The sequence below is a fragment of the Lysobacter sp. S4-A87 genome (assembly GCF_022637455.1).
Lineage (GTDB): Bacteria > Pseudomonadota > Gammaproteobacteria > Xanthomonadales > Xanthomonadaceae > Lysobacter_J.
Genome location: NZ_CP093341.1, coordinates 685,248 through 800,590 on the forward strand (window position 1 = coordinate 685,248; position 115,343 = coordinate 800,590).

The following is a 115,343-nucleotide window of genomic DNA, read 5'->3' on the forward strand; positions in this document are numbered from 1 at the left end:
GCCGATGCTGGCCGCCATCGCGGTCATGATGGCGGCGCCGAGGACGCTTGCACCGATGGTGCGGACTTGGTTGCTCATGTAATGCCCCAGTGACGTGAAGTGTGCGGAGGGCGCCGTGACCATAGGGTCGGCATGCGACGCCCCGCCGCTTGCGATCGGATCGTTGAATCGTTGGAAGTACTTGCTTACAGATCGATGCCGAGGCCGACACCCGCCGACTGGTCGTCGTCGCTGAAAGCACCGCCGACCGAGAACGAGGCGCGCTCGCCGACGGACTTCGAGTAGCCGACCGACAGCGCGCTCTCGCCGTTCTGCCAGCCGGCGCCGACTGCGACGCGACCGCGCGGGCTGCGGCTGTTGGCTGCGTTGATTGCCATGCTCATCATGGCGCTGCTCATCGCGCCCTGACGGTCGATGCGCTCGTCCTGCTTGCCAAGGCGCAGGCCGATTTCATCGCGCAGTCCGCTGAACTGATCGTCGAGCGCCTGCAGGCGGCCCTCGGTGTAGGCGTTGGCGCGCGTCAGCGTCTGCGTCGCGGTGGTGTCGGTGTAGGTATTGGCCGAAGCCAGCGCGGCTTCGTCACCGGCCTGCATCTGCTGCACGTTGGCAGCATCGGTCGCGGCGGTACCCGCGGCGACGTTGACCACGCGACGCTCGTTGCCGGCGCTGCCTACCGAAACCGTGCTGGCCTGATCGGCCACCGAGCCCTGGCCCAGTGCCACCGCACCTTGCGCCGTTGCCGACGCGCCCTGGCCCAGCGCCGTACCCGACGCGGCCGTGACGTTGCTGTCGGCACCGACCGCAACCGAGTTGGTGGCTGCCGCGTCGATGGTGCTGTTGTTGCCAACCGCGGTGCTGCCGTCGGCGTCGACCACGGCGCCGTTGCCGTAGGCGGTGTCGCCCAGGTCGGCCGCATGGCTGCCTTCACCGATCGCAAGGCCGTCACCGGTGCCGACCGGCCGACCCGGAGTCTGCTCGAGACCGGACACGCGGCTGGTCAGGCGGGTCAGCGCACCGTCGACGGCGGCGAACGCGTCACCGACGCTGCCGAAGCTGCTGCCATCGATGACATACGACGGCGTCCAGAACTGGCCGTTGCCGCCGCCCAGCAGGGCAGCGAGGGACGACAGCTGCCCGTAGTTGACCGCGTCCATCGCGGCAGTGCCGGCCTTGACGTTGCCGATGACCGTGCCTTCGCCGCCACCCAGGGTGATCGCGTCCTTGGTGCCGGCGTCGTCGTACTTCACCGCTTCGGCGACCAGCTGGCCGACATCACCGCCGACGCCGGCGATCGCGGCATCGAGCTGGCCGACGTTGACTGCATCGGTGGATTCGCTGCCGGCGGCGACGCCGGTGATCTGGCGGGTCAATCCGGAGACCGAGTTGCCGATCGCGACACTACCCAGACGGTTGGTCTGCGAGCCCGTGCCCAGTGCCACCGAGCCTTCGTGGATGCTGCGCGCCCCGGCGCCCAGCGCCACCGAACCCTTGTACTGGCCAAAGGCCTTGGTACCCATCGCGATGGCGTTCTCGCTCCACACGGTCGATGCACCGATGGCGACGGCGTTCTTGGCGTTCGGGTCGGTGTACGCGCCCGCGCCGAAGGCGGCCGAGTTCTGGCCCCAGGCCTGGGTCAAGCGCGGGGCGCCGAACAGGCTGGGATGCGCCGCGCCGCCGACGGCGACCGAGCTGACGCCCGCAGCGTTGCTCGACTCGCCGATGGCCACCGCAAAGTTGCCGGTCGCCAGGCTGCTCGAACCGATGGCGATGGCGCGGTTGGCGGAGGACGTCGCCCGGTATCCCAGCGCCATGCTGCCATACCCGCCCGAGGCAACGCTGTTGACACCCATCGCGATGTCGTAGTCACCGGTCGAGGTGGACAGCGCGCCAACCGCGGTGCCCAGGTAGCCGTTCGAGATCGAATCGGCACCGAGCGCGGTGCTGCCGAAGTTGTTGGCTTGAGAGCCGCCGCCGATCGCCGTGGCGGCCGAATCCAGTGCCTGGCTCTGGAAGCCGAGCGCGGTACTGAAGTCGCCCAGTGCACTGGTGCTTGTGCCCACTGAAGTCGAGCCCGTTCCGAGCGCGAAGCTGCTGCCGCCGAATGCGCTGGCGTGATCGCCCATCGCGACGCTCTGGAAGCCGAACGCACTGGTCTCGATGCCCGTTGCCGCGCTCAATGCGCCTGCGGCGACCGCGTTCTCGCCGGTGGCAATGGTCATGTCGCTGCCGTCGCCCATGCCCGCGGCGGCGAAGTAGTCGCTGGCATCGGCAAGGCTGCTGGCGACCGCTTCCGGCTGTGCTGCGCTGACGGCTTCCGTCGCACCGTTACCGGCGGCGGATGCCCTGCCGGCGGCCGCGGCGTCGGCGCCGCAGGCGACTGCATCGGCAGCAGTGGACACGCGGACCGGGATGCCTGTGGCATCGACACAGAGCGACTGGGCACCGGCGAACGCCGGGGCCAGCCCCAGCGCAAGCGCAACGGCACTGGCCAGACGCGCCGCACGCGGGCGTCCAACAAAGGGATACAGGCTCATCTTCTTCATCTCCATTGGCGCAATGGCGCCGTAGCCGCGCAGGATGTACGCGTGCAAAAAGTGGTTGAGTGGTCATGCGGCCTGGATCCCCCCCAGGGACGCACGACTGCAGCCTATTGCGCGCAGTCCGGCATGGATTTGACTGCCGGTTCCATCGTTTGCCTGTTCGTCCCCGGCAAGCCCGCCGCAGCTGGCAGGGCACCCCTGCATGCCCATACGGCTTGTCGGGTATTGTATGGAGGCACCTGAAAAGCCCCGGGCAAACAGGAGGGAAGATGCGGGTGAAATCCATTGCTTCGCCGTCTGCTGACACCGAAACCACTGCCAAGGCTCCTGGAAGTTCATGCTGAAGATCGACACCCACGCCCACTACCTGCCGCGCGACTGGCCCAACCTGGCGCGCAAGTACGGCGACGACCGCTTCCCGGTGATCCACCACACCGAGGACGGGCGTCATCGCATCTACAAGGACGGCAAGTTCTTCCGCGAGATCTGGTCCAAGACCTGGGATCCGCAGGAGCGCATCGACGACTACGCCCGCTTCGGCGTGCAGGTGCAGGTGATCAGCACCGTGCCGGTGATGTTCAGCTACTGGGCCAAGCCGCACCACGCGCTGGAGCTGCACCAGGCGCTCAACGAGCACATGGCCCAGGCCTGCCGCGACTACCCGCGCCACTACGCCGGCATCGGCACGGTGCCGCTGCAGTCGCCGCGCCTTGCCATCCAGGAACTTGAACGCTGCATGGACCAGCTCGGTCTGCAGGGCGTGCAGATCGGCAGCCATATCAACGACTGGAACCTCGACGCGCCGGAGCTGTTCGACTTCTTCCAGGCCGCCGGTGAGCTCGGCGCGGCGATCCTGGTGCACCCATGGGACATGATGGGAGCGTCGACGATGCCCAAGTACTGGCTGCCCTGGCTGGTCGGCATGCCCGCCGAGCAATCGCGCGCGGCCTGCTGCCTGGTATTCGGCGGCGTGCTCGAGCGCATCCCCAACCTCAAGGTCTGCATGGCCCACGGCGGCGGCAGCTTTCCGTACACGATTGGGCGCATCGAGCATGGCTTCAACATGCGACCCGACCTGGTCGCGACCGACAACCCGCGCAACCCGCGCGAATACCTGAATCAGCTCTTCTTCGATTCCTGGGTCGCCGATCCGCGTGCGCTGCGCTACCTGCTCGACACCTGCGGCGTCGACCGGGTGATGCTCGGCACCGACTACCCGTTCCCGCTCGGCGAGCAGGAGCCCGGTGCGGGCATTGCCGCACTGGAGCTGTCGGAGGCCGAACAGGCGCGGCTCTACCACGGCACGGCGCTGGAATGGCTGGGGCTGTCGAAGGCGCGCTTCGTGTGAAACCAACGCAATGCGACGTAGCCCGGGTAAGCGCAGCGCACCCGGGTGACCGACGCCGAATCCCCGGGGACGGCCTGCGGCCTTACCCGGGCTACGTACTCTCGAAGGTTGTACAACATTGAACACTCCGCAAGACCTCTACACCGACGCATACGCCAACGCCCTCGACGCTGCCGACCCGCTGCGCGCGATGCGCGAGCAGTTCCTGATCCCGCAGCACGACGGCGCCGACCAGGCCTACTTCGTCGGCAACTCGCTGGGCCTGCAGCCGCGCGGTGCGCGCCGCCATGTCGAGGAAGTGCTCGACAAGTGGGCAGCCGAGGCCGTCGAAGGCCATTTCACCGGCGATGCGCAGTGGATGGCCTACCACCAGCTGGTGCGCGAATCGCTGGCCCGCCTGGTGGGCGCAAAGCCCATCGAAGTGGTCGCGATGAACACGCTGACCGTCAATCTGCACCTGATGATGGTCAGCTTCTACCGGCCCACGCGCGAGCGTCCGGCGATCCTGATCGAGGCAGGCGCGTTTCCCTCCGACCGTCATGCGGTCGCCTCGCAGATCGGTTTCCACGGCTTCGATCCGGCCACCGACCTGATCGAGCTGGAAGCAGACGAAGCCGACGGCACCATTTCGATGGCTGCGATCGAACGCGCCATCGCCGAACACGGTTCGCGCCTGGCGCTGGTGCTGTGGCCGGGCGTGCAGTACCGCACCGGCCAGGCATTCGACCTGCCGGCGATCGCACGCATGGCGCATGCGCAGGGTGCGGTCTGCGGCTTCGACCTGGCGCATGGCGTGGGCAACCTCGAGCTGGCGCTGCACGACAGCGGCGTCGATTTCGCCGTCTGGTGCCACTACAAGTACCTCAACAGCGGTCCCGGCGCAGTTGCCGGTTGTTTCGTCCACGAGCGCCACGCCAGCAGCGATCGCCCGCGTTTCGCCGGCTGGTGGGGACACGAGGCCGACACCCGCTTCCGCATGGGTCCGCAGTTCGTGCCCACGCCCGGCGCCGAAGGCTGGCAGCTGAGCAACCCGCCGATCCTCGGCCTGGCACCGCTGCGGGCATCGCTGGAGCTGTACGACCAGGCCGGCATGCCGGCACTGCGCGCCAAGTCACTGCAGATCACCGGCTACCTGGAGTCGCTGATCCGGTTGCGCCTGGCCGACACGCTGCAGGTGGTCACGCCGTCGCAGCCGGAGCGCCGTGGCTGCCAGCTGTCGCTGCGCGTGGTCGGAGGCCGTGAGCGCGGCCGCGCCCTGTTCGAGTACCTGGCCCGCAAGGGCGTGCTCGGCGACTGGCGCGAGCCCGACGTGATCCGCATCTCGCCCGCCCCGCTCTACAACCGCTATGCCGATGTGCTGCGGTTCGTGCGGACCGCCGAAGCATGGCGCGACCAGGCCTGAGCCACGACCTTCATCGAGCCCTCTTCCGCATACGGAAGAAGGAACTGCAGCACCCGCACAGGTGACCCGTTTGAGCAACGACACTTCCAAGCACATCACCCTGATCGGAGCCGGACTCGCCGGTGCCGTGCTCGCCACGCTGCTGGTGCAGCGCGGCTGGAGCGTGGACGTGTTCGAAAAGCGCGGCGACCCGCGCCTGAAGGGCTACCAGGGCGGCCGCTCGATCAACCTCGCCCTGGCCGAACGCGGACGCCACGCCCTGCGCCTGGCCGGCGCCGACGACGCGGTGATGCAGCACGCGGTGATGATGCGCGGACGCATGGTCCACTTCCTCGACGGCCGCACCGACCTGCAACGCTACGGTCGCGACGACAGCGAGGTGATCTGGTCGGTGCACCGCGGCGAGCTCAACGTGATCCTGCTCGACATCGCCGAACGCGCCGGCGCCCGCCTGCATTTCGACCGCGGCCTGTCGTCGGTCGACTTCGATGCACGCATTGCCCGCTTCGCCGATCCGCGCGACGGCAGCACGCACGACGTCCCGTTCGTCTCGCTGGTGGGCGCCGACGGCGCCGGCTCGGCGCTGCGCGCGGCCATGGGGACGAAAGACGAGCTGGGCGAGCGCACCGAGTTCCTCGGCCACTCCTACAAGGAGCTGGAGATTCCGCCCACCGCCGACGGCGGCTTCAGCATCGAGCCGAACGCATTGCACATCTGGCCCCGCGGTCGCTACATGTGCATCGCCCTGCCCAACGACGAGCAGACCTTCACGGTCACGCTGTTCCTGCCCAACGAGGGCGATCCCAGCTTCGCCACCGTTCGCGACGGCGCCGGTGCACGCGCGCTGTTCGAGCGCGATTTCGCCGACGCCCTGGCGTTGATCCCCAATCTGGAACAGGACTTCGAGCGCAATCCAGCCGGCCTGCTGGCGACGCTTTACCTCGACCGCTGGCACATGGACGACCGTGCAGTGCTGGTCGGCGACGCCGCCCATGCCATGGTGCCGTTCCATGGCCAGGGCATGAACTGCGCGTTCGAGGATTGCGTTGCCCTCGCCGAGCACCTGGACGCGACATCCGACCGTGCTGCCGCGTTCGCCGCCTTCCAGGCCGAGCGGCTGCCCAACGCCCGCGCGATCCAGGCGATGGCGCTGGAGAATTACCTGGAGATGCGCGACCGCGTCGACGATGACGACTACCTGCTGCAGCGCGCCCTCGAGCGCGCGCTGGCGGAACGCCATCCCGACCGGTTCATGCCGCGCTATTCCATGGTCACTTTCCAGCGCATGCCCTACGCCACCGCCTTCGAGCGCGGGCGCGTGCAGCGCGAACTGCTGGTGGAGCTGACCCGCGGCCACCGCTCACTGGACACGCTCGACTGGGATGCCGTCGACGCCACGGTTCGCGAGCGGCTCGACGTGCTCCCGGTTTCCTGAGTCCGCGCCCGGCCATGCCTGCCAGCTTCCTCTTCTACGACCTGGAAACCTTCGGTTCCGATCCGCGCACCTCGCGCATCGCGCAGTTTGCGGCGATCCGCACCGACGCCGAGCTCAACCAGATCGAAGAGCCCATCAGCATCTTCGTCAAGCCGGCGGACGACCTGCTGCCCTCGCCGGGGGCGACGATGGTCACCGGCATCACGCCGCAGCACGCCATGCAGCACGGCGTGAACGAAGCCGCCGCTTTCGCCCAGATTTTCGAGGAGATGGCGCGCCCGGAGACCTGCAGCCTCGGCTACAACTCGCTGCGCTTCGACGACGAATTCGTCCGCTACGGGTTCTTCCGCAACTTCTTCGACGCCTATGAGCGCGAGTGGCGTGGCGGCAACTCGCGCTGGGACCTGCTCGACGTGTTGCGCCTTGCCCACGCCCTGCGTCCCGAAGGCCTGGTGTGGCCCAAGCGCGAGGACGGCGCCACCTCGTTCCGCCTGGAGCACCTGGCCGAAGCCAACGGTGTCCGCGAGGGCGATGCGCACGAGGCACTGTCGGACGTGCGCGCCCTGATCGGCCTGGCGCGCAAGTTCAAGTCCGCGCAGCCGCGCCTGTGGGACTACGCGCTGCGGCTGCGCGACAAGCGCTATGCGGCAAGCCTGATGGACGTGGTCGCGATGACCCCGCTGCTGAATGTCTCGCAACGATTCCCGGCCAGTCGCCTGTGTTCAGCGGCCGTGCTGCCGATTGCGCGCCACCCGCACATCGACAGCCGGGTGATCGTGTTCGACCTTGCACAGGATCCCGAGGCGCTGCTGCAACTCGATGCCGAGGCGATCGCCGCGCGTCTGTACACGCGCTCGGCCGACCTGGCCGAAGGCGAGGAGCGGATCGCGCTGAAGGAAGTGCACAGCAATCGCAGTCCCGCCCTGGTGGCCTGGGATCACCTGCGTGCGCCGGACTTCGAGCGCCTTCTCATCGACCCGGCCGAAGTGGAGCGTCGCGCGGCGCGCATCCGCGAGGCGGGCCCGGCGCTGGTGGAGAAGGTCCGCCAGGTGTTTGCACGCGAGCGCGAGAAGGTCGCATCGGACCTGGATGCCTCGCTCTACGACGGATTCATCGGCGACGGTGACAAGCGCCTGTTCGCGCAGGTGCGCACGACTCCGCCAGAGGCGCTGGGCGAACGCGAGTTCGGCTTCCGCGATGCGCGCCTGCCCGGCATCCTGTTCCGCTACCGCGCGCGCAACTGGCCGCAGACCCTCTCGGCCGACGAGCGCCTGCGTTGGGACGAGTACCGGCGCCAGCGCCTCTACAGCGAAGCCGGGCTGGCCGAGTACGGCTTCGACCGCTTCGGCACCGAGATCGCGCAGTTGCGTGCCGCCCACGCCGACGCCCCCGACAAGCTGGCCCTGCTCGATCGCCTCGAAGACTGGGCCGGCGAGATCGCGGCCAGCCTGAACTGAGTTTGGACTCCCCCATGTTTGAACATCCGCCATGAGCCAGTACTTCAGCGACGCCAGCTTCAAGTTCCTGCGCGGCCTTGCGCGCAACAACGACCGCGAATGGTTCCATGCGCACAAGGGCGACTACGACAGCCACGTGCGCGAGCCGTTCCAGCACCTGCTGACCGACCTGCAGCCGGTCCTGGCCGGCGTCAGCGCGCACTACCGGTCCGAGCCCAAGGGCGTAGGCGGCTCGCTGTTCCGCATCCACCGCGACACCCGTTTCGCCAACGACAAGACGCCCTACAAGAACTGGCAGGGTGCGCGCCTGTTCCACGAGCGCGGCCGCCAGGTCGAGGCACCGTCGTTCTACCTGCACCTGCAACCTGGCAACTGCTTCATCGCCGCGGGCATCTGGCACCCGCAGCCGGACAGCCTGCGCCGTGTCCGCCATTTCATCCTCGACAATCCAGGCAGCTGGAAGGTCGCCGCACACGCGGCGAAGTTCCGTCGCCGCTTCGACTTTGACGACAGTGAAGTCCTCACCCGCATGCCGCGCGGTTTTCCCGACGACTTCGAATTCGCCGAAGACCTCAAGCGCAAGAACTTCGTCGCACTGCGCGCCATCGACGACGCCACGATGACCGGGCCGCGCCTGCTCAAGACGCTGGAGACCGACCTGCAGGGACTGGCACCGTTCACCGACTACCTGTGCGCGGCGCTGGACCTGGAGTTCTGATCTGGAGTCCTGATCTGGAGTCCTGATCGCCTGCCCGAAGCGGCCCGGATGACGGCATCGTCGCCGCGACGGCGCGGCAACGCATAATCCGCCCTCGCCCCCCAACCTCGCCCGGTCTGCCGCCCTTGTCCCCCGCCGATTTCCGCCGCCATGCGCTGTTCTACCTGGGGTACTACGGCGCGCTGGGGGCCTATACGCCCTACATCGGCCGCTGGGTGGCGGCCAACGGCCATGGCGGCTACGTCGTCGGGGCCATGCTGGCGCTGTGGTACGGCGGACGCATCGTCGCCCCGCCCACCTGGGCGCGCATGAGCGCACGCAGTCCCAACCCGGGGCATTGGCTGGTAGCCGGCTGCGTTCTGTCCCTGCTCGGATTCTCCGCCTTCGCCGGTTTCGATTCCGGGGTGATGCTGTTCGTGACCATGGCCTGGTTCGGCATCTTCTTCAACGCGGTGATGCCGCAGTTCGAAGCAATGACGCTGTCGGCGCTGGGACAACGCAATCACGATTACGGTCGCATCCGCATGTGGGGTTCGATCGGCTTCCTCGTGGTCGCCGGCAGCTATGGCTGGCTGCTCGATCGCCTCGGCAACGATGCCTTCGTCTGGCTGACCTTGCCGTGGTTGCTGCTGACGGTGGCCGCCTCGTGGCTGCATCGCGATGACCACCCGATTCCCGCGGCCGCGGCCAGCGCCGAACCCAGGCAGGCGCTGTGGCGCCGCCCAGGCGCGCGGCGACTGTTGCTGGTGGCGATGCTCATGCAACTTGGATTCGGTCCGTTCTACGTGTTCTTCACCCTGCACCTGCAGGCAAACGGACACAACGGTTTCGCCGTCGGCCTGCTGTGGGCGATCGGCGTGCTGTGCGAGATCGTGATGTTCTGGCAGGCACCGCGCCTGGTGCAGCGCTTTGGTGCGCAGCGACTGATGGCTGCGTGCCTCATCGCCACCGCTGTGCGCTGGACGATGATCGCACTGCTGGGAAGCTCGTTCGCATGGATGGCACTGGCGCAGACGGGCCATGCCCTCAGCTTTGCCGCCTTCCACGCCGGCTGCATGCGACGCATGGCCGAACTGTTTCCCGAGCGACGCGACATGGCCGCTGCGCAAGGCATGCTGTATGGCTTCAGTGGCGGCATCGGCGGTGTCGCCGGCGCTGCCGTTGCTGCAGTTGCCTGGCAGAACGGCGGTGGTCAGCTCGCTTTCCTGCTCGGTGCCGCCATCGCAGTGGTTGCCCTGCTGGTGCATGTCGTTCCTGCACGCGCATTTGGTACGCAAACAACAACCTGATCTGCACGCGCAATGCGTTGCCGTGACATTGCATGTGATTGATGCGCTGCGGTTTGACGCTTGCACACGCGTGCGTGCGCTTTCACCCCCGATGCGTCCAGGGAAGGACGGCGCAGGCACGCTTTGACACGCGGCCCTGGGCACGCGCGGCGAAGTTCTGACCTGACCTGCTGACCTTGCAGTTGCCCGGTTGCGGCCATCGCAGCCGGGTTTTCGGCACCCGCGTCAGCCACCGAGCGCGATGGCCAGGGCGACCAGCGCCGCACCGCCCACCAGGAAACACAGCCCGACCAGCCAAGGCTTGCCCATCGTGTAGCGCGACCAGGCATGGCCGGTCGCGAACAGCAGCACCAGCAGCACCGCGTTGGATGCCCGCAACGCCAGTCGCGCATCGTCGATCAGCAGGAACGGCACGGCGGCTGGCACGCTGCTAAGAACCACCAGCCAGAAACTGGTGAAGGCGCCGAGCAGGTCGGCCTTGTCCAGCGCCACCACGCCGTCCTGTCTCGATCGCAGGTGAGAGGCGATGCGCGCGTACAGCGACTGCCGGTCGACAGCCGGCATCACGTCGCCGAGCAGTTCATCGAGTTCACCGGCCACCACCGCACACGCGGCGGAGTCGTCGGTCGCGGCACGGATGGCCTGCGCGAGGCGGCGCTTGCGTCCGCGGTCGAACAGCACACCCACCAGGTACATCGCCGCATCGATGATGCCCCAGGCGAGGTTGCAGCCTATGAGCGCGATCAGCAGTTCGCGCGCTCCTTCGCGCCCCTCGTCCTCGATGATGATCCCGGCGCCCAGGGTGAAGGTCAGCGTCATGATCAGGCCAAACAGCACTTCGGCCAGGCTCGTGGCCGGGTCGAGGTATCGGTCCATCAGGGAGGAACGGCGCTTGGTACCCATTGCACGCATCCATGGTGGAAGGTGGCGGTCGACCTCACAGCGGCAGGACGCGGTGCGGCAGCGCGATCGCCTGCTGTGCACCGCAGGCCCTTATACCAGCATCGCGATCAGCCCGATGTAGCTGCGGCGGCGCTCACTGGCCGGTGGCAGCGGCGGGCCCGCCCGGCTGCAAAGGGACGCCGAAATCGCCGCCGAGCGCGAGGTGCAGGTTGGCGCGCTGGGCACGCCGTTCCGTGGCGACCCGCATCAGGGCGATCCTTGCCGCATCCAGCGCCAGTTCGCGATCGAGCACCTCGTAACGGTCTACCTTGCCGATGCGCAGCTGGACATTGGCTGCATCGAGCACCTGCTGCAGCGCCTCGACCTGGCTGGTCAGCGAACGCTCCCGCTGCTGCAGCAGCGCATCTGCAGCCATTGCACTCTCGACTTCGCCGAAAGCCGTGAGGATGGTGCGCGCATAGTCGGCGGCCGCTTCGCGCTGCTGTTCGTCGCGAATCCCGACCTGGGTCTTCAACCGCCCGGCGTCGAACAGCGGCCACAGGAGCTTGCCCCCCAGCGGATAGACGCTCGAACCCAGGCCGTCCTTGAACTGCAGGTACTCCGACGTCAGGTGGCCGGCGCCCAGGTTGAGCGCGATTCGCGGCAATCGCGCGGCCCTGGCTTCCTCGTGGTTGAAGAACGCCTGTTCGTAGCGCTTGCGCGCCGCCAGCAGGTCGGGGCGACGCGCGATCACGTCCGAGGGCACGCCGACCGGAATGGGATCGAGCTTGCCTGGAAGCGTGGACGGAACGGCAATCGATGCCGACGGGTAGCGCCCTACCAGCAGCTCGAGCGTGCGCAGTGCCTGCTGTCTGCCCTGCTCTGTCTGGAACGCCGCCTCCGTGAAGGTCTGCGCCTGTGCGCGTGCCGCGGCCACGTCCTGGCCGGAGACCTTGCCAATGCGCTCACGGCGCGCCATCAGCTCGACCTGCGCGTTCGCGCCGTCACGGATCCGCGTCGCCAGCTCGGACTGCCGTGTCGCCTCGACGGCCAGCAACCAGGCCCGTGCCGTCATTGCCGCAAGCGACTGCCGGGCGTAGGCGAAATCGGCCTCCGCCGAGCGGTAGGCGGCTTCGCCGGCCTTCTTTTCGGCGCGTGCCCGGCCCCACAGGTCCAGCTCCCAGTTGAGCACCACGCCATAACCGTTGATGTCGAGCCCGTTGGCTGGCTGCAGCGAGTTGGCGTACTTGCCACCGAGAGTGACGGTGGGTTGCAGGTCAGCGCCCGCCAGGCGCATCTGCAGGCGCGCCTGTTCGAGGCGGCTGGCCGCCACGCGAAGGTCCGGGTTGTGGGCCACGGCCTCGTCGATCAGCGCCTGCAGCTGCTCGTCGGCATCGCCGAGCCATTGCGGACGGAAGGCGTTTGTGGCGGCCACGGCGCTCCATTCGGCCGGCACAGCCATCGCGCCCAGCGCCTGCTCATGGATGCTGGCGTCGTCGGGCGCGGTCAGGTTTGCGCAGCCAGCCGCGCCGACAAACAGCGCCATCACCAGCAGTTCGCGGCCGCGATGGATGAGGTCGTTGGCGCGGTCGTGGACGCGGTCGTGGCTGGCCATCGTCGTGCCCACGTCAATGCAGCTTCAAGATCAGGTAGTTCGTCACCGAGTTGACCCTGAGGATTACCTTCCTGATCAAGTGGATGGGCTTTGCGTGCGGCGTGTAAATCGCGCCATTGCCGCGTGCGCCCATGGCCAGGACGTTGTTTTCGGGATCGGTGATGCGCACCTTGACCGCGTATTTCTGTGGCGGAACGGCACGATCGGTCTCGGCCGGCAGGTTTGGCAACACGCCCGATGCCTGGAACTGGCCCTGCCCGGTAGCCCACACGATGGAATCGACCTCACCCTTGATGATCTTGCCAGGCAGCGTCGCCAACGCGATCTCCACCTCATCGCCGCGCTCTACCCGGGTCAACTCGTTCTGGTTATAGAACGCGACCACCTGCTGCTCGACTTCCACGAAGGTCATCACCGGCCGGAACGGCAGCGCCGCGGCATAGGAGCCGGCGCGCACCTGCAGGTTGATCGCGTAGCCGTCGGCAGGCGCATAGACAATCGTCTGTGACAGCTCCCACCTGGCCTGTTCAAGCCTGGCGCGAGTCACGGCCACCGACGACTGCTCATCGCCGACGATCGAATCCAGTTCGGTCTGGACCTTTGCCTCGGCCGCCATTGCGGCGTGGTAAGCCGCCTCCAGGCGCCTGGCATCGGCGTCGTAGGATTCGACGTCGTAGTGTGCGCCGGCGCCCTCGGACGACAGCTGCCGGGACTGATTGAGGCGAGTGCGCGCCAGATCGAGCTGAGCCAGCGCCGAGCGGGTGTTGTTGCGGGCCGCGCGCAGGTCCTGGTCCAGCTGCGCGGCCGAAGATTCGGCGCCGACCAGGCTCGCCTCCAGCTCTTTCACTTTCAGTTCGAACGGTTCCGGGTCGATCTTCAGGATCGGTGTGCCCTTGCGATAGAGGTGATTGCCTTCGATCGGCACCTCGACGACACGGCCGGTGACGCGTGGCACCACTTCGACCGCGTAGTTCAGTACGCGCACGTCGCTTGAAGACGGTGCGACCACGTTGAGCAGGAGAATGGTGACGGCCATGCCGGCCAGTGCAACCACCACCACCGCGACCTGGGAATAGATATTCCACGGCAGCAGCTTGAACTTGATGAAGACCAGCCAGACAACCAGGCTGTACGTCGCGAGTATCAGGATTTCCAAGGCGTTCCCAGTTCTGTTCGGTGAAGGCGCGTCAGGTATCGGCTGCGAACTGCGCAGCGCCGCGTTCGGCCATGGCGTCCAGGCGTTCCTGCAGGGCAGCGACCTGCTCGCGCAGCACGACCAGTTCTTCATCGGCAGGCGCTTCATCGACAGCGCCGTCGAAATGCGGGTCCGGCACGGCTTCGCGCGCTGTCACGGCCGGAGCCGTGGCGGGACCGGTGCCGGCGTCGGGGGGTTCCAGCCGGAAGCGCAATGGCTTCATGTAGGCCCACAGCATCGCCAGCGGCCACAGCAGGCCGCCAAACACCAGCGACAACAGGCTCAGGACCTGGATTGCCTCCTTCTGCGGATGGTCGCGCGCCTGGGCCACGCGTTCGGGCCAGACATGCACGGTCCAGAACACGGCCAGTCCCAGTAGCGGAGCGACCACGATCACCACCCAGACCATCACGTCGGCGATCTTGTCCTCCATGCCGCCGGACGCCATCGCCTGTCCGGCCTGGAGCGTGAGGACCAGGGACAGCAGGCGGGGGATCGCGCGCGAACGCCTTCGCGCTTCATTTCTGCAGGGCACTTCGGGGCGTGTTGCCTTCACGCAGAATCCTCCATGGATGGCGGTTGCTTGCAGCGGACGGCGGTTAGCCGCAGGGGGGCCGGCAGCCGCTGCTGCTCGAGCCGGCGCCACGCGTCACCGGAATCACACCGGCCCGCCGCCTTGGGGCAGAAAATTGACAGCTGGCGCAAGCCAGCACAATGAGAAACGTCTCATTCGTCCTGCAAAAAACACGCACCGATGCATTGCAACGGCCTTCATCGCCTCGGGTGAATGCGCGGTTATCCTGTGCGCTTCGCACCGGGAGTGGTCGCATGAAGAAGTGGTTGGCGCTGGCGCTGCTTGCCCTCCTTGCCCTGCTGGGCTGGATCGCTGCGGGCCCGTTCATGACGATCAATGCGATCCGCGAGGCAATCCAGGCGCAGGACAGCGCAGGATTGTCGCGGCATGTCGATTTTCCGCTGCTGCGTCAAAACCTGCGCGCGCAGGTGGAGGACGCATTGGCTCGGCGCATGGGTCCGGACATGCTCGACAGTCCGCTCGGCGGCGTGGCAATGGGGCTGGCCAACCAGGCCGCCGGCGGCATGGTCGACGCGGTCGCAACACCGGCCGGCATCGGCGCCATCCTCGAAGGTCGCGGATTGCTGCATCGCATTGGCGGCGGCGGCATCGACCCGAACGATGCCTACGCACACCGGCCGCCGCCCGATCCGCTGCACGATGCCCGCTACCGTTTCGAGTCGCCGTCGCGTTTCACCGCCACGGTGCGGACCGCCGACGGCGCGCCGGTCGTGATCGTCCTGCTACGTCAGGGATTGCACTGGAAACTCGCCGATATACGGATGTCATCGGCGCCCCCATCGGGACGAACCGACTGACTAACGGTCGGCATTCCACTTCCGGGATTCACCCTGTCCTAACCTGCTGCGGCTCACCGTCCCGCCCGGACGCAGGACGCACAGGGTGTAGCCGCGGAGCCCGCGCCGTCCGGCAGGTCGCCGTCAGCGATTGGCAATGCCGTGGGGCACGTGCCCCGCGGCAACGTGACCGCGCGCGGAGACGATGTTGTGCTCGGAGTCGTCGAAGAAGATATCGGCGCCGAACGCTTCCAGGAACGGGCCCTTGGCGCGGCCTCCCAGGAACAGCGCTTCATCGAGGCGGATGCCCCATTCGCGCAGCGTGCGGATCACGCGTTCATGCGCGGGCACCGAGCGCGCAGTGACCAGGGCGGTACGGATCGGTGCGTTCTGACCGGTCGGGAACGCCTCCTGCAACCGGTGCAGGGCATCGAGGAAGCCACGGAACGGTCCACCCGAGAGCGGCTCTCCGGCGTGGTTGCGCTCATGTTCGGCGAACGCGGCCAGGCCGCCCTCGCGCGAGACCCGCTCGCCTTCGTCATCGAAGATCACCGCATCGCCGTCGAAGGCGATGCGCAGCTGGTCACGGCGCTGCTGCGGCGCGCGTGACGGCAGCAGCGTCGCCGCAGCGACGCCGGCGACCAGCGCATTGCGCACGTCCTCGGCATTGGCCGACAGGAACAGATCGGCGCCAAACGGCCGGATGTACGGAAACGGCGGCGCGCCGTTGCTGAAGGCCGCGCGCTTGATGGCGAGGCCATGGTGGGCGATCGAGTTGAAGATGCGCAGGCCGCTGTCGGCCGAATTGCGCGAGATCAGGATCACCTCGACCCGCGGTGCCTCCGCCGGCGCACCTTCGTTGAGCGCGAGCAGCTTGCGCACCAGCGGGAAGGCGACGCCCGGTGTCAGCAGGTCGTCCTCATGGGCACGCTGGAAGTCGGCATAGGCATCGATGCCCTCGCGCTCGAACAGCGCATGGCTGTCTTCCATGTCGAACAGCGTGCGCGAGGAAATCGCGACTATCAGGGGATCGGCGTCACGGTCGGGCATGGCGGGCATTATGCCGCACGCCAGTCTCGCCCACTGCGACGCCCGCCAGGTAGCCCGGGTAAGCGAAGCGCACCCGGGATCGCGCGCGCCCCTGGTGCGCTTCGCTTACCCGGGCTACGTTGGCTAGCCGCTGGTGAACTGCTCGGCCAGCATCCGTTCTTCCAGGTTGTGCTCCGGGTCGAACAGCAGGGTGACGGTGCGGTCGTGCGACTCGCGGATGGTCACCTCGACGACGTCGCGGACCTCGTGCGAGTCGGCGGTGGCGCTGACCGGGCGCTTGTAGGGGTCCAGGACGCGGAAGCAGACCTCGGTGTCGGCCTTGAGCACCGCGCCACGCCAACGGCGCGGCCGGAACGCGGCGATCGGGGTCAGCGCGACGACATTCGCACCCAACGGCAGGATCGGCCCGTGCGCGGAGAAGTTGTACGCCGTGCTGCCGGCCGAGGTCGCCACCAGCACGCCGTCGCAGATCAACTCGTCCAGACGGGTCTCGCCGTTGAGGTCGATGCGCAGGTGTGCGGCCTGGCGTGTCTGGCGCAGCAGTGACACCTCGTTGTACGCCAGGGAGCCGACGGTCGCACCGGACTCTGTCTGCGCGACCATTTCCAGGGGGCGCAGCACCGCCGGCTCGGCCGCGTGCAGCCGGCCCATCAGGCCGTCGCCGCCGTGGTGGTTCATCAGGAAGCCGACCGTGCCCAGCTTCATGCCATAGACGGGCCGCCCAAGGCTGCCATGGCGGTGCAGCGTCGAGAGCATGAAGCCATCGCCGCCGAGCGCGACGATCACGTCGGCGTCGCCAGGTTCGTGCTGGCCGTGTCGTGCAACCAGTTCGGCCAGTGCGCGTTGTGCTTCGTCGGCGGTACTGGCCAGGAAGGCGATGCGTGGCGTCGCGGTCATCGGCGGCTCCGGGTGGATGGGATCAGCATAACCCGGCGCCCCGGGAATCGTTGAGCCGTAGCCCGGGTAAGCGAAGCGCACCCGGCGGTGACGCACGCGATCCCCGGGTGCGCTTCGCTTACCCGGGCTACCTGGCGAAAAAAAAGCCCCGGACATGCCGGGGCTTCTTACTGCCTGCGCGGCGCTGTTACGCGCCGGAGGCCGCTACCTGTGCCAGGCGACGCACGGCCACCGACAGCGTCGGATAGTCGAGCGACTTCTGGTTGAGCAGGTCGGAGAACATCGCCTGGGTGAAGCGCAGCGACGCGTCGTCGCGCTTGAGCCAGGCTTCGACCTTGGCTTCGGCCGGCTTCTTGCCGCCGTCGGCGAGGATCTGCGAGACCAGCGTGCGCGCCTGCGTCGCCAGTTCGTCGCGCAGGGCGCCGCGGGCCAGTGCCTGCCAACGGCCGTCGACCGGCAGTTGCTCGACCTGCTCGTACAGCCACGGCAGATGCAGCGCCGCACCGAGCGAGAAGTAGGCACGGGCCACTTCGACCGGCGACATCTTGCGCGCCAGCGAGATCTCCACGATGTCGCAACCGAACTCCAGCAGCGGCAGTGCGGCCAGCTGTTCTGCCAGCACCGCCGGCAGGCCCTTGCCCTTCCATTCGGCCAGGCGTGCGGCGAAGTTCTCGCGACGGACGTCCGAGAGCACGCCCGGAACCGCCCCGCGTACGGCATTGATTCCGTCGCCGTACCGCGCCATCGCCGTCGCGATCTCCGGCATCTTGCCCGGACGCGACAGCAGCCAGCGCGACATCGAGCGCAGCAGGTGCCAGATCACCTGCAGGGCGTCGACCTGCACGCCCTCGGGCACCTTGCCGTCGAGCGCGTCGATCTGCGCCCACAGGCCACGCGCATCCACCGCTTCGCGGGCGATGGTGTAGGCCTCGGCGACCTCGGCCGGCGTGCGGCCGGTGTCCTCGGTCATGCGCAGGGTGAACGTCGCGCCCATGCGGTTGACCATCGAGTTGGTCACCGCGGTGGCGATGATCTCGCGCTTCAGGCGATGGTTCTCCATCGACTTGGCGTATTTGGCCTGCAGCGGCTGCGGGAAGTAGCGCACCAGCTCCTTGGACAGGTACGGGTCTTCCGGCACATCCGATTCGAGCAGCTGCTGGAACAGCACGATCTTCGAGTACGACAGCAGCACCGCCAGCTCCGGACGGGTCAGGCCCTGGCCACGTGCCTTGCGCTCGGCGATCTCGGCATCGGACGGCAGGAACTCGATCTGGCGGTCGAGCAGGCCCTGCGATTCCAGCGTCTGGATGAAGTGCTGCTTGGAGCCCAGACGGTGCACGCTCATCCGCTCCATCAGGCTCAGCGCCTGGTTCTGGCGGTAGTTGTCGTTGAGCACCAGCAGGCCGACCTCGTCGGTCATCTGCGCCAGCAGCTTGTTGCGGTCCGGCACCGTCAGCTTCTTTTTCTGCACTTCGCCGTTGAGCAGGATCTTGATGTTCACCTCATGGTCGGAGGTGTCCACGCCGGCGGAGTTGTCGATGAAGTCGGTGTTGAGCAGCACGTTGTGCTGCGCCGCTTCGATGCGGCCAAGCTGGGTCATGCCCAGGTTGCCGCCCTCGCCCACGACCTTGCAGCGCAGGTCGCGGCCATTGACGCGAAGCGCGTTGTTGGCGCGGTCACCGACGTCTGCATTGGTCTCGCTGCTGGCCTTGACGTAGGTGCCGATGCCGCCGTTCCACAGCAAGTCGACGGGCGCCTTGAGGATGGCGCTGAGCAGCTCCACCGGGCTCATTGCCGTCACGCCGTTGTCGATGCCCAGCGCGGCCTTGATCTCCGGCGACAGCGGGATCGACTTGGCCGAGCGCGGGAACACGCCGCCGCCCTTGCTGATCAGCGACTTGTCGTAGTCGTCCCAGCTCGAACGCGGCAGCTTGAACATGCGCTGGCGTTCCTTGAACGTCACCGCCGCATCCGGGTTCGGGTCCAGGAAGATGTGGCGATGGTCGAACGCGGCCAGCAGGCGGATGTGCTTGCTCAGCAGCATGCCGTTGCCGAACACGTCGCCGGACATGTCGCCGACGCCGACCACGGTGAAGTCCTGCTTCTGGCTGTCGCGGCCCATCGCACGGAAGTGGCGCTTGACCGATTCCCAGGCGCCGCGTGCGGTGATGCCCATGCCCTTGTGGTCATAGCCGACCGAGCCGCCCGAAGCGAACGCGTCATCGAGCCAGTAGCCATGCGCGCGGGCAATGGCGTTGGCGATGTCGGAGAAGGTCGCCGTGCCCTTGTCGGCGGCCACGACCAGGTACGGGTCGTCGCCGTCATGACGCACCACGTTCGACGGCGGCACAACCTTGCCATCGGCCAGGTTGTCGGTGATGTCGAGCAGGCCGTTGATGAAGCGCTGGTAGCAGGCCACGCCCTCGTTGAACCAGGCGTCGCGGTCGACCGCGGGGTCCGGCAGCTGTTTGGCGAAGAAGCCGCCCTTGGAGCCAACCGGCACGATCACGGTGTTCTTGACCATCTGCGCCTTGACCAGGCCGAGCACTTCGGTGCGGAAGTCCTCGCGACGATCCGACCAGCGCAGGCCGCCGCGGGCCACCGGACCGAAGCGCAGGTGCACGCCTTCCACGCGGGGGCCATACACGAAGATCTCGCGGTACGGGCGCGGCTTGGGCAGGTCCGGCACCTTGCTGGAGTCGAACTTGAAGCTGATGTAGTCGGTCGGGCCGCCGTCGGCGCGCAGGCCGTTCTTGTACTGGATGTAGTAGCTGGTGCGCAGGGTCGCATCGATCACGCCGATGAAGCTGCGCAGGATGCGGTCTTCGTCGAGGCTGGCGACGCGATCCAGCAGGCCCTTGATCGCGGTACGGGTGGCTTCGACCTGCGCATCTCGCTTGCCGGCGCGCGCATCGATAGCCGGCTTGAGCACGGCCAGCGCGGCTTCGTCGCCGTTGGCCAGGGTCTTGAGCTGGGCGGCGAACTGCTCCATGCCGGCCTTGATCTCGGCCTTGCTCTCGTTGCCGGTGATCGGGTCGAACTTGGCTTCGAACAGCTCCACCAGCAGGCGCGCCAGCAGCGGGTAGCGATTGAGCGTGGCTTCGACGTACGGCTGCGAGAACGGCACGCCGACCTGCATCAGGTACTTGGTGTAGCCGCGCAGCATCGCCACCTGGCGCCACGACAGGTTGGCGGTCAGGATCAGGCGGTTGAAGCCGTCGTTCTCGGCATTGCCGCGCCAGATCTGGGCGAACGCTTCCTCGAAGTTGGCATCGAGGCTGGAGATGTCGAGGTTGGCATCGGCGATCTCGACCTCGAAGTCCTGGATGAACATGGTCTTGGAGCCGGTGTTCTTCGAGCCGGTGGCCTTGTCGCCAGCGAGCAGGCGGTACGGGTGCTCGGAGATCACCCGCAGCCCCATGTTCTCCATCATCGGCAGCGCATCCGACAGCGGGATGTCGTCGTGCTCGCGATAGAACTTGAAACGCAGCCCGCCGACGCCGCGGTGGGCGCGGTAGAGGCTCAGGCGCAGGTCGTCCGGGCCGCTCAGCGCGGCCAGGTGATCGACGTCGTCGGCGGCGACGCCGGCGCTGACTTCCTCGATGTAGCCGGTCGGAAGCGCACGACCGAAGCTGTTGGTCAGCGCCAGGCCGCGCTCTTCGCCGTGGCGCTCGATCAGCTTCTCGCGCAGGTCGTCCTGCCAGTTGCGCACGATCTTCGACAGTTCTGCGTCGATGTGCGCCGCCTCAGCCGCGGAAATGTCCTCGCGCGCGGCTTCGCCACTCTTCGGACGCACGATCAGGTGCACCTGCGCCAGCGGCGACTCACCGCCGAGCGTGACCGAGGAGTCGACGTGCTCGCCGTGCAGTTCGCGCTTGAGCATCGCCTCGATGCGCAGGCGCATGTCGGTGTTGAAGCGGTCACGCGGGATGTAGACGAGCACCGAGAAGTAACGGCCGTAACGGTCGCGGCGCAGGAACAGCTTGCTGCGCACGCGCTCCTGCAGGCCGAGGATGCCGGTCGCCGTGCGCAGCAGCTCTTCCTCGTTGGACTGGAACAGCTCATCGCGCGGCAGGCTCTCCAGGATGTGACGCAGCGCCTTGCCGCTATGGCTGTCGGGCGCCAGGCCGGACTTTTCCATCACGTACTGGTGCCGCTGGCGCACCAGCGGGATATCCCACGGGCGGCGGTTGTAGGCGCTGGAGGTGTACAGGCCCAGGAAACGCTCCTCGCGAACCGGCTGCCCCTTGGCGTCGAAGCTGAGGATGCCGATGTAGTCCATGTAGCCGGGGCGATGGACGGTGGCGCGGGCGTTGGTCTTGGTCAGGATCAGCGCATCGACCGAACCGGACTGCGGCATGTAGTGCGCCGCCAGCGAGGTCAGCAGGCGCGGCTTGCCGACGTCCTGTCCACGCAGCAGGCCCATGCCGCTGGCCTTGTCGGCGGCGAGCACCTGCTGCCCGGCCTTGTCGACGACGTCGTATTCGCGGAAGCCCAGGAAAGTGAAGTGGTTGTCGGCGGCCCAGCGCAGGAACTCCTGCGCCTCGTGCTTGCCGGCATCGCTGACCGGCAGCTTGCGCGAGCCCAGGTCCTCGGCGATGGCCTGCATCTTGGCCTTCATCTGCGGCCAGTCGCGCACCGAGGCGCGGACATCGGCCAGCACCGCTTCCAGCGCCTGCTTGATCTTCGGCATCGCCTCCTGCGGCTGGCGGTCGATCTCCAGGTGCATCAGCGATTCGGAAACGCCTTCGCCGACGGCGACCAGCTTGCCGGTCTTGTCACGGCGGAAAGTCACCACCGGGTGCCCCAGCACGTGCACGCCGATGCCCTGCTCGGCCAGCGCCATGGTCACCGAATCGACCAGGAACGGCATGTCGTCATTGGCGATCTGGACGACGGTGTGGGTCGATTCCCAGCCTTCGTTCTTGATCGTCGGGTTGAACAGCTGCACCAGCGCCGAGCCCGGCTTGCGCGCACGCGCGAAGTCGAGGAAGTCGGTGGCCAGCTCGGCCCAGCCGTCGGCATTGTGCTGCGGCAGCTCGTCGCTGCTCATGCGCTTGTAGAAGGCGTTGATGAACGCCTCGGCCTCGGCATGGCGCGCCTTCGGCAGGCGCTTGCGCATGGCGGCGATGATCGGTTCGAGTGAGACGGTGTCGTTCTTCACCGTCGATGAGGCCTTGGACGGCACCTTCGACTTGGTCGACGGGGCCTTGGCGGCGGGTTTGGCAGCAACGTTGCGTTTGATGCTCATGGGAACTGAAGGTCCAATGGAAAGAGGCCCACGCTATTCGCGCGGGCCAGGGGGATACGGTTCAGTACGGGCAGTTCGCGGGCGCGACTTGGCGCGGCGCGAGCAGTGGGCGCATTGCGTCCGGGACGGCGTCGCGTGCGCCGCCTCCGGGTTTGCGGAGGCGGGCCGTTGTCAGGAGGCCGCCACCGCGGTCGACAGGGCAGGCGGTAGGGCGTGACGATCCGAAACGTTTCATGACGTGGCTCGCTACTGCTTTTAGATCGCTACAACTCGCGCTACACAAAAAATGTGTCGCTCGTGGCCGATTGCTACGGCCGGCCTCAGCGCAGGCCGGTCTCGTTGCGGGCGATGACCAGGCGCTGGATCTCGCTGGTGCCCTCGTAGATCTCGGTGATCTTGGCATCGCGGAAATACCGCTCCAGCGGCATCTCCTTGGAATAGCCCATGCCGCCATGGATCTGCACGGCCTGGTGGGTGATCCACATCGCCGCTTCCGAGGCGGTGAGCTTGGCGATCGCCGCTTCGTTGCTGAAGCGGGCGCCGCCCTGCTCGTGCTGGCCCTTCTGCCATGCCGCGCGCAGCGTCAGCAGTGTAGCCGCGTCGAGCTTGCACTTCATGTCGGCGATCTTCGCCTGGGTCATCTGGAAGGTGCCGATCGGGGCGCCGAATGCCTTGCGCTCGCGCACGTACTCCAGGGTCTTCTCGTAGGCAGCGCGGGCGATACCGATGGCCTGGCTGGCAATGCCGATCCGGCCGGCGTCGAGCACGCTCATGGCGATCTTGAAACCGTGGCCTTCGTCACCGAGCACGTCTTCCGGCTGGGCGACATAGTTGTCGAACTCGATCTCGCACGTGGCCGAGGCGCGGATGCCGAGCTTGGGCTCGGTCTTGCCGCGGTGGAAACCGGGCTTGGCGGTATCGATCATGAACGCGGTGATGCCACGCGCACCCTTGTCCGGCTCGGTCATCGCGAACAGGACGATGTACTTGGCGACGGGGCCGGAGGTGATCCAGCTCTTCTTGCCGTTGATCAGGTAGGTGCCGTCGGCCTGCTTGATGGCCTTGCAGCGCATCGCGGTGGCATCGGAGCCCGACTGCGGCTCGGTCAGCGCGAAGGCGCCGATCTCGCGGCCTTCGGCAATCGCGCGCACGTACAGCTGCTTCTGGTCTTCGCTGCCGAACTTGAGGATGCCGTTGCAGAACAGCGAATTGTTGACCGAAACAATCGTCGAGTGGGCGGCGTCGCCGGCGGCGATCTCGATCATCGCCAGCACGTAGCTGATCGGGTCCATTCCGGCGCCGCCGTACTCGGCCGGCACCTCGATGCCCATCAGGCCGTTCTCGCCGAGGGTGCGGATGTTCGCCAGCGGAAACTCGCCGGTCTGGTCGTGGTGCTCAGCGCTGGGAGCAATCTTTTCCTGGGCGATGCGGCGGGCCACATCCTGGATCATCAACTGCTCTTCAGTGAAGCGAAAATCCACGTCGGCTACCTCGGGGTTGCAAGTATTGGGGTGTTTGATTGCTGCAGGCGGAGAATTGTAGCCGTCTCGTGCACGATTGGCAGGCCCCGAGGTTGTTGTGCAGCACCCCGTCGGCCCTTTCGGCCTGCGCTGCAAAGCGCCTGCTGGCCGTCATTCCGGCAAAAGCCGGGATCCAGAGTGCGCGACGATGGCCGCGCTTGACCCCCAAGGCCTTGCGGGGCGAAACTTATCGCTATATCGCGATAGGTTGATACATCATGGATCTTGAAGGCTGGTCGCTGCGTCTGAAAGTGTTCGCCGACGCCACCCGCGTGCGACTGCTGGCGCTGCTCGAGCGTGAAGAATTGACGGTCGCCGAACTTTCGGCGATCACCCGCCTCGCCCAACCCCGCGTTTCGACGCATCTGGCAAAGCTGAAGGAAGCCGGCCTGGTCCGCGATCGCCGCTCCGGCGTCTCGGCGTACTACCGGTTCGATGATGCCGCGCTGGATTCGGCGCAGCGGGCACTGTGGCAAACGCTGCGTGAAGGCAGCGACGACCCGCTGCTGCGCCAGGACGCCGACCGCGTAGGCAATGTCCTCGCGGCGCGCGCGTCCGAGCAGAACTGGGCCGACTCGGTCGCAGGCGACATGGAGCGCCACTACTCCCCGGGGCGCACCTGGGAAGCGCTGGCACGCTCGGCCCTGCCGCTGCTCGAGCCGGGCGACGTGCTCGACATCGCCTCGGGCGATGGCGTCCTGGCGGAACTGCTGGCGCCGCACTCGCACCGCTACGTCTGCCTGGATTCCAGCACCAAGGTGGTCCTGGCCGCCTCCGAACGCCTGCGCAAGCTCAGGAACGTCGAAGTGCGCGAAGGCGACATGCATGCACTGCCCTTCGCCGACGATCATTTCGACCTGGTCGTGCTGATGCATGCGCTGACCTATGCCGATCATCCGGCGCAGGCTGTGGCAGAAGCCGCGCGCGTGCTGCGCCCCGGCGGTCGCCTGCTGCTGACCAGCCTGGCCCGGCACGAGCACCGCGGCGCGGTCGAGGCCTACGGCCACGTCAATCTCGGCTTCAGCGAGAAGGACCTGTCGAAGTTCGTCGGCAAGGCCGGGTTCGAGATCAGCAGTTGCGAAACAGTCACCCGCGAGCGACGCCCCCCGCATTTCGAAGTCATCGCCCTGATCGCGCGCAAGCCGGGCGCGGCCGCCACGACCGAATCGCAATCTGCTGAATCGAAGGTTGCCGAATCGAAATCTGCCGAATCGAAGCCGGCACCACGCAAAGCAAGCAGGAAAGCCTGACATGAGCATCCTCCCCTGGCTCAACCCCGAACGCGCCCAGTCGCTGCAGCAGCTGCTGCGCGAGCGCATTGCGATCATCGACGGCGCCATGGGCACGATGATCCAGCGCCATGAACTCGACGAAGCCGCCTACCGCGGCGAACGCTTCGCCCATGGCTATGACCGTGCCTATGCCAGCGCCGAGCACGTGCACGGCGATGGTTGCGGCTGCGCACGCGACCAGCGTGGCAACAACGATCTGCTCACCCTGACCCAGCCGGACATCATCGGCAGCATCCACTCGCAGTACCTGGATGCAGGCGCCGACCTGATCGAAACCAATACGTTCAACTCCACCACGGTGTCGCTGGCCGACTACGGTCTGGAGCATCTGGCACGCGAGCTCAACGAGTCCGGGGCGCGCCTGGCCCGCGCCGCCTGCGACGCCGCCGAGGCAAGGACGCCAGGCCGTCCGCGCTTCGTCATCGGCGTGCTCGGACCGACCAGCCGCACCGCCTCGCTCAGCCCCGACGTGAACCGCCCGGGCTTTCGCGCGATCACCTTCGACGAACTGCGCGTGGCCTACCGCGAAGCCGCCGACGGCCTGATCGACGGTGGCGCCGACGTGCTGATGGTCGAGACCGTGTTCGACACGCTCAATGCCAAGGCCGCGCTGTTCGCGATCGAGGAAGCATTCGACGCGCGCGGCGCACGCCTTCCGGTGATGATCTCCGGCACGATCACCGATGCCTCCGGGCGCACCCTGTCGGGCCAGACCGCCGAAGCATTCTGGTACTCGCTGCGGCATTCGCAGCCGCTGGCGATCGGGCTCAACTGCGCGCTCGGCGCCAAGGACCTGCGCGCGCACGTCGATGTCCTGGCACAGGTTGCCGATTCCAATATCAGTACCCACCCCAATGCCGGCCTGCCCAATGCGTTCGGCGGCTACGACGAAACACCGGAAGACATGGCCGCCGTACTGGGCGAGTTCGCCCAGGCCGGCCTGCTGAACCTGGTCGGAGGTTGCTGCGGCACGACGCCGGCGCACATTGCAGCGATCGCGGAGGCCGTGGCGGCCTATCCGCCCCGCATCCTGCCCTCGCTCGAAAACGCCGAAGCGGAGCAGGCGGCATGAGCTCATTGCCCCGTCAGACCCGCCTCAGTGGCCTGGAACCGCTGCAGATCACCCCGGAAAGCAACTTCATCAATGTCGGTGAGCGCACCAACGTCACCGGCTCGGCGCAGTTCAAGAAACTGATCCTCGAAGGCCGCCTCGACGAGGCAGTCGTCGTCGCGCGCCAGCAGGTCGAGAACGGCGCCCAGGTCATCGACGTCAACATGGACGAAGGCATGCTCGACTCCGAGCGGGCCATGGTCGACTTCCTCAACCTGATGGCCGCCGAGCCCGACATCGCGCGCGTACCGGTGATGGTCGACAGTTCCAGGTTCAGCGTCATCGAGGCCGGCCTAAAGTGCCTGCAGGGAAAGGGCATCGTCAACTCGATCTCGATGAAGGAAGGCGAGGCGGAGTTCCTGCGCCAGGCGCGCCTGGTGCGCCGCTACGGCGCGGCCGTGGTGGTGATGGCCTTCGACGAGACCGGCCAGGCCGACACCGTCGAGCGCAAGGTGGATATCTGCTCGCGCGCCTACCGGCTGCTGACGCAGGAAATCGGATTCCCGCCGGAAGACATCATCTTCGATCCCAACGTGTTCGCGATCGCCACCGGCATCGACGAGCACAACGACTATGCGGTCGCCTTCATCGAGGCCACCCGCGAGCTCAAGCGTCGCTTTCCGTTCAGCCACATTTCCGGGGGCGTTTCCAACGTCAGCTTCTCGTTCCGTGGCAACGAGCCGGTGCGCCAGGCAATCCACGTGGTGTTCCTGTACCACGCGATCCGCGCCGGCATGGACATGGGCATCGTCAACGCCGGCGCCCTGCCGCTGTATGACGACCTCGAAGCCGATCTGCGCGAGCGGGTCGAGGACGTGGTGCTCAACCGCCGCAGCGACGGCACCGAGCGCCTGCTGGAGATCGCCGACCGCTACAAGGGCAAGAAGGGCGAGAAGCGGGTCGAGGACCTGGCCTGGCGCGAGAAGCCGGTCCGCGAGCGACTGAGCCACTCGCTGGTGCACGGCATCGACCAGTACATCGAGACCGACACCGAGGAAGCGCGGGCATTGTCCACGCGCCCGCTCGATGTGATCGAAGGTGCACTGATGGACGGCATGAATGTCGTCGGCGACCTGTTCGGCGCCGGCAAGATGTTCCTGCCGCAGGTGGTGAAGTCCGCCCGCGTGATGAAGAAGGCGGTGGCCTACCTGTTGCCCTACATCGAAGCCGAGAAGCTGCGCACCGGTGACGTCGGCAAGTCCAACGGCAAGATCGTCATGGCCACGGTCAAGGGCGACGTCCACGACATCGGCAAGAACATCGTCGGCGTGGTCCTGGCCTGCAACAATTTCGAGGTGGTCGACCTGGGCGTGATGGTGCCGGCGCAGACCATCCTCGACCGCGCGCGCGCCGAGAACGCCGACCTGATTGGCCTGTCCGGCCTGATCACGCCGTCGCTGGAGGAGATGAGCCACGTCGCCCGCGAGATGCAGCGCCAGGGCTTCCACATGCCGCTGCTGATCGGTGGCGCGACCACTTCGCGCGCGCACACTGCGCTCAAGATCGATCCCCATTACAAGTCGCCGACTGTGTGGGTGAAGGACGCATCGCGCGCCGTCGGCGTCGCGCAATCGCTGATCAGCCCGGACCTGCGCATCGGCTTCGTCGCCGCCAACGATGCCGACTACGCAGAGATCCGCGAGCGCCACAAGCATCGTGGCGACGGCAAGCGTCTGGTGCCGCTGGCGAAGGCGCGCGGGCAGCGCTTCGATGGCCGCTGGCAGGACTACGTGCCGCCGGCGCCGAAGCAGCCCGGACTGCACGTATTCGACGACTATCCGCTGGCGGAGCTGGTCGACTACATCGACTGGACGCCGTTCTTCAACACGTGGGAACTGGCCGGGAAGTATCCGGCCATCCTCGACGACGAGATCGTCGGCGCACAGGCACGCGAGTTGTTTGGCGACGCCAAGGCCATGCTCAAGCGCATCGTCGACGAGAAGTGGTTGAAGGCGAAGGCCGTGTTCGCCCTGTGGCCGGCCAATAGCCTCGGCGACGACGTCGTCGTCGACACCGGGGCAACGCCGACCACCCTGCACTTCCTGCGCCAGCAGGTCGACAAGCCGGTCGAGCGCCCGGATTTCTGCCTGGCCGATTTCATCGCACCGAAGGACTCGGGCCGGCAGGACTGGATCGGCGGATTCGCCGTCACCGCCGGACTGGGCATCGAGGAACACGTGGCCCGCTTCGAGGCCGACCACGACGACTACAACGCGATCCTGCTCAAGGCCCTCGCCGACCGCTTCGCCGAGTCACTGGCCGAGCGCCTGCACGAACGTGTTCGCAAGGAGTTCTGGGGCTTTGCCGCCGACGAAGCGCTCGACAACGACGCGCTGATCCACGAAGGCTATCGCGGCATCCGCCCTGCCCCTGGCTACCCGGCCTGTCCGGAGCACAGCGAGAAAGCCACGCTTTTCGCGATGCTCGATGCGCCACGCAATGCCGGGCTGCAGTTGACCGAGAGCTTCGCCATGTACCCGGCAGCTGCGGTGTCGGGCTACTACTTCAGCCACCCCGACAGCCAGTACTTCGTGGTCGGTCGCGTATCGAAGGAACAGGTCGAGGATTACGCCCGGCGCAAGGGCGTCAGTCTTGCGCAGGCCGAACGCTGGCTGGCATCGAACCTGGATTACGACCCGGAGTAGACGACAGGCTCGTCATCCCGGCGTACGCCGGAATCAGGCCCAAAAGCGTCCCGGCGTACGCCGGGACGACGGTTACCAGACCAGGTCGTCGGGCACCTGGTACTGCGGGTCTGCGTACGGATCCTCGCCCGCCGGTGCATCCGGATCGACCTTCAACGCGATCGCCGCGGCGAAGATCTGCTCGGCCTGCGCCAGCATTTCGGCGCTGACCAGCACGTAGCGACCGTCCATCTGCAGCACGCCCAGTTCGCCCGCGTTGAGCGCCTTCAGCTGGGTCTCGTTGACGTAGATGCGCTTGATCTTGCCGCCGTACGGGAAGTGGCGTGCGATCTCGGCGGCCGGGTCGTTGAGCGCCTTGTCCTTGACCAGCTCGGCAAGCTTCGCGCGCGCCTCGCGACGCTGCCGCGCTTCTTCCTGCTTGGCCGCTTCGGCGGCGATGCGCTCGTCCTTCTCGCGCTGGGCACGGATCGCATAGGCCTTGGCCAGGTCGATGTCCTCGCGCGACTGCGGCTTGCCGCCCGGGCGTGGGCCGCCCGGTTTGCGGGGGTCACCCTGGCGAGGATCACCCCTGCGAGGATCACCCCTGCGAGGATCGCCCTTGCGAGGATCGCCCTTGTGCGCACCTGCCGCATGACCACCTGGCTTGCCACCATGCGGCCCGGCACCGGGCGCAGGGCCGCGCGCGCCATGCTTGCCAGCGGGCCTGGCACCGGGCCTGCCATCCTGCCTGGGCTGCGCCGGGCGCTCAGGCTTGGGCTTGGGCTCGGGCTTGGGCGCAGGCTTGAACCCGAGCCCCATCAATTCATCGCGAAGACTATTGCTCATTGCGTCGTATCAGTAGTGCGGCGGGGGCGGTTCTTGCGATGCGTCGCCGGTGATCGGGTTGGTCGACATTGCCATGCGCATCTGCTTGAGTTCCTCAAGCACGCGATGCAGCAACAACGCATTGCGACCTTCTTCCTCGCGCGCGCCTGCCAGCGCGTCGCTCAGTTCGGTCAGGGCCTGCTCCTGGAATGCAACGCGCATCTCCAGGTCGATCAGGCGCTGTTCGAGTTCGCTCTGGCTGCTCACGACGGCACGTCAGTCAATGAGGATCGAGCGACCACGCCCGATGCCGTAGTACGCCAGCCCCGCCGCTTCGACTTCGTCGGGGTGATAGAGATTGCGGCCGTCGAAGATCACGCGGTCGGCCAGCGACTGGCCCAGGCGCTGGAAATCCGGGCTGCGGAACTGCTTCCACTCGGTCACCACCACCAGTGCGTCGGCGTCGGCCAGCGTCGCCCGCGCCGAATCGCACAGCACCAGGTCATCGCGCTCGCCGAAGATCCGCTGCGCTTCTTCACTGGCCTCCGGATCGTACGCGCGCACCTTCGCACCGGCGTCCCAGAGCAGCTGCAACAGGCGCCGGCTCGAGGCCTCGCGCATGTCGTCGGTGTTGGGCTTGAACGCCAGGCCCCACACCGCGAACGTCTTGCCGGCGATCGCGCCGTCGTAATGGCGGCCGATCAGCTCGAACAGGTGCTCCTTCTGGCGGTCGTTGACCGACTCGACCGCGCCCAGCAACTGCGCGTCATAGCCGTGCTGCTGGGCCGTCTTCGCCAGCGCCTGCACGTCCTTGGGGAAGCACGAGCCACCGTAGCCGGCGCCCGGATAGATGAAATGCCAGCCAATGCGCGGATCCGAGCCGATGCCCTGGCGCACCATCTCCACGTCGGCACCGACCTTCTCGGCGATGTTGGCGATCTCGTTCATGAAGCTGATCTTGGTCGCCAGCATCGCATTGGCGGCGTACTTGGTCAGCTCCGCCGAACGCACGTCCATCACCACGATGCGCTCGTGGTTGCGATTGAACGGTGCGTACAGGCGCTTGAGCTTGTCCACCGCCGCCGCGCTGCTGGCGCCGATCACGATCCGGTCCGGGCGCATGCAGTCGTTGACTGCATCGCCTTCCTTGAGGAATTCCGGATTGGACGCGACTTCGAATCCGAACTCCGCGCCACGCGCGGCCAGCTCGCCCGCGATCGTCGCCCGCACCTTGTCGGCGGTGCCGACCGGCACGGTCGATTTGTTGACCACCACGACCTGCCGCTCAAGATGGCGACCGATCGTGCGCGCCACTGCCAGCACGTACTTGAGGTCGGCGCTGCCGTCCTCGTCCGGCGGCGTGCCCACGGCAATGAACACCACGTCACCATGGCCGACCGCCGCTTCGGCATCGGTGGTGAAACGCAGGCGTCCGGCGGCGTGGTTGGCCTTGACCATCGGCTCCAGTCCCGGCTCGTAGATCGGGATCACGCCGTTGTTGAGGCCGTCGACCTTGGCCTGGTCGATGTCGACGCAGATCACGTCGTGGCCGACGTCGGCCAGGCAGGTGCCGGTGACGAGGCCGACGTATCCGGTGCCGAAGATGGTGACGCGCATAGGTACTCCAACGAGGAACGAGTCTGCAGGTGCGGGAAGCGGTTCGCGCTTCCCGCGCCTGTGTGATTACCCGTTACTCACTTCTTCGCATTGTCGCCGGGCTTGACGATGTCGAGCAGTTCGACCTCGAACACCAGGGTCTGGTTCGGGCCGATCGGGCCTGCGCCCTGCTCGCCATAGGCCAGCTTGCTCGGGATCCAGAAGCGGTACTTGCTGCCGACCGGCATCAGCGAAATGCCTTCCTGCCAGCCCGGCACCAGCTGGCCGAGCACGAACGTCGCCGGCTCGCCGCGATCGTACGAGCTGTCGAAGGTCTTGCCGTCGAGCAGCGCGCCCTTGTAGTGCGCGCTGACGGCGTCGGTGGCGCTGGGCTTGGCGCCCTTGCCTTCGGTCAGCACCTGGTACTGCAGGCCCGAGGCGGTGGTGACGACGCCCGGCTTCTTGCCGTTCTCGGCGAGGAACTTCTCACCGTCCTCAAGATTCTTCTTGGCATCGGCCATCATCTTGGCGATGCGCTGCGCCTGAACCTTCTGCGCGAACGCCTCGCGGATCTCGGCAGACTGCTTGTCGTCGAGCAGCAGCTTCTCGCCGGCGAGCGAGCTCTTGAGCGCCTTGTGCAGGGTGTCCAGGTCGATCTCATCCTTGACCGGCTCCAGCGAGCGCGCCATGTCCATGCCGATCATGTAGCTGACCTGCTCCTTCTCGGTCGCCAGGCCCGGGATCGTCTTTGCGCCGTCCTTGCCGGCTTCGGCAGCGGTATCGGCCTTGCCGGCGTCGGCGGCCTTGTCTGCAGGCTTGTTGCAGGCGGTGGTCACCACCGCAAGCGAGGCGACGGCCAGGGCGAGTGCGGTGTGGCGCGGGGAAAACTTCATCGGATGGAGGCTCCAGGAATAAGGGGTCGGCATCGGGGGCGGCAGCGTGGCACGTGCCTCACGCTGCTGCTTTGGCCTGACAAACTGCCAGCTTCGAACTGAACGGTAGACGTACCGTCCGGCCTCAGAGGATGGACATCAATTCAACGTCGAACACCAGCGTCGCGTTCGGGCCGATCGGGCCGCCCGGCGTGCCCTTCGGGCCATATGCCAGGTCGCCCGGGATCCAGAAGCGGAACTTGCTGCCGACCGGCATCATGCCCACGCCTTCGGTCCAGCCGGCGATGACCTGGTTCAGGGCGAACTCGGCCGGCTGGCCGCGATCGTAGGAGCTGTCGAACACGGTGCCGTCGAGCAGCGTGCCGTGGTAGTTGACGCGGACCTGGTCGGTCGACTTCGGACGCGCACCCGAACCCTGGCGCAGGATCATGTACTGCAGGCCCGAGCCGGTCGTGAACACGCCCTTGACCGCCTTGTTCTTGGCCAGGAACGCGGCACCGTCGGCCTTGTTCTTGTCGCCCAGTGCCGAAGCCTGTGCCTGCATCTTGGCCTGCACCTTCTGCTGGAAGCTCTGGCGCACCGCGCCCTGCTCGGCCTCGCTCAAGAGCGGCGTGCCCTTGTTGAAGCTGGTGCGGATCGCCTGCACCACCACCGGCAACTCGAGTTCATCCTTGATCGGCGCCAGCGAACGGCCGACGTCGGCGCCGACCAGATAGGCGACCTTGTCCTTGGCCACGTCAGGCACCTTGGCGCCGGCCGGAGCCTGGCCAGAGCGCGAAGCGATGCGCTGCATCAGCGCCGGACCGACGACCTGCGCCTCGTCCTCGGTGATCAGCGGCTTGCCGCCGTCGAAGGCGTTCTTGATGGCACGCTCGAAGGCAGCCAGGTCGATGTCCGGCGCCACCGGGGCGATGGACTGGGCGATATCGCTGCCAACCATGTAGCTGGCCTTGTCGCGGTCGGTAGTAAGCACGGTCTTGTCCTGGGCAGAGGCTGCCGCGCCGAACAGCGTGGCCGCAGTGGTGATCAACACGGCGGCGCCGCGCACAAAAGCCTTCATCGGGTACCTGCTCCGTATGGGAAAAATCATCGGCCGGGCTGGCCGGGTTGCGTATCGGCGACACCGGCTACCGGCACCGCCACGCAAGCGGTGCATTGTCGCGGCACAGCATCGCATGGGCAATGACCGCGCGCGCAGTATCGTCGGACCGTCCTGCGGCGCGTTTGTTCCGGCAATTGTTTCGCGCCGGGGCCACGGACCCTGAGTGCCTGCTCAATGGCCGCGACCACCGCCGGGTCGTCCGGCGGGGTCTCGCTGCCATAGCTGGCGATCAGTCAGCGTGCAGAAACTCCTGGATCTGCTTTTCGTCCTCGAATTCCTGTGCCTTGAAGTCGCCGGAGGAAAGCCGAGCACGGCGAATCCCCTGACCGGGCTCCTCGCCTCATGGTGCCGGTCAAAGGTGCCGTTCATCGGCCTATGCCATCAGTTGGGTGGGCTGGGCTTGACCGGAAGTATTTAGGTGTTATAGTTGCCTACAACACCGGTTGACCAAAGAGCAGGACGCCCACCATGAACCGCAGGCTCCACAACTCCTTCCTCGCCCTGCTCGCCTCGGCTTCGACCCTGGCGCTGTGCCTGTCGATGGCGCTCCCCGCGCCGCAGCAACCGCAGTCTCGCCCGATCGCCCTGAACGTGGGTCCGGTCGAATTCACCTTCACGCCTTCCGATCCGACCGCCAGCCATGGCGAGCAGGTCGAAGCCCTCGCCCGCAGCATCGAGCGCCGCGCCGACCAGGTCGACAGCCTGGCCGACGCCGCCGCCCTGACCGCTGAGATCGCAACCGCCGCGGCCCTGGCCGAAGCGGTGAAAAGTTCCAGGTCTTTCGAGAGCGCCACCATCGATACCGAAAAGAAGCAGGCAAGGACTGCCGCCCGGCACCGCCGGCAAACCCTAGTCATGCCTTATTTCTCATTCGCACCGCGGGGCTGAACCCATGACCGCAATTCAATGGAGCGACGGCGCTCCGATCTATCGCCAGCTGAAGGAGCGCGTCATTGCGATGATGCTCGACGGGGTGCTCAAGCCCGGGGACGCTCTTCCCTCCGTGCGCCAGGTCGCTGCCGAATATCAGCTCAATCCAATCACTGTCTCGCGCGCCTATCAGGAACTGGCGGACGAGGCTCTCGTCGAAAAACGCAGGGGTCTGGGCATGTACGTGACCGAAGAGGCCGCAAAGAAACTGCTGTTCAATGAACGCGAACGCTTCCTGCGCGAGGAATGGCCGCTGGTGCTCGAGCGCATCATGCGCCTGGGCCTGACGGCACAGGAACTGCTGGCCAGCGACGTCAAGGCAGGCACGCAATGAACGCCCCCGTCACCACTTCCGCCTCCGTGGTCAGTGCCCACGGCCTGCGCAAGGCCTACAAGAACAAGCTGGCGCTGGACGACACCGCGTTCGAGATCCCGGCCGGCCGCATCGTCGGTCTGATCGGCCCCAACGGCGCCGGCAAGACCACCGCGCTCAAGGCCATCCTGGGCCTGATCCCGTTCGACGGCACCCTCAGCGTGCTCGGCCGCGACCCGCGCACCGAGCGTGACGAGCTCATGCGCGACGTGTGCTTCATCGCCGACGTGGCGGTGCTGCCGCGCTGGATCCGGGTCAAGGAGGCGATCGAGTTCGTCGCCGGCGTGCACCCGCGCTTCGATCGCGCCCGTTGCGAACGCTTCCTCGCCCACACCAAGCTGACCCCGAACATGCGGGTGCGCGAACTGTCCAAGGGCATGATCGTGCAGCTGCACCTGGCGCTGGTGATGGCGATCGACGCCAAGCTGCTGGTGCTGGACGAGCCGACCCTGGGCCTGGACATCCTCTATCGCAAGCAGTTCTACCAGCGCCTGCTGGAGGACTACTTCGACGAGGAGAAGACCATCCTGGTCACCACCCACCAGGTCGAGGAGATCGAACACATCCTTACCGACGTGATGTTCATCCGCGACGGCAAGATCGTGCTCGACAACGACATGGAATCGCTCGGCGAGCGCTTCATCGAAGTGCTGGTCAACGGCGAGAAAACCGACCAGGCGCGTGCGCTCAAGCCGATCGACGAACGCGCCCTGCCCTTCGGCAAGACCGTGATGCTGTTCGATTCCGTGCCGCACGAACACCTGGCCGGCCTGGGTGAAACCCGCACGCCGGGCCTGGCCGACCTGTTCGTCGCCACCATGAAGGGGACCTACGCATGAATGCAATCCAGGAATCCCAGGGTGGAGGCCGCGCCGCCGTGATGGCCGCGCCGCACCCGACCCACACCTACAAGATGCTGCTCAAGCGCGAGTTCTGGGAGCACAAGGGCGGTTTCTTCTGGGCCCCGCTGGTGGCCGGCGGCATCCTGCTGCTGCTCACCCTGATGGGCGTCGGTGCCGGCGAAGTACTGCTGCGCAAGGTGCCCGACCACGCCACGATCAACGTCGAAGGCGGCAGCTTCCAGGTCAACGGCCTCGACCTGGCCCGCCTGACCGAGAAGATCAGCCCGGACGAGCTGCGCGAGTTCGGCGGCGCGATCGATGCCAGCCTGTACATGGCTGCAACCTGGCCCTTCGTCGTGCTCGCCTTCGTGGTGTTCTTCTACTGCCTTGGCAGCCTGTACGACGACCGCAAGGACCGCAGCGTGCTGTTCTGGAAGTCGTTGCCGATCTCCGACCGCGACACGGTGCTGTCGAAGGTGCTCAGCGCCACGGTGATGGCGCCGGTGATCGCCGCGACCGCGGCCATCCTCACCGTCTTCGGCTCGATGCTGATCTACAGCCTGGTCGTGCTCCTGCACGGCGGCAATCCGTACACCCTGCTGTGGGTGCCGGCGAGCCCGCTGAAGGTCTGCGCACACCTGCTCGCCTCGATCCCGGTCTATGCACTGTGGGCGCTGCCGACCGTCGGCTGGCTGATGCTGTGCTCGTCCTGGGCCAAGAGCAAGCCGTTCCTGTGGGCGCTGATCATCCCGATCTTCGCCGGCATCTTCGTCGGCTGGTTCGACCTGATGCACGCCTTCGACCTGGATACGGCCTGGTTCTGGAAGAACATCGTCGCCCGCAGCCTGACCAGCGTCGTGCCGGGCGCCTGGTTCGACGCGGCCAACATCGGCGAGGTCAGTGTCGATGGACCGCAGGCGATCCACTCGGTGATCAACCTGCGCACGATGTACTCGGTCCTGCTCACGCCGCAGCTGTGGATTGGCGCGGTGGCCGGTGCGGCCATGCTGTACGGCGCGATCCGCATGCGCCGCTGGCGCGACGACGGCTGATCGCCGCTCGTCGGGGCTTGCCGGGACGGTGGCACGCAACCTTCGGCCACTGTCCCGCATCCCAGCTGCACTGACCCACGGAGCCTACCGAACATGATCCACAAGTCCGCAGTTGCCCTTGCCGTAGCTCTCAGCGCTGGCCTGGTGCCGGTCGCCCACGCCGCCGCGCCCTATTGCGAGCACACCGAAGCGCGCAACCTGCAGCTCGACCTGGCCGGGGTGAAGGCCGTGGTGTTCGATATCGGTCCGCACGACCTCATCGTCACCGCCTCGCCCGGCGCCCGGTCCGCCATCGAAGGCAAAGCCTGCGCTTCCGACGCCGGCCGCCTGAAGGACCTCCGGCTGACCCAGCAGCGGGTCGGCGACAAGCTGGTGGTGACAGCCGAACGCAGTGATGGCATCACCTTCAACTTTGGCGGCAACCACTACGCCTACCTCGATATCAAGGCCTCGATCCCGGACAACGTGCCGGTGCAGCTCAAGGTCGGCTCCGGCGATGCCCGCGTCACCGGTGCCTCGACACTGAGCATCGACCTGGGCTCGGGCGATGTCGACGCGCGCGATATCCGCGGACTGGTCACCGCCGACCTCAACTCCGGCGATATCGAGCTCGACACCATCGGTTCGCTGCAGCTGCTCAGTGTCGGCTCCGGCGACTTCAGCGCCCGTCGCATCGGTCGCGGCGCCACGGTCGGCAGCATCGGCTCGGGCGACGTCGAACTGGTTGATGTCGGTGGGGACGTCAATGTCGACCGGATCGGTTCGGGCGACCTCGACGTCCGCGACGTGCGCGGCAACCTGAGCGTGCACCATGTCGGCAGCGGTTCGGTCGACCACAGCGGCGTGTCTGGTCGCGCCGACGTTCCGCAAGACAACTGATTCCAAGACAAGCCGGGGGCGCATCCGCGCCCACGCGCACCCGCCAGGAGCTAGACATGATTGCCTCAAGCCGCACCGTACTGTTCGCCGCCGTGCTCGGCGGCATCTCGCTCCTGGCTGCCTGTGGCGCGAATCCCGCTCCCGGCAGCGCTCCCGGCAGCGCGTCGGGCAGCGCGCCGACGGCCAAGAAGCAGGAAACCACGGTCATCTCGTCCGCCATCCAGGAAGCCATCGGCGAGGCGCAGAAGGAAATCTCGGAAGGCAACATCACCGTCTCGAAAGACGAGCACAACGGTGGCAAGAAGGCCGAGATCACCCCCAAGGGCGACCTGCTGATCGACGGCCGCGCCGTGGCGGTGACGCCGGCGCAGCGTACGTTGTTGCTGGAGTACCGCAGCCACGTCGTCGCCGTCGCCACGGCCGGCATGCATATCGGCATGGAGAGCGCCGACCTGGCCACCCGGGCCGTGGCCGAATCGCTCAAGAGTGTGTTCACCGGCAACACCGAGGACGTCGAAAAGCGCGTCGAGGCGGAAGCCGACAAGGTCCGCACTGCCGCCAAGCAGCTGTGCACGCACCTGCCGGCCATGCTGGACTCGCAGCAGAAGCTGGCCGCCGCGCTGCCGGAGTTCAAGCCGTACGCGACGATGGACGCATCCGACGTCGATGACTGCTGGAAGGAAACCCGCGATCACGACACCGCCAGCACGGCGGCGGCAGAAGCCACGAAACGCTGAGTTGCCCGTGGGCGGGAGTGTTCCCTACCCGCCCCCGCCAGCGCCCTCATGGATCCCGCCGCGCGTCAGCGCCGCGGGATCCAGCAACTTGCGCAGATCCGCCTCCGGCAAACCGCTGACCTCGACCGCGACTTCAAGCACCGGGCGTCCTTCCTTGTAGGCCTGCTTGGCAATCGCCGCGGCCTTCTCGTAGCCGATGATCGGATTGAGCGCCGTCACCAGGATCGGGTTGCGGTCGAGTGCCTCGCGCACCCGCTCGGGCCGCGCCTTGAGCCGGGCGATGGCATCGTCGGCCAGCAGCCGCATGACGTTCGAGAGCAGCTTGATCGAGTCCAGCAGGTCATAGGCGATCAGCGGCAGCATCACGTTGAGCTGGAAATTGCCGCTTTGACCGGCGACCGTGATCGCGGCGTGATGGCCGATCACCTGCGCGCAGACCATGCAGGTCGCCTCGGGGATCACTGGGTTGACCTTGCCCGGCATGATCGAGCTGCCCGGCTGCAGTGCCGGCAATTCGATCTCGCCAAGTCCCGCAAGCGGACCTGAATTCATCCAGCGCAGGTCGTTGGCGATCTTCATCAGCGCCACGGCGAGCGTGCTCAGCTGCCCCGACAGTTCGACCGCGTCGTCCTGCGAGGCGATGCCTTCGAACTTGTCCTGCGCCGATTCGAAACGGGTGCCGGCCAGCGTCGACAGCGCCTTCGCCATCGCTCGTCCGAATCTCGGATCGGCATTGATGCCCGTGCCGATCGCGGTACCGCCGATCGGCAGGCGTCGCACGCGCTTGAGGGCGTCATCGATGCGAGCCTGCGCCGAGGCCAGCTGCGATGCCCATGCGCCGAACTCCTGGGCGAACGTCAGCGGCATCGCATCCATCAGGTGGGTGCGGCCGGTCTTGGTCACCTTGCCCAGCGCTTTTCCGCGCCGCTCGATGGTCCGGCGCAGATGCCTGAGCGCCGGCAGCAGGTGTTCGACCGTGGCCAGTTGCGCCGACACGCGGATCGCGGTGGGGATCACGTCGTTGGAGCTCTGGCCGAGGTTGACGTGGTCGTTGGGATGCACCTTGTGGCGGCTGCCGGCGGTGGCCAGCGTGGCAATGACCTCGTTGGCGTTCATGTTGCTGGAGGTGCCCGAACCGGTCTGGAATACGTCGATCGGGAACTGCGCGTCGTGCTCGCCCTGGGCGACGCGGAGTGCGGCCGCCTGGACTGCCTGGGCGGCGCCCTTGCCCAGCAGGCCGAAGCCGCCGTTGACCTGGGCCGCGGACGCCTTGATCAGCCCCAGGGCGCGAATGAACTCGCGCGGCATCGGCTGGCCGGAAATGGGGAAGTTCTGCACCGCGCGCTGGGTCTGTGCGCCCCACAGCGCCGCGGCAGGCACCTGCAGCTCGCCCATGCTGTCGCGTTCGGTGCGGAAACCGCTGCGTGGCTTGGCCATGGCCATTTCCTCTGGTCAGGGAATGTACCGAGCTTACGCCGGATGCGGGAGGGGCTTCAGCCCCTCCCAGGACTCTTCAGGCCACCAAGCCACAAGGCCAACTGGCTGGGAGTAGTAGAATCGCGGTTTTCTCGCCCCCAGCCCGCCATGTCCGTCGAATCCCAGCTCCTTGCCCTGTCCCCGCTCGATGGCCGCTATGCCGGCAAGGTCGACGCGCTGCGCCCGATCTTCTCCGAGTACGGCCTGATCAAGGCGCGCGTCAAGGTCGAGGTGGAATGGCTGCTGGCTCTGGGCGCCGAACCGGGCATCGCCGAGCTGCCGCCCTTCTCCGATGCTGCCGCCGCGCGCCTGCGTGCCCTCGCCGATAACCTGTCGCCGGCCGATGCGGCCCGGGTCAAGGAGATCGAGCGCACCACCAACCACGACGTCAAGGCCGTGGAGTACCTCATCAAGGAGCGCCTCAAGGACGATGCCGAGCTGGGGCCGGCGCTGGAGTTCGTGCATTTCGCCTGCACCTCCGAGGACATCAACAACCTCAGCTACGCGCTGATGCTCAGCCAGGCGCGCCAGTTCGTGCTGCTGCCCAAGCTCGATGAGCTGATCCAGACCCTGCGCACGATGGCGCACGAGCACGCCGCACTGCCGATGCTCTCGCGCACGCACGGCCAGACCGCCTCGCCGACCACGGTCGGCAAGGAACTGGCCAATGTGGTCGCGCGCCTGCAGCGCCAGGGCGAGACGCTGGCTGCAGCGCGCATGCCCGGCAAGATCAACGGCGCGGTCGGCAACTACAACGCCCACGTCGCCTCCTATCCGGATGTCGACTGGCCCAAGTTCTCCGAGCACTTCGTCCATTCGCTCGGCCTGAACTGGCAGCCCTACACCACCCAGATCGAGCCGCACGACGGCATCGCCGAGGTCTGCGACGCGCAGCGCCGCATCGACACGATCGCCATTGATCTGTGCCGCGACGTGTGGGGCTACATCTCGCTGGGGTACTTCAAGCAGGCCGTGAAGGCCGGCGAAGTCGGCAGCTCGACGATGCCGCACAAGGTCAACCCGATCGACTTCGAGAACGCCGAGGGCAACTTCGGCATCGCCAATGCGCTGTTCGAACACTTCGCCGCCAAGCTGCCGATCAGCCGCTGGCAGCGCGACCTGACCGACTCGACCGTGCTGCGCGCGCTGGGTACCGCCTTCGGCCACGCCCTGATCGGTTTCGATGCACTGCAACGTGGCCTGGGCAAGCTCAGCGTCAATCCCGAGCGCCTGGCCGCCGACCTGGACGCGTCGTGGGAAGTGCTCGCCGAAGCCGTGCAGACAGTGATGCGCCGCCATGGCCTGCCCAATCCGTACGAACAGCTCAAGGCGCTGACCCGCGGCCAGGGCATCAACGAGGCGTCGATGCGCGAATTCATCTCGTCGCTGGAACTGCCGGCGGCGGACAAGCAGCGTTTGCTTGAGATGACCCCGGGCAGCTACACCGGCCTGGCCGAGAAGCTGGCGCGCGAGATCTGATCCTATCGAACACGGCGATGAAGCTGCTGCTCAACATCGACGTCGCTGACCTGCCCTCGGCCGAGACGTTCTACATCGCCGCATTCGACCTGCGGCCAGCGCGCCGCTTCGGTGATGCCGTAGTCGAGATGCTCGGCGCCGAGGTTCCGATCTACCTGTTGCACAAGGCCGACGGCAGCACCGGTGCCGGCGGCAGCCCTCGCACTTACGACCGACACTGGACGCCCCTGCACTGCGATGTGGTGGTTGACGACCTGGACGCCGCACTGGCCCAGGCCGTCGCCGCCGGCGCGCGGCAGGAAGGCGCCATCCGCGAGGCCGACTGGGGCCGCATCGTCACCGTCGCAGACCCGTTCGGGCATGGCTGGTGCCTGTTGCAGTTCCGCGGCCGCGGCTATGACGAGATCACGACATGAGCAAGAAGACCCTGGCGGACAAGAAGTCCGCTGCGAAGGACGTTCCGATCGAAATCGATGCCAGCGCGCTGCCGCCGCTGGGCATGGCGCCGGAGCGTTTCCTGCGCGACTACTGGCAGAAGAAGCCGCTGCTGATCCGCAACGCCTTCCCCGGCTTCGAATCGCCGCTGCAGCCCGAGGACCTGGCCGGCCTGGCCTGCGAGGAAGCCGCGCTGTCGCGGATCGTGATGCACGACCGCGGCAACGACCGCTGGACGCTGCGCCACGGCCCGTTCGACGAAGCCGAATTCCCCGACATGCCGCACCAGGACTGGACCCTGCTGGTGCAGGACATGGACAAGTGGGACAGCGACATCGCCGCGCTGTTGCCGGCGTTCTCGTTCCTGCCGCGCTGGCGCATCGACGACATCATGGTGTCGTTCGCCGCACCCGGCGGCTCGGTCGGCGCGCACGTCGACCAGTACGACGTGTTCCTGCTGCAGGCGCAGGGCCACCGGCGCTGGCAGATCGACGCCACCGACAATCCACCGCTGGACTTCCGCAACGACGTCGAGCTCAAGCTGCTGCGCGCGTTCACGGCGAGCCACGAATGGGTGCTGGGCCCGGGCGACATGCTCTACCTGCCGCCAGGCGTGCCGCACAACGGCGTGGCGGAAGATGCCTGCCTGACCTTCTCGGTCGGCATGCGCGCACCGTCGGCCGCGGAACTGCTGGGCGACTTCGTCGACACCCTCGCCGCGGACGCCGACGAGTCGCTGCGCTACGCCGATCCGGACCTGGCTCCGCCGGCAGACCCGGCCGAGATCGACGTGCTGGCGATGAATCGCGCCGTCGAAGCGCTGAACCTGCTGCGCATGAACGACCCCGACCGCCTCGGCGACTGGTTCGGCCGCTTCATGACCGTCTACCGTGCCGCCGGCGAGGTCCAGCCCGGCGCCGATACGCGCTCGCGCATCGAGATCGAGTGGGACCTGCAGCACGAGGCCGCCCTGCACCGCCATCCGTGGTCGCGCATGGCCTGGCGCCGGGCCCACGTCAAGGGCGAACCTTCGCGGCTGTTCGTCAGTGGCCAGTCCTACGACCTGCCTGCCGACGACGCTTCGACCATCGCCAACGCCGCAGTGCTCGACGGGGAATGCTACGCCGGCCTGTCCGAGGCGGGGCGCGACTGCGTGTACGGCCTGTTCCAGGCCGGCCACTACCAGCTGGTGCTGGCGGACGAAGAAGAATGAACGACTTGAGCCAGGCGGGCCGCACGTTCCGGGTCGATGCCATCGCCTTCCACGACGGCGTCGCCGAGCTGCGCGTCGTGCGCGACGCGGTGTTCGTGCACGAGCAGGGCGTACCGGTCGAGATCGAACGCGACGCGCTCGACCCGCTGTGCGTCCACGTCATCGCCCGCGATGACCAGGGCCAGCCGATCGGCACCGGTCGCCTCACCCCCGACCACCGCATTGGCCGCATGGCGGTGCTGCCCTCCTGGCGCGGCCAGGGTGTCGGCGAGGCTCTCCTCCAGGCCCTGCTCGCACAGGCCCGGCAGCTGGGCTGGCCGCAGGTGAGCCTGCACGCGCAGGTACCGGCCATCGTGTTCTATGCCCGCCAGGGTTTCCTGCCCTGTGGCGAGCGCTTCGTCGAGGCCGGCCTCGATCACCAGTCGATGCACCTGGCCCTGGGCGCGGTCAACGCCGTGGAGCGCCGGGATGCCGCCATCGCCGCCGCGCTGGGCGTGATCGCCAATGCCCGCCGCCGTCTCCACGTCTATAGCCGCGAACTCGACCCTGGCGTTTTCGACCAGCCCGAAGTGCTGGCGCAGTTGCGCCGTTTCGCCGTCGGCGGCGGCGAGGTCCGCGTCCTGCTGCAGGATCCGGCGGCGCCGCAGCGCGCCATCGCCCCTCTGCTCGGGCTGTCGCAGCGACTGACCAGCGCCTTCGCGATGCGGGCGATCGAGGAGCCGGTGGACCGCGATTACCCAAGCGCCTACGTCGTCAACGATGCCGGCGGCTGGTACTTCCGCCCGCTCGGCCACCGCTTCGATGGCGAGACCCGCCTCGACGACCCGGCCCGCGGCCGCCAGCTGCGCGCCCACTTCGAACCCGTCTGGGAACGAGCCCGGCCTTGCAGCGAGTACCGCGCGCTGGGCCTGTGAGCGAAGGTTGCAGGCGAGCTGGCTCGCTCCGACGCTGCAAAGGCGACTGTTTCGCCCTTGAAGCTGCCCCGGGCGACCCAACGCTATCTGACCAGGGCTTGGCTGTAGCGGCTGATTCGACATAAGTGTTAGCCGTTTACCGCCGGCCAAGGGCTATAATTCCGAATCTTGGCGCCTGAATAGCCGCGCAAGCGTGCAATCCAGGCCCCCTCCGCCTTCTCCCACTCGAGTTTCCCGATCACCATCGTGGACAGTCTCCTGAAGCAGTTCTCCCAGTCCTCCCAGCTCGGCGCCAATGCCGCTTTCGTCGAGGACCTGTACGAGCAGTACCTGGTTTCCCCCGACAGTGTCGATCCCAAGTGGAAGGCCTACTTCGACGGCTTCAAGGGTCGCGAAGCCGGTGATGTGCCGCATTCGGCCGTCATCGACTCCATCGCCCAGGCCGGTCGCATGGCCACCCGCGGTGTGGTTTCCGTGGCCGCCGGTGCGGGCGACGAGCGCGAGCGCGAAGTCGGCCGCCTGATCACGGCGTACCGGTCGCGTGGCCACCTGGGTGCAGACATCGATCCGCTGGGCCTGCTGCCCAAGCCCGAAGCGCCGGACCTGGAGTTGGGTTTCCATCACCTGACCGCCAACGACGTCAAGGCCGAGTTCAGCACCGGCGGCGTCGGTGGCCACGAGCGCATGAAGCTGGGCGACCTGCTTGCGCTGCTCAAGGCCACCTACACCGGCCCGATCGGCGCCGAGTTCATGCATATCTCCGACGCCGAACAGCGGCGCTGGATCTATGAGCGCCTGGAAAAGGCCGGCGGCAAGTTCGGCCGCACCGTCGAAGACAAGAAGCGCATCCTCGAGCGGCTCACCGCCGCCGATGGCCTGGAACGCTACCTGGGCACCAAGTACGTCGGCCAGAAGCGCTTCTCGCTGGAAGGCGGCGACGCCCTGATCCCGTTGATGGACTCCACCGTGCGCCGCGCCGGCGAACAGGGTGCCAAGGACGTGGTCATCGGCATGGCCCACCGCGGCCGCCTCAACGTGCTGATCAACACCCTGGGCAAGCCGCCGCGTCACCTGTTCGACGAGTTCGAAGGCAAGTTCGAACACGTCCACAGCGACCTGGCGCACCAGGGCGACGTGAAGTACCACATGGGTTTCTCGGCCGACGTCGCCACCCCTGGCGGCCCGGTGCACCTGGCGCTGGCGTTCAACCCGTCGCACCTGGAAATCGTCGACCCGGTCGTGGTCGGCAGCGTGCGTTCGCGACAGTCCCGCCGCGGCGACAAGGGCCACCACCAGGTGCTTCCGATCCTGATCCACGGCGACGCCGCGTTCGCCGGCCAGGGCGTGGTGATGGAACTGTTCCAGATGTCGCAGGCACGCGGTTTCCGCGTCGGCGGCACGGTCCACATCGTCATCAACAACCAGGTCGGCTTCACCACCAGTGCCGTCCAGGACGCGCGCTCGACGCTGTACTGCACCGACGTGGCCAAGATGGTCGACGCGCCGGTGCTGCACGTGAACGGTGACGATCCGGAAGCGGTGGTGTTCTGCGCCGAGCTGGCGCTGGACTTCCGCAACAGGTTCGGCAAGGACGTGGTCATCGACCTGGTCTGCTACCGCCGCCACGGCCACAACGAGGCCGACGAGCCGGCGGCGACGCAGCCGGTGATGTACCAGGTCATCCGCAAGCACAAGACCCCGCGCGAGCTGTATGCGAACAGGCTGGTCGCCGAAGGCACGCTCAGCGCCGACGAGGCTCAGGCGCTGGTCGACGGCTACCGCCAGAAGCTCGACGACGGCGCGGTCACCACCGAAGTGGTCGAGGTCAAGCCGGACGAGTTCACGATCGACTGGTCGAAGTACCTGTCGGGCAAGCTCACCGACAAGGTCGACACCACCTTCGACCGCAAGAAGCTCGACAAGCTCGCCGTCACCATCAACGACGTGCCGGCCGACCTCAAGCTGCATCCGCGCGTGGCCAAGATCTACGAGGACCGCCGCAAGATGTCCGCCGGCGAGCTCGGCGGCGACTGGGGCTTCGCCGAGAACCTGGCCTACGCCACCCTCGTCGACGAAGGCTACAAGCTGCGCCTGGTCGGCCAGGACTGCGGTCGCGGCACGTTCTTCCACCGCCACGCGATCCTGCACGAGCAGACCAACGACGAGTACGTCCTGCCGCTGCGCCGCCTGGTCAAGAACCCGTCGGACGTCACCATCATCGACTCGCTGCTCAGCGAGGAAGCGGTGATGGCGTTCGAGTACGGCTACGCCACCGCCGATCCCATGACGCTGGACATCTGGGAAGCGCAGTTCGGCGACTTCGCCAACGGCGCGCAGGTCGTGATCGACCAGTTCCTGTCCTCGGGCGAGGCCAAGTGGGGGCGTCTCTGCGGCCTGGCGCTGTTCCTGCCGCACGGCTACGAAGGCCAGGGCCCGGAGCACAGCTCCGCACGCCTGGAGCGCTTCCTGCAGCTGTGCGCGCTGGAGAACATGATCGTCTGCACGCCGACCACGCCGGCACAGGCCTACCACATGATCCGCCGGCAGATGCGCATGACCACGCGCAAGCCGCTGGTGGTGATGACGCCCAAGTCGCTGCTGCGCCACAAGCTGGCGGTGTCGACGATGGACGAGCTGGCCAAGGGCGAGTTCCAGCAGCTGATCCCGGATGCATCGGCCGACGCCAAGAAGGTCAAGCGCGTCGTAGTCTGCGGCGGCAAGGTCTACTACGACCTGCTCGAGGAACAGCAGAAGCAGGGCCTGGGCGACGTGGCCATCGTCCGCATCGAACAGCTGTATCCGTTCCCGCGTCCGCAGCTGGTGGCCGAGCTCAAGCGCTTCGCCAAGGCCACCGACGTCGTCTGGTGCCAGGAAGAGCCGCAGAACCAGGGCGCGTGGTACCAGATCCGCCATCACCTGGCAGCCTGCCTGCAGTCCGGGCAGACGCTGCACTACGCAGGTCGCGCACGTTCGCCGTCGCCGGCTGCCGGTCACCTCGCCGACCACGTCGCCGAGCAGACCGCGCTGGTCGCCGACGCGCTGCGCAACCCGCTGCGCGGTGAAGTCACCGCCGAGTGATCGGCGTGGTCGTCACCTGACAATCGTTACCGTGTCGCCCCGGGCGGTACCAGCCGCCCGGGAACATAGATTCCTCATTACGTTCGGAATGACATTAGGACGCACCCCATGAGCACCGAGATCAAAGTTCCCGTTCTGCCCGAATCCGTCTCCGACGCAACCATCGCGACCTGGCACAAGAAGGTTGGCGACGCGGTCAAGCGCGACGAGAACCTGGTGGACCTGGAGACCGACAAGGTCGTCCTGGAAGTTCCCTCGCCCGTCGACGGCGTGCTCAAGGAGATCAAGTTTCCGGAAGGCACGACGGTCAACAGCGAACAGCTGATCGCCATCGTCGAAGCCGGCGCCGTCGCCGCTGCCGCCGCGCCGGCCGCAGCCGAGAAGATCGATGCCAAGAACATCGCCGCGACCACCGCCGAAGCCCAGCCGGTGCAGCCCAAGGCCGAGGCCGCCAAGCCTGCCGCCGCCGGCACCGAGCAGCTGCCGCCGGGTGCGCGCTTCACCGCCGTCACCCAGGGCATCGATCCGGCACAGGTCGAAGGCACCGGCCGCCGCGGTGCGGTGACCAAGGAAGACCTGGTCAACTACGCCTCGGGCAAGGGCGTCGGCGCCGCCGGCGGCGCACGTCCGGAAGAGCGCGTGCCGATGACCCGCATCCGCGCCCGCATCGCCGAGCGCCTGATGCAGTCGAAGAACTCGATCGCCATGCTGACCTCGTTCAACGAGGTCAACCTGGGCAAGGTCATGGCGATGCGCAAGGAGCTGGGCGAGCAGTTCGAGAAGGCCAACGGCATCAAGCTGGGCTTCATGAGCTTCTTCGCCAAGGCCGCCGCCAACGCACTGCAGAAGTACCCGGTGGTCAACGCCTCGGTCGACGGCAACGACGTGATCTACCACGGCTACGCCGACATCTCGATCGCGGTGTCGACCGACAAGGGACTGGTCACGCCGGTGCTGCGCAATGTCGAGCGCATGGGCTTTGCCGACATCGAAAAGGGCATCGCCGACTACGCCAAGAAGGCGCGCGACGGCAAGCTCGGCCTGGACGACCTGCAGGGCGGCACCTTCACCATCACCAACGGCGGCACCTTCGGCTCGCTGATGTCGACGCCGATCGTCAACCCGCCGCAGTCGGCGATCCTGGGCATGCACGCCATCAAGGAGCGCGCGATCGTCGAGAACGGCCAGGTCATCGCCGCGCCGATGATGTACATCGCGCTGTCGTACGACCACCGCATCATCGACGGCAAGGAAGCGGTGCTGTTCCTGGTCGACATCAAGAACCAGCTCGAGAATCCGCACCGGATGCTGCTGGGCATGTGATCTGCTCCTTCCCCTTCAAGGGGAAGGCCGGGATGGGGATGGGTTGCAAGCGCCGTGCTGCATGCGCGCCCGCGACCCGGAACCCATCCCCACCCTGCCCTCCCCTTGAAGGGGAGGGAAACAATCGGCGCTTCACCCTCTGCCTGGGCGTGCGGCGCAATCAGCAAGGATCAAAGACGTGAGCGAACAGCAGACTTTCGACGTAGTCGTCATCGGCGCCGGCCCGGCCGGTTACCACGCCGCCATCCGCGCCGCCCAGCTCGGCCTGAAGACCGCATGCATCGACGCTGCGCTCGGCAAGGACGGCAAGCCCGCCCTCGGCGGCACCTGCCTGCGCGTGGGCTGCATTCCGTCCAAGGCGCTGCTCGACAGCTCGCGCCAGTTCTACAACCTGCAGCACCTGTTCGGTGAGCACGGCATCACCACCAAGGACGCCAGGATCGACGTCGGCACCATGATCGCCCGCAAGGACAAGATCGTGAAGCAGTTCACCGGCGGCATCACGATGCTGTTCAAGGCCAACAAGATCACGCCGTTCTACGGCTTCGGCCAGCTGCAGCCGGGCAACGTGGTCAAGGTCAAGCAGCACGACGGTTCCGAGGTCGAGCTCGAGGCCACCAATGTCATCCTCGCCGCCGGTTCGGATTCGATCGAGCTGCCGTTCGCCAAGTTCGACAACGACACCATCGTCGACAACGTCGGCGCGCTCGACTTCACCGCCGTGCCCAAGCGCCTTGGCGTGATCGGCGCCGGCGTGATCGGCCTGGAGCTGGGCAGCGTGTGGAAGCGCCTGGGCGCCGAGGTCACCATCCTCGAAGCCCTGCCCGACTTCCTTGCCGCCGCCGATGCCGAGGTCGCCAAGACCGCCGCGCGCGAGTTCAAGAAGCAGGGCCTGGACATCAAGCTCGGCGCGAAGGTCAGCAAGGCCGAAATCAAGACCAAGGGCAAGGCCAAGGAAGTCGAAGTCACCTACACCGATGGCGAAGGCGAGAAGACCATCGTCGTCGACAAGCTGCTGGTCTCGGTCGGCCGTCGCGCCGCCAGCAAGGGCCTGTTGGCCGACGGCACCGGCGTCAAGCTCGATGCGCGCGGCATGATCGAAGTCGACGAGCACTGCCACACCGGCGTCAATGGCGTCTGGGCGGTCGGCGACTGCGTGCGCGGCCCGATGCTGGCGCACAAGGGCTTCGAAGAAGGCATCGCCGTTGCCGAACTGATCGCCGGCCTTCCGGGCCACGTCAACCTCGACACGATTCCGTGGGTGATCTACACCGAGCCGGAGATCGCCTGGGTCGGCAAGACCGAGCAGCAGCTCAAGGCCGAAGGTATTCCCTACAAGACCGGCAGCTTCCCGTTCGCCGCCATCGGCCGTGCCGTGGCGATGGGCGAGCCGGCGGGCTTCGTCAAGGTCATCGCGCATGCCGAGACCGACCTGGTCCTGGGCCTGCACCTGGTCGGTGTCGGCGTCTCCGAACTCGTGCACGAAGGCGTGCTGACGATGGAGTTCAAGGGTTCGGCCGACGACCTGGCGCGCATCTGCCACGCCCACCCGACGCTGTCGGAGGCGATCCACGATGCCGCCATGGCGGTCGACAAGCGCTCGATCCACAAGGCGAACTGATCGGCCCGCCGATGTCGTCGCAATGATCAAGCCGAAAGGCCGCCATCACGCAGGTGTTGGCGGCCTTTTGCTTTTCCGGACAGGACATCGGCCATGACCGACGCAAATCCCATCCGCAATGTCTCCGACACCGCCGCCTGGGTGGCGGTCTACCGGGCGATGGAGACCGACCGCCCGGACGCGATCTTCCGCGACCCGTATGCGCGCCGCCTCGCCGGCGAGCGCGGCCAGGCCATCGTCGACGCAATGCCACAGGGCACGTCGATGAGCTGGCCGATGGTGGTGCGCACGGCGGTCATGGACGAGATCATCCTGCGCTGTGTGCAGCAGGGTGCGACCACGGTGCTCAACCTCGCCGCCGGCCTGGACGCACGCGCGTACCGACTGCCGCTGCCGCCGACGCTTCGCTGGCTGCACGTCGACCTGCCGGACATGGTCGACTACTTCCGCCGGCACATGGCGAGCGAGACCCCGCGCTGCGACGTCGAGTTCATCCCGGCCGACCTGCGTGAACGTGCGGTGCGACAGCAAGTCCTTGCGCACGCAGCTGGCCAGGGCCCGATGCTGGTGATCACCGAGGGCCTGCTGGTCTACCTCGAAGCCGAACAGGTGGCGCATCTTGCCGCCGACCTGCACGACATCGCGCAGGCGCAATGGTGGCTCAGCGACCTGGCGTCGCCGCGACTGCTCAAGTTCCTCGAGAAGCGCTGGTCGCCGACGTTGCGCGACGGCAACGCGCCATTCCGTTTCGGCCCTGCCGAAGGCACCGCATTCTTCGCACCTTTCGGCTGGGACGAAGCCGAGTTCCGCTCCAGCTGGACCGAGTCGCTGCGCCTCAACCGCACCGCGCCACACGCCTGGCTGTGGAAGCTATTGCGCCTGCTGCAACCCAGGCGCTTGCGCGAGGAGATGCTGCGCATGTCCGGTATCGTCCTGCTGCGCGCGCGATGAGCGCGCGTGTTCCCCACCTGATCAATACACGTCATCCGGATCCATCGAAATGAAGAATGTCTGTGTTTACTGCGGCTCCAACGCCGGCGCCAAGCCCATCTACACCGAGCGCGCGATCGCCCTGGGCACCGAGCTGGCCAAGCGCGGGCTGGGGCTGGTCTATGGCGGCGGCAATGTCGGCCTGATGGGCGTGGTCGCAGACTCCGTGCTGGCCGCGGGGGGCGAAGTCATCGGGGTAATTCCCGAGCAGCTGGTCAACTGGGAAGTCGCGCACAAGGGCGTGACCAGGCTCGAGGTGGTCGGTTCGATGCACGAGCGCAAGGCGCGCATGTTCGACTTGTCGGATGGCTTCATTGCGATGCCCGGCGGCTTCGGCACGCTCGACGAGATGTTCGAGATGCTGACCTGGCGCCAGCTGGGGATCGGCGACAAGCCCTGCACCTTCCTCGACGTGGACGGCTTCTACGAGCCACTGATCGCGATGCTGGACCGCATGGTCACCGAGCGCTTCCTGCATCCGGACCAGCGCGATGATCTGTGGCACGGCGACGACATCGGCGCAATGCTGACGTGGATGGAGGCGTACCAGCCTGCGGCTGCGTCGAAGTGGATGGATGAGAAGCGGCGCAAGGCATTGCGGTAGTGTCACGTCAACCCAAGCGCGTCGTCATCCCGGCGCACGCCGCGATCCCGCCGCCAAACCACACAGGCGCGATCTCCATCCGGATATCCTCTGACGCAAGATCAACTTGGATCCCGGCGTTCGCCGGGATGACGGGAACCTGACATGTCGACCCCCACTTCCTTCAACGCCTTCCGCATCCACAACGACGACGCCGGTTACCGCAGCGGTATCGAGCAGGTATCGATCGACGATCTTGCGCCAGGCGAAGTGGTCATCAAGACCGCCTACTCCTCGGTCAACTTCAAGGACGCACTCGCCGGCACCGGCCAGGGCAAGATCCTGCGCCGCTTTCCGCTGGTGGGTGGTATCGATGTCGCCGGCCATGTCGTGGCGTCGAGCGATCCTGCGTTTTGCGAAGGCGATGAAGTCGTGGTCACCGGCTGCGGCCTCAGCGAGACGCGCGACGGCGGTTATTCCGAATACGCACGCCTGGAATCGAAGTGGGTGATCGCGCTGCCGAAGGGCCTGAGCCTGCGCGAAAGCATGATCCTCGGCACCGCCGGATTCACCGCTGCGCTGGCACTGCTGCGCATGACCGAGAACCGGCAGTCGCCCGAACTCGGCCCGCTCGCCGTCACCGGCGCAAGTGGCGGCGTCGGCTCGCTGGCGCTGGACATCTTCAGCCGCGCCGGATTCGAAGTGCATGCGGTCAGCGGCAAGGCCGGGCACGCCGATTACCTCAAGGCCATCGGCGCCAGCGAAGTGCTCGGTCGCGACGCCCTGGCCACGACGCGACCGATGGAGACGGCACGCTTCGGTGGCGGACTCGACAACGTCGGCGGACCGATGCTGACCAGCCTGCTCGCGCAGACTGCGCCGTATGGCAACGTGGCCAGCGCCGGACTCGCCGCCTCGGCCGACCTCGACGCAACCGTGATGCCGTTCATCATTCGCGGCGTGTCCCTGCTGGGTGTCGCCTCCGCCGGCACCGCGCGCGACATCCGCGAGGCCGTCTGGCAACACCTGGCGAGCGACTGGAAGCCGCGCCACCTAGATCGCATCTGCATGCGTGAAGTGCGCCTGGAACAGCTGCCGGAGGTGTTCTCGACGATGCTGGCGGGTGGTTCGCTGGGGCGGACGCTGGTGGCGGTGGCCTGACCGGAACCCGGTCGCAGGCATCCCATTCCAGTTCGAGCTTCACCCCGCTATTGCGGGGACATCGCCGACCGCTACAATCGCGTCAAGTTCAGGGGGAAACACAATGGCGCGCATTCTGATCGTCGACGACTCGCCGTCGCAGCTGATGGGCATCCGTCGCATCGTCGAGAAGCTTGGCCACGAGGCATTGACGGCCGAGGACGGCGCCGCGGGCGTGGAAGCGGCGAAGCGCGAGCTGCCGGACATGGTGCTGATGGACGTCGTCATGCCCAATCTCAATGGCTTCCAGGCCACGCGTTCGATCTGCCGCGATCCGAGCACGAAGCACATCCCGGTCGTGCTGGTCACCACCAAGGACCAGGACACCGACCGCGTCTGGGGCATGCGCCAGGGCGCCAAGGCCTACATCACCAAGCCCTTCAGCGAGAGCGACCTGGCCGACATCATCGCCCAGATGATTCCGGCCTGACGGCTCGCCCCGGCCTGCCTGGCGACCCGGCCCTGCCAGGTCGCCGGCACCCTCAGGCGCGACGCCAGTCGTCGCCGAACGCTTCGCGCATCGTTTCGTACGCTTCCCGCTGTGCGTCGGTATGCGCGCGCGGCGCGAGCACTTCCAGCTCGACCAGCTGGTCGCCCGACGCCACCTTGCCTGAGGCATCGCCCGGCAATCCGCGCCCGCGCAGGCGCAACTTGCGCCCGGATTCGGAGTTGGCGGGTATCTTCAACTCGACCGCGCCGCCCAGCGTCGGCACGCTGATCGACGCTCCCAGCGCGGCTTCCCACGGCGCCAGCGGCAGCACGTAGATCACGTTGCGACCGTCGACTTCGAACTGCGGATGGGCGGCGTATTCGATCTCCAGCAACAGGTCGCCCTGCGTGCCCTGCCCGCCCAGGCGGATCACCTGGCCCGGACGGATGCCCTTGGGAATGCGCACGTCGAGCGTGCGGTCGTTGACCGAGATGCGCACGCTGCCGCCGTCATGGACGGTTTCCAGCGACACGGCGAGCTTTGCCCGGGTATCGCCGCGCGCCTGCGGGCCGCGCTGGCCGAAACCGCCGGCGCGGCCGCGTCCGAACATGCTCTCGAAGAAGTCGCTGAAGCCGCCGCCGGCGCCACCGCCGGCGAAGATCTCGTCGAAGTCGACACCGCCGCCGTAACCGCCTCCGCCGAATCCGCCCGGGGGCGGCTGCACTTCGTCGCCGGGGCGATAGCCGCGCGTGCGCAGCTGGTCGTAGGCCGCACGCTTCTGCGGGTCGCGCAATGCTTCGTAGGCTTCGTTGATCGCCTTGAACTTTTCCTCGGCACCGGCTTCCTTGCTGACGTCCGGGTGGTACTTGCGCGCAAGCCGGCGATAGGCCGTCTTGATCTCGGCTTCACCGGCGCTGGGCTCGACACCCAGGGTTTCGTAATAGTCCTTGAACTGCATGGTCTGGCTCCATCAATGCATTGGCCATGGCCTCTGGCCCGGCGCGGCGGGCGTGGGCAGACAATGGCAGCCGCGCAGTCTATTTCAAGTGACTTTGACGCGGCATTCCTGGCGCTGCCAGTATGGTGCCCATTCTCACCGGAGTCCCCCATGACCATCCAGATCGGCGATCACATCCCCGAGGTGACCCTGCAGCGCATTCGTGAAGGCGTCGAGACCCTCGACACCAATGCCCTGTTCGACGGTCGCAACATCGTCCTGTTCGCGGTGCCCGGTGCCTTCACGCCGACCTGCTCGGAAAAGCACCTGCCCGGCTTCGTGCAGAACTTCGACGAGTTCCGCAGCCAGGGCATCGAAGTGGCGTGCATGTCGGTCAACGACCCGTTCGTGATGCAGGCCTGGGGCCAGAGCCAGCACGTGCCCGAGGGCCTGATGATGCTGGCCGACGGCAACGGCGACTTCGCCCGCGCACTCGGCCTGGAACTGGACGCGAGTGCCTACGGCATGGGCCGCCGCGCCCGCCGCTTCTCGCTCTACGCCGAGGACGGCGTGGTGAAGCTGCTCAATGTCGAAGCGCCAGGTGAATTCCGCGTGTCATCGGCCGAGCACATGCTGGCCCAGCTCAAGCAGGACGTCTGAGCGTTCGCTGCGCACGTCAGCGCAGCACGCTGAACTGGATTCGCGACCACGCACCGCTGTCGGCCAATGCCGTCAGCGTGTGCGACCCAGGTTCGCCGAAGTCGTGCACGAAGGAACCCGCACCGCTCGACTCACCGATCAGGCGGCCGTCGAGCAACCAGCGGATGGGCGCGTCGCTGCCCAGTGCGCGCAGCGACAGTCGCACCGGATGTTCGCTGCCGGGTGCGCGCGCCAGCGTCGCCCGGTCGGCCAGCCCATCGATTCGCAGCTCCTCCACCGCGTCACGGCCGTCGGCGACGCAGTCGGCTGCCAGCGGCGGCAACCGCGACGCCTGGCGCGTTTGCACCGGCAGCCATGGCGAGGCCAGCACCGGCCAGCGCGCCAGCTGACGTGGCGACCGCACATGCGACGCGGCGCATTCGCCCGACAGGCGCAGGCCACTGCGCGCATCCACGTCGAAACGCTCGACGCCTGTGTTCCACAACCGGGCATCGCGCTCCGCCATGGTCGGCGGCAAAGACCCCTGCAACGCCCATGCCTGCAGGCGGCGCTGGCACAGCTGCGGGGCCTGCGGGTCGGGTGGCAGGCCCAGGGGCCAGCACACTTCCACGTTGTCGACGGTGGACGGCGGCGCCTGTGGCGATGAATCGCCACGTTGGCGCGGCAGCGTGTCGATCACTTCGAACAACAACGGCAACGCCGTCACCGCGCCGTACTGCCCGGGCAAGGGCGTTCCATCCGGTCGCCCCACCCACACGCCGACCGTGAAGCGGCGTGTGCTGCCGAGCGCCCAGGCGTCGCGGAAGCCGTAGCTCGTGCCGGTCTTCCAGGCGACGCGCGGCCGATCGCTCGGGTCGAACGTATCGGCAGCACTGCCCGGACGCGGATTGGCCTGGAGAATTTCACGCACGATCCAGGCTGCACCCGGCGACATCAGGCGCCGATCCAGGCGCGGGGCGTCGGTGGTGTAGCGCACCTTGCCGGCGACTCCGTCGCGGTTGAGCGCGGCGTAGGCGCCGACCAGGTCCTCGAGCCTTGCCCCGGTGCCGCCGAGAATCATCGCCAGGTTGGGCGAGGCGCCACGCGGCCACTGCAGGCGGATGCCCGCATGTGCCAGGCGCGCGGAAAAGCGGGACGGGCCGATCCGGTCGAGCAGGTCCACGGCAGGCACGTTCAGCGACAGGCGCAGCGCCTGCGCGGCGCTGACCGGGCCGTTGAACGCGGCATCGAAATTGCCGGGCCGGTATCCGCCGAACGACTGCGGCGCATCGACCAGCAGGCTTTCGGAATGGATCAGGCCGTCATCGAGGGCCAGCCCGTACAGGAACGGCTTGAGCGTCGATCCCGGCGAACGCCAGGCCTTGACCATGTCGACGTGGCCGAGGCGGTTGGCGTCGGCAAATGCGGCGGAACCGACGTAGGCGCGCGCTTCGAGCGTGGCGTTGTCGACCACCAGCAGGGCCGCCGACGTGCGCGCCGGCAAATCGGAGAAGTAGCTGGCGACGCGATCTTCCAATGTGCGCTGCAGGTCCGGATCGAGCGTCGAGACCAGCCGTGACGCTTGCGGGCGTTCAAAGCGAAGCCGCTGTGCGAGCAGCGGTGCGAGCAGCGGCGGCTGCAGCGATCGCGCCACCACCGGTTCGATGCGCGCGTCGGCCACCTGCTCGCGCGACCACACACCCAGCGCCTGCATGCGCGCGAGCACCTTGTCGCGGGCGACGCGTGCGCGTTCGGGCTCCCGGTCCGGTCGCAGGCGGCTGGGCGCTTGTGGCAGTACCGTCAACAGCGCGGCTTCCGCGTGCGACAGGCGCGACGCCGGTTTGCCCAGGTAGGCCCAGCTGGCCGCCTCGACGCCTTCGACGGTACCGCCGAACGGCGCGCGTTGCAGGTACAGCGCGAGGATCTCGTGCTTGGACAGGTGCACTTCCAGCTGCACTGCGCGCAGCAGCTGGCGCAGTTTGGCCCACGGTGTGCGCGTGCCGGTGCGGATTGCCGGGTCGAGGATGCGTGCGACCTGCATGGTCAGCGTGGACCCGCCCGAGACCACCCGCCCGCTGCGCAGCCATTGCCCGCCCGCGCGCAGCATCGCCACCGGGTTGATGCCGGGGTGTTTCCAGAACCAGCGGTCTTCGTAGTTCAGCAGCGATTGCAGGTACAGCGGCGAAACCTGTTCCGCGCTGACCGGATAGCGCCAGATGCCATGGCGATCGGCGAATGCGCGCAACGGCGTTCCGTCGGCGGCGACCACGACAGCGCCATCGTCGTTGCGGTCGGGCAAGGGCAATGGGAATGCGAGGTCGAGCAGCACGGCGGCTACGAAAGCCGACAAAGCCACGAGCAACGCCTTCAGCGCGAGACGACGCTTCGACCGTCCCGAGGTCCGGCCGTCGTCCCGGCTGACGCCGGGATCCGACTTGATCCTGCTTTCAGCTTTCACTGGTGATCAGGGCTACAACAAAAGCAAATGGATCCCGGCGTTCGCCGGGATGACGGGGGCGGGACGCGGGCCGGGTGAGTCAGGATCCTCACCCGCCTCCCGGCTGTTTCACCGTCACGGTTGCCGGCAGCGACTTGCCGACACCGCGCAGCTGCGGCCGGTACATGTCCTCCACCAGCGGCGGCGGCACCGTGTAGGTCCCCGGCGTCACCGCCCGCAACAGGTAGAACACGCGTGCGGTATTGCCGGTATCGAGCTTCAGCGCGGCCACGTAGCGGTCGTCCCGGAACTCCTCGTGGCGCACTTCGGCCGCCTCGTCGCGATCGGCGATCTCGATGCCGTCGATGACCACGCCGGCCCATTGCTTGCCGTCGCCGAGGTTGAAGTTCTCGATCTCCAGGCCGGCCGGCAGCAGGTCGGTCAGCAGTGCATCGGGCATGTCGCGGCTGGGGCTGATCGCGACCTGCACGATCAGCGCCTCGCCCTCCTCCAGCACGCCGCCGGTCCACGCCGTGCCATCGGTGGCGAAGTACTTGCGTGTCACCTTGATCAGCGACTCGTCGGGTTCCGGCGCCTGGCGCGGGACACCGGCCACTTCCAGGCTGGCGAACAGCGGCGGCTCGCCCTTGGCATTGAAGGACACGCCTCGCAGCAACGAGGCATGATCGAACGCGCGGCCGATGATGCGCGCCGAGGGCGCGTCGGTCACGACCTCGCCCACCTTCCACTGACCGGAAACCTGCTTGCCCTTCTCGGCCATCAGTGCCTTGCCCAGCCGGGCCAGCGCCACTTGTTCCTGCGTGCTGAGCCACATCCATCCGCTGTTGCGGCGTGCGTCGAGCTCACGCCCCAGATCCACTGCCCGCGCATCGAACGCGGGAGTTGCCAGGTCGTGCTCGTGGACGAGCGCGATCATCAGGGCATCGTCACGCACACGACTGCCGTAGTCGCCGAGATAATCCGGCCGCTCCACCGGATCGCGGGCGAAGCCCTCCGCTATCGACTTGCTGCCACGTGCCTTGTCGCCCTGCAGCGTCAATGCCAGGCCGAGGTGCACCAGCGGCAGTCCGGTCAGGCTCTGCTTGCGGTCGTTGTCGTAGAGCGCGCGCAGCGTGCCCAGCGGCGCACGGTTTACCCGCGCCAGGACGTAGCCGGCATGGGCCTGGTAGGCGAACTTGAGGTGCTCGCGCCGGTCGTAGCCGAAGAACGCCTGGCCACCGGACAGCAGATCCTCGTTGAGCACCTTGAGCGCCTTCTGCAGCACGGTGTCGGGCACGGCAAACCCGGCCTCGCGCGCGTCGAGCATGAACTCGACGACATAAGGCGTGATCATTGGATTGACGTAGTCGCCGCTGCCCCACATCGAGAAATGACCGGAGCCGATCTGCATCGCCGCAAGGCGTCCAAACGCGCCTTCCATCCGGGTACGACGCAGCTTCGCATCCAGTCCCGTCACGCCGAGCATCCGCGCGGTCGCATCGTCCAGCTCGAGCGCGGCAAATCCCTTGCTGGTGGTCTGCTCGGCGCAGCCGTACGGGTACTCCAGCGCGCCCTTCAACGCACTCGCGAACGGGATTGGCGGCAATGCGCTGACCGACAGTCGCGCATTGACCGAATCGGGCATCAGGCCTTCGGCCAGATCCGCAGCCAGCGGCACCGGTCCCGCGGCATCGAGGACGCGGGTGCGGGCGCGCAGCACCGCCGGCCAGGCCGGTCGCACCGGCACGTCGTAGCGGCGGTCGACCTTGTAACCGTTGCCCTGCACGCGAACGCGTACCTGCGCGGTGCTGTAGCCCTCCCTGGCCTGCAACGGGAAGGTGTAGGTGGTCTTGGCTTCCGCGCCGAGGCTGGCGGTGCGTCGACCGTCTGCAAGCGACAGCGGCCCTTCGCCGTTGACCTCGACCTTGAACTCACCGGCGCGGCCGGTGAAGTTCTGCACGTCGAGGGTGACGTTGCTACGGTCACCGGGCGCAAGCACGCGCGGCAGGCTGGCTTCGGCGAGGATCGGTGCACGCACGATGGTCTCGCGATCGCGGCTGCCGTAGCGGTTGCCCGAGTACACCAGTGCCGACACACGCAGCGTGCCGTTGAAGTCGGGAACGGCCAGCGCGATGCGTGCATTGCCACGCGCATCGAGCTTCACCGGTCCTGCGAACAGGTCGACCGTCTGCACGCGGGCCGTCGGACGCCGCGCCTGGGGCAATGCCGCCAGCGCCATGTCGCCGCCGAAGCGCAGCTTGGCGATCCCGCCCTCGAAGCTTTCGATCACGCGACCATAGACGTCATAGGCATCGACACCGAGCCGGCGCTGGGCGAAGAAGTGCGCAGCCGCGTCCGGCACCGGGAAGCGGGTGATGTTGAGGATGCCGACATCGACCGCCGACACCGTCACGAATGCATCCTGGCCCGCCAGCTGCGGCACGCTGACCGTCACCGGCAGATCGCGCTCGGGCTGCATCAGCGCCGGTGCTGACAGGCCAACGGCGACCTTGCGGTCGCGCCGGTCCATCGTCACGTGGGCGACGCCGACGGCACGCGCGGGCGTGATCCTGCTCGGCGCGCTGCCGCCACGGAACACCAGTGCGGTGACATACACGTCGTGGCGCTCCCAGTCCTTCGTCACCGGGATCTCGAACGTGCTGCCGGCCTTCGCTTCGATGTCCTGCACGTAGAGCATGCGGTCGCTCTCGACCATCAGCAGGCCCTTGCCCTCGTGCGGCGGCGTCAGCGTCACCTTGAGCGTGTCGCCGGCGCGGTAGGCGGTCTTGTCGAGGGCAAGCTTGACCTTGTCCGGGCGCGCATCGAGACCGCGGTTTTCGTCGTCCCAGCTCCAGCCGGCGGTGAAGGGATAGCGCGTGGTCAGCTTCGTCGCCGGGTCGAACACGTCGACGCGGTAATCGCCCCATTCGACCGGGAAGTCGATCCGTTGAGGCGCATCGCCGACGTCCAGGGTACGCGTCTGGATGTCTTCGTAGCGGCGGGTGAAGTCGTAATCCCAGCCACCATCGTCCTGATAGTTCCAGTGATAGTCGCGATGCTCGCGGACCAGCGTCACACGCAGGCCCTTGCCGGCCCGCGCCTTGCCGTCGCTGCCGACGCGGGCCAGTTCGAAGCCGGCGTTGGCATTGGCATCGCTGCCTTCCTTGTCGTCGAACAGCGGGCGCACGCCGACGATGGCGGCGGCCGGCCACAACACGCGCTTGACGCTGCGGTTGACGCTGCGGCCTCCGCTCTCGAACACGCTGCCGGTGACTATTGCGGCAATCGTGCTGACCGGATTGGCCTCGGCCGGCAAGGCGATGTCCTGCTGCAGCCGACCGTTGGCGTCGAGCTTGGCATCGACGACGTCCTTGGCTTCCTTGGGCAGCGACAGCGTCGGGTCGCCGAAGAAATAGCCTGGCAACTGCTCGAGCGGATGCTGTTCGATCGCCACCGCCAGCTTCGCGGTGAAGCGATTGCCCGCGGCCGGCGCGCCATAGAGATAGGCGCCCTCCACCGCCAGGTGCACCGGTTCGCCCGGCTTGAGCACCGGTTGCGCCTGCAGATCGAGCTTGAGCCGTTCGGGCAGGAACTCCTCGACCCGCAGCGTCATGCCCTGCACTGCCTCCTTGCTGCCGGGATCGGTGCGGAACTCGATGCGCCAGCGCCCGGTTGCGGCGTCCACCGGGATCACCTGCGCGTGCCGCACGTAACCCTGCGGGTCCGGCTGCAGGCGGGTTTCAAGGAAGGTCTTGCCATCGGGCTGCACGTAGCGCAGGAACAGCGGCTGCAGCGGCTTGCCCTTCGTCGCCACCGGCTGCCCGTCCTGGTCGCGGAGCAGCGCGGATACGCGCACGGTCTCGCCAGGGCGATAGAGATCGCGCCCCGACCATGCGAAAACATCGAACCAGGCCTGCTCGCGCCCGCTGACCGCGAACTCCGACAGGTCCAGTGCCGGCTGGTTGAACGGCAGCATCGACACATCGTTGCCGCGCGTGGCGACCAGCACGTGCGCGGCATCGAGCGTGTAACCGAGCATCACGTTGCCGTTGCCGTCGGTCTCGCCCTTCATCACCGTCTCGCCCTTGTCGTCGAGCACCTTCAGCTCGACGCCACCGACGGCAGATCCCTTGTGCAGCGAGGCGACGTGGACGAACAGCTTGTCCTTGTAGGCGCGCGCGTGCAGGCCGAGGTCGCTGACGGTGAAGAATGCGGTCTCGAAGCGGTCCTGGAATTCGCCCGAGCGTTTCATCACGGCGAAGTACAGGCCGGGCTGCTGCAGCTCCTTGATGTCCTGCAGCGGCAGGTAGGTCAGCACGCGTTCGTTGGTCTTCCCGCCGAGCACGAAGCGGTTCACGTAGACCGGTTCGGCGAGGCGCTCCAGCGGCGTCTTGTCGCTGTAATCGCTGCCCAGCTCCCAGCTGCCGCGACGTCCCCCTCGCTGGTACTGGGCGAAGAACCGCGGCAACTCCTTGTCGCGCACGCGCAGGAACTCGACATCGACCTCGGAGACATTCACCGACACCACCGGAAGGCCACGGCTTTCGCGCGCCGGCAGCACGCTCCCCTGCGATGCGAATCCGACCACCGGGTCCAGCGGCCCGGTGTGCACCTGTTTGCGCAGCGCTTGACCCAGGCGATCGCCAGCGGCGGCGGTCAGCCCGCCCTTGATTGCCACCACGTAGTCACGACTGGCGTCGACGTGCGGGAAACGCAGCACCTTGGCGTCGTCCGACAACACCCAGCTGCCCTTGATCACCGCGCCCTTGGCATCGGTGACAGAAATCAGTTCGTCGAAATCCTGGCTTCCCACCAGTGGCCGGCTGAACTCGAGCGCGATGGCCATCTGCTCATCGGCCTTCTGGTCGGGGTAGGCCGCGACCAGCGCGAACCCTTCGACCGCTTCGCGCTTGCCCTGTACGGCCTCGCCGCTGACCGCGGGCAGCTGGCCGTCGGCATCGCGCTTGCAGCCTGCGCAAAGCAACATCGCAGCCATGGCGCCGGCGACCAGGCCCCGCATCAGCCGACTCGACACCGACGGGACAGCGAGTGGAATACGGACGGTTCCTTCCGTGACGGATACGCGCTTCATGCGGCCTCCCCTGATTTTCGCGAAGTATAGGAGGATCGCGATGAATTCCGTTCACGCCATCTGCGCGCGGTTGCCTGCCGTTGTCGTCGCCCAGGCACTGCACGGAAACGCGATCGTCTATGCCATCATCCGCGCGTCGGGCCAAATGGCCCGCCTGCCCTTCCCGGACCACGATGCTGCGCGAAGACATGCCTCCCTTGGCCAGCGACCCCGGCGCCGGCATGCCCGCCCCGGGTGAGGGGCCACGCCCTTCCATCCTGGTGATCCGCCAGGGCGCCTTTGGCGACCTGGTCCAGGCCGACGGCGCCCTGCGTGACATCCGTGCGCACCACCCGGGCGCGCAGATCTCCCTGCTCGTCGCGCCGCAGTTCCGCCGCTTGATGGATCGTTGCCCGCACGTGGACGAGCTGATCGTCGACGTGCGTGCGCCATGGCTTCGCATCGGCGACAACCTGGACCTGTTGCGGGAACTGCGCGGGCGCCGCTTCGCCCGCGTATACGACCTGCAGGACAGCCAGCGCACGCGCCTTTATCGGCGCCTGATGAGCCCGGGCCTGCAATGGCACGGCAAGGACAACCCGGGTTCCAGCGCCGTCCCGGACCGGAGTGCCTATGCCCGCTTGCTCGCCCGGGCCGGCGTGGTCGCGACGCATACCGATGCGCCTGACGTGGGCTGGATGGCAGACGATGTGTCCGCGCTGCTTGCTGCATCCGGGGTCGAGCCGGGCTACGTCGCCCTGGTCCCGGGAAGTTCGGCGCGTCACCCGCACAAGCGCTGGCCCCACTTTGCCGGGCTGGCGCGGCGCCTGGTTGACGGTGGTCGCCAGGTGGTGGTCGCACCCGGTCCTGATGAGCTCGATCTTGCCCGCACCCTGCCTTGCAAGGTGCTGCTCGGGCCGACGGGTTTCCTGGACTGGTTCGCCCTCGCCGGTGTGCTGGCCAACGCGGCATTCGTGGTGGGCAATGACACCGGCCCGACCCATCTCGCCGCCTGCCTGGGAACTCCGGGCCTGGCGCTGTTCGGGCCGCACACCAGTGCGCAGCGCACCGGCATCCGGATGCGCGCCTTCGATGCGATCGAGGCGGCGGAGCTGGAGCGCCTGCCGGTCGATGAGGTGATGCGACAGGTGGCGACGAAGATCGCGCTGTAGGTTGGTTCGGCGCGATGTTCGAGTGACCTGCTGCAATGGTCGCCCCGCCTTCGGACAGGATGTCCGACGAAGGGGCGGAGCAATCCCCGGCCCGGCGGACGACGCCCCTCCGCAGACGCGAACCCAAGGCCGTGGCGAGGCGCCAAACGAAAACGCCGCCTTTCGGCGGCGTTCTCGCGACTGCGATCGATCAACCCGGAATCGGCGTCGTCTCGACCGCGCCATCGGCGCTACCTGCCTCGATCACGGCTTCGACGCCCTCGTCCTCCTCATCCAGCGAGGCATCGACGCGCTCGATGGTCTGCAGGCTCTCGTCTGCAGCCAGGCGCATCAGCGTCACGCCCTGCGTGTTGCGGCCAACCTGCGAAATCTCCGCTGCGCGCGTACGCACCAGCGTGCCGCCATCGGAGATCAACAGCACATCGTGATGATCGGACAACTGCACCGCACCGACCAGCATGCCGTTGCGCTCGGTCGTCTTGAGCGCGATCACGCCCTGCGTGCCGCGACCCTTGCGCGGGTACTCCTCCAGCGAAGTGCGCTTGCCGTAGCCGCGTTCGCTGGCGGTGAGGATGTCGCCGTCGCCTTCGACCACGATCAGGCTGACCACGTGCGCGCCACTGGTGTTCTCCGCGCCGTCCTCGCCCTCCTCGCCCTCGGCCAGGCGGATGCCGCGCACGCCGGTGGCGGTGCGGCCCATCGAGCGCACCGCGTCCTCGGCGAAGCGCACGGCCTTGCCGTTGCTGGCAAACAGCATGATGTCGCGGGTGCCGTCGGTCAGCGAGACATCGACCAGGGCATCGCCGTCATCGAGGTTGATCGCGATCTTGCCGCGCTGCAGGCGGAAGGCGAACTCGGTCAGCGGGGTCTTCTTGACGGTGCCGTTGCGGGTGGCGAAGAAGACGAACTGGTCTTCGACGTACTCGCGTACCGGCAGCACCGCCTGCACCTGCTCGCCGGCTTCCAGCGGGATCCAGTTGATGATCGGGCGACCGCGTGCGTTCGGACCGGCATCGGGCAGCTGGTGCACCGGCAGCCAGAACACGCGGCCGGCGCTGGTGAAGGTCAGCAGCGTGTCATGCGTGTTGACCAGCCACAGGTGGTCGATGAAGTCCTCGTCCTTGGTCGCCGCCGCGTTGCGGCCCTTGCCGCCACGCTTCTGCGCGCGGTAGGTGCTGACCGGCTGGCGCTTGGCGTAACCGGAATGCGACAGCGTGACCACCACGTCTTCCGGGGCGATCAGGTCGAGGATGTCGAGGTCTTCCTCGCTGGCACGGATCTCGCTGCGGCGCGCATCGCCGAACTCTTCCTTGACGTTGCGCAGTTCGGTGCGGATCACTTCCAGCAGCACGTTCGGATCCTCGAGGATCTCGATCAGGCCGCGGATGGTTTCCAGCAGCAGCTTGTACTCTTCGGTCAGCTTGTCCTGCTCCAGCCCGGTCAGGCGGTGCAGGCGCATTTCGAGGATCTGCTGGGCCTGGGTCTCGGTCAGCTGGTAGAAACCATCGACCAGGCCGACGCCGGCCGGCAGGTCTTCCGGACGCGATGCGTCGGAACCGGCTGCCGACAGCAGCGCGCCAACCAGACCAGCTTCCCACTTGCGGGCGAGCATGCGGTCGCGCGCCTCGTTCGGGTTGGCCGAGGTCTTGATCAGCTCGATCATCTCGTCGATGTTGGCCAGCGCAACCGTCAGGCCTTCGAGGATGTGGGCGCGCTGGCGGGCCTTGCGCAGCTCGAAGATGGTGCGGCGGGTCACCACCTCGCGGCGGTGGCGCACGAATACTTCCAGCAGGTCCTTCAGGTTCAGCAGCTTCGGGCGGCCATCGACGATGGCGACCATGTTGATGCCGAACACCGACTCCATCTGCGTCTGCTGATAGAGGTTGTTGAGCACGACCTCGGCCGACTCGCCGCGCTTGACCTCGATGAAGATGCGCATGCCGTCCTTGTCGGACTCATCGCGCAGCTCGCTGATGCCTTCGAGCTTCTTTTCCTTGACCAGCTCGGCGATCTTCTCGATCAGACGCGCCTTGTTGACCTGGTACGGGATCTCGGTGACGACGATCGCCTCGCGGCCGTTGTCGGCCACTTCGACTTCGGCGCGTGCGCGCATGCGCACGCGGCCACGGCCGGTGCGGTAGGCATTCACGATGCCGGCGGTGCCGTTGATGATGCCCGCGGTCGGGAAGTCCGGACCGGGGATGTACTGGATCAGGCCGTCGACATCGATGGTCGGATCGTCGATCAGGGCGATCGTGGCGTCGATCACTTCCGACAGGTTGTGCGGCGGGATGTTGGTCGCCATGCCGACCGCGATGCCGGCGGAACCGTTGACCAGCAGGTTCGGCACACGGGTCGGCATGACCGTGGGCTCGAGCTCCTTCTCGTCGTAGTTGGGCTGGAAGTCGACGGTTTCCTTGTCGATGTCGGCCATCAGCTCGTGGGCGATGCGCGACATGCGCGCTTCGGTGTATCGCATCGCCGCGGCGTTGTCGCCGTCGATCGAGCCGAAGTTGCCCTGGCCGTCGACCAGCATGTAGCGCAGCGAGAACGGCTGGGCCATGCGCACCAGCGTGTCGTACACGGCGGTGTCGCCGTGCGGGTGGTACTTACCGATGACGTCACCGACGATACGCGCCGACTTGTAGTACGGCTTGTTGCTGTGGGCACCGAGCTCGTTCATCGCGTAGAGCACGCGGCGGTGGACTGGCTTGAGTCCGTCGCGCGCGTCCGGGAGCGCGCGCCCGACGATGACGCTCATGGCGTAATCGAGGTAGCTGCGGCGCATCTCGTCTTCGAGATTGACCGGGATGATTTCCTTGGCGAGTTCGGCCATCAGGTTTCCGTTCGTTGGTTGTCCGCAGCGACGACTGCGGTCGGGCATCACGTTCGAAGGACCGCCGCGGGAACTGCCGGCGGGCCTGTGTCGCGGACCCCGTCAGGGGCCCTTTGACAGCCCGTCGTCGACGGCTTCAAAAGGACACGAAATCATAGCACGGAACGGGGTCCGTCTGCTGGCTGATTCCCACGCAGAAACAAGCAGTTGCGGGGGTTTTTAAAGTGGATTTATCGGCAAACTGCAATGGCGTGCCGCAGGGGCGTAGGGGGCAGCCACCACCGTCATCCCGGCGAACGCCGGGATCCATCCTGATCCTGGCGGCCTAAGGGGTTCGGTGCCTGCCGAAGCGCCTTGCGGACTGCGGAACGGCGCCGTCCTGCGACGGTGAGGCCGGGGGCGTGGGTCAGCCGAATGCGGCCTTCATTGCCGCCGCGTCGGGACGTTCGATCACGCCGCGCTCGGTCACGATCGCGTCGATCAGTTCGTGGGGGGTGACGTCGAACACCGGGTTCCAGGCGCCGACGTCCTCGGCCGCAGTGCGGACGCCGCCGAGGCCGAACAGTTCGCCCGGATCGCGCTCCTCGATGTGGATCGCATCGCCCGACGGCGTGTCCATGTCGACCGTCGACGACGGCGCCACGACCATGAACTTCAGGCCGTGGTGGCGCGCGGCGATCGCCAGCTGGTAGGTGCCGATCTTGTTGGCCGTGTCGCCGTTGGCGCAGATGCGGTCGGCGCCGACCACGACCCATTGCACGTCGCCGGTCTTCATCAGGTGCGATGCGGCCGAGTCGGCAATCAGGGTCGGGGCGATGCCGTCCTGCTGCAGCTCCCACACCGTCAGGCGCGCGCCCTGCAGCCATGGCCGGGTCTCGCCGGCAAAGACCTTGTCGATGCGGCCTTCGGCCACGCCCGCGCGGATGACGCCCAGCGCGGTGCCGAAACCGGCGGTGGCGAGCGAGCCGGTGTTGCAGTGGGTCAGCACGCCGCTGCCCGGCGCGATCAGGGCAGCGCCCAGGGCACCCATGCGGCGGTTCGCGGCGAGGTCTTCATCGGCGATGGCGTGCGCTTCGCGCGCAAGCACATCGCGCCAGTCGGCGCCGGCGGTGGCAAGCGTGCGGCGCATGCGCGCCAGCGCCCAGGCCAGGTTTACGGCCGTCGGCCGCGCGGCGTTGAGCTGTTGCATGGCCGGTTCGAGCTTGCCCGCGGCTTCGGCCCCATTGGCGGCGTCCACCTCGCGCGCGGCCAGGACCACGCCCCAGGCGGCGGCAATGCCGATGGCCGGCGCGCCGCGCACGGTCAGGGCGTGGATGGCTTCGGCAACCGCTGCGCTGTCGTTGCAGGTCACGTACTCGACCACGAACGGCAGCTTGCGCTGGTCGAGCAGTTCCAGGGCCTGCCCGGTCCAGCGGATCGGGCGGATGCGGTCGTAACGGTCGAAATCGATGGTGGTGTTCATGCCGTGCAGTTTAGCGAACTGCACGTCCGAGCTCGGGATTACAGGTCGTTGCCCTCCCCCTCGCCGCCGGCGAAAGGGAGGGCAGACACCGCGATTGCGTTACAGGACGCTGAAATCGCCGCGGCAGCCGTTGCTCACCCAGACGCCATTGCGGTCCCAGCCCCAGCTCTGGCCTTCGATGCACGGCGCCTTGGACGCCTGTCGGACCAGGCGGGCATCGCGACGGATGGTCACGTTGCAGCGGCGCTGGCGACGATCGTCGGAGCCGCAGTACAGCTTCTGCGCCTGTGCGCCGCCGCCGTTGCCTCCGCCGTTCCAGCCACCGCCGTTGCCACCGCCATTGCCGCCTCCGTGGCCTCCGTCATAACCGCTGGCGAACTCGGCGCGACAGCCCTCGTCGACCCAGACGAAGCCGCGGCCGGTGCCCCAGGTACGGCCCTCGATGCACGGCGACTTCGAGACCTGGCGCACCAGGTAGGCGCTGCGACCGTCGATCTGGCACTGGACGTAGCGGTTGTCGTTGGAATCGCAGCGCACGCTGCGGCCGTTGCCATTGCCGCCATTGCCACCGCTACCGCCATTGCCGCCGTTGCCGTTGCCACCGCCCCAGCCGGCCCGGACCAGCGCGAATTCGGCGCGGCAGCCGCCATTGACCCACACGCCATTGCGGTCGTAGCCCCAGGTACGGCCTTCGACGCATGCGTTCTTGGAATACTGGCGCAACAGCTGGGCGCCGTTGCGGGTGTCGGCGGCGCACTGCCGGTAATGGTTGTCGTTGGAGTCGCAGCGGACCGTCGGCGTGTTGCCGCCGTTGTATTGCGCCGCGACCGGCATGGCCACGGTTGAAGCTGCAAGCACAACCAGAAACCCGAGGCCCTTGGGCAAGTACGGGGTCATGACAGCTCCTCGTTTGAGATGGTTCTCACTCTAACGAGGGCAGCTTAACGAATGCTTCACCGATTGGGCGCCGCTGACGGCCATTCAGCCGCCGCTGAGGTCTTCCTTGTGACGGACCTCGAATTCCGCACGGCACCCGTCCTCGACCCAGATCCCGTTCTTGTCGACGCCCCAGCTGCGTCCTTCGATGCAGGCCGCGCGCGACAGCTGCCGGAACAGGCGCACCGCACCGCCTTCGGTCACGGCCGGGCAATGGCGCGGCAGCTTGTCGGTGGAATCGCATCGGACGATCTTTCCCTCCGACGGTTCCGCCGCGACGATCGCCATCATCCGGAACTCGGCGCGACACCCACCGGACACCCAGACGCCACGATTGTCGGCGCCCCAGTTGTCGCCCTTGATGCATGGGTTCTTCGATAGCTGGCGCACGAGTTCGACACCTGCGCTGGTGTCGGAATCGCAATGCTCCCAGCGGCTTCCGCGCGATTCGCAGCGGACAGTGCGGCTGCCATAGGCAGTACCGACGGAGCCGCCGTAGCCCAGGACGAACTCGGCGCGACAGCCATCCCTGACCCAGATGCCCGCACCCAGGACGCCCCAGGTGCGCCCTTCGTCGCATTCGGACTTGGACAGGGTGCGCAACATGCGCACGCCACCACGGACATCGACCGGGCACAGATGCGCTTGCCCGCCCTTGGACTCGCAGCGCACGACCCTGTCGCCGAGGAAACGACCGCCCGTGTCCTGGGCCCTCGCTTCAGCCGCGGCCAGCAGTACCAATAGTGCGAAGAAGCAAGTCGAAGGCGACCAGCCGTGCATCGTGCACCCCTGAGTTCACGCGACCACTCTAAACCGTCCAGATGAAAACAAACATCCGGTTCTTCCTTAAATTTTCGTATCGCGCGAACGCTCAGGCGCGGCCGAAGTCGAAGGTCACCACGTCGGAAACAAAGGCAGTGCCGAGCATGGCCATCAACAGCCGGTCGATGCCCATCGCCACGCCCGCGCAGTGCGGGAAGCCCGCCCGCAGCGCCTCCAGCAGGCGTTCGTCACGCGGTGGCAACGTGTCGCCGCGCTGTCGCCGAAGGGCCAGGTCGCGGTCGAAGCGCTGCCCCTGCTCTGCGGCGTCGGCCAGCTCGTGGTAGCCATTGGCCAGTTCCAGAGGCCCCAGGTACAGCTCGAAACGCTCGGCGACCGGGATGCCATCGCGTTCGCCCAGGCGGGCCAGCGCGCACTGCGAGGCCGGATAGTCGTGCACCGCCAGCAGCTGGTCGGATGCAAACGCTGGCTGCAGGCGATGGGTCATCAACAGATCCAGCCAGTCGTCGCGCGTCAATCCCGACGGATCGATCAGCACTTCGCCCAGCGAACTACGCAGTTGCTCCATCGATGCGGTATGCGGATCGATACCCAGTTGCTGGCGATACAGTTCGTGGTAACTGACGCGCTGGAACGTGGCCGCGCGCCCGACCAGGGCCAATGCGGCCTGCACCAGTTGCGCGGTCTCGTCGATCAGGCGCTGGTGGTCCCAATCCAGCCGGTACCATTCGAGCATGGTGAACTCGGGGTTGTGGCGCCCGCCGGCCTCGCCATCGCGGAACACGCGGCCCAGTTCGTAGCAATCGCCCAATCCCGCCGCCAGCAATCGCTTGAGCGGGTACTCCGGCGAGGTGCGCAGCCAGCGCGTGCGCGGTGCACCGTCGGTGCGACCACTGAACTGCAGATTGAACGAGGCGATGTTGGGATCGGTATTGCCCGCCACCGACATCACCGGTGTTTCCACTTCCAGGACATCGCGCTCGGCGAAGAACGCGCGGATGCACGCGTTGAGCCGAGCCCGCAGGCGCAGCGTTTCGAAGCTCGCGCTAGGTTGCCAGTCCGTCACTGTCCGTGTCCGGCCAGGAACGCCAGCAGTTTCGCTTCGTCCCAGATCTCCACGCCCAGTTCCTGCGCCTTGTCGAGCTTGGAGCCGGCCGCTTCGCCGGCAACGACGAAGCTGGTTTTCTTCGAGACGCTGCCGGAGACCTTGGCACCCAGTCCCTCGAGTTTCGCCTTGGCCTCGTCGCGACTGAGCGCGGTCAGCGTTCCGGTCAGCACCGCCGTCTGGCCATCGAGCGGGCCCTGCGCAACCTCGGCCGCTGCCGGCGTGATCGCATCCAGGCGCGCGAGTGCCTCGGCGCCGGCCACCAGCTGGCCTGCCTGCGTCTCATCCTCGAGCCAGTCCGCCAGCGCCTGCGCGGTGTCCGCCGGCAAGCCGGCGCTGACGTAGTTGTGCTTCGGCGCATCGAGCAGTGCCTGCACGCTCGGGAACGCACTGGCCAGCTGCTCGGCACGCACGCGGGTGACCTTGGGAATCTCCAGATCCACCAGCAGCGTGGCCAGGTTGAGTCCGTCACGCAGCTTTGCCGTGGGCGGATGCGAATCGGTGATGGTGACGCCGCGCACCAGCAGGTCGTCGATCACCTGCTGGTTGCCGGCCTGGTCGAGGAAGTGGCCAATCGAACGGGCGACTTCACCGCCGACGTCCGGCACTCGCTTGAACAGCGGCCACGGCAGGTGGCGGATCAGTTCGAGGTCGCCAAACCAGGTCGCCAGCGCCTTGGCGGTGCTCTCTCCGACGTGCTGGATGCCGAGCGCGTAGAGGAAACGTTCCAGCGTGGTGTTGCGGCTGTGGTCGATGGCTTCGAGCAGGTTCTCGGCCCAGCGCGTGGCGACCTTGCCGGCCTTGACGGTCTCGGGCGTGGTGTCGTCGCGCTCGTCGGCACGACGCTTCATTTCCAGCAGGTCGTCGAGCGTGAGCTTGTACAGGTCGGCGACCGACTGCACGTAACCCAGGTCGGACAGACTCTCGATGAAGCGTTCGCCCAGGCCTTCGATGTCCATTGCCCGGCGCGAGGCGAAGTGGCCGATGGCCTCCTTGCGCTGCGCCGCGCAGGTCAGTTCGCCCGAGCAGCGCCAGACTGCTTCGCCCTCCTCGCGCACCAGTTCGGACCCGCACACCGGGCAATGGCTCGGCATCGCCCAGGGCTTCGCACCTTCCGGCCGGCGCTCGATGACCACGCGCACGACCTCCGGGATGACGTCGCCGGCGCGGCGCACGATCACCGTGTCGCCATTGCGCACGTCCAGGCGCGCGACCTGGTCGGCGTTGTGCAGCGTCGCCCGGGTGACGGTGACGCCGCCGACCTGCACCGGCTGCATCAGCACCCACGGCGTGACGGCGCCGGTGCGGCCGACATTGACCTCGATCGACTCGACCACGGTCATCTGTTCCTGCGCCGGGAACTTGTGCGCGATCGCCCAGCGCGGCGCACGCGAGACGAAGCCCATCTCGGCCTGGCCTTCGTAGTCGTCGAGCTTGTAGACCACGCCGTCGATATCGAACGGCAGGTGGTCGCGCTTGTCGCCGATCGCGCGGTAGTAGTCGAGCAGTCCCTGCAGGCCTTCGACCACGTCGCTTTCGCCGCTGACGGGGAAACCCCACTCGCGCAGGCGGGCCAGGGTCTGCGAATGGGTCTCGGGCAGTTCGATGCCTTCGACCAGACCGATGCCGTAGGCGTAGAACGCCAGCGGCCGCTGCGCGGTCATGCGCGGATCGAGCTGGCGCAGCGATCCGGCCGCGCCGTTGCGCGGATTGGCCAGGACCTTGCCGCCTTCGGCAAGCGCGCGCTCGTTGTAGGCCTTGAAGGCGGCCAGTGGCATGTAGACCTCACCGCGCACTTCCAGCACGCGCGGCCAGCCTTTGCCGCGCAACTGCAACGGAATGGCCTTGATCGTGCGCAGGTTGGCGGTGACATCCTCGCCGGTGGCGCCGTCGCCGCGGGTGGCGCCCTGGACGAAGCGGCCGTCCTCGTAGCGCAGGCTGATGGCCAGTCCGTCGAGCTTGGGCTCGACCGAGAACGCCAGCGCATCGCGGCCGAGGCGTTCTTCGATCTTGCGCACGAACACCGCCACTTCCTCGTCGCTGAAGGCATTGCCCAGCGACAGCATCGGAATGGCGTGGCGCACCGGTGCGAAACTGCCCGAAGGCACGGCGCCGACGCGCTGGGTTGGCGAGTCGGGCGTGATCAGTTCCGGGTGCGCGCCTTCCAGCTCGTCGAGCTCGCGCAGCATGCGGTCGTAATCGACGTCCGGGATCGCCGGGTCGTCGAGGACGTGATAGCGGTAGTTGGCGTCGTCGAGCTGGGCGCGCAGCTCGGCAATGCGGGTGGACGGATTGCTTGCGGATTTGGCCACTGACTCGATCCCACCTTCTCGTCATCCCCGCGCGGGCGGGGATCCAGGGGCGTTGCTTTGCGCCACCCTCTCCCGACGGGAGAGGGTCCGACTCACCAGCGTGCCGGCTTGGTCAGCGGCGGCGCTTCGCGCTGGCGGTCGTAGGCACGCAGCTCGTCGCGGATGTGGGCGATGCGCTGGCGGCCGAGCGCATTGCGCTGCTCGTCCAGGACCACGCCGTCGAGCAGCTCGGCCATGCGCTGCGCGGTCGGCAGCATGGTTTCCCAGGCATCGAGCGCGTTGACCGGCGCCGGCAGGGTCAGGAAGAAGGCAATCGCCGGCGTCTCCAGCGCCTGGATCTGCGCCATGTCGAAGCTGCCGGGTTTCATGATGTTGGCGACGCTGAACACCGGGCCGCGCTCGGGGTGGTTCTCGACCAGGCGATGGAACACGCCCATGTGGCCATAGACCAGGCCGGCCTTCTCGGCGGCAACGACGATGTCCGGGCCGTGCAGCTTCTGCCCGGCGCGTGCGGCCAGGTAGAGCGTGACGATCTTGTCGAACTCTTCGGTCGCGCGGCGGCCCAGTTCGCTGCTGGCCGCGCCCTCGAGGGTACGGTCGAACAGTTCCAGTTCGGCTTGTGCCGTGGTTTCCCCGGCCGCGGGGCCCTCGCCGCCCAGCTCACGTTCCAGCTGCTCGCCCAGGGTCGGTTCGCGGCGACTGCTGTCGGCAGCCGACGCTTCGCGCGGTACGCGCTTGCCCTGGCCCGGCTTGCGCGGACGACCAAAAAACACGATAGCGGCAATCAGGACAAGGCCGGCGATCAGGATGCCGATACGCAGCAGGGTCACGTCTGACATTGAGGGGCTTCCTTACGGCAGGCGGGATGGACGGGGGAAAGGCCGCTTGATACTCAGGCCACACCAGCCAGGCGCGAAGCCTCCGCCAGGTCGACCGAGACCAGTCGGCTGACGCCGGGTTCGCGCATGGTGACGCCGGAAAGCTGTTGCGCCGCTTCCATCGTCGCCTTGTTGTGGGTCACGAACAGGAACTGTACCTGTTCACTCATCTCGCTGACCATCGATGCCAGTCGACCGACGTTGGCTTCGTCGAGCGGAGCGTCGACCTCGTCGAGCAGGCAGAACGGTGCCGGGTTGAGGCGGAAGATCGCGAACACCAGCGCCACCGCGGTCATCGCCTTCTCGCCACCGGACAGCAGCGAGATGTTCGACACGCGCTTGCCCGGCGGGCGCGCCATGATCGATACGCCGGTGTCGAGCAGGTCCTCGCCGGTCAGCTCCAGGTAGGCATGGCCGCCACCGAACAGGCGCGGGTACAGCTCCTGCACGCCGCTGTTGACGCGGTCGAAGGTGTCCTTGAAGCGGCCGCGGGTCTCGCGGTCGATCTTCTTGATGGCATCTTCGAGGGTTTCCAGCGCGGTGGTGAGGTCGGTGTCCTGGGCGTCCAGGTATTCCTTGCGCTGCGCGGCTTCGGCGTGCTCGGCGATCGCGGCCAGGTTGACCGGCTCGAGCCGGCGCAGCTTGCCGTCCAGCTCGTTGACGCTGCGCTCCCAGACCTGCGGCTCCATGTCGTCGGTCAGGGTGTTGACGACGTCCTCGAGCACGAAGCCGGCTTCGACAATCGCCGCCGACAGCTGCTCGGCCTTGAGCACCAGTGCCTGCTGCTCCAGGCGACGCTGGCCGATGGCCTCGCGCTGCTGGATGGCCTGCTCGTCGCGCTGGTGGCGGACCTGTTCGAAGCGGCGCAGGTCGTGGTCGATGCCGTCGACCGTGGTGCGCGCGGCGGTCAATGCCTGCTCGGTGATCACCCGCTGTTCGAGTGCGACCTGGCGTTGTTCTTCCAGCGTGGTGACCGGCTCGTCGCCATCGGCAAGCTGCGCCGACAGTTCGCCCAGGCGTGAATCGAGCTGGCCACGCTGGCCGCCCATGCGATCCAGGGCCTGCGCCAGTGCGGTGATCTGGGTGCGCTGGGATTCCAGCGTCAGTGCCAGCGCATGCGCGGTGTCGCGCGATTCGCGGGCGATGTTGCGGGCCTGGTCGCGGGCTTCGCCCAGGGCGCGGCGTTCGGACTCCAGCGCCTGGCGCGTGTCCTCCAGCTCGCCCATGCGCATGACCGCTTCTTCCTGCAGCGTGCGCGAGTCGCGCGACTGCTCGCGGGCGCTTTCAAGCGTTTCGGCCAGTTGCGCCAGTTCTGCATCGATCTTCTCGATGCGGCCGCGCGCCGAATCCAGGCGGCCCTGCTGGCTCTGCAGCTGGCCGGCCAGTTCGGAGACGCTGCGGTGCGCCATGTACAGGGTGCGCTGTGCGTCCTCGCGCTGCTGCTCGGCGGCAAGCAGGCGGTCGCGCAACTGCACCAGCAGCGATTCAAGCTCGCGCTCGCGCGCCTGCAGGGTGTCGATCTCCGCGCGCAGCGACTGGATCTCGCGTTCGCGCAGAAGTGCGCCCTGCTTGGCTGCGCCCGAGCGCAGGATCCGCACCCAGCCGGCGCCGAGGCGCTCGCCGTTGCGGGTGATGATGGATTCGCCCTCGCCCAGCATCGGCAGCATCGAGCGGGCTTCGCCGAGGTCTTCGGCGGCGTGCAGCCTGGCGAGGATGCGGCGGATCGCGATCGGCCCACGTACCTTGGAGGCCAGCGAAGTCGGCGCGAACTCGACCGGGTCGTTGTGCGGATCGACCAGGACCAGGCGGCCCTCGCCGAGTTCGCCGAGCGCATCGACCAGCACTTCCGGCGATTCGACCAGCACGCCTTCGATCATCTGGCCGAGCGCGCCTTCGACGGCGTTCTCCCAACCGGCTTCCACCTGCAGCGCTTCGCCCACGCGCGTGGCCGAGTCGAGACCGCGGGCCTTGAGCCAGCTCAACGCGGCGCCCTGCTCCTGGCCCAGCGCGGCATGCTGCAGCGTCTCCAGCGACGACAGGCGGCCGCGTGCGGCCTGCACCTGCTTGCGTGCCTCGGCCAGTTCGGTCTGGGTGCCGCGCTGCTGGTCCTGCAGTTCGCCCAGCGCGCCCTTGCGCGACTCCAGCTCCTCGCTGAGGCTGTCGATCGAGAACTTCTGGGTTTCGTGCTGCTCCTGCAGCGCAGCGAACGATTCCGACAGCGCGCCCAGGTCGAGCCCGGCGCGTTCGTTGTTGAGTGCTTCGCGACGTCGGTCGGCGTCGAGCACCTGGCGATCGAGGTGCTCGATGCGGGTGCGCTCGACGTCGGCGGCGCGCGCGGCTTCGGACTGGGCACGGCTGTGCTCGTCCCAGCGCTGCTGCCATTCGGTGAGCCGCGTTTCAGCGTCGCGCAGGGCTTCCTGGCGCATGCCGTCTTCGTCGCGCAACTGCTCCAGGCGCGGTTCGGATTCGGCGACGGCGGCGCGCAGCACGTCCAGGCGCGACTGGTCGCTGCCGATGTGCTGGCCCAGTTCGGCCAACGCCGACAGTGCCTCGTCGCGAGCCTTGAGCAGGCGCGTCGACATCTCGCGCTGGTGCTGGATCTGCTGTTCGATACGGGCCAGCGTGCCGCCAACCTCGTAGCTGGCCGCCTGGGCCTTGTTCAGGGCCTCAGCGGACTCTTCGCGGCGCACGCGGCCAACCTCGATCTCGCGCTCGGCTTCGCGCTGTTCGGCGATCAGCTGCTGCAGGCGGGTTTCCTGCTGGCTCAGCTTTTCGCGCTGGCCCTGCAGCTTCTGGTCGAGGGCGCGGTGTTCGAGCGCCTTCCACTCCGCGTCCTTGATCCGTCGTTCGGCCTGGATGGTCTGGTACTGCTCGGCCTGGCGGGCCTGGCGCTTGAGATGCTCGAGCTGCTTGCCGACTTCCTCGCGCAGGTCGCTGAGGCGATCGAGGTTCTCGCGGGTGTGGCGGATGCGGGTCTCGGTTTCCTTGCGGCGTTCCTTGTACTTGGAGATGCCGGCGGCCTCTTCCAGGTAGACGCGCAACTCCTCGGGCTTGGCCTCGATGATGTTGCTGATCATGCCCTGCTCGATGATCGAGTAGCTGCGCGGGCCCAGGCCGGTGCCGAGGAACAGGTCGGTGATGTCGCGACGGCGGCACTTGGCGCCGTTGAGGTAGTACTGGCTGGTGGCGTCGCGGTTGACGGTGCGCTTGACCGAGATCTCGTTGAACGCCGCGTACTCGCCGGTGATGGTGTGGTCGGAGTTGTCGAAGATCAGCTCGACCATCGCCTGCGACACCGGCTTGCGCGCCGAGGAACCGGCGAAGATCACGTCCGTCAGCGAATCGCCGCGCAGGCGGCTGGCCGAGCTTTCGCCCATCACCCAGCGCACGGCATCGATGATGTTGGACTTGCCGCAGCCGTTGGGACCGACAACGCCGGTCATGTTGTTCGGCAGGTGCAGCGTGGTCGGATCGACGAAGGATTTGAAACCGGACAGCTTGATCGTGGACAGACGCATGCGGCTGGGTTGCCTCTTGGCGGCGCGGCGGGACGCGGCCGTGATTACCGACTGGGATTAGATGTGCCTCCCAACCAATTGATTCGTATAGGAGGCGCACGGCTTGTGAGCCGTGATTTCACAGGGAGTATAGCGGGCCCGGAACGCTGAAACCCCTCCCCCTGGCGCTTGCGCCTGCCCTCTGCCGCAGGGGGAGGTTCATCCCCGCAGGCTGACGCCGCTGTCCTGGTCGAAGTAATGCATCTGCTCGGCCACATACCCCAGGTGCACGGTATCGCCCACCGTGGGCAGGTCCCGGGGCGCCACCCGCAGGATCAGCTCGACGCCACCGCACCCCAGGTCGATGAACGCCTCGTTGCCGACCGGCTCGACCGCCTCGACCGTGGCCGTCAGGTGGCCGGGCCCGGGCTGGCCCAGGTACATGTCCTCCGGACGCAGGCCGACGGTCAGCTGCCGGCCCAGGTACCCGCGCACTCGCTCGACCATGTCGGCCGGCGGCTTCAGCGGCAGCTCGACGCCGTCGCCCATCCGCAGTTTCAGACCGCCGTTCTCGACGACCTCGCCCCACAGCAGGTTCATCTTCGGACTGCCCAGGAACGTCGCCACGAACAGGTTGGCCGGCCGGTTGTACAACCCCATGGGCGTGTCGATCTGCTGGATGCGCCCCTTGTCGAGCACGACGATGCGCTGGCCCAGCGTCATCGCCTCGATCTGGTCGTGGGTGACGTAGACCATGGTCGTGCCCAGCTGCCGGTGCAGGCGCGAGATTTCCACGCGCGTGGATGCGCGCAGCTTGGCGTCGAGGTTCGACAGCGGCTCGTCGAGCAGGAACACCTGCGGCTGCCGTACCAGGGCGCGCCCCAGGGCGACACGCTGGCGCTGACCACCCGACAGGGCCGCCGGCTTGCGATCGAGCAGCGACTCCAGCTCGAGCATGCCCGCGGCCTCGCGCACCCGGCGTTCGATCTCGGCCTTGCCGGTGCCGCGCAGCTTCAATCCGAAGCCCAGGTTCTCGGCCACGCTCATGTGCGGGTACAGCGCGTAGCTCTGGAACACCATCGCGATGTCGCGATCCTTCGGTGCCACGTCGTTGACCAGGCGCTCGCCGATGCGCAGTTCGCCACTGCTGATCTGTTCCAGGCCGGCGATCATCCGCAACAGCGTCGACTTGCCGCAGCCCGATGGGCCCACCAGCACCAGCAGTTCGCCATCGGCAATCTCGAAGCTCGCATCGTCGACGCCGACAAAGCCGTTGGGATAGACCTTGCGCAGACGATCCAGCTTGACCTTCGCCATGAATTCTCCAGAGCCGTCCCCGTGCAGGGGATCGTTTCACTATCGCCGGTCGCATTGCCAGTTGATGGATCGCGCCCGATGGTTCCCAATGGGCACCGCCGTCGGCTATCCTGCCATGTAACCGTTTTCACGCCTATCCACCCTGCCTCCACCCTGCTTCCTTCCCCCCGAGACCGAGCCGATGAGCCGAGCACCTGGCGCCGACCAGTTCGTATTCCCCGAAGGCTTCCTGTGGGGTGCCGCCACCGCCGCCCACCAGATCGAAGGCTCGCCGATGGCCGACGGCGCCGGCCCAAGCATCTGGACCCGCTTCGCCCACACCCCGGGGATGATGCTCAACGGTGATACCGGCGACGTCGCCTGCGACCACTACAACCGCTGGCGCGACGACGTGAAGCTGATGCGCAGCCTCGGCCTGCAGGCCTACCGCTTCAGCGTGTCGTGGTCGCGGATCCTGCCCGAGGGCACCGGTCGGGTGAACCAGAAGGGCCTGGACTTCTACGCGCGCCTGGTCGACGAACTGCTCGCCAACGACATCGAACCACTGCTGACGTTGTTCCACTGGGACCTGCCGGCCGCGCTCGACGACCGCGGCGGCTGGCTCAACCGCGAGATCGCCGACTGGTTCGCCGAGTACGCCTCGGTGATGTACCGCGCGCTCGACGGCCGGGTGAAGAAGTGGGTGACCCACAACGAGCCGTGGGTCGTCACCGACGGCGGCTACCTGCACGGCGCGCTGGCACCGGGCCACCGCAGCAAGTTCGAAGCGCCGATCGCCTCGCACAACCTGATGCGCGCGCATGGCGCGGCGGTCAAGGCCTACCGAGAGATCGGCAAGCACGAGATCGGCCTGGTGGTGAACATCGAGCCCAAGTACGCGGCCAGCGATTCGGCCGCCGACCAGGCCGCGGTGCGTCGCGCCCATGCCTACATGAACGAGCAGTACCTGCACCCCGCCCTGCTCGGCCACTACCCGCCCGAGCTCAAGGAAATCTTCGGCGAGGCCTGGCCGGACTGGCCGGCCGAGGATTTCGAACTCATCAAGCAGCCGCTCGATTTCGTCGGCATCAACTACTACACGCGCAGCGTCACCAAGGACGCGACGAGCTATCCACTCAACACTGCCGTGGTCCGGCAGCCGCTGGGCACCTACACCGAAACCGGTTGGGAAGTTTTCCCGCAGGGCCTGACCGACCTGCTGCTGTGGTTCAAGCAGACCTATGGCGACCTGCCGGTCTACATCACCGAGAACGGTGCGGCATTCTTCGATCCGCCCACCGCCGACGTCGATCCGGTGTCGGGCGAGCGCCGCGTCCGCGACCCGCTGCGCATGGATTACCTGCGCAAGCACATCAGCGCCATCCACGATGCGATCCAGGCCGGCGTCGACATCCGCGGCTACATGCTGTGGTCGCTGATGGACAACCTGGAATGGTCGCTGGGTTACTCCAAGCGTTTCGGCATGATCCACGTCAACTACGGGACGCAGGAACGCACGCCGAAGGACAGCGCGCTGTGGTACTCGAAGGTGATCGCTTCGCACGGACGCCAGCTGGCTGAACCGTTGCCGTACTGAACCTGCGCCCACACCCCCACCATGCAAGGTGAATCGACGCGCGTTTCCACCCGCTTCCGACCGACAGGGGCCCGGTAACCGCAAGACATCGCCGTTGGACTGATTTAACCTCTCGGCAGCCCGGGCGCGTGATCGCGTCCGTCTGTCTACGATCCGATCGTGCGGTGGTGATCCTTGAGTGTTCCCTCTTCTGCGGCAGCGCCCCCGGCAGCCGACGCCCTGCTTGCCGACATCGGCGGCACCAATGCCCGCTTCGCGCTTGCCCGCCAGGACAAGCGGACGCCACTGCTGACCGAAAGCATCCGCGAATTCTCTGTCGCCGACTTCCCGTCGCTGTCCGAGGCAGCCCGTCATTACCTCGATACCACTGGCGCCAGCCCCCGGACCGGCGTGTTTGCCGTCGCCGGTCGGGTCGACGGCGACGAAGCCCGCATCACCAACCACCCATGGGTGATTTCGGCCGCGCGCACGCGTGATGCGCTGGGCCTGGAGTCGGTCGAACTGGTCAACGACTTCGCCGCGCAGGCAATGGGCGCCTCCCTGCTCCAGGTGGACGACGTGGTTGCCATCGGCGCCGCCGGCTGGGACGGCCATGACGATGTCGACCGCACCTTCGCCGTCATCGGCGCCGGCACCGGCCTGGGCGTCGGCGGCCTGCTCCGTCGCGACGGCCGCTACTACCCCCTGCAGACCGAAGGTGGCCACGTCAGCTTCGCGCCCAATACCCCGGAAGAAATCGAGATCCTGCAGCACCTGTCGGGCGAGTATGGCCGCGTCTCCAACGAGCGCCTGGTCAGCGGCATGGGCCTGGTCAACCTGCACCGGGCACTGAGCGCCATCGCCGGCGAGGATCCGGGCCCGCTCAGGCCCGCCGACATCACCGCGCGTGCCCGCGAAGGCGACCCGCGCAGCCTGCGCACCATCGACATCTTCTGCGCGGTGTTCGGTGCCGCAGCCGGCGACCTCGTGCTGACGCTGGGTGCCTGGGACGGCGTCTTCCTCACCGGCGGGCTGGTGCCCAAATTGCTGTCGTCGATCGCGCATTCGGGCTTCCGCCAGCGCTTCGAGCACAAGGGACGGTTCTCGGCCGTCATGGCCCGCATCCCGACGCTGGCGGTGATCCACCCCCAGCCCGGCCTGCTCGGTGCCGCAGCGCTAGCACAGCACACGCGCCCTTGAAGCCGGCTGTGCCAGTATCGTGCGATGGCTGTTGATCGCTCGCACGAATCCGGCACGGCGACCGTTCTGCAGCCGCCACACGACCTGCATGTCCACGCCAACGCGGACGTCTGGACCTGGGCGGCCGCGGTGGCGATCGCCGCCGAACTGCGTCGTGAACTGATCGCCCATCCGCGGGCGCGCCTGCTGCTGTCGGGCGGGACCACGCCGGCACCGGTCTACCGTGCCTTGTCGAAAGCCCCCCTTGACTGGGACCGCGTCAACGTCGGCCTGGTCGACGAACGCTGGCTGCATCCGCAGGACCTCGACAGCAATGCCCACCTGGTGCGCACGCATCTGCTGAAGAACCAGGCAGCGGCCGCGCACTTCGAACCGATGACCCGTCCCGGCAGGACCATCGAAGAAGCCGTTGCCGGCGCCAATGCGTTTGCCCGGATCGAAGCTTGCGTGGAGGTGCTGGGCATGGGCGAAGACGGCCACGTCGCCTCGCTTTTTCCGGGCATGGCCGACCTGTCCCGGACGCTCTCCAGCCGCCAGGACTACGTCGCTGTCGATGCCACCGGCTGCCCGGGCGCGCGCCAATGGACGCGACGGATCACGCTGACACCCCGGGGCATGGCAAGGGTTCCCTCGCGGTTGCTGCTCATCCAGGGAGCGCGCAAGCGCGACGTGCTCGCAGGGGCCGTCGCCGAAGGCGATCGCAACCGCTGGCCAGTGCTGACCGCATTGGACAGCGTCCACGGCACCGCGCTGCAGGTGCACTGGTGCGCGTGACCGCGCACGATGGTTTCAGGGCTCGCGGGCGTAGCTGACCGTCAGCATTTCCCACGTCACGTCACGTCACGCGCGACGTCGCGTCGGCGGTTAGCGCCGCGGTTCCTCGATCAATGCCAGAGGAATCGCCTGTGCCTGCATTTCGCGGTAAGCCGCGCGTTCGGATCGGCAATAGGCACTGCCCATGGCGAACTTGCGGCAGACGCCCGGGCGCTGATCGTAGATGCTGCAGCACATGCGGCTGTGGTCGACCGCCACACACCAGCCTTCTTCGTCGCGCGCCATCACCTCGGGACCGTCGACCATGCGCTCGACCATGTGCCTGGGCACGTTGTCCTCGGGCATCAGCACGACCGTCAGGCGACAGCACACCGCATCGCAGTGGCTGCACGAGACTTCCGAGCGCTTCTCGCCCATCAGGCGCGTCCCCCCGCAACGGCTGATCGCTGCGGGCTGGAGGGCAAAACGCGAGGGCGGCAATGCCGGCCCACGTAGGCCGTGATCACGTCGCCCGTGAGTTGGCGGTCGCTGGGGAACAAGGGGAACTCTCAGGAGGGCGCCGGCCGTTGAGGCGGCGATGTCGCATGGCGGGAGCGCAGCGGGCGACTGGAGAGCGGTCGAGCGGGACGCAATGGACGGAACTGGTTACGGCGACATGGTACGCCCCTGCGCCATCTCGCGCTTGAACGGCGCTGAAGCGGCTCGTAGAGCGCGCACCACGATTAAATCGGCGAAGTTCACGCCCAGGGTTCGCCATACGGCGCATACTCAGCCAACCCCCATCGAGGCGGACTCCATGAAGCATCAGGTCGCGATCTTCCGCTTCACCCTCGGCAACGGGCAGAGCATCAGCCCCACGGCCCTGCAGTCACTGTGGGTCAGGGCGTGCCAGTCGCCGGACGTAAGCGTTGGTCGCAAGAACGGCGGTTATCCCGACACCAACCGGCCGATCTATTCGCTGTATGCGCAACCCGGGCTCGAGGACCTGTCGCAGGTCGAGCGGCGGTTGCGGCGACTGTTCGACGAATCCGGTCTGCGCGCATCGCTCGTGTCGATGCACGTGTAAGTTCACCGCAGGCCATCAGACCTGCGGCACCGCCCGTGCCCGCCCGGCCTCGAAGCGCGGTGGCGCACCGAACAGACGCTTGTATTCGCGGCTGAATTGCGACGGGCTTTCGTAGCCCACGTGCCGCGCCGCGCTCATCGCCTCCATGCCACCGGCCATCATCAGGCGGCGGGCCTCGTGCAGGCGCAGGTGCTTCTGGAACTGCAGCGGCGACATCGTCGTTACCGCCTTGAACTGGTGGTGGAATGACGAGGTGCTCATGTGCACGCTGCTGGCCAGCTCTTCGATGCTCAGCGGTTGCAGGTAGCGTTGCCGCAACGTCGACACCGCGCGGGCGATGCGGCTCGAGCGGCCATCGGTGGCGGCGATCGAACGCAGGCGATGGCCCAGGTCACCGGTCAGGACGCGGTACAGGATCTCGCGCTGCGCCATCGGCGCCAGCACTGGCAGGTCCTGCGGCGTGTCGAGCAGGTTCATCAGCCGCAGCACCGCGTCCATCAGCGGCGTGTTGACCCGTGCGGCGTACAGGCCCGGATCCACTCCCGAATGCGTCGACTCATGGTCGACGGTGTCGGCGATCAGCCCGGCGACTTCGTCCGGGTCGATGTCCAGGCGCAGGCACAGGTACGGATGCTCGGGCGTGGCCTCGATCACCTGCCCGAACACCGGCAAGGTCACTGACACCACCAGGTAGTTGAGCGGGTTGTAGTGGTAGGTCTGGCCGTCGAGGGTGGCGATCTTGCTGCCCTGGGCCACGATGCACAGGCGCGGTTCGTAGACCACCGGGGTACACGCCGTGGGCGTACTGATCCGCACCAGGCTCAGGGCGTCGATCGCCGTGCCGTGGATGCCGTCGTCCGGCGTCAATCGGGCAATCCTGGCTGCCAGTTCCTCCAGCTTCGGACAACCCGCCTTGTGCGGGACTTCTGCCATGGAAGCGATGAGATTCATGGTTTTCACGCTCTCCAGCCTGACCGGGGCATTATCGGTGCAATCGGCGCCGGGAATGTGCCGATCTGGTCGATTTGCAGGATCAGGCAATTTTCAAGCAGCAATGTACTACCGCTGGCAGGGCCCGAACCCATAACGTATCCGGACGGTTCTGGCGGCGTCGGACGACGCCAGCCGGACGTGTCGACATGGATGCCGAAGCCTGCCCCCACTCCCCACCGGACGCACGCGATGTGGATTGTCCAATACGCCCTGAGCCGCCGGTACACCATCGGCGTGCTCGCGATCCTGATCCTGCTGTTCGGCACGCTGGCGACGCGGCGGATGCCGACCGACATCCTGCCCGAAGTCGGCATTCCCTCCGTCAACCTGGTCTGGACCTATAACGGCCTGCCGGCCGCGGACATGGCGGCCAAGCTGACCTCGTTCTCGGAGGCGGCGATCATGAACACCGTCGACGACCTCAAGGAGGTCCGCTCCGAGTCGCTCACCGGTGCCAGCATCGTCCGCATCGACTTCCAGCCGACGGTTAGCCTGGACCGCGCGCTCGGCCAGATCACCGCGGTGTCGCAGACCATCCTGCGGCGCATGCCGCCGGGCACCTCGCCGCCGCTGGTGATCCGCAACAACGTCTCCAGCACGCCGGTGCTGATGCTGGTGCTGTCATCGGACTCGCTGACCGAGGCCCAGCTGTACGATTACGCGCGCCTGCAGCTGCGTTCGCAGATCCAGACCATCCCCGGCATCCGCATGACCCTGCCCTACGGCGGCGCCGCGCGGCAGATCATGGTTGACCTCAACCCTGCGGCACTGCAGACCTACGGCCTGACTCCGGCCGACGTCACCACCGCGCTCGAACGCGGCAGCCCCACCCTGCCCTCTGGCTCGATCCGCGAAAACGCACGCGAGATGCAGATCTCGCTCGACACCAGCCCGGCCAGCGCCGCCGAGTTCCTGGAAATCCCGGTGGCCGCGCGCAACGGCACGGTCATCTACATCCGCGACATCGCCTCGGTCCGCGACGGCGGCGCGCTGCAGACCAACGTCGCGCGCATGGACGGTTCCAGTGCGGTCGCGGTGGCGCTGATCAAGCTCGGCGGTGCGTCGGCGGTCGAGATCGTGCGCGCCGTGCGCGAGCGACTGCCGGAAATCGAGGCCTCGGCACCGCCCGGCACGCGCATCCAGCCGATCTTCGACCAGTCGGTGTTCGTCGACCACGCGATCGACTCGATCCGCCACGAAGTCCTGCTGGTCGGCCTGCTGGTGGCGCTGGTGGTACTGGTGTTCATCGGTTCCTGGCGCTCGAGCGTGATCGTGCTGTCTGCGATCCCGCTGGCTCTGCTGGCCTCGGTGACGATGCTCAGCCTGCTCGGCTACACCTTCAACGTGATGACGCTCGGCGGCCTGGCGCTGGCGATCGGCATCCTGGTCGACAACGCGGTGGTCGACGTCGAGAACACCAACCGCAACATCGCCATGGGCAAGGACGTGCGCACCGCGATCCTCGACAGCGCCCGCGAGGTGGTGTTCCCGGAGATGGTCTCGACCATCTCGATCTGCATCGTGCTCACGCCCATCCTGCTGATGACGGGCCTGTCGGCCTGGGTGTTCACGCCGCTGGCGCTGGCGGTGATCTTCGCCATGCTCGCCTCGTTCCTGCTGTCGCGCACGCTCATTCCGGTGCTGTGCTACCTGATGCTGCCGGCCGACATCCGCAGCCGCGAGAATCCGCGCTGGAAGGCCGAGCGTGCGCTGCTCAAGGTCAACCACAAGGTCGAGCACACGCTCGATTCGCTGCGCGACCGCCACCACGCCCTGCTGGTGCGACTGGGCCACCATGGTGGTGTGCTGGCGCTGACCGCGCTGGCGGTGATCGCGATCGGCGCGGTGTCGGCGGTGTCGCTCGGCCGCGAGTACTTCCCGCAGGTCGATGCCGGCCAGCTGCGCCTGCAGGTGCGGCTGCCCAGCGGCACTCGGCTGGAGGAGTCCGCCGCGCGCCTGACCGAGATCCAGCGCGAGATCCGCAAGATCATCCCGGCCGCGGAACTGCAGACCGTCTACGAGCAGATCGGCATGCCCGACGCGGTCAACCTGTCGCTGGTCGACAGCGCGGTAGTCGGCTCGTTCGAGGCCGAAGTGATGCTGCAGTTGCGCACGCCGCATCACTCCAGCCATGACTACCTGGTGCAGATCCGGCGCCGCATCGCCGAACGCTTCCCCGACGTGAAGGTGTTCGAGCGGCCGCCCGACGCCACCAGCCGCACCCTCGCCGGCTCGGCCGCGGCCGCATTCGAAGTGCGCGTGATCGGCCGTGACGCATCCGGCAACCTCGCCCTCGCCCGCGAGATCGAGCAGCGTCTCAAGCATGTGCCCGGCGCGGTCGATGTCGCCCTGCGCCAGGTGCTCGACCTGCCCGAATACCAGGTGCGCATCGACCGCACCCGCGCCGCCCAGCTCGGCCTGGACGCGCAACAGGCCAGCCGCGCGGTGCTGGCGGTGCTCGGCTCGTCCGGCACGGTCACCCCGGTCTACTGGACCGACACGGTCAACGCCATCGCCTACACCGTGCAGGTGCAGGCGCCACCGGTGAACATGACCAGCATCGATGCGCTGCTCAACGCACCACTGCGGATCGGCAACGACGGCCAGGCGGTCCTGCTGCGCAACATCGCCACAGTAACGCCACGCAGCGTGCCCGCCAGCCTGGCACGCACCACGCTGGCACCGACCATCAGCGTGCTCGCCAACGTCGAAGGCACCGACCTGGGTTCGGTGCAGGACCGCCTCACCGCGATCACCACCGAACTGCAGGGCAAGCTCAAGCCCGGCAACCGCATCGAGATCGCCGGACAGGCCGGCGAGATGACCAGCGCCTACAGCGAACTCGCGGCCGGACTGCTGATGTCGGCGGCCCTGGTATTCCTGGTGCTCGTGGTCAACTTCCAGTCGTGGATCCAGCCGCTGGTGGCGATGTCGGGCCTGCCGCTGGCGATTGCCGGCGCCGCGTTCGGCCTGTTCGTGACCGGTACGCCGCTGAGCGTGCCGGCGCTGATGGGCGTGATGATGGTGATCGGCGTCTCCACGGCCAACAGCGTGCTGGTCACCAGCTTCGCGCGCGGCCTGGTCGCGGCCGGCCACGACCCGGAACTGGCCGCGTACGAATCGGCGGCCGTGCGCCTGCGCCCGGTGCTGATGACCGCCAGCGCCATGATCCTGGGCATCATTCCCATGGCGATCGGGCTGGGCGAAGGCGGCGAGCAGAACGCGCCGCTCGGACGCGCGGTGATCGGTGGCCTGCTGTTCGGCACGCCGGCGACGCTGATCCTGGTCCCCTCCATTCTCGCGGTGCTCGGACGGCGCATGCCGGCAGCGGCCAGACACGCTGCAATGCCCGACATCGACAGCAACCCTTCCAGCAGTGCCGACCCCACCGGCCCCACCGGCGTCGAAGCAGGAGCCACCCCATGATGATTTCCTACAGCAACTTCGCACGCGGGGCGATGGCGACTGCCGTCTTCACGGTGCTGGCGGCCTGCAGCAACGGCTCGGCCGAACCCACGCCCGCCACCGTCGTGCCGGAAGTGTTGACGGTGCGCGCCAGGGCCGCCGACAGCGCGTACGACCTGAGCCTGCCCGCACGTGCCGTGGCCGGGGAGTCGGCGCAGATCTATGCACGCGCCACCGGTTTCATCAGCGAGCGCCGCGCCGATCTCGGCGACAAGGTTGCGGCCGGCCAGATGCTGGCAGTGATTGCAGCGCCCGAGGCCGACCAGGCGGTGCGCGAGGCGCAGGCCGAACTGGCGCGCGCGCGCGCAGACGAAACGCTGGCCAAGGTCAACTTCGACCGCGCCAACGTGCTGGTGGGTTCCGGTGCGATCTCGAAGGAACTGTACAGCGACCGCAAGGCCAACCATGACGTCGCCGTCGCGGCCGAGGCCGCTGCCGAGGCACGCCTGACCTCGGCACGCGAGCGCCAGGGATTCCAGACCGTGCGCGCACCGTTCGCCGGCGTGGTCGTCGCCCGCAACATCGAACGCGGCGACCGTGTCGTCGGCGATTCCACCAGCGCCACGCCGCTGTTCGAAGTCAGCTCGCTCGACCCGCTGCGAGTGGTGATCGACGTGCCGCAGAACGTGGCACTGCAGATCCGGCCAGGCGTGGAAGCCGACGTCGGCTTTCCGGAACTGCCGGGGGAGACGTTCAAGGCGCAGGTGGTGCGCAGCGCGCAGTCGCTGTCGCGCGATTCGGGCGTGATGCGCACCGAGCTGCGCTTGCCAAACCCCGACAGCCGCATACCGGCGGGCATGGTCGGCAGCGTGCGACTGCATCTGTCTCGCCCGGCTCCGGCCACGATCCTGCCGTTGTCGGCGGTGATCCAGCGCGGCAGCGGCGCCCAGGTCGCGACCCTGAAGGACTCATCGCTGGATTACCGCGACGTCACCCTCGGCCGCAACCTCGGCAACGAGATCGAAGTGCTCTCCGGCGTTGCGGCCAACGACATCGTCGTGGTGGCGCCGAATGCGCTGCTGACCCCGGGCGCCCAGGTGAAGGCGCGCGAGATGACCACCGACAAGAAGTAGCCCGTAGCCCGGGTAAGCGAAGCGCACCCGGGTTGTCGGCGATTACCCGGGTGCGCTTCGCTTACCCGGGCTACGTTGACGCTGTCAGAACGTCACCTTGACCGACGGGGCGCTGCGCTTGGCCTCGCCGTGGTAGACGGCTTCGATGTTGTTGCCGTCCGGATCGAGCACGAACGCGCCGTAGTACCCCGGATGGTATTCGCGTTCACCGGGAGCGCCGTTGTCCTTGCCACCGTTGGCAAGCGCGGCCTTGTGGAAGGCATCGACCATCGCACGGTCCTGCGCCTGGAACGCCAGGTGATGGCGCCCGGTCAACTTGCCTTGCGCAGCTTCGCTGTCGGCAGTGGAGACGAAGAGCTCGTCGGCCCAGAAGTAATCGTCCGCGGTACCGCCCATCGGAACCTTGAGGACATCGAACACTGCGGTGTAGAAGTCCTGGCTGGCGCCCAGGTCGCGCACCACCAGCTGGATGTGGTCGATCAGGCGGCCACGATGCAATTCCTGCGTTTCCATACGATCTCCAGTTTCATGGTCCAGGCCGCCTAGATACCCCATTGCGAGCGGGGCAGCCATCACGGAACCTTGATCTTCGCCTCAGTGCGCCTGCCGCGGCAGTTCGATCTCCACGCTCGCCCCCGCGCGGTCGATTCGCAGTTCGCCGTTGAGCCACGCTGCCGCCCGACCGTCGATGCGCGTGCTGCCCGGCGCCTGCGGATACGGCCAGGTCAGGATGACGCCACCGGTCGGCGGAGTCAGTCCCGGACTGAGCTTGAACACGACACGCCTGCCCGACTGGCGCAGCGAATAGCCCAGCAGACCCTGTGGCGTGCGCAGGTTCGCGACGCTGACGCCCTCGCCCGCCAGCCAATCGGCAGGAACGCCGGCGGCAAGCACCAGCGCATCGTCGTCGTCGCGGCTGTAGGCGAACATGTCGAGCGCCGAACGCACGTAGTCGAGGCGACCCACGCATGCGGCAGATCGCCGAGGAAGAACGGTTTGCGCGGGGTGCGCGACACCACTTCCGCCCATTGGTTCCAGGCTTGCGGCTGCTGATCGGCGAAGAAGAACGCGAGTGCTTCGTGCGCGCGTTCGCGCCAGCCCAGGCGGACGAAGCTGCCGATCGTGCGCAGCTCGTAGGGCGTGTAGTCCTTCCATTCGCGCGTACCGTCGCGACGGGCGACAAACTCGCGCCAGTAGCGCTCGAACGTGTTGTGCAGCTGGTCCTGCGGAAGGCGGGCCTGCTCGCCGCCGGGTGCCAGCGCGATCGTGGTCGAGGTCGCGTCGAAGTCGCCCAGCTCGGCCGCACCCGGGAGGAAGTCGATGCCGTGCTGTGTCGTGGCCGCGCGCAGCGACGCGTAGAGATCGTCGCGGAACTGGTCGCGCGAGGCGGCCAGGCGCGCCGCCTCCTCATCGTGCCCGAGCCATTGCGCGATCTCGACCGCATCCTTGTAGCCGCGCAGCGTCCAGAAGTTGTCCCAGTACGAGTGCATCGGCTTGGCCGAATAGCCCTCGTGGCTGATCGAGGCCGGCATCATCCCGTAGAACGCCGGATTCCGGTCCCGGTTGGCCTGGGTGCGTTCGCTCAGCCGCAGCTGGTCCATGTAGCGCACCGCGCCCTGCACGTGCGGCCACATCGAGGCGAGCAGTTCGCGGTCGCGGGTGTAGCGGTAGACCTCGGCGACGGTGAACACCAGCTCGCCGTGGCTGTCGTTCTCCGGCACCGGATCGCTGCCGCGATCGTCCACGCAGCACGGCACCTTGCCGTTGTCGAACTGATAGGGCGCATACCAGCGCAGGAACTCTTCCGCGACATCCTCACGCCCCATGCGCAGCAGGCCCTCGCCGATCATCGCGCCATCGCGGATCCACGCCCGCGAATACGAACGCGTGCCCGGCTGCAGGCGCGGGCCGATGCGACTGACCAGCATGTGCGCCAGCGCAGTGCGCAGGGTGTCGACGACGTGCTGGCCCTGCGCCGGCACGTGCAGCTGCACGCGGTCGAGCTTGTCGCGCCATTGCGCTGCGGCCTGTTCCTGCATGGCCGCGGCGTCGGCGCTGCCCAGCGATGCAGGCAGTTCGCCGGTAAGCGGTGCGATCCAGTCCACATCGAACGACTCTCCCGCGGCAAGGCGCACGGCATGGTTGAGCACGCCGCTGGCCAGGCCGGTGGGATCGTCGACCTGGGTCTGCACCACGGAGGATTCCTGCGCTGAGTCCTGCGCATCGAACGTCGTGGCGTGGACACTTGTCGCCGCCCGTGAGAGCCGCAGCCGTGGCCGGCCATCTACCGTCACCAGATCGCGCTCGAGCGCCAGCGCGTGGATCGCGCTGACGCCACCCACGGTATTGAGGAACTGCGTCGGCGGATTGACCTGGAGCGGCCGCACGCGCAGGGCCAGCACGTAGTCCTGCACCGTGTTCGTCGTGTTGGTCAGGCGATAGCGTCCGACCAGCTGCGACCGCGACTGCGTGCCCTGCCCGAAAGCGGTGACGTCGAGACGGAAATCGGCGTGCTGCCACTGCACCGTTGGAATCGGCAGGTAGCCGTCCTGCAACGACTGCGAGATCCCGGCACCGGCCCAGTCCACGGCGCCATTCGCGGTGACGACCCGTGGCTCTATGCTGAAGCCGCCCTTGCCGATCTCGATCGCTCCGTCTTCGCCGATCAGGCCCTGCTCACGGCCACCGTCGATGCCCAGGATCGTCCAGTAGGACTGTTCGCCGCTGAAGCCGCGCGGCCACGTGCCCCGGGGCGACTCCGCGGCGACCGAGCGCACGAAGTCGTTCGGCGTGGCAGCGAATGCCAGCGGCCGGACGCTGAACTCCGCCAGTGCGATCTGCGGCGACGGCGCCGCCAACGGCGTCAGTCGCAGATAGCGCGCCTCGGACTCGGGTAACGCCAGGTAGTCGTTGCCGCCATCGGCGCCACTGACCTCGCGCGCCAGGCGCCAATGGCGATGGTCGTCGGACACCTCGACGCGGTAGTCCGTTGCCTGCTGCCCGGGCAGCCAGCGCAGCACCACGCCGCCGAACTCGCGCATGCGTCCGAGATCGAGCCGGAACTGCGGCGGCCGCGCCGGTTCGAGCGCAGCGCGCCACGCAGTCGCGGGATTGCCATCGACTGCGTCCGCGGCCAGCGCATCATCGACCGTCGCGCCGGCGCGCCCGACCAGTGGTGAGTCGTCCTGCGGCGGCAACGCCCGCATCGCCAGGTCGTCGAAGCAGACCGAGCCCTTGCCACCGGCGCTGTTGTAGATCGTGAACTCGACCCGGCGGCTGTGGCGCAGGGTCGGATCAGGCGCCGGCCCCCAGGCGCGACTGATGTGCCGGCGCTTGTACTGCACCTGCGTCCACTGCGCGGGAAAGGCGTAGCGTGGACGGTTCACCCACCAGACGTTGTCGCCACTGTCGTCGACCAGCTTGAACTGCAGGTCGTTGGCAGGCGAATCGCCGCGCAGCTGGAAAGTGAAGGCGTAGTTGTCCGGATAGTCCAGCGGCAGCTCGCGGGTGATGCCGGCATAGCCGGAAACGCCGTTGAAGTCGTAGTCCAGGCACAGCGCCTTGCCATGCGTGCCGGCGACGCTGCGGATCTTGCCGCTGACCTGGTCGGAGGTCACCACCGTCCAGGCCCTTGCTGACTCGAAGTCGTCGAGCCGCCCCGCGGCGCTCTGCGCGGCCACAACCGTCGGCACCAAGCCCATGCTGGCGACGGCGCTTGCGAACGCTACGGCGACCATTCGTGCCGTCATCCCGGCCAAAGCCGGGATCCATCTGGCTTTTGCCCTTGTGACCGCCAGAGCAAGATCAAAGTGGATCCCGGCTTTCGCCGGGATGACGCGGGGTGAGTCGCCACTCACCCTTTCACGCTCCCGACCAGCAGCCCCTGCAGGTAGTAGCGCTGCAGGGCCAGGAACAGCAGCAGCACCGGCAGCACCGTGACCACCGAGCCGGCCATCATCATCTCGTTGTCCTGCACATGCTCGCGCGACAGGGTCGCCAGCGCGACCGGCAGCGTCTGCAGGCTCTTGTCGCTGAGCACGATCAGCGGCCACATGAAGTCGTTCCACGACGCCAGGAACACGAAGATCGCCAGCGTCACAAGGATAGGTTTGAGCACCGGCAACACGATCTGGAAGAAGATCCGCGCCTCACCCGCCCCGTCGATGCGCGCGGCCTCGAGCAGTTCGTCGGGGATAGAGCGCGCGTACTGGCGTACCAGGAAGATGCCGAACACGGTCGCCATGCCCGGTACGATCGCGCCGGCATAGCTGTTTACCAGCCCAAGCTGCTTGAGCATCAGGAACAGCGGCATCATCGTTACCTGGGCCGGGATCACCAGCGCCGCCAGCAGCACCCGGAAGATCCGCTCGCGCCCGGCGAAGCGCAGCTTGGCGAATGCATAGCCGGCCATCGTGTTGAACAGCACGCCGATCAGCGTGGCCAGGGTCGCGATGAGGAAACTGTTGAGCAGGTAGCGGCCCATGCCGGCACGCGCGAACAGCTCGTGGTAGTTGTGCAGCGTCGCGCTTGCAGGCAGCAGCGGCGGCGGAAACTGGCTGGCTTCGCCCGGCTGCATGAACGACACCGAAAGCATCCACAGCAACGGCGCCACGCTGATCACCCCCAGGGCAATCAGGAGGCCGTTGATGATGGCTTTGGCCAGGCGTGGCGTCATCACTCCGCCCCCTTGCGCCGCGCGAACCAGAACAACCCGCTGGTCACCGCCGTCATCAGCACAAACAGCATGAATGCCACCGCCGACGCGTTGCCCAGGTTCCACCACTTGAAGCCCTCGTCGTACATCAGGTACAGCACGCTGACCGTGCTCTGCAGCGGTCCGCCCTGGGTCATCACGTAGGGCTCGGCGAACAACTGGAAATAGCCCGACAGGGTCAGGATCGACACCAGCAGCAGCACCGGACCGAGCATCGGCAGCGTGACGTGGCGGAACTGCCGCACGGGAGAGGCGCCGTCGATGCGTGCGGCTTCGTACAGGTCTTCGGGGATGGCCTGCAGCCCGGCGAGGAAGATGATCATGTTGTAGCCGAAGTTCTTCCACACGGCGAACAGGATGATCGTCGGCATGGCCCACTTCGGGTCGCCGAGCCAGTCCACCGGATCGATGCCGACCCAGGACAACGCCCAGTTCACCAGGCCGTAACCGGTGTGGAAGAGATAGCGCCAGATCACCGCCATCGCCACCACGGTCGTCACCACCGGGGCGAAGTACGCAGTGCGGAACACCGGCTTGAACCGCGCCAGCCGCGAATGCAGCAGCAGCGCGGCGGCCAGCGACACCGCGATCGACAGCGGCACGCCCACGACCACGAAGTACAGCGTGTTGCCCAGCGCCTTCCAGAACAGCGGGTTGTGCAGCAGGCCCAGGTAGTTGCCCAGCCCGACGAATCGCAGGTTGGCGATGTCTGACAGGGAGTAGATGTCGAAGTCGGTCAGGCTCAGCGCGAACGCGGCCAGCACCGGCAGGCCGAAGAACACCCCGATCACCGTCAGTGCCGGCCCGGCGAAGATCCAGCCGGCGGGGCCCAAGCGGATCATGGCGCCGCTCCGATCGTGCGGTGGTCGAGCATCCAGCGCCGCTTCTCGAGGATGTTGTCGGCGCGGCGGTCGAGCTCGGCGGCGGCCTCATCGACACTGAGCCGGCCGTTCGCCAGTTGCTCGCCGACGAGCTTGATCTCGTTGGCGATGCGCTCCCACTCCGGCACCTTCGGCGTCGGGCGCGCCCGTTCGAGCTGGTCGCGGAATGCGCGCGCGTAGATGTCGTCTTTCAGCGACGGCGCGTCCCAGGCACTGCGTCGCGGCGGCAGGTTGCCGGTAAGCGCATGGAAGCGCACCTGCACGTCCGCCTCCGATAGATAGGCGACCAGCTTCCACGCCGCATCCTGGTGCGTGGACTTGCGAAACACGACGAAGCTGGCGCCGCCGGCGACCGAGGCACCCGGACCGTTCTCGCCGGGCAGCGGCATCGTCATCCAGGTCGACTGCAACTGCGGCGGCAGCCGGTTGCGGAACTCGGCGATGTTCCATGGGCCGTTGACGTAAAAGCTGAAATGGCCGCGACCGAACTCGTTCCAGACATTCGCGATCTGGGTATTGCTGGCCACCGGCGCCCACTTGTTGACGAAGACGTCGCGATAGAAGCCCAGCGCCCGCTTGAACCCGGGGCTGCGGAAGTTGCCGTAGCGGCCGTCGTCGCGCAGCAGCGGCTCGGGCGACTGGATGCCCAGGTTCAGCAGCGGCTCGGCTTCGTTCAACGGGAACAATGCCGCGTAGCGGTTCGGGCCTACCTCGCGCTTGATCGCCGCCATCGCCACCTTCCATTCCGCCCAGGTGCGCGGTGGCTGGGCGATGCCGGCCTTCACGAGCAGGTCGCGCCGGTAGAACGGCAAACGGGTCTCGACGTACCAGGGCACGGCGTATACGGTCGTACCGATCACGCCGGTGTCCCATGCCCCCTGGAAATAGTCCTGCGCCTGCAGTGTCGGCGTGGTGGCCAGGCGCGCATCGAGCGGCGACAGTGCGTTGAGCAACGAGAATTCCGATACCCAGGTGTTGCCGATCGCACCGACATCGGGCAAGGCATCGCCGGCGAACGCGGTCAGCAGCTTTTCGTGCGCGGAGATGATCGGCAACTGCTGCAGTTCGACACGGATGCCCGGATTGCGACGCTCGAACTCCGGGATCAGCTGGGCAACGACTTCGCCTTCGTAGCCCATCGCCCAGAAGCGGACCACCTCGCGGCTATCGCCATCGCGCGAGCAGGCCGACACGAGCGCGACTGCGGCCAGCGCGACGGCGGCCAGCACGACGATCGCCACGCCCCAACGCAGGCGGCTCCACACGTTCTGGCGCTTGTGCGCGATCACGTCATGCTCACTGCTGCGGCTGCTTCGATGGCCTGGCCGCCGGCTTCGACGGCTTCGGCGCATCCGCCGCGGCCTTCGGCGCGGGCTGCGCATCATCGGCCTGCGCCGCGCGCGATTCGGCCTCGCCCAGCGCCCGCGCGGTCGCCGCGTCCTTCTCCGACTTCGTCTGCGGCAGCGGCTGGGTGCTGACCGTGTCGCCCTGCGGCTGCAGCCAGCCGCCCTTGAACCCGGCCTTCTCCAGTCCTGCGCGGATGTAGGCATTGCGCTTCATCACGTTCCAGACGAACTCGTTGCGGTAGTTGGCGATCATCGCAAGGATCGGCCCCTGGTCGATGCCGATGTAGTCGCTGGCCACCCAGCCCTTGTCCGGCACCAGGCGCCCGGTCTTGAGCGGGATATCGAAGTCGAAGCTCGGATTGAACGAATCGAGGAACCCGTAGCTGGAATACAGGTAGTCCCCATAGCGCTCGTGCAGGGCGACGGTGGTCGGAATGACGATTTCCGGCGCGAACGGCAGTGAGCCGATCACCGCCGTCGGCGCCAGCGTGCCGTCGTCGAAGGTGTCGCGCAGGCCGGCACCACGGGCGGAATAGTGGCGGAACTGACGCTGCTCGCCGTTGTACTCCTGCAGCGTCTGTTGCGGGCCGTCGCTGGCGGTCAGGCCCCAGGTCTCGTGGCCATAGTCCTCCCACTTCATCGGGTTGGCGATGGCGTAGGCACGCTGGGCATAGGCGGCGCGGCGGCTGTTCTCGAAGTAGTCGATGCCGCGCTCGCGCATGTAGTTGTCCTGGATGCCGCGGAAGTCGATCCAGACGTGACTGTACTGGTGGCCGAACATCGGGCCGAAGGCGAGGAACTCCTCGCCCTGGTACACACCCCAGACATCGTTGTAGGTGCGCGTCCACACCGTCCAGGCGTCGGCGTCGACCGGGTGCGTGGGCGAAGCCATCGCCAGCACGTACAGCATCATCGCCTCGTTGTAGCCGGTCCAGTCGTGCTTGATGAAGCCGCTCTCCGGGAACCAGCCCATCGAGATCAGCGGCTTGTTCTGCTGCAGCCAGGTCCAGTCGACCTTGCGGTACAGCTCATCGGCAATCTCGCGGATCTGCTTCTCGCGCGCATCGTCGCGGTCGTAGTAACTCTGCGCGAACAGCACTCCCATCATCAGCAGCGCCGTATCCACGCTGGAGAGCTCGACCCAGCTCTGGAAGCGATGACCGGTGTCCATGTCGAGGAAGTGGTAATAGAACCCCTGGTACGCGCCCTTGCCCGTGTCCTGCGGACCGGACTGCATGTCGCGGAAGAACTTCAGCGTGACCAGCGTGCGGTCGACCGCCTGGTTGCGGTTGATCCAGCCGTTCTCGACGCCGATCGGATAGGCGGTCAGGGCGAAGCCGACCGAGGCGATGCTGGCAAACGGGCGCGACGGGTAGCGATCGGGCGTGAGGCCATTTTTCTCGTTGGTGGTGTCCCAGAAGAACTGGAACGTCCGCTTCTCGATATCGGCGAACAACGGCGGCAGCTCGAGCTTGGCCGGCTTGAGCGGCTCCACTTCCACCGGTGGCGCAGAGGCGACCGGGTAGGTCTGGGATGTCGGTTCGCTCTGCTTGCAACCGGCCGCAAACACCAGCAACGCCATCAGCGATGCCACACCCAAGTTGCGTCGAAACGAATCAGACATCACCAGCTGCCGTAGAGGGAGGAATGGAGCAGGACGTGGCCGCCGGCCGCCCGACGAGGTGGACGGCCGGCGGCAACGCCTCAGAAGTTGAAGCCAAGGGACAGTTTGAACGTACGGGTCGGAAAGAACTGTGTATTGGGCTCGCCAAAATTCTCGTTCGGGTCATTGAAGCCGCCGGGGAAGTCGTCGTATCCGGCGTAGTTGTCCCAGTCGAACAGGTTCAGCACATCGCCACGGATCCACATCTTCAGTCCGGCGCCGGTATCGAACTCCTTCATCACCGCCACGTCGAACTGCTTGAATCCAAACGTTCCGTCCGGCTGGTACTGGTCGATGAAGCAGTTGTCGGGCTTGTCGACATCCAGGCAGTTCGTGGCGTAGCGCCACACCGGTGTCGCCAGCGTCAGCTTGCCGGAGAAGGTGAAGCCTGCCGGGCCGTCGTAGATACCGGTCGAGACCAGACGATGCTCGGGCACGTCCTTGGCCTTCTTCCAGCCGTAGTCCTGAATCGTCGGGAAGTCGAGCGCGAACACTTCCCCACCCTGCCGGTTCTCCTTGGCGTCGGTGTAGGTGTAGGCGAAGGTCACGCCCCAGCCCGATTCGGTGGTATAGGGCTTCTCGGCCTTCAGGAACAGCGAGGTCGCCCGCGTCTTGATGCCGTTGGTGCCGATGATGAGGTTGCTGAACCCGGTCAGCCCCTGCCCGAACGGCGCCCCCCAGTTGAAGTCCGGCCGGAAGAAGGAACCATCCGGACGACGATTGCCCAGCAGGAACGCGAAGCCGTCGTAACTTTCGATGTACGACACGGTGGCGTCGGTGAGCCAAATGCCGGCCGAGTTGCGCATGCCGAGGCTGAACTGATCCGAGTAAGGCGTCTTGATGTCGTTGTCGATCGCGAATACTTCGCGGCCGGCGCCACTGGGCGATGCCAGCGCCGCCAGCGCGGCCGGATCGAAGTACGACGGGTTGAAGTCGATGCATGGCGCCGACGTCGGGCAAGTGCCATCGGCGCGACGGAACCACACCTCCGTCGTCGGGAAGGTGGCCTTGGTGATCTCCAGCTGCAGCCAGTCGAACAGGTTGCGGTCGTAGGCCCGGCCGGCACCGCCATAGATGACATGTTGCTGGTCGGCGTTGAGGTCGTAGGAGAAGCCCACGCGCGGCTGCCAGCCGTCCTTGAACGAGTCACGGTTGTTGCCGGTACTGATGTAGTCGTTGACGTTGATGCCGGAGTTCGGGCTATTGATCGCCGCAGAACCGCGCAACGCCGCCACCACGTCGTCGGGCGTCACGTAGTCGAGGTAAGTCGGGCTTTCCTCGTAGTCGTAGCGCAGGCCCAGGTTGAGGATCAACTTGTCGTTGACCTCCCAGTCGTCCTGGATATAGAAGCCGTATTGGCGGTTGCGCGACGTGGCACTGCCATCACCGACGCCAGGCAACGCCGAACCAAAGCGGACATTGATCGGCTGCGACAGGCTGCCGTGGATGTCGTAGGTGAACTGCGGGTTATAAGGCTGGCGCTCGATCGCGCTGACCTCGACACTCTTGAACTTGACGCCACCCTTGATCGTGTGGCCCTGCCAGCCGGTGTAGGTCAGGTCGTCCTGCAGGCCCCAGCCTTCCTGGCCCTTGTCCTGGAAATCCGAACCAGCCCCGCTGCGCACCACGGTGTCGAAGATGTTGGTTCCGTCACTGAGGTTGTAGGCGATGCCGTTGTTGACCGGACGCGGATTGAACGTCGCCTCCTCGTAGGTCAGGTGAGCGTCGTTGAGCCAGTCACCGTTGGTGTACTGGTAGCGAAGGTCGACTCGGGTCTCGGAGTTGTCCTTGCTGGTGGCGTAATTGGGTACGTTGAGGTCACCGATGCTGGTGATCTCACTCTCGTCGCGGTACTTGCCGGTCAGCTCGAGGTAGTGGTTGTCGCCGATCGCCCAGTCGAGCTTGCCGAAGTACAGGTCCTCTTTGAACGGCGCGGTGTAGAACCCGTTGCCGGCCTGCGCCTGGATATTGGCGGGTAGCTCGTCGAGGGTGAAGCCACGGCCCGGAATCAGGGTGCGCGGCGACTCGTATTCCTTGGCCTCGTAGGAGAGGAAGAAATGCGCCTGGTCCTGGATGATCGGACCGCCGAAGGTCGCGCCGTACTGCTCCTCCTTGCTACGGGCCTTGGTGTCGTCGCGATCCTCGAATACGGTCCGGTCGCGCCAGTCGGTGTTCGTGTAGTCCCAGAAGAAGCTTCCTTCGAAATCGTTGGTGCCCGAACGTGTCGTGGCGACCACTGCGGCACTGCTCAGCTGGTCGAACTCGGCCTTGTAGTTCTGGCTGATGACTTTGTATTCACCGATCGCCGACTGCGGGAAGGGATTGCCGCGGGTCGAATCCTGGCCGCTTATGCCGCCCTGCAGGACGTAGTTCTTCTGGCCGACGCCATCGATATACACGTTGATGCCATTGGAGCTCTGTGCGCCGGACTTGATCCGGGTCGAACCTTCCGGCCCGCCTCCCTGGAACTGCACGCCGGGCGCGAGGTCGGCAAAGGCCAGGAAGTTCCGGGTGCCCTGCGGGAGCGATTCGAGTTGCTTGCTGGTGACGTAGGTGGCGATCTCGGAGGTCTTGGTCTCGGGCACAAAATCCGACGTCACGGTGACCGCATCGATGTCGGTGGCCTCCGGCGCAGGTGCCGTCTCGGCAACACCGCCTGCGGCCGCAAGGTTGACCGTAGCCGTCTGCCCGACCTGTACGGTGATGGTGCGCGTAGTGGTGGCATTGCCTGCGACCACGTCGACACGATACGTGCCCGGCGGCAAGCCGCCGACGTTGTAACTGCCGTTGGCCGCCTGGACCTTGCGGCTAAGGCCCGTGGCGACGTTGGTCGCGGTGACCTGGGCTTCGGCGGCGGGTGCCGCGTCAACGGTGATCTGGCCACGAATCGTGGCTGCGGTGCTTTGTGCGAGCGCTGCGGGGGCTGCCAGGGCAATGCATGAGGCCAAGGCGCAGGCCAGCAGGCGTGGAGTCGGGCGATTTGCGGAGCACGGATGGGGCTTCATCTGCTTCCTCTCTCTAAAAGCCATTCGAACGTCGAATCACTTGCTGTCGCACACTTACAGGGCCAATCGGGGGACGGCCCGGAAAAGGTCAGGGTCAAGAGTTGCGGAGCGTGCCGCTGTCGACGCTCGACTCGCGCACGATCAGTTCAGTCGGCAGCGCAATGGCGTTCGAATCCGGGATGGTTTCACCGGCGACGCGTGCCAGCAGCTGGCGCGCGGCGCGCGCGCCCAGCTCGGCGATGTTGACCCGCATCGTGGTCAGGCTCGGGTGGACGTATCGCGCCAGCGGAATGTCATCGAACCCGGACAAGGCGATGTCCTGCGGAACACGCACGCCGGACTGGGCGAAAGCGAACAGGCAGCCCAGCGCCATCATGTCGTTGGCAGCGAACACTGCATCGGGCCGCGGCGACGCGGCCAGCAGTTCGCGGCCGGCGCGATGGCCGGACGCTTCGTCGAACTCGCCCCGAACCACCCACGGCCTGGCATCGGGCACCAGCTCGGACAGCGCATCGCGGTAACCGCGCAGTCGCTCGTGGGCGTCGAAGTTGTCTTCCGGCCCGGCAATGAAGGCGATGCGGCGGTGGCCACCGGCGACGAGGTGCCGGACCATCGCGACCGCGCCGCCGTGGTTGTCGACGCCGATCACCGCCGCACCGTCGAGGCCGGCCTGGCTGTTGATCAGGACGGCTGGCAACGACGGTTCCAGGTGTTCGCTGAGGATCGTTGGCGCGGCGACGTAGGGCGACATCACCAGCAGGCCATCAACCCGGCCGCGCATCGCGCGCAGGGCCGCGCCCTGCTCTTCCGGATTGCCGTGGTAGCTCGACACGAGCAGGTGCAGGCGCGAGGCCCGTGCCACCTGGTCGATGCCGCGCATCAGTTCGGAGAAGAATTCGCCGTGCAGGTCCGGCAGGACCACGCCCAGGGTCTGGGTGCGGCGGCTGCTGAGGCTGCGGGCGGCGGCATGCGGGGTGTAGCGCAGCTCGTTGGCTGCGGCCAGAACCCGATTGCGGACCTCTTCGGCTACGTTGCCGTGGCCGTTGAGTGCCCGGGACACGGTGGCCACTGACACCTGGGCCACGCGCGCGACATCCTTGATGGTTACGCCAGCCAAGATTTTCGGCTCCGCGGTTTGATGCGGGCCGACTGTAAACGTTTACAAGCGCAAGTGTAAAGCGATCGTTACGCAACCTTGGAGCGCGTCTCAAAAGACCGGCCTACAGACTTCAAGGGGGCACGGAATTGCTGCGCCGCGGCACGGGTGATGGGCCTCAGAGGCCCTCGTCAGGCGTCCGGGCGCGGATCGCCAAGGCATGGATGTCGGTGTCCATCAGGCTGCCGACCGCCGCATACACCGCCCGGTGCCGGGCGATCGGGCTGAGGCCGGCGAAGGCCTGGCTGACAATGTCGACATTGAAGTGTCCGCGGCCATCGGCGGCGCCGGCGTGGCCGGCATGGCGGTGGCTGTCGTCGTGGACCTCCAGCGACTGCGGCGACAAGGCGGCCTCGAGGGCAGCCCGGATCGCCGCCACCCGCTCCTCGCGGGGTAGCGGTCCGGCGGTCACGGCAGGACCTTGCGGAACGGGCGCACTTCCACCCGCTGGTAGACACCTGCGGCGACATAGGGGTCGGCGTCCGCCCAGGCGCGGGCGGCGGCGAGCGATTCGAACTCGGCGATGACAACGCTGCCGCTGAAGCCGGCCGGGCCCGGATCCTCGGCATCGATGGCCGGACACGGCCCCGCCAGAAGCAGCCGACCCTGGTCGCGCAGCGCCGTCAGCCGGGCCAGGTGCTCCGGGCGGGCCTGCAGGCGCTGGGCAAGTACTTCGGCGCCGTCATATCCTTCAATCACGTACCACATGCGTTCTGTGCATCCTGTCGGGTCTGCATGAATTGTAGCCATTGCCTGCGCTGCCGCCGCTGGACACGGCCAGAACGAGGTCGTACCCTAGCTTCCACAGCCCAAGGCCGGATAGCAGCGGCCGTCGCGACTGGATCCCCACACCGTCGCCATGCACGCACCCAGGTGGTGCGCCGCTGCCTCCAACGGCCTGCGCCCGTACCCTCGATCGTATTTCGCCGCCAAGCCCCCGCATGGTGCGCAGGTCGTAGGCGTTCGGGCTCAGCACCGACTTCAAGCAGTCCGTTGCACCCGTATGGTGGCCTCATCAGGCCGCCAGCACCGAAGCGATAGCAGTGCCCACGGCCCGGAGGGGCCGGTTCCGAATGACCGAAGAACGCGCAGCCGACGCGAGCGACCCGCAGATCGTGGTCGCCCAGTCCCAGGCTCCCACGCACCCGCAGCAGCAGGAAATGCCGCTGGCGGTGGTGCATGGCCAGCCGGTGCTGCAGATCCCGCAGGACCTGTACATCCCGCCGGACGCCCTGGAGATCATCCTGGATGCGTTCGAAGGACCGCTCGACCTGCTGCTGTACCTGATCCGCCGGCAGAACCTGGACATCCTCGACATACCCGTGGCGGACATCACCCGCCAGTACGTCGCCTACATCCAGGCCATGCACGAGATGCGCTTCGAGCTGGCGGCCGATTACCTGGTCATGGCCGCGATGCTGGCCGAGATCAAGTCGCGCATGCTGCTGCCGCGCTCGGCTGCCGAGGAAGGCGAGGAAGACGACCCGCGCGCCGAGCTGGTGCGCAGGCTGCAGGAGTACGAACGCTTCAAGAAGGCCGCCGAAGACATCGACACCCTGCCCCGCCAGGATCGTGACACGGCACCGGTGCAGGCCTTCGTGCCCGACCGCGCCTCGGTCCGCCTGCCGCCGCCGGTGGAGCTCAAGGAGATGCTGCTGGCGCTGCACGACGTGTTCAAGCGCGCCGAGCTGTTCACCCAGCACGCGATCAAGCGCGATGCACTGAGCGTCCGCCAGCGCATGGGCGAGCTGCTGGAGCGACTCAAGGACGGCAGTTTCTACCGCTTCGAGTCGCTGTTCACCGCCGAGGAAGGAAAGCTCGGCGTGGTGGTGACCTTCCTGGGCCTGCTGACGCTGGCCAAGGAGCAACTGGTCGAGATCGTGCAGGACGCGCCGTTCGCACCGATCTACGTCAAGTCGCTTGCATTGCTCAAGGACGGGGAAGAGATCGAGCTGAGCAGCGAGTTCGACGAACCGGCTGCGAATGACGACTGACCTCGTGTCATTGCGATGTCACCGCGTCATCCCGGCGAAAGCCGGGACCCAATTTGATTTTCGCTACGGCTCGAGTGGATCCCGGCTTTCGCCGGGGTGACGAACACACAACACTGCCAGGCAACAAACGAAGCCATCCATGGATCAACAGCTAGTCATCCGCATCGTCGAAGCCGCCCTGCTGGCCTCCAGCCAGCCGTTGACGCTGGCCCAGCTGCAGGCGCTGTTCCCCGACGACCAGCCGGCGCCGGCCGACAGCATCGAACAGGCGCTCGAAGCGCTGCGCGCGGGCGACGACAACCGCGGCGTGGAACTGGTCGAGGTCGCCTCCGGCTTCCGCTTCCAGGTCAAGGCCGACGTCCACCCCTGGGTGGCCCGGCTGTGGACCGAACGCCAGACCCGCTACACCCGCGCCACCCTCGAGACCCTGGCGCTGATCGCCTACCGCCAGCCGATCACGCGCGGCGAGATCGAGCAGGTCCGCGGCGTCGCGGTCAACAGCAACATCATCAAGGCACTTGAAGAGCGCGAGTGGATCCGCGTGGTCGGCCACCGTGACGTGCCCGGCAAGCCGGCCCTGTTCGGCACCACCCGCGGCTTCCTCGATTACTTCGGCCTCAAGCGCCTGGACGAACTGCCGCCGCTGTCGGAACTCAAGGACATCGGCGAGCTCGAGCCGCAGCTGCAGTTCGAAGGCGCCACGCCGATCGCGGCCGGTGGCATCGCCGATGGCGTTGGTACTGAAGAGGCCTCCAATTCCGACCTCGACATCGATGCAGTGCAGGACGGCGACGAGCCCGTCGCAGGCATCGAAGCCGTTGTTGAAGCCGACAGCGAAACGAACGCCGAAGCCAGCATCGAAGACGAAGACGACATGCTGACCGGGGAAGACACCGACGAAGACATCGTCGCCGGCGACGCACAGATCGACGCCGACTTCGACGACCCCGACGATTCCAACGAACAAGACACCGCCCCACAGGGCACACCCGAAGCCGCGCCGGGAATGCGCGCGGCGGACGTGAACGATCCCGAGCAAGACATACACGCCGTCGAGACGACGACCGTTCCGGAAGACACAGACGAGGCCGAGATGGCCGAGTCGGAGCAATACAAAAATGACTGAAGAAAAGAGCCGCAAGCTCACCCTCAAGCGCATCACCGACACCACGGGCGAAGCGCCGCGGCTGGAAGAGCGCCTGCACAAGGTCCTGGCCCAGGCTGGCCTGGGTTCGCGCCGCGCGCTGGAACAGCGCATTGCCGATGGCCTGGTCAAGGTCAACGGCGAGGTCGCGCAGGTCGGCATGAGCGTCAAGAGCGGCGACAAGGTCGAGCTCGACGGACGTTCGTTCGTCGCCAGCGCGCTGACCGATCCCTCGCGCGTGCTGATGTACAACAAGCCCGAAGGCGAAGTGACCACGCGCGAAGACCCCGAAGGTCGCCCGACCGTGTTCGAGTCCCTGCCCGCGCTCAAGGGCGCGCGCTGGATCGCGATCGGCCGCCTCGACATCAACACCACCGGCCTGCTGCTGCTGAGCACCGACGGTGAACTGGCCAACGCCCTGATGCACCCGTCGTTCGAAGTCGAACGCGAGTACGTTTGCCGCGTGCGTGCGCCGGAAGGACAGGACGTCGTCCCCGAGAACATCGTCGACCGCCTTGCCCGTGGCGTCGCCCTGGAAGACGGCCCGGCCAAGTTCGACGAGATCGAACGCATCGGCGGTACCGATTCGCACGACTGGTTCCGCGTCGTGGTCAAGGAAGGCCGCAATCGCGAAGTGCGTCGTCTGTGGGAATCGCAGGGTTGCCAGGTCAGCCGCCTCAAGCGCGTGCGCTACGGCGACGTCGCGCTGCCGCGCGAGCTGCTGCGTGGTCAATCGCGCGAGCTGGCGTCGGATGCGGTCGAAGCCCTGCGCGGCAAGCTCGGCCTCGAAGACGGCGCGCCGTCGTCGCTGACGCTGCAGCCGGTGATCGGCCAGCGCAAGGCGACCAAGGCCACCATCGACCTCACCGGCCGTGCCCGCTCCAATGGTTATGTCGGTGGCCACAACACCGCCGACGAAGGCCGTGAGCTGCGTCGCTTCGACCACGTGCGTGAAGACCGCGGCGGTCGTGGCCGTGGCGGTCCGCGCAAGCACGGTGGCCTGACGGTCAGCGGCGAAGCAGCCGCCAACCAGTCGCAGAAGCCGTTCAAGCAGCGCAAGGAAAAGGGTCCCAAGCCGTTGCCGGATGGCAATCCGGCGGCGTTCCGCACCTGGTACGTGCCGGACGGTGTCAGCACCGGTCCGAGCGGTCATCGCAATCCGGATGGTCGCGGCAAGGGTCCGGGCCAGGGTCGCCCGCAGGGTGGCAAGGGTCCGGGTCGTCCGGGCGGCGGTGGCGGTGGTCGCCCCGGTGGCGGCTACGGCGGCGAGCGCTCGGGTGGCTACGGCGGCGAAGGCCGCGGCGGCTTCGGCGAGCGCGGTCCGCGTCGTGAAGGCGGCGGTGGCGGTGGTCAGGGCCAAGGCCAGGGTCAGCGCAGCTCGCGTCCTTATGGGCATCCGGGCAACGCGCCGAGCTTCCCGTCCGATCACGCCAATCCGGGCAGCTTCAATCCGTACGGCGACAAGCCGCGCGCCCCGCGTCCGGCAGGCGGTCGCCCCGGTGGCGGCGGTCGTCCGGGTGGCGGCGGTCCGGGTGGCCCGGGGGGTCGTCCCGGCGGCGGTGCACGTCCGGGCGGCGCGGGTCGTCCGGCCGGTGGCCCGCGTCCTGGCGGTCCGCGCGGTGGCGGACGCCCGGGTGGCGGTCGCGGTCCGCGCGGCGGCGCTTGATCGCTGCTTGAACCATTGAATGACAAAGGGCGCTTCGGCGCCCTTTGTTTTTTATGTGTACCGATTCGCTACGACGGCCCTTCCCTGCCCCTGTCCACCAACTGCTGTATCAGCTCCATCGGCAACGGGAACACGATCGTCGAGCTTTTCTCGCCGGCGATCTCGGTCAGCGTTTGCAGGTAGCGCAGCTGGATCGCGCGCGGATCGCCGCCCAGCAGGCGTCCGGCTTCGACCAGCATCGCCGCCGCCTGGCGCTCGCCTTCGGCGTGGATCACCTTTGCCCGGCGTACGCGCTCGGCCTCCGCCTGGCGTGCGATCGCGCGGACCATCGTCTCGTTGAGATCGACCCGCTTGATCTCGACATTGGCGACCTTGATGCCCCAGGCGTCGGTCTGGCTGTCGAGGATGTTGCGGATGTCGTCGTTGAGCTTCTCGCGCTCGGCCAGCATCTCGTCGAGTTCGTGCTGCCCCAGCACCGAACGCAGCGTGGTCTGCGCCAGCTGGCTGGTGGCTTCATAGAAATGCTCGACGTTGATGATCGCCTTCTGCGGATCGACCACGCGGAAGTACACCACCGCGTTGACCTGCACCGAGACGTTGTCGCGCGAGATCACATCCTGCGGCGGCACGTCCATCACCACCGTGCGCAGGTCGACGCGCACCATCTGCTGCACGACCGGTATCAGCAGGATCAGGCCCGGGCCCTTGACCTTCCAGAAGCGGCCCAGCTGGAAGACGACGCCGCGCTGGTATTCGCGCAGCACCTTGATCGCGCTGATCAGGATCACCGCTATCAATACGATCACCGGGAAATACATCGCCAGGTACATGGACGCTCTCCTTCAGTCAGCCCGTCTGGTTTCCGCTTCGGGTTCGACACGCAACACCAGCCCGTCCAGTGCCAGCACGCGCACCGGCTGGCCACGCCGCACCGGCACGGCAGAACGCGCCTGCCAATGCTCGCCACGGACGTGCACCTGGCCCAGCCCGTCGAAATCGCGCGTGGCCACGGCCATCTGGCCGACCAGTTCTTCCTGGCCGGTAACCACCGGTTGCCGTCGCGCGCGCGAGGCCAGCCAGATCATTCCCATGAACATCACCGCGGTGGCCGCACCTATCCCGGCGATCAATCCACCCGGCACGCCGAATCCCGGCACCTGCGTGTCGAACAGGATCAGCGAGCCGGCAACCAGCGCGACAACGCCGCCGACTCCGGCCGCGCCGACGCTCGGCATCGCAAACTCGATGGCGATCAGCGCCACGCCCACCACGATCAACGCGACGCCGGCGTAGTTCACCGGAAGCACCTGCAGGCCATACGCGGCCAGCAGCAGGCAGATCGCGCCGACCATGCCGGGCAGGATCGCACCCGGGCTGTAGCCCTCGAATACCAGCCCGTACAGGCCGATCAGCAACAGCAGGTATGCAACTGTCGGTTCGGTCAGCACCGCCAGCAGACGCGCGCGCCAATCCGGCGTGACTACGGTCACCGTCTTGCCGGCCAGATCGAGCGTCACTTCGCGCTGCGCGAGCCGGACCTTGCGCCCCTGCGCCTGACGCAGCAATTGCCCGGTGTTGCCGGCGATGATCTCGATCACGCCCTGCGACAGGGCCTGGGTTGCCGTCAACGTGGCGGCGTCGCGCACGGCGGCTTCGGCGAACTCCTGGTTGCGTCCACGCAGCTCGGCCAGGCTGCGCAGGTATCCGACGGCATCATTGACCGCCTTGCGCGACATCGCGTCACGAGGTTCGTTGCGTGGCGACGGCGTGGTGGCTGGCGCGTTCGCTGCCGGCGGTTCGCGTTGCCCGCGTGATTCCTCCGGCTCCGGCTCCGGCCCCGTACCGGGCCCGGGTCCGCCCATCGATACCGGCGTGGCGGCACCGAGCGACGTCGCCGGCGCCATGGCCGCCAGGTGGCAGGCATACAGGATGTAGGTGCCGGCGCTGGCGGCGCGCGCCCCTTCCGGCGCCACCCAGGCGATGACCGGCACGGGCGATGCGAGGATGGCCTGATTGATGTCGCGCGTTGCCGCATCGAGGCCACCCGGCGTGTCGATCCGCAGCACCACGGCCCGCGCCCCCTCGTCACTGGCGCGCCTGAGGCCGCTGCGCAGGTAGTCGCGCATGGCCGGGCCAATCCCGCCCTTGATGTCGAGCAGCAATATTTCGCCGGATGGCGGTGATGAAGGTGGCGATGGCGCCTGCGCGGTCACCGGGCAAGCCGCCATCAGCAGCGCGCAGGCAACGATCCAGGATCGGAATGAAGCGCTCATGGGTACGCAGGCAAGCGCGCAAAGCGCCCGCCTCGTCCAGAGTTAACACCAAGTCCCGTTAAGGAAACGGAAGCGAGGCGATCACAGCTTCAGCGCAACAGGTTGGGCTGCGACTCGTACCACTGCTTGGCGTGGATCATGTGGAAGTCGCGCTGTCCGTTGTTGACGGCCACCGCACAACTGAGCACGCCCCAGTTCGCATACAGGCTGCCGACGCGGCTCTTGCCCTTCAGGCGCAACCTGGCCTTGAGTTCGTAGCGCTGGTTGCTCGCCTCGACCCGGTCGAGCACCAGCACGTCGTCCCTCCATTGCAGGTTGGCGCTGACCTGGGCCTGCCCGGAGTCGATCATCTTGAACACCCACTTGGGGTAGTCGCGCTTGCGGGAGAACAGCGCCAGCAGGAAGCCGACGTCCTTCATGGCGATGTTGGCGCGACCGCTGACCGTGACCGGCTTGTCCCAGTCCATCCGCGCCCGTTGCAACTCGATCCGCGCCCACCAGCCGCTGCGCGACTCGCCGCCTGGCTCGGTGAAGCTCATGCCGTTCAACGTCACCCGGCTGCCGTCGATGTTGAAGTTGTGTCCGGTCAGGTCCGCACGCCGCAGTTGCGTGTTGACGTCGACGTTGCCGCGCAGCGCGATGCCGGCGAAATGCAGCTGCGTGCCGCTGCCCCTGACCCGCACCACGCCCGTCCCGACCGCACCGGCGCCGTCCAGGTTCAGGTCTCCGCTGACCGTTCCGGCGCCACCGTCGAAGCGCATCTGCGTGACAGGCAGGTAGCGGTTGTAGACGCGCAGGTCGGGAACACGGGCATCGGCAAAAACCAGATGCGCCCGCAGCGCATCGCGGACTTCCTTGACCGCGCCCGGCTGCTTGAGCTTCTCTCGTTCCAGCCCCGAGACGGTCTGCAGGTCCAGGCGCAGGTTCTGCCCTTCCACGTAGGGTCGATCGGGCGCGTCCTCGGCCGCGATGTTGAAGCGGTCCATCACCAGTTCGAGACTGGGCAGCAGTTCGTCGTTCGGACCTGCATCCAGTCGACCGGCGGCGCGCGCGCGGCCCTGGATGCGGCTGCCCATTACGTGCGCCACGGCATCGACCTCGGGTATGCCGATGCGGCTGCCGGCGGCGACCTTGCCATTGACTACCTGCATGTCGACATCGACCGCACCGGACCCGTCCAGCGCCAGCCAGGGCGCATTGAACAGGTGGCCCAGCCAGCGCAGTGACGAGAACTCCCAGCGACCCACCACATGGCCGGAGGTGCGCGGCAGGGCCGCCTTGAAATCCTGCAACGGAATGTCGTTACCGTGCAGCCGCAGGTCGGCATCGAGGAAGAGCGGCTTGCCTTCATGCGCCGGCGCTTTCGCCTTGAACACGATGTCGCGATCGACATCCAGCATGAAATCCAGCGCGCCTTCGCGCGGCTTGCCGGCGATGTCGGTACCGGTCACGGGCATGTGCCAGCGCAGCTCGCTGCCGGGCTTGAGCGAACCGCGCGCGAAGGCCAGCTTGGCGTGTGCCCGGCCCTGGCCGGGCACGGTCGAAATCGTGATCTTTCCCTGCTTGTCGGTGACGGTCTTCACCGCTGCCGACACGCCGTCCAGGTTGAGTTCGGCGTCGGTCATCAGCAACTTGCGAATGCCCGGTGCCTGCGCGCGGGTATGGCGCGCAATGGCGAAGCGCGCATCGATGCGGGCATCGTGCAGCAGCGTGTCGCCCTTGTAGGCAAGGCGTGCCTTGTCGAAATGCGCGGTCGATGGCATCAGCTCGAGCGCGCCGCCGCGGAGCTGCTTGTAGAAGCCGACCTCGGCACTGCCCGGGCCCTGCAGTTCGAGCCCGGCGAAGTGGCCGGACTTGATCGAGCCGGTATGGATGCGATCGAAGCGCAGTACCCAGCCGCCGGGCCGCGGTTGCGGCGGCGGCTTGCGAACCTCGAGCAGGTCGGCACCGCCGGAGACGTCGAACGCTTCCACGTCCGGCACGCGGACCTCCTTGTGCAACAGCGGCAGGATGGCCACGCTGCCTTTCGCCTTGCCGGCCTGCACCGACCAGCGCGTGCGTCCGACCTGGCCCTTCATGACCACGTCCCACACCGTCACCCGGCCCGGCCACAGCGTGATGCCCGGCCCCCACTGGATCTGGAATTTCTCCGGCTTGCGGTTGGCGACCCACGGCCCCAGCGGTGTGTTGAGGAACACGTTGCCGAGCAGGAAGTAGGCCGCATAGACGATCAGCAACCCCAGCGCGATGCGCCTGAGCCACGGGCGTACGTTCGGCGGCACGCGGTCCCAGTACGACCGCAGCTGGCTTTTCCAGGGGGCGCTGTTCATGCGCCGGAGCTTAGCCAAGCGGTTGTGAGAATGGGCATCACACGGGGTCGGGCGGGAGCGGCCTCATCCACTCCCGCCTATACCCGTCTTCGCGGGTTAATGGCGGGTGAGGTGGACCACCCGCGGATGCACCAGACGTTCGAAATCCTCCCAGCCCATCCGCATCAGTTCGCGGTGGTTGCCAGCGTTGAAGGCGATGCGCGCATCTTCGGCAAGGCTGTCGGCGGCATACACCTCCATGCCGTAGAGGTTGCCGAACGGTGGCATCGCACCGACTTCGCACTCGGGGAAGCGATCCTTGAAATCGGACTCGCTGGCCAGCGCGACTTCGCGCGCGCCGCTGACCTGGCGAAGGCTTGCAAGGTCCAGCCATTCGCTCGAAGGCAACACCGCCATCGCCAGCTTGCCGTCGAGCCGGACCATGACCGTCTTGGCCATCTCCTGCTCGTTGATGTGGGCGCTGGCCGCGGTGGCCTGGGCGGTGAACGCGTGCGGATGCGTCATCGTGTCGTAGTTGACGCGATTGGAATGAAGGAATTCTTCTAGGCGTGGAGATGACATGGCCTGGGCTCCCTGATTGCGGAGCCGGCACGGCAGGTCCGGTGGCAGTGGGCGCGTCGCGCCGGCGTCCTTGTCGATCAAGATTCGCCGCGGTTTCGCGGCCCGGCCAGTGTAATACGTTGCGGGAGGGGCTTGCTCCCCCTTGTGCGCATGAAGCTTGCGCACATCACGGCAAGCCCCTCTCCCTGATCGCAGGGAGAGGGGTTGTGGGTACCGCTGACTCAGCCGCTGGTTTCCGGCGCGGCTGCAGCGTTCTGCTGCGCTACGCCGGCGTAGTCGACGACGAGCGAAACACGGCGGTTGTCACGGCCGCCTTCGCCGACAGCACCGGCACGAACCTGGCGGTTCTGGTCTTCGCCGTAGCTGACTGCGCGGACCTGCTCGGCGCCGAGGCCGGAGCTGACCAGGTAGTCACGCACTGCCTGAGCACGCTGCAGGCCGAGGCGACGGTTCGCCGCCGCCGAACCGGCCGGATCGGTGAACCCTTCGACCGTGATCAGCGCGTCGGAGTGACTTTCCTTGACGACCCGGGCGAAGTCGTCGAGCAACGGCTTGTCCTGGTCGTTGAGCGTGGCATCGCCGGTGGCGAAGTGCGCTCCGGTTTCCACACGCACGCGACCTGCGAGCTGGGTGACCAGGGCATCGTGCTTCTGCGAGAGCGAATCGATCTGCGACTGAAGCTTCTGGTCAGTCGCGCGAAGGTCGGCGATGGTGCTGTCGAATTCTTCGCGCTTGATGTAGCTGGAGCAACCGGCCAGGCCGACGGCGCTGAGGGCGACGACAAGGCCGGCATTGCGGAAAGTGCGGGTGATCATGAAATGTCTCCTTCAATGTCCGTGCGCGCAGCAGGCGCACGGGAATGCGTGCAGGACCGGGGGAAGTCGCTGCAGCCCGAATGGAACGATTTTCTAGTTGTTGTGCGCGGGGCGCGCGGTGGTGGCTAGTCAGCGTTGTTGATGGAGACGTATGAATGTCATAGCCAACGTTAACGAGTCGTTGCATGAACAGGCGACGAGGCGCCGTCAATCGCGAACGTGTGCACAGTTCAGCGATGTCAATATTCCATCGCTGCTGTTCGTATCAGCGCGGTTCATCAATTTTGCACCCGCGCGCAACGCGTTCCCCTTTCGCCGGCGCGCGTGACCGCACGCCGGAACCAGTTCACTTCAGCTCGAAGACGTCGCCGTCGAGCATGGCCGGAAAGCGCTCCCGGTGGGCCGCAAGTTCAGCGGCGAGCAGGGTCGTGGTCGCCACCACCTCTTCGTCGGCGCATTCGCTGGCCGGATGGCCGACGAAATCGATCACCGCGCTGTCGCCGGCGTAATGCAGGCCATTGCCGTCGGTGCCGACACGGTTGACCGCGGCGACGTAGCAGAGGTTCTCAATGGCGCGCGCACGCAGGAGGGTCTTCCACGGATAGCTGCGTGCCGACGGCCAGTTGGCGACGTAAACCAGCAGGTCGTAATCGAGCTGGCCGGCGCGTTCGATGTCGAAGCGGTTGCGCGAGAACACCGGGAAGCGCAGGTCGTAGCAGACCAGCGGACAGATCCGCCAGCCACGCCACTCGAGCACGAGGCGATCGCGGCCGGCGGCATAGCGCTCGTGCTCGCGCGCATAGCGGAACAGGTGGCGCTTGTCGTAGGTGCGCAACGCGCCATCGGGCGTTGCGAACAGCAGGCGATTGAACACGCCCTCGTCGGTGCGCAGTTGCACGCTGCCCATCACCGCCGCATCGAGCTTGCGCGCCTGTTCGCCGATCCATGCCACGGTCGGCCCGTCCATGCCTTCGGCATTGCCGATCGCGTCGTTGGAAAAGCCGCTGGTGAAGGTCTCCGGCAGGATCACCAGGTCGGTGGTGCCGTGCAGCGGTGCGATCAGGCGTCCGTAGTACTCGCGGTTGCCGGCCGGATCGTGCCAGCGGGTTTCGCCCTGGACCAGGGAAACGCGCAGGTCGTTTGCGGGAGTCGACGGCTTGGCAGCTTGCGTCATAGTTTCTGCAGCCTCTCGATGGCAGCGTCCAGGGTCGCCTCGTTCTTGGCGAAGCAAAGCCGCGCCAGCCGCTGGCCTTGCGGCGGGGTTTCGTAGAACGGTGACAGCGGAATCGCCGCGACGCCCTTCTCGATCGTCAGCCAGCGGCAGAACGCGGCATCGTCGAGATCGCTGACCGCCGAGTAGTCGACCAGCTGGAAGTAGCCGCCCGGCACAGGCAAGGGCTTGAGGCGGGTGGTCAGCAGCTGCTCGCGGAAGCGGTCGCGCTTGGCCTGGTAGAACGCGCCGAGCTGCTCGTAGTGCCCGGGTTCGGCCTCGATCATCTCGGCGAAGGCCCACTGGGCCGGGGCGAACGTGCAGAAGGTGTTGTACTGGTGCACCTTTCGCAGCTCGGCCGACAGCGCCGGCGGCGCGATGCAGTAGCCGACCTTCCAGCCCGTGCAGTGATAGGTCTTGCCGAAGCTGGAAATGACGAAGGCGCGTTCGCGCAGCTGTGGATGACGCAGCACGGATTCGTGGATGCGTCCGTCGAAGACGATGTGCTCGTAGACCTCGTCCGACAGCAGCAGGATGTCGGTGCCGCGCAGCAGCGCGGTCAGCTGCTCGATGTCGTCGCCATCGAACATCGCGCCGGACGGATTGTGCGGCGAGTTGATCATCAACAGCCGCGTCCTGGCTGTGATCGCGGCGCGGACCAGGTTCCAGTCCGGGGCGAACGTCGCCGGGTCGAGCGGGACGTGCACCGCGCGACCGCCGGCCAGGTCGATCGCCGGCTCATAGCAGTCGTAGCAGGGATCGAGGACGATCACTTCATCGCCCGGACGAACCACCGCGGCGATCGCGTCGAAGATCGCCTCGCTGGCGCCGGAGGCAACCGTCACCTCGGCGTCGGCATCCGGGCGATGGCCATAGCAGCGCTCGGTCTTGGCCACGATCGCCTGGCGCAGGGCCGGAATGCCGGTCATCGGCGCGTACTGGTTGTGGCCGTCGCGCATCGCGCGGTCCAGCGCTTCGATCAGACGGTCGGGCACGGCGAAGTCGGGGAAGCCCTGGCCGAGGTTCACGGCCTTGTGCTCGACCGCGAGCTGGGACATCACGGTGAAGATGGTGGTGCCGACCTTCGGCAGTTTGGTTTGCAGGGTCATCTGAGGGGGCTGATGGCGGGGACTTGGACCGTCGAGGCGGACAAGTGTAAGGATGCGCGCCCGATGGCGTCATGACGAGTGGTCATCACCTCATCGGTCCGGGCCTGTTGACGGCAGCCCCTTCGATGGCCGGCCACGCGATTGCACTGTCGCGCGGCGGCAATCACACTCCGCGCCATGCGCGAGCTGCAGATCGTCAATGCCGTCGAACTGGCTTCCGCCTACGTGGCCGCGGAGTACGTGGTCGTCCTCGACGGCGACGCCCTGCCGCTGCGCGTCGGGCACCCGGCGAGCGACCTGGAAGCCTACTGGCCCGCCTCGCATTACGCCTTCATTACCGCCTGGAACCCGGCCTCGCAGCCGCGTTCGGATGCGGCCAACCAGGCCGCCGATGCCTTGCTGGTGGCTGAGCTCGACGCCGTCGGGGCGATCCGCCACCCGGCCTGGGCGCAGGATCCGACCGGCCAGTGGCGCGAACCGGGCTGGCTGCTGGCCGGCATCGAAGAGACCGACCTGCTGCGGCTGGCCATCGAGTTCGGCCAGGCAGCGGTCCTGGCCTGGCAGCCCGGGGAGCCGGTCCGGCTGAGGATGCTGATGCCGCGCCCGCCGGTGGCTCCGGCCATCGCGGCGGTGGAACACACCGACTGGGTTGCCGGCTGAGAAGGCGTCGCCGCGGCGCTTTCGGCCTCCGGGCTTTCGACCTCCGGGCTTTCGACCTCCGGGCTTTCGACCTCCGTGGGCAACGCCGGCCGCCCCCGCCCGACGCCGACAAGCCCGTTTCCCGGCGACTCGCATAAACTGGCGGCTTCGCGGCCACCTGGCCGCAGCCCTCCAGCCGATGACGCCAAACGACCGACCTGCTCCGCCGCTGCTCGCAGCCCGCGGCTTACGCTTTGCGCGCAACGACGAGCCCGTGTTCGGCCCGCTCGACTTCAGTGTCGATGCCGGCGAGGCACTGCTGGTCCAGGGCGACAACGGCGCCGGCAAGACCACGCTGCTGCGG

General features: G+C 67.2%; 86 protein-coding genes and 1 pseudogene (2 of these 87 cut by a window edge). 40 read left to right on the forward strand and 47 right to left on the reverse strand.

Going from position 1 to position 115,343, the window contains the following annotated elements; all coding sequences use genetic code 11:
• Both MNR01_RS03130 and MNR01_RS03135 read right to left on the reverse strand, forming a co-directional pair.
• Positions 1–78 carry the 5' end (the start) of a S8 family peptidase gene (locus MNR01_RS03130; RefSeq protein ID WP_241919527.1) on the reverse strand. 1,728 nt of this gene lie to the left of the window's left edge, so only the first 78 of its 1,806 coding nucleotides appear in the window; its start codon is at positions 76–78; the stop codon falls past the left edge of the window.
• Positions 79–185: 107 nt separating this feature from the next.
• The gene (locus MNR01_RS03135; RefSeq protein ID WP_241919528.1) at positions 186–2,591 is read right to left on the reverse strand and encodes a YadA-like family protein; all 2,406 of its coding nucleotides are present in this window, start codon (positions 2,589–2,591) and stop codon (positions 186–188) included.
• A gap of 286 nt (positions 2,592–2,877) precedes the next feature.
• On the opposite strand from MNR01_RS03135, the gene MNR01_RS03140 reads away from it, so the two are divergent.
• The 6 genes from MNR01_RS03140 (at position 2,878) to MNR01_RS03165 (ending at position 10,189) form a co-directional block, all read left to right on the forward strand.
• The gene (locus tag MNR01_RS03140) at positions 2,878–3,888 is read left to right on the forward strand and encodes an amidohydrolase family protein (protein WP_241919529.1); all 1,011 of its coding nucleotides are present in this window, start codon (positions 2,878–2,880) and stop codon (positions 3,886–3,888) included.
• 118 nt (positions 3,889–4,006) lie between these two features.
• Positions 4,007–5,290: a kynureninase gene (gene kynU / locus MNR01_RS03145; RefSeq protein ID WP_256451864.1), complete on the forward strand. Its 1,284-nt coding sequence runs from the start codon at positions 4,007–4,009 to the stop codon at positions 5,288–5,290.
• A gap of 70 nt (positions 5,291–5,360) precedes the next feature.
• Positions 5,361–6,725 (forward strand): NAD(P)/FAD-dependent oxidoreductase, encoded by a 1,365-nt coding sequence (locus tag MNR01_RS03150; protein ID WP_241919530.1) that lies wholly within the window; start codon positions 5,361–5,363, stop codon positions 6,723–6,725.
• 14 nt (positions 6,726–6,739) lie between these two features.
• Positions 6,740–8,182, forward strand: a complete 1,443-nt coding sequence (gene sbcB / locus MNR01_RS03155; protein WP_241919531.1) for an exodeoxyribonuclease I — start codon at positions 6,740–6,742, stop codon at positions 8,180–8,182.
• Positions 8,183–8,213: 31 nt separating this feature from the next.
• A complete protein-coding gene (locus MNR01_RS03160; protein ID WP_241919532.1) occupies positions 8,214–8,900 on the forward strand; it encodes a DUF2461 domain-containing protein in 687 nt (228 codons plus the stop codon).
• Positions 8,901–9,025: 125 nt separating this feature from the next.
• Positions 9,026–10,189: an MFS transporter gene (locus tag MNR01_RS03165; protein WP_241919533.1), complete on the forward strand. Its 1,164-nt coding sequence runs from the start codon at positions 9,026–9,028 to the stop codon at positions 10,187–10,189.
• A gap of 225 nt (positions 10,190–10,414) precedes the next feature.
• Here the strand turns inward: MNR01_RS03165 and MNR01_RS03170 are convergent, their stop codons facing one another.
• The 4 genes from MNR01_RS03170 to MNR01_RS03185 all read right to left on the reverse strand — a co-directional run bounded on the left by MNR01_RS03170 (position 10,415) and on the right by MNR01_RS03185 (position 14,437).
• A complete protein-coding gene (locus tag MNR01_RS03170; RefSeq protein ID WP_241919534.1) occupies positions 10,415–11,092 on the reverse strand; it encodes a hypothetical protein in 678 nt (225 codons plus the stop codon).
• A gap of 133 nt (positions 11,093–11,225) precedes the next feature.
• Positions 11,226–12,686, reverse strand: a complete 1,461-nt coding sequence (locus tag MNR01_RS03175; RefSeq protein WP_241919535.1) for a TolC family protein — start codon at positions 12,684–12,686, stop codon at positions 11,226–11,228.
• Between the two features lie 13 nt (positions 12,687–12,699).
• Complete coding sequence (locus MNR01_RS03180; protein ID WP_241919536.1) at positions 12,700–13,842, reverse strand: hypothetical protein; 1,143 nt, start codon at positions 13,840–13,842, stop codon at positions 12,700–12,702.
• 31 nt (positions 13,843–13,873) lie between these two features.
• Positions 13,874–14,437, reverse strand: a complete 564-nt coding sequence (locus MNR01_RS03185) for a DUF3302 domain-containing protein (RefSeq protein WP_241919537.1) — start codon at positions 14,435–14,437, stop codon at positions 13,874–13,876.
• Positions 14,438–14,721: 284 nt separating this feature from the next.
• Here MNR01_RS03185 and MNR01_RS03190 point away from each other — a divergent pair, with 284 nt between their 5' ends.
• The gene (locus MNR01_RS03190; RefSeq protein WP_241919538.1) at positions 14,722–15,273 is read left to right on the forward strand and encodes a DUF2939 domain-containing protein; all 552 of its coding nucleotides are present in this window, start codon (positions 14,722–14,724) and stop codon (positions 15,271–15,273) included.
• A gap of 123 nt (positions 15,274–15,396) precedes the next feature.
• On the opposite strand, the gene MNR01_RS03195 is transcribed toward MNR01_RS03190, so the two are convergent.
• The 4 genes from MNR01_RS03195 to MNR01_RS03210 form a co-directional block, all read right to left on the reverse strand.
• Positions 15,397–16,302 carry a 5'-nucleotidase gene (locus MNR01_RS03195; RefSeq protein ID WP_241919539.1) on the reverse strand — a complete coding sequence of 302 codons (906 nt, stop codon included), beginning with the start codon at positions 16,300–16,302 and terminating at the stop codon, positions 15,397–15,399.
• A 123-nt stretch (positions 16,303–16,425) separates the two neighbouring features.
• Positions 16,426–17,199, reverse strand: coding sequence for an NAD kinase (locus MNR01_RS03200; protein WP_241919540.1), 774 nt, complete (start codon positions 17,197–17,199; stop codon positions 16,426–16,428).
• Positions 17,200–17,386: 187 nt separating this feature from the next.
• Positions 17,387–22,321 carry an NAD-glutamate dehydrogenase domain-containing protein gene (locus tag MNR01_RS03205; RefSeq protein WP_345779038.1) on the reverse strand — a complete coding sequence of 1,645 codons (4,935 nt, stop codon included), beginning with the start codon at positions 22,319–22,321 and terminating at the stop codon, positions 17,387–17,389.
• Positions 22,322–22,770: 449 nt separating this feature from the next.
• Positions 22,771–23,970, reverse strand: coding sequence for an acyl-CoA dehydrogenase family protein (locus MNR01_RS03210; RefSeq protein ID WP_345779039.1), 1,200 nt, complete (start codon positions 23,968–23,970; stop codon positions 22,771–22,773).
• A gap of 218 nt (positions 23,971–24,188) precedes the next feature.
• Between MNR01_RS03210 and MNR01_RS03215 the strand changes: the two genes are divergently transcribed.
• Genes MNR01_RS03215 through metH form a run of 3 tightly spaced genes read left to right on the forward strand, consistent with a single transcriptional unit; the run spans position 24,189 to position 29,018 of the window.
• Complete coding sequence (locus MNR01_RS03215; protein WP_241919543.1) at positions 24,189–25,220, forward strand: metalloregulator ArsR/SmtB family transcription factor; 1,032 nt, start codon at positions 24,189–24,191, stop codon at positions 25,218–25,220.
• Between the two features lies 1 nt (position 25,221).
• Positions 25,222–26,334 (forward strand): homocysteine S-methyltransferase family protein, encoded by a 1,113-nt coding sequence (locus tag MNR01_RS03220; protein ID WP_241919544.1) that lies wholly within the window; start codon positions 25,222–25,224, stop codon positions 26,332–26,334.
• A complete protein-coding gene (gene metH / locus MNR01_RS03225; RefSeq protein WP_241919545.1) occupies positions 26,331–29,018 on the forward strand; it encodes a methionine synthase in 2,688 nt (895 codons plus the stop codon). The genes MNR01_RS03220 and metH overlap by 4 nt, the downstream gene beginning before the upstream one ends.
• A gap of 72 nt (positions 29,019–29,090) precedes the next feature.
• On the opposite strand, the gene MNR01_RS03230 is transcribed toward metH, so the two are convergent.
• The 5 genes from MNR01_RS03230 to MNR01_RS03250 form a co-directional block, all read right to left on the reverse strand.
• Positions 29,091–29,843 (reverse strand): DUF2058 family protein, encoded by a 753-nt coding sequence (locus MNR01_RS03230; protein WP_241919546.1) that lies wholly within the window; start codon positions 29,841–29,843, stop codon positions 29,091–29,093.
• A gap of 9 nt (positions 29,844–29,852) precedes the next feature.
• Positions 29,853–30,089: a SlyX family protein gene (locus MNR01_RS03235; protein WP_256451865.1), complete on the reverse strand. Its 237-nt coding sequence runs from the start codon at positions 30,087–30,089 to the stop codon at positions 29,853–29,855.
• A 9-nt stretch (positions 30,090–30,098) separates the two neighbouring features.
• Positions 30,099–31,439, reverse strand: a complete 1,341-nt coding sequence (locus MNR01_RS03240; protein WP_241919547.1) for a UDP-glucose/GDP-mannose dehydrogenase family protein — start codon at positions 31,437–31,439, stop codon at positions 30,099–30,101.
• Between the two features lie 77 nt (positions 31,440–31,516).
• Positions 31,517–32,311, reverse strand: coding sequence for an FKBP-type peptidyl-prolyl cis-trans isomerase (locus tag MNR01_RS03245; protein ID WP_241919548.1), 795 nt, complete (start codon positions 32,309–32,311; stop codon positions 31,517–31,519).
• Positions 32,312–32,435: 124 nt separating this feature from the next.
• Positions 32,436–33,371 (reverse strand): FKBP-type peptidyl-prolyl cis-trans isomerase, encoded by a 936-nt coding sequence (locus tag MNR01_RS03250; protein WP_241919549.1) that lies wholly within the window; start codon positions 33,369–33,371, stop codon positions 32,436–32,438.
• A gap of 510 nt (positions 33,372–33,881) precedes the next feature.
• On the opposite strand from MNR01_RS03250, the gene MNR01_RS03255 reads away from it, so the two are divergent.
• The 6 genes from MNR01_RS03255 (at position 33,882) to MNR01_RS03280 (ending at position 38,226) form a co-directional block, all read left to right on the forward strand.
• Entirely contained in the window at positions 33,882–34,301 is a 420-nt protein-coding gene (locus MNR01_RS03255; protein ID WP_241919550.1) for a hypothetical protein, read from the forward strand.
• Between the two features lie 4 nt (positions 34,302–34,305).
• Complete coding sequence (locus MNR01_RS03260) at positions 34,306–34,677, forward strand: GntR family transcriptional regulator (protein ID WP_158730778.1); 372 nt, start codon at positions 34,306–34,308, stop codon at positions 34,675–34,677.
• Positions 34,674–35,555 (forward strand): ABC transporter ATP-binding protein, encoded by an 882-nt coding sequence (locus MNR01_RS03265; RefSeq protein WP_241919551.1) that lies wholly within the window; start codon positions 34,674–34,676, stop codon positions 35,553–35,555. The genes MNR01_RS03260 and MNR01_RS03265 overlap by 4 nt, the downstream gene beginning before the upstream one ends.
• Before the next feature lie 41 nt (positions 35,556–35,596).
• On the forward strand, positions 35,597–36,610 hold the full coding sequence (locus MNR01_RS03270) for an ABC-2 transporter permease (RefSeq protein WP_241920515.1): 1,014 nt from the start codon (positions 35,597–35,599) through the stop codon (positions 36,608–36,610).
• Positions 36,611–36,703: 93 nt separating this feature from the next.
• Entirely contained in the window at positions 36,704–37,489 is a 786-nt protein-coding gene (locus MNR01_RS03275) for a DUF4097 family beta strand repeat-containing protein (protein WP_241919552.1), read from the forward strand.
• Positions 37,490–37,545: 56 nt separating this feature from the next.
• The gene (locus tag MNR01_RS03280) at positions 37,546–38,226 is read left to right on the forward strand and encodes a YggN family protein (protein ID WP_241919553.1); all 681 of its coding nucleotides are present in this window, start codon (positions 37,546–37,548) and stop codon (positions 38,224–38,226) included.
• A gap of 24 nt (positions 38,227–38,250) precedes the next feature.
• On the opposite strand, the gene MNR01_RS03285 is transcribed toward MNR01_RS03280, so the two are convergent.
• Complete coding sequence (locus tag MNR01_RS03285) at positions 38,251–39,669, reverse strand: class II fumarate hydratase (RefSeq protein WP_241919554.1); 1,419 nt, start codon at positions 39,667–39,669, stop codon at positions 38,251–38,253.
• A 141-nt stretch (positions 39,670–39,810) separates the two neighbouring features.
• On the opposite strand from MNR01_RS03285, the gene purB reads away from it, so the two are divergent.
• The 11 genes from purB to pilH all read left to right on the forward strand — a co-directional run bounded on the left by purB (position 39,811) and on the right by pilH (position 52,968).
• On the forward strand, positions 39,811–41,181 hold the full coding sequence (gene purB / locus MNR01_RS03290; RefSeq protein WP_241919555.1) for an adenylosuccinate lyase: 1,371 nt from the start codon (positions 39,811–39,813) through the stop codon (positions 41,179–41,181).
• 17 nt (positions 41,182–41,198) lie between these two features.
• Positions 41,199–41,597: a VOC family protein gene (locus tag MNR01_RS03295; protein ID WP_241919556.1), complete on the forward strand. Its 399-nt coding sequence runs from the start codon at positions 41,199–41,201 to the stop codon at positions 41,595–41,597.
• A complete protein-coding gene (locus tag MNR01_RS03300) occupies positions 41,594–42,829 on the forward strand; it encodes a cupin domain-containing protein (protein ID WP_241919557.1) in 1,236 nt (411 codons plus the stop codon). The genes MNR01_RS03295 and MNR01_RS03300 overlap by 4 nt, the downstream gene beginning before the upstream one ends.
• Positions 42,826–43,743, forward strand: coding sequence for a GNAT family N-acetyltransferase (locus MNR01_RS03305; RefSeq protein ID WP_241919558.1), 918 nt, complete (start codon positions 42,826–42,828; stop codon positions 43,741–43,743). The genes MNR01_RS03300 and MNR01_RS03305 overlap by 4 nt, the downstream gene beginning before the upstream one ends.
• A 246-nt stretch (positions 43,744–43,989) precedes the next feature.
• On the forward strand, positions 43,990–46,821 hold the full coding sequence (locus MNR01_RS03310) for a 2-oxoglutarate dehydrogenase E1 component (protein ID WP_241919559.1): 2,832 nt from the start codon (positions 43,990–43,992) through the stop codon (positions 46,819–46,821).
• 108 nt (positions 46,822–46,929) lie between these two features.
• Entirely contained in the window at positions 46,930–48,144 is a 1,215-nt protein-coding gene (sucB, locus tag MNR01_RS03315; protein ID WP_241919560.1) for a dihydrolipoyllysine-residue succinyltransferase, read from the forward strand.
• Positions 48,145–48,322: 178 nt separating this feature from the next.
• A complete protein-coding gene (lpdA, locus tag MNR01_RS03320) occupies positions 48,323–49,765 on the forward strand; it encodes a dihydrolipoyl dehydrogenase (protein WP_241919561.1) in 1,443 nt (480 codons plus the stop codon).
• Positions 49,766–49,858: 93 nt separating this feature from the next.
• Positions 49,859–50,716, forward strand: a complete 858-nt coding sequence (locus MNR01_RS03325; protein ID WP_241919562.1) for an SAM-dependent methyltransferase — start codon at positions 49,859–49,861, stop codon at positions 50,714–50,716.
• Between the two features lie 49 nt (positions 50,717–50,765).
• Positions 50,766–51,359 carry a TIGR00730 family Rossman fold protein gene (locus tag MNR01_RS03330; protein WP_241919563.1) on the forward strand — a complete coding sequence of 198 codons (594 nt, stop codon included), beginning with the start codon at positions 50,766–50,768 and terminating at the stop codon, positions 51,357–51,359.
• A 144-nt stretch (positions 51,360–51,503) separates the two neighbouring features.
• Positions 51,504–52,499: a YhdH/YhfP family quinone oxidoreductase gene (locus MNR01_RS03335; RefSeq protein ID WP_241919564.1), complete on the forward strand. Its 996-nt coding sequence runs from the start codon at positions 51,504–51,506 to the stop codon at positions 52,497–52,499.
• Between the two features lie 103 nt (positions 52,500–52,602).
• Complete coding sequence (pilH, locus tag MNR01_RS03340) at positions 52,603–52,968, forward strand: twitching motility response regulator PilH (RefSeq protein ID WP_241919565.1); 366 nt, start codon at positions 52,603–52,605, stop codon at positions 52,966–52,968.
• Positions 52,969–53,020: 52 nt separating this feature from the next.
• Here pilH and MNR01_RS03345 read toward each other — a convergent pair whose 3' ends face one another.
• A complete protein-coding gene (locus tag MNR01_RS03345; protein ID WP_241919566.1) occupies positions 53,021–53,926 on the reverse strand; it encodes a DnaJ C-terminal domain-containing protein in 906 nt (301 codons plus the stop codon).
• A gap of 150 nt (positions 53,927–54,076) precedes the next feature.
• On the opposite strand from MNR01_RS03345, the gene MNR01_RS03350 reads away from it, so the two are divergent.
• On the forward strand, positions 54,077–54,565 hold the full coding sequence (locus MNR01_RS03350; protein ID WP_241919567.1) for a peroxiredoxin: 489 nt from the start codon (positions 54,077–54,079) through the stop codon (positions 54,563–54,565).
• Positions 54,566–54,581: 16 nt separating this feature from the next.
• Here MNR01_RS03350 and pbpC read toward each other — a convergent pair whose 3' ends face one another.
• Positions 54,582–56,915 carry a penicillin-binding protein 1C gene (gene pbpC, locus MNR01_RS03355; protein WP_241920516.1) on the reverse strand — a complete coding sequence of 778 codons (2,334 nt, stop codon included), beginning with the start codon at positions 56,913–56,915 and terminating at the stop codon, positions 54,582–54,584.
• A gap of 175 nt (positions 56,916–57,090) precedes the next feature.
• Complete coding sequence (locus tag MNR01_RS03360; RefSeq protein WP_241919568.1) at positions 57,091–62,001, reverse strand: alpha-2-macroglobulin; 4,911 nt, start codon at positions 61,999–62,001, stop codon at positions 57,091–57,093.
• A 269-nt stretch (positions 62,002–62,270) separates the two neighbouring features.
• Between MNR01_RS03360 and MNR01_RS03365 the strand changes: the two genes are divergently transcribed.
• The gene (locus MNR01_RS03365; protein ID WP_241919569.1) at positions 62,271–63,224 is read left to right on the forward strand and encodes a glycosyltransferase family 9 protein; all 954 of its coding nucleotides are present in this window, start codon (positions 62,271–62,273) and stop codon (positions 63,222–63,224) included.
• Between the two features lie 190 nt (positions 63,225–63,414).
• Here MNR01_RS03365 and gyrA read toward each other — a convergent pair whose 3' ends face one another.
• The 9 genes from gyrA to ugpC form a co-directional block, all read right to left on the reverse strand.
• On the reverse strand, positions 63,415–66,060 hold the full coding sequence (gene gyrA, locus MNR01_RS03370; RefSeq protein ID WP_241919570.1) for a DNA gyrase subunit A: 2,646 nt from the start codon (positions 66,058–66,060) through the stop codon (positions 63,415–63,417).
• A 406-nt stretch (positions 66,061–66,466) separates the two neighbouring features.
• Positions 66,467–67,522: an S-methyl-5-thioribose-1-phosphate isomerase gene (gene mtnA, locus MNR01_RS03375; RefSeq protein ID WP_241920517.1), complete on the reverse strand. Its 1,056-nt coding sequence runs from the start codon at positions 67,520–67,522 to the stop codon at positions 66,467–66,469.
• Between the two features lie 99 nt (positions 67,523–67,621).
• The gene (locus tag MNR01_RS03380) at positions 67,622–68,419 is read right to left on the reverse strand and encodes a DUF3011 domain-containing protein (RefSeq protein WP_241919571.1); all 798 of its coding nucleotides are present in this window, start codon (positions 68,417–68,419) and stop codon (positions 67,622–67,624) included.
• 84 nt (positions 68,420–68,503) lie between these two features.
• Entirely contained in the window at positions 68,504–69,238 is a 735-nt protein-coding gene (locus MNR01_RS03385; RefSeq protein ID WP_241919572.1) for a DUF3011 domain-containing protein, read from the reverse strand.
• A 91-nt stretch (positions 69,239–69,329) separates the two neighbouring features.
• On the reverse strand, positions 69,330–70,304 hold the full coding sequence (gene epmA / locus MNR01_RS03390) for an EF-P lysine aminoacylase EpmA (protein ID WP_241919573.1): 975 nt from the start codon (positions 70,302–70,304) through the stop codon (positions 69,330–69,332).
• A complete protein-coding gene (gene ligA / locus MNR01_RS03395; RefSeq protein WP_241919574.1) occupies positions 70,301–72,655 on the reverse strand; it encodes an NAD-dependent DNA ligase LigA in 2,355 nt (784 codons plus the stop codon). Before ligA ends, epmA begins: the two co-directional genes overlap by 4 nt.
• 92 nt (positions 72,656–72,747) lie before the next feature.
• A complete protein-coding gene (zipA, locus tag MNR01_RS03400; protein ID WP_241919575.1) occupies positions 72,748–73,494 on the reverse strand; it encodes a cell division protein ZipA in 747 nt (248 codons plus the stop codon).
• A gap of 53 nt (positions 73,495–73,547) precedes the next feature.
• A complete protein-coding gene (gene smc / locus MNR01_RS03405) occupies positions 73,548–77,051 on the reverse strand; it encodes a chromosome segregation protein SMC (RefSeq protein WP_241919576.1) in 3,504 nt (1,167 codons plus the stop codon).
• A 198-nt stretch (positions 77,052–77,249) separates the two neighbouring features.
• On the reverse strand, positions 77,250–78,347 hold the full coding sequence (ugpC, locus tag MNR01_RS03410; RefSeq protein WP_241919577.1) for a sn-glycerol-3-phosphate ABC transporter ATP-binding protein UgpC: 1,098 nt from the start codon (positions 78,345–78,347) through the stop codon (positions 77,250–77,252).
• A 181-nt stretch (positions 78,348–78,528) separates the two neighbouring features.
• Here ugpC and MNR01_RS03415 point away from each other — a divergent pair, with 181 nt between their 5' ends.
• The 3 genes from MNR01_RS03415 to pgl all read left to right on the forward strand — a co-directional run bounded on the left by MNR01_RS03415 (position 78,529) and on the right by pgl (position 81,876).
• Positions 78,529–79,923: a GH1 family beta-glucosidase gene (locus MNR01_RS03415; protein WP_241919578.1), complete on the forward strand. Its 1,395-nt coding sequence runs from the start codon at positions 78,529–78,531 to the stop codon at positions 79,921–79,923.
• Positions 79,924–80,097: 174 nt separating this feature from the next.
• Complete coding sequence (gene glk, locus MNR01_RS03420) at positions 80,098–81,102, forward strand: glucokinase (protein WP_241919579.1); 1,005 nt, start codon at positions 80,098–80,100, stop codon at positions 81,100–81,102.
• Positions 81,103–81,126: 24 nt separating this feature from the next.
• Complete coding sequence (pgl, locus tag MNR01_RS03425) at positions 81,127–81,876, forward strand: 6-phosphogluconolactonase (protein ID WP_241919580.1); 750 nt, start codon at positions 81,127–81,129, stop codon at positions 81,874–81,876.
• Positions 81,877–81,966: 90 nt separating this feature from the next.
• On the opposite strand, the gene MNR01_RS03430 is transcribed toward pgl, so the two are convergent.
• Complete coding sequence (locus MNR01_RS03430; protein WP_241919581.1) at positions 81,967–82,293, reverse strand: YkgJ family cysteine cluster protein; 327 nt, start codon at positions 82,291–82,293, stop codon at positions 81,967–81,969.
• 379 nt (positions 82,294–82,672) lie between these two features.
• Here MNR01_RS03430 and MNR01_RS03435 point away from each other — a divergent pair, with 379 nt between their 5' ends.
• Complete coding sequence (locus tag MNR01_RS03435) at positions 82,673–82,942, forward strand: hypothetical protein (protein ID WP_241919582.1); 270 nt, start codon at positions 82,673–82,675, stop codon at positions 82,940–82,942.
• Between the two features lie 15 nt (positions 82,943–82,957).
• Here the strand turns inward: MNR01_RS03435 and MNR01_RS03440 are convergent, their stop codons facing one another.
• Entirely contained in the window at positions 82,958–83,893 is a 936-nt protein-coding gene (locus tag MNR01_RS03440; RefSeq protein ID WP_241919583.1) for an AraC family transcriptional regulator, read from the reverse strand.
• 231 nt (positions 83,894–84,124) lie between these two features.
• Between MNR01_RS03440 and MNR01_RS03445 the strand changes: the two genes are divergently transcribed.
• Both MNR01_RS03445 and MNR01_RS03450 read left to right on the forward strand, forming a co-directional pair.
• Positions 84,125–87,361, forward strand: coding sequence for an efflux RND transporter permease subunit (locus MNR01_RS03445; RefSeq protein WP_241919584.1), 3,237 nt, complete (start codon positions 84,125–84,127; stop codon positions 87,359–87,361).
• Positions 87,358–88,473: an efflux RND transporter periplasmic adaptor subunit gene (locus MNR01_RS03450; RefSeq protein ID WP_241919585.1), complete on the forward strand. Its 1,116-nt coding sequence runs from the start codon at positions 87,358–87,360 to the stop codon at positions 88,471–88,473. The genes MNR01_RS03445 and MNR01_RS03450 overlap by 4 nt, the downstream gene beginning before the upstream one ends.
• Positions 88,474–88,557: 84 nt before the next feature.
• On the opposite strand, the gene MNR01_RS03455 is transcribed toward MNR01_RS03450, so the two are convergent.
• The 10 genes and pseudogenes from MNR01_RS03455 to MNR01_RS03500 all read right to left on the reverse strand — a co-directional run bounded on the left by MNR01_RS03455 (position 88,558) and on the right by MNR01_RS03500 (position 101,946).
• Positions 88,558–88,986 (reverse strand): VOC family protein, encoded by a 429-nt coding sequence (locus MNR01_RS03455; RefSeq protein ID WP_241919586.1) that lies wholly within the window; start codon positions 88,984–88,986, stop codon positions 88,558–88,560.
• An 81-nt stretch (positions 88,987–89,067) separates the two neighbouring features.
• Positions 89,068–92,174, reverse strand: a pseudogene (locus MNR01_RS03460) (discoidin domain-containing protein).
• A gap of 152 nt (positions 92,175–92,326) precedes the next feature.
• Complete coding sequence (locus tag MNR01_RS03465) at positions 92,327–93,148, reverse strand: carbohydrate ABC transporter permease (RefSeq protein ID WP_241919587.1); 822 nt, start codon at positions 93,146–93,148, stop codon at positions 92,327–92,329.
• A complete protein-coding gene (locus tag MNR01_RS03470) occupies positions 93,148–94,029 on the reverse strand; it encodes a sugar ABC transporter permease (RefSeq protein WP_241919588.1) in 882 nt (293 codons plus the stop codon). The genes MNR01_RS03465 and MNR01_RS03470 overlap by 1 nt, the downstream gene beginning before the upstream one ends.
• Positions 94,026–95,321 (reverse strand): sugar ABC transporter substrate-binding protein, encoded by a 1,296-nt coding sequence (locus MNR01_RS03475; RefSeq protein WP_345779040.1) that lies wholly within the window; start codon positions 95,319–95,321, stop codon positions 94,026–94,028. The genes MNR01_RS03470 and MNR01_RS03475 overlap by 4 nt, the downstream gene beginning before the upstream one ends.
• A 43-nt stretch (positions 95,322–95,364) precedes the next feature.
• Positions 95,365–97,038: a glucoamylase family protein gene (locus tag MNR01_RS03480; protein WP_241919590.1), complete on the reverse strand. Its 1,674-nt coding sequence runs from the start codon at positions 97,036–97,038 to the stop codon at positions 95,365–95,367.
• Positions 97,039–97,118: 80 nt separating this feature from the next.
• Positions 97,119–100,082, reverse strand: coding sequence for a TonB-dependent receptor (locus MNR01_RS03485; RefSeq protein WP_241919591.1), 2,964 nt, complete (start codon positions 100,080–100,082; stop codon positions 97,119–97,121).
• A gap of 94 nt (positions 100,083–100,176) precedes the next feature.
• Entirely contained in the window at positions 100,177–101,199 is a 1,023-nt protein-coding gene (locus MNR01_RS03490) for a LacI family DNA-binding transcriptional regulator (RefSeq protein WP_241919592.1), read from the reverse strand.
• 157 nt (positions 101,200–101,356) lie between these two features.
• Complete coding sequence (locus MNR01_RS03495) at positions 101,357–101,650, reverse strand: BolA family protein (protein ID WP_241919593.1); 294 nt, start codon at positions 101,648–101,650, stop codon at positions 101,357–101,359.
• A complete protein-coding gene (locus tag MNR01_RS03500; RefSeq protein ID WP_241919594.1) occupies positions 101,647–101,946 on the reverse strand; it encodes a YciI family protein in 300 nt (99 codons plus the stop codon). Before MNR01_RS03500 ends, MNR01_RS03495 begins: the two co-directional genes overlap by 4 nt.
• 365 nt (positions 101,947–102,311) lie before the next feature.
• On the opposite strand from MNR01_RS03500, the gene MNR01_RS03505 reads away from it, so the two are divergent.
• The 3 genes from MNR01_RS03505 (at position 102,312) to MNR01_RS03515 (ending at position 106,042) form a co-directional block, all read left to right on the forward strand.
• Positions 102,312–103,232, forward strand: a complete 921-nt coding sequence (locus tag MNR01_RS03505) for a ScpA family protein (protein ID WP_241919595.1) — start codon at positions 102,312–102,314, stop codon at positions 103,230–103,232.
• A gap of 139 nt (positions 103,233–103,371) precedes the next feature.
• Positions 103,372–104,358 carry an SMC-Scp complex subunit ScpB gene (gene scpB / locus MNR01_RS03510; RefSeq protein WP_241919596.1) on the forward strand — a complete coding sequence of 329 codons (987 nt, stop codon included), beginning with the start codon at positions 103,372–103,374 and terminating at the stop codon, positions 104,356–104,358.
• Entirely contained in the window at positions 104,351–106,042 is a 1,692-nt protein-coding gene (locus MNR01_RS03515; RefSeq protein WP_241919597.1) for a pseudouridine synthase, read from the forward strand. The genes scpB and MNR01_RS03515 overlap by 8 nt, the downstream gene beginning before the upstream one ends.
• Before the next feature lie 68 nt (positions 106,043–106,110).
• Here MNR01_RS03515 and MNR01_RS03520 read toward each other — a convergent pair whose 3' ends face one another.
• The 7 genes from MNR01_RS03520 to MNR01_RS03550 form a co-directional block, all read right to left on the reverse strand.
• A complete protein-coding gene (locus tag MNR01_RS03520) occupies positions 106,111–106,872 on the reverse strand; it encodes a slipin family protein (RefSeq protein ID WP_241919598.1) in 762 nt (253 codons plus the stop codon).
• A 12-nt stretch (positions 106,873–106,884) separates the two neighbouring features.
• A complete protein-coding gene (locus MNR01_RS03525; protein WP_241919599.1) occupies positions 106,885–108,315 on the reverse strand; it encodes a nodulation protein NfeD in 1,431 nt (476 codons plus the stop codon).
• A gap of 89 nt (positions 108,316–108,404) precedes the next feature.
• Positions 108,405–110,645, reverse strand: coding sequence for a hypothetical protein (locus MNR01_RS03530; protein ID WP_241919600.1), 2,241 nt, complete (start codon positions 110,643–110,645; stop codon positions 108,405–108,407).
• 96 nt (positions 110,646–110,741) lie between these two features.
• Positions 110,742–111,206, reverse strand: a complete 465-nt coding sequence (locus MNR01_RS03535; protein ID WP_241919601.1) for a YbaK/EbsC family protein — start codon at positions 111,204–111,206, stop codon at positions 110,742–110,744.
• 221 nt (positions 111,207–111,427) lie between these two features.
• Positions 111,428–112,021, reverse strand: a complete 594-nt coding sequence (locus MNR01_RS03540) for an OmpA family protein (protein WP_241919602.1) — start codon at positions 112,019–112,021, stop codon at positions 111,428–111,430.
• 346 nt (positions 112,022–112,367) lie between these two features.
• On the reverse strand, positions 112,368–113,195 hold the full coding sequence (locus MNR01_RS03545) for an amidohydrolase (RefSeq protein WP_241919603.1): 828 nt from the start codon (positions 113,193–113,195) through the stop codon (positions 112,368–112,370).
• A complete protein-coding gene (locus MNR01_RS03550) occupies positions 113,192–114,340 on the reverse strand; it encodes a pyridoxal phosphate-dependent aminotransferase (RefSeq protein ID WP_241919604.1) in 1,149 nt (382 codons plus the stop codon). The genes MNR01_RS03545 and MNR01_RS03550 overlap by 4 nt, the downstream gene beginning before the upstream one ends.
• A 177-nt stretch (positions 114,341–114,517) precedes the next feature.
• Here MNR01_RS03550 and MNR01_RS03555 point away from each other — a divergent pair, with 177 nt between their 5' ends.
• Entirely contained in the window at positions 114,518–115,000 is a 483-nt protein-coding gene (locus MNR01_RS03555) for a DUF3293 domain-containing protein (protein ID WP_241919605.1), read from the forward strand.
• Between the two features lie 178 nt (positions 115,001–115,178).
• A protein-coding gene (gene ccmA / locus MNR01_RS03560; protein ID WP_241919606.1) for a heme ABC exporter ATP-binding protein CcmA crosses the window boundary here: on the forward strand, positions 115,179–115,343 show its 5' end (the start). Its footprint extends 486 nt past the window's final position; only the first 165 of its 651 coding nucleotides appear in the window; the start codon lies at positions 115,179–115,181; the stop codon falls past the right edge of the window.

What these genes read in the sequence shown, in the direction of transcription:
- pgl (WP_241919580.1), top strand. Translation starts at nt 81,127, where the DNA reads ATGGCTGTTGATCGCTCGCACGAATCCGGCACGGCGACCGTTCTGCAG.
- metH (WP_241919545.1), top strand. Translation starts at nt 26,331, where the DNA reads ATGAGCTCATTGCCCCGTCAGACCCGCCTCAGTGGCCTGGAACCGCTG.
- MNR01_RS03285 (WP_241919554.1), bottom strand. Translation starts at nt 39,669, where the DNA reads ATGGCCATGGCCAAGCCACGCAGCGGTTTCCGCACCGAACGCGACAGC.
- MNR01_RS03505 (WP_241919595.1), top strand. Translation starts at nt 102,312, where the DNA reads ATGACCGAAGAACGCGCAGCCGACGCGAGCGACCCGCAGATCGTGGTC.
- purB (WP_241919555.1), top strand. Translation starts at nt 39,811, where the DNA reads ATGTCCGTCGAATCCCAGCTCCTTGCCCTGTCCCCGCTCGATGGCCGC.
- MNR01_RS03440 (WP_241919583.1), bottom strand. Translation starts at nt 83,893, where the DNA reads ATGAATCTCATCGCTTCCATGGCAGAAGTCCCGCACAAGGCGGGTTGT.
- MNR01_RS03350 (WP_241919567.1), top strand. Translation starts at nt 54,077, where the DNA reads ATGACCATCCAGATCGGCGATCACATCCCCGAGGTGACCCTGCAGCGC.
- MNR01_RS03270 (WP_241920515.1), top strand. Translation starts at nt 35,597, where the DNA reads ATGGCCGCGCCGCACCCGACCCACACCTACAAGATGCTGCTCAAGCGC.
- MNR01_RS03380 (WP_241919571.1), bottom strand. Translation starts at nt 68,419, where the DNA reads ATGACCCCGTACTTGCCCAAGGGCCTCGGGTTTCTGGTTGTGCTTGCA.
- MNR01_RS03415 (WP_241919578.1), top strand. Translation starts at nt 78,529, where the DNA reads ATGAGCCGAGCACCTGGCGCCGACCAGTTCGTATTCCCCGAAGGCTTC.
- MNR01_RS03515 (WP_241919597.1), top strand. Translation starts at nt 104,351, where the DNA reads ATGACTGAAGAAAAGAGCCGCAAGCTCACCCTCAAGCGCATCACCGAC.
- sucB (WP_241919560.1), top strand. Translation starts at nt 46,930, where the DNA reads ATGAGCACCGAGATCAAAGTTCCCGTTCTGCCCGAATCCGTCTCCGAC.
- MNR01_RS03445 (WP_241919584.1), top strand. Translation starts at nt 84,125, where the DNA reads ATGTGGATTGTCCAATACGCCCTGAGCCGCCGGTACACCATCGGCGTG.
- MNR01_RS03305 (WP_241919558.1), top strand. Translation starts at nt 42,826, where the DNA reads ATGAACGACTTGAGCCAGGCGGGCCGCACGTTCCGGGTCGATGCCATC.
- MNR01_RS03480 (WP_241919590.1), bottom strand. Translation starts at nt 97,038, where the DNA reads ATGTCTGATTCGTTTCGACGCAACTTGGGTGTGGCATCGCTGATGGCG.
- MNR01_RS03255 (WP_241919550.1), top strand. Translation starts at nt 33,882, where the DNA reads ATGAACCGCAGGCTCCACAACTCCTTCCTCGCCCTGCTCGCCTCGGCT.
- MNR01_RS03240 (WP_241919547.1), bottom strand. Translation starts at nt 31,439, where the DNA reads ATGCGCGTCACCATCTTCGGCACCGGATACGTCGGCCTCGTCACCGGC.
- gyrA (WP_241919570.1), bottom strand. Translation starts at nt 66,060, where the DNA reads ATGGCCGAACTCGCCAAGGAAATCATCCCGGTCAATCTCGAAGACGAG.
- zipA (WP_241919575.1), bottom strand. Translation starts at nt 73,494, where the DNA reads ATGTCAGACGTGACCCTGCTGCGTATCGGCATCCTGATCGCCGGCCTT.
- MNR01_RS03220 (WP_241919544.1), top strand. Translation starts at nt 25,222, where the DNA reads ATGAGCATCCTCCCCTGGCTCAACCCCGAACGCGCCCAGTCGCTGCAG.
- MNR01_RS03230 (WP_241919546.1), bottom strand. Translation starts at nt 29,843, where the DNA reads ATGAGCAATAGTCTTCGCGATGAATTGATGGGGCTCGGGTTCAAGCCT.
- MNR01_RS03530 (WP_241919600.1), bottom strand. Translation starts at nt 110,645, where the DNA reads ATGAACAGCGCCCCCTGGAAAAGCCAGCTGCGGTCGTACTGGGACCGC.
- MNR01_RS03200 (WP_241919540.1), bottom strand. Translation starts at nt 17,199, where the DNA reads ATGACCGCGACGCCACGCATCGCCTTCCTGGCCAGTACCGCCGACGAA.
- MNR01_RS03385 (WP_241919572.1), bottom strand. Translation starts at nt 69,238, where the DNA reads ATGCACGGCTGGTCGCCTTCGACTTGCTTCTTCGCACTATTGGTACTG.
- MNR01_RS03450 (WP_241919585.1), top strand. Translation starts at nt 87,358, where the DNA reads ATGATGATTTCCTACAGCAACTTCGCACGCGGGGCGATGGCGACTGCC.
- MNR01_RS03430 (WP_241919581.1), bottom strand. Translation starts at nt 82,293, where the DNA reads ATGGGCGAGAAGCGCTCGGAAGTCTCGTGCAGCCACTGCGATGCGGTG.
- MNR01_RS03465 (WP_241919587.1), bottom strand. Translation starts at nt 93,148, where the DNA reads ATGACGCCACGCCTGGCCAAAGCCATCATCAACGGCCTCCTGATTGCC.
- MNR01_RS03500 (WP_241919594.1), bottom strand. Translation starts at nt 101,946, where the DNA reads ATGTGGTACGTGATTGAAGGATATGACGGCGCCGAAGTACTTGCCCAG.
- smc (WP_241919576.1), bottom strand. Translation starts at nt 77,051, where the DNA reads ATGCGTCTGTCCACGATCAAGCTGTCCGGTTTCAAATCCTTCGTCGAT.
- MNR01_RS03345 (WP_241919566.1), bottom strand. Translation starts at nt 53,926, where the DNA reads ATGCAGTTCAAGGACTATTACGAAACCCTGGGTGTCGAGCCCAGCGCC.
- MNR01_RS03555 (WP_241919605.1), top strand. Translation starts at nt 114,518, where the DNA reads ATGCGCGAGCTGCAGATCGTCAATGCCGTCGAACTGGCTTCCGCCTAC.
- MNR01_RS03260 (WP_158730778.1), top strand. Translation starts at nt 34,306, where the DNA reads ATGACCGCAATTCAATGGAGCGACGGCGCTCCGATCTATCGCCAGCTG.
- MNR01_RS03245 (WP_241919548.1), bottom strand. Translation starts at nt 32,311, where the DNA reads ATGAAGTTTTCCCCGCGCCACACCGCACTCGCCCTGGCCGTCGCCTCG.
- MNR01_RS03325 (WP_241919562.1), top strand. Translation starts at nt 49,859, where the DNA reads ATGACCGACGCAAATCCCATCCGCAATGTCTCCGACACCGCCGCCTGG.
- MNR01_RS03300 (WP_241919557.1), top strand. Translation starts at nt 41,594, where the DNA reads ATGAGCAAGAAGACCCTGGCGGACAAGAAGTCCGCTGCGAAGGACGTT.
- MNR01_RS03280 (WP_241919553.1), top strand. Translation starts at nt 37,546, where the DNA reads ATGATTGCCTCAAGCCGCACCGTACTGTTCGCCGCCGTGCTCGGCGGC.
- MNR01_RS03550 (WP_241919604.1), bottom strand. Translation starts at nt 114,340, where the DNA reads ATGACCCTGCAAACCAAACTGCCGAAGGTCGGCACCACCATCTTCACC.
- MNR01_RS03160 (WP_241919532.1), top strand. Translation starts at nt 8,214, where the DNA reads ATGAGCCAGTACTTCAGCGACGCCAGCTTCAAGTTCCTGCGCGGCCTT.
- MNR01_RS03540 (WP_241919602.1), bottom strand. Translation starts at nt 112,021, where the DNA reads ATGATCACCCGCACTTTCCGCAATGCCGGCCTTGTCGTCGCCCTCAGC.
- MNR01_RS03250 (WP_241919549.1), bottom strand. Translation starts at nt 33,371, where the DNA reads ATGAAGGCTTTTGTGCGCGGCGCCGCCGTGTTGATCACCACTGCGGCC.
- MNR01_RS03205 (WP_345779038.1), bottom strand. Translation starts at nt 22,321, where the DNA reads ATGCGCAAGCGCCTGCCGAAGGCGCGCCATGCCGAGGCCGAGGCGTTC.
- MNR01_RS03535 (WP_241919601.1), bottom strand. Translation starts at nt 111,206, where the DNA reads ATGTCATCTCCACGCCTAGAAGAATTCCTTCATTCCAATCGCGTCAAC.
- MNR01_RS03525 (WP_241919599.1), bottom strand. Translation starts at nt 108,315, where the DNA reads ATGAGCGCTTCATTCCGATCCTGGATCGTTGCCTGCGCGCTGCTGATG.
- MNR01_RS03175 (WP_241919535.1), bottom strand. Translation starts at nt 12,686, where the DNA reads ATGGCCAGCCACGACCGCGTCCACGACCGCGCCAACGACCTCATCCAT.
- MNR01_RS03485 (WP_241919591.1), bottom strand. Translation starts at nt 100,082, where the DNA reads ATGAAGCCCCATCCGTGCTCCGCAAATCGCCCGACTCCACGCCTGCTG.
- MNR01_RS03195 (WP_241919539.1), bottom strand. Translation starts at nt 16,302, where the DNA reads ATGCCCGACCGTGACGCCGATCCCCTGATAGTCGCGATTTCCTCGCGC.
- MNR01_RS03435 (WP_241919582.1), top strand. Translation starts at nt 82,673, where the DNA reads ATGAAGCATCAGGTCGCGATCTTCCGCTTCACCCTCGGCAACGGGCAG.
- MNR01_RS03170 (WP_241919534.1), bottom strand. Translation starts at nt 11,092, where the DNA reads ATGGGTACCAAGCGCCGTTCCTCCCTGATGGACCGATACCTCGACCCG.
- MNR01_RS03455 (WP_241919586.1), bottom strand. Translation starts at nt 88,986, where the DNA reads ATGGAAACGCAGGAATTGCATCGTGGCCGCCTGATCGACCACATCCAG.
- sbcB (WP_241919531.1), top strand. Translation starts at nt 6,740, where the DNA reads ATGCCTGCCAGCTTCCTCTTCTACGACCTGGAAACCTTCGGTTCCGAT.
- MNR01_RS03470 (WP_241919588.1), bottom strand. Translation starts at nt 94,029, where the DNA reads ATGATCCGCTTGGGCCCCGCCGGCTGGATCTTCGCCGGGCCGGCACTG.
- MNR01_RS03215 (WP_241919543.1), top strand. Translation starts at nt 24,189, where the DNA reads ATGGATCTTGAAGGCTGGTCGCTGCGTCTGAAAGTGTTCGCCGACGCC.
- ugpC (WP_241919577.1), bottom strand. Translation starts at nt 78,347, where the DNA reads ATGGCGAAGGTCAAGCTGGATCGTCTGCGCAAGGTCTATCCCAACGGC.
- MNR01_RS03265 (WP_241919551.1), top strand. Translation starts at nt 34,674, where the DNA reads ATGAACGCCCCCGTCACCACTTCCGCCTCCGTGGTCAGTGCCCACGGC.
- MNR01_RS03140 (WP_241919529.1), top strand. Translation starts at nt 2,878, where the DNA reads ATGCTGAAGATCGACACCCACGCCCACTACCTGCCGCGCGACTGGCCC.
- MNR01_RS03295 (WP_241919556.1), top strand. Translation starts at nt 41,199, where the DNA reads ATGAAGCTGCTGCTCAACATCGACGTCGCTGACCTGCCCTCGGCCGAG.
- mtnA (WP_241920517.1), bottom strand. Translation starts at nt 67,522, where the DNA reads ATGAACACCACCATCGATTTCGACCGTTACGACCGCATCCGCCCGATC.
- pilH (WP_241919565.1), top strand. Translation starts at nt 52,603, where the DNA reads ATGGCGCGCATTCTGATCGTCGACGACTCGCCGTCGCAGCTGATGGGC.
- MNR01_RS03545 (WP_241919603.1), bottom strand. Translation starts at nt 113,195, where the DNA reads ATGACGCAAGCTGCCAAGCCGTCGACTCCCGCAAACGACCTGCGCGTT.
- MNR01_RS03520 (WP_241919598.1), bottom strand. Translation starts at nt 106,872, where the DNA reads ATGTACCTGGCGATGTATTTCCCGGTGATCGTATTGATAGCGGTGATC.
- MNR01_RS03330 (WP_241919563.1), top strand. Translation starts at nt 50,766, where the DNA reads ATGAAGAATGTCTGTGTTTACTGCGGCTCCAACGCCGGCGCCAAGCCC.
- MNR01_RS03275 (WP_241919552.1), top strand. Translation starts at nt 36,704, where the DNA reads ATGATCCACAAGTCCGCAGTTGCCCTTGCCGTAGCTCTCAGCGCTGGC.
- scpB (WP_241919596.1), top strand. Translation starts at nt 103,372, where the DNA reads ATGGATCAACAGCTAGTCATCCGCATCGTCGAAGCCGCCCTGCTGGCC.
- MNR01_RS03360 (WP_241919568.1), bottom strand. Translation starts at nt 62,001, where the DNA reads ATGCGGGGCCTGGTCGCCGGCGCCATGGCTGCGATGTTGCTTTGCGCA.
- MNR01_RS03335 (WP_241919564.1), top strand. Translation starts at nt 51,504, where the DNA reads ATGTCGACCCCCACTTCCTTCAACGCCTTCCGCATCCACAACGACGAC.